This is a genomic window from Streptomyces sp. NPDC003023 (assembly GCF_042888225.1).
Taxonomy (GTDB): Bacteria; Actinomycetota; Actinomycetes; order Streptomycetales; family Streptomycetaceae; genus Streptomyces.
In genome coordinates this window covers 392,753-493,845 of the sequence record NZ_JBIAPL010000005.1, presented here as the reverse complement: position 1 = coordinate 493,845, position 101,093 = coordinate 392,753, and the positions used below count along the sequence as shown (strand labels likewise).

The 101,093-nt window shown below is 70.6% G+C and carries 104 protein-coding genes (1 of these 104 cut by a window edge); 50 read left to right on the top strand and 54 right to left on the bottom strand.

Annotation, left to right across the window (positions count from 1 at the left end; genetic code table 11):
* Window positions 1-118 precede the first annotated feature (118 nt).
* The 4 genes from ACFYV1_RS20370 to ACFYV1_RS20355 form a co-directional block, all read right to left on the bottom strand.
* Window positions 119-793, bottom strand: coding sequence for a response regulator (locus ACFYV1_RS20370; RefSeq protein ID WP_389396893.1), 675 nt, complete (start codon window positions 791-793; stop codon window positions 119-121).
* Window positions 790-2,154 (bottom strand): sensor histidine kinase, encoded by a 1,365-nt coding sequence (locus ACFYV1_RS20365; protein ID WP_389396892.1) that lies wholly within the window; start codon window positions 2,152-2,154, stop codon window positions 790-792. Before ACFYV1_RS20365 ends, ACFYV1_RS20370 begins: the two co-directional genes overlap by 4 nt.
* Window positions 2,155-2,266: 112 nt before the next feature.
* Window positions 2,267-3,037 (bottom strand): ABC transporter permease, encoded by a 771-nt coding sequence (locus tag ACFYV1_RS20360; RefSeq protein ID WP_389396891.1) that lies wholly within the window; start codon window positions 3,035-3,037, stop codon window positions 2,267-2,269.
* The gene (locus ACFYV1_RS20355; protein ID WP_389396890.1) at window positions 3,034-3,975 is read right to left on the bottom strand and encodes an ATP-binding cassette domain-containing protein; all 942 of its coding nucleotides are present in this window, start codon (window positions 3,973-3,975) and stop codon (window positions 3,034-3,036) included. Before ACFYV1_RS20355 ends, ACFYV1_RS20360 begins: the two co-directional genes overlap by 4 nt.
* A 133-nt stretch (window positions 3,976-4,108) precedes the next feature.
* Between ACFYV1_RS20355 and ACFYV1_RS20350 the strand changes: the two genes are divergently transcribed.
* Window positions 4,109-4,648 carry a GNAT family N-acetyltransferase gene (locus ACFYV1_RS20350; protein ID WP_389396889.1) on the top strand — a complete coding sequence of 180 codons (540 nt, stop codon included), beginning with the start codon at window positions 4,109-4,111 and terminating at the stop codon, window positions 4,646-4,648.
* Window positions 4,649-4,713: 65 nt separating this feature from the next.
* On the opposite strand, the gene ACFYV1_RS20345 is transcribed toward ACFYV1_RS20350, so the two are convergent.
* The 7 genes from ACFYV1_RS20345 to ACFYV1_RS20315 form a co-directional block, all read right to left on the bottom strand.
* Window positions 4,714-6,327, bottom strand: a complete 1,614-nt coding sequence (locus ACFYV1_RS20345) for a type VI secretion protein (RefSeq protein ID WP_389396888.1) — start codon at window positions 6,325-6,327, stop codon at window positions 4,714-4,716.
* Window position 6,328: 1 nt separating this feature from the next.
* Complete coding sequence (locus ACFYV1_RS20340) at window positions 6,329-7,738, bottom strand: ATP-binding protein (protein ID WP_389396887.1); 1,410 nt, start codon at window positions 7,736-7,738, stop codon at window positions 6,329-6,331.
* 11 nt (window positions 7,739-7,749) lie between these two features.
* Window positions 7,750-9,306: an SCO6880 family protein gene (locus ACFYV1_RS20335; protein WP_389396886.1), complete on the bottom strand. Its 1,557-nt coding sequence runs from the start codon at window positions 9,304-9,306 to the stop codon at window positions 7,750-7,752.
* On the bottom strand, window positions 9,303-10,601 hold the full coding sequence (locus ACFYV1_RS20330) for a hypothetical protein (protein WP_389396885.1): 1,299 nt from the start codon (window positions 10,599-10,601) through the stop codon (window positions 9,303-9,305). The genes ACFYV1_RS20335 and ACFYV1_RS20330 overlap by 4 nt, the downstream gene beginning before the upstream one ends.
* Complete coding sequence (locus tag ACFYV1_RS20325; protein WP_389396884.1) at window positions 10,591-11,451, bottom strand: hypothetical protein; 861 nt, start codon at window positions 11,449-11,451, stop codon at window positions 10,591-10,593. The genes ACFYV1_RS20330 and ACFYV1_RS20325 overlap by 11 nt, the downstream gene beginning before the upstream one ends.
* Before the next feature lie 131 nt (window positions 11,452-11,582).
* Window positions 11,583-11,891, bottom strand: a complete 309-nt coding sequence (locus ACFYV1_RS20320; protein WP_024493027.1) for a hypothetical protein — start codon at window positions 11,889-11,891, stop codon at window positions 11,583-11,585.
* Window positions 11,892-12,278: 387 nt separating this feature from the next.
* Entirely contained in the window at window positions 12,279-12,431 is a 153-nt protein-coding gene (locus ACFYV1_RS20315) for a hypothetical protein (protein WP_389396883.1), read from the bottom strand.
* Window positions 12,432-12,638: 207 nt separating this feature from the next.
* Between ACFYV1_RS20315 and ACFYV1_RS20310 the strand changes: the two genes are divergently transcribed.
* Window positions 12,639-13,445 carry an SAM-dependent methyltransferase gene (locus ACFYV1_RS20310; RefSeq protein ID WP_389396882.1) on the top strand — a complete coding sequence of 269 codons (807 nt, stop codon included), beginning with the start codon at window positions 12,639-12,641 and terminating at the stop codon, window positions 13,443-13,445.
* 26 nt (window positions 13,446-13,471) lie between these two features.
* Window positions 13,472-13,888 (top strand): hypothetical protein, encoded by a 417-nt coding sequence (locus ACFYV1_RS20305; protein ID WP_389396881.1) that lies wholly within the window; start codon window positions 13,472-13,474, stop codon window positions 13,886-13,888.
* Here the strand turns inward: ACFYV1_RS20305 and ACFYV1_RS20300 are convergent.
* Together ACFYV1_RS20300 and ACFYV1_RS20295 are read right to left on the bottom strand one after the other, a co-directional pair.
* On the bottom strand, window positions 13,878-14,192 hold the full coding sequence (locus ACFYV1_RS20300) for a DUF397 domain-containing protein (RefSeq protein WP_389396880.1): 315 nt from the start codon (window positions 14,190-14,192) through the stop codon (window positions 13,878-13,880). The genes ACFYV1_RS20305 and ACFYV1_RS20300 overlap by 11 nt on opposite strands.
* An 11-nt stretch (window positions 14,193-14,203) precedes the next feature.
* Complete coding sequence (locus tag ACFYV1_RS20295; RefSeq protein ID WP_389396879.1) at window positions 14,204-15,055, bottom strand: helix-turn-helix domain-containing protein; 852 nt, start codon at window positions 15,053-15,055, stop codon at window positions 14,204-14,206.
* Between the two features lie 195 nt (window positions 15,056-15,250).
* On the opposite strand from ACFYV1_RS20295, the gene ACFYV1_RS20290 reads away from it, so the two are divergent.
* Both ACFYV1_RS20290 and ACFYV1_RS20285 read left to right on the top strand, forming a co-directional pair.
* Complete coding sequence (locus tag ACFYV1_RS20290) at window positions 15,251-15,667, top strand: ATP-binding protein (protein ID WP_389396878.1); 417 nt, start codon at window positions 15,251-15,253, stop codon at window positions 15,665-15,667.
* A gap of 68 nt (window positions 15,668-15,735) precedes the next feature.
* Window positions 15,736-16,218, top strand: a complete 483-nt coding sequence (locus ACFYV1_RS20285) for a Uma2 family endonuclease (protein WP_389396877.1) — start codon at window positions 15,736-15,738, stop codon at window positions 16,216-16,218.
* 128 nt (window positions 16,219-16,346) lie between these two features.
* Here ACFYV1_RS20285 and ACFYV1_RS20280 read toward each other — a convergent pair whose 3' ends face one another.
* Window positions 16,347-16,877, bottom strand: a complete 531-nt coding sequence (locus tag ACFYV1_RS20280; RefSeq protein ID WP_389396876.1) for a DUF3995 domain-containing protein — start codon at window positions 16,875-16,877, stop codon at window positions 16,347-16,349.
* 268 nt (window positions 16,878-17,145) lie between these two features.
* Between ACFYV1_RS20280 and ACFYV1_RS20275 the strand changes: the two genes are divergently transcribed.
* Together ACFYV1_RS20275 and ACFYV1_RS20270 are read left to right on the top strand one after the other, a co-directional pair.
* Window positions 17,146-18,177 (top strand): NlpC/P60 family protein, encoded by a 1,032-nt coding sequence (locus ACFYV1_RS20275; RefSeq protein WP_389396875.1) that lies wholly within the window; start codon window positions 17,146-17,148, stop codon window positions 18,175-18,177.
* Between the two features lie 249 nt (window positions 18,178-18,426).
* Window positions 18,427-19,140, top strand: coding sequence for a phosphatase PAP2 family protein (locus ACFYV1_RS20270; protein ID WP_389396874.1), 714 nt, complete (start codon window positions 18,427-18,429; stop codon window positions 19,138-19,140).
* An 81-nt stretch (window positions 19,141-19,221) separates the two neighbouring features.
* Here the strand turns inward: ACFYV1_RS20270 and ACFYV1_RS20265 are convergent, their stop codons facing one another.
* The 6 genes from ACFYV1_RS20265 to ACFYV1_RS20240 all read right to left on the bottom strand — a co-directional run bounded on the left by ACFYV1_RS20265 (window position 19,222) and on the right by ACFYV1_RS20240 (window position 27,368).
* A complete protein-coding gene (locus tag ACFYV1_RS20265) occupies window positions 19,222-19,617 on the bottom strand; it encodes an Imm7 family immunity protein (protein ID WP_389396873.1) in 396 nt (131 codons plus the stop codon).
* A 5-nt stretch (window positions 19,618-19,622) separates the two neighbouring features.
* Complete coding sequence (locus tag ACFYV1_RS20260; protein ID WP_389396872.1) at window positions 19,623-24,299, bottom strand: putative T7SS-secreted protein; 4,677 nt, start codon at window positions 24,297-24,299, stop codon at window positions 19,623-19,625.
* Window positions 24,300-24,324: 25 nt separating this feature from the next.
* Entirely contained in the window at window positions 24,325-24,972 is a 648-nt protein-coding gene (locus tag ACFYV1_RS20255; RefSeq protein WP_389396914.1) for a hypothetical protein, read from the bottom strand.
* Entirely contained in the window at window positions 24,969-25,400 is a 432-nt protein-coding gene (locus ACFYV1_RS20250; protein ID WP_389396871.1) for a hypothetical protein, read from the bottom strand. The genes ACFYV1_RS20255 and ACFYV1_RS20250 overlap by 4 nt, the downstream gene beginning before the upstream one ends.
* 165 nt (window positions 25,401-25,565) lie before the next feature.
* Complete coding sequence (locus ACFYV1_RS20245) at window positions 25,566-27,134, bottom strand: FAD-binding oxidoreductase (protein ID WP_389396870.1); 1,569 nt, start codon at window positions 27,132-27,134, stop codon at window positions 25,566-25,568.
* A gap of 60 nt (window positions 27,135-27,194) precedes the next feature.
* Window positions 27,195-27,368, bottom strand: coding sequence for a hypothetical protein (locus ACFYV1_RS20240; RefSeq protein WP_389396869.1), 174 nt, complete (start codon window positions 27,366-27,368; stop codon window positions 27,195-27,197).
* 163 nt (window positions 27,369-27,531) lie between these two features.
* On the opposite strand from ACFYV1_RS20240, the gene ACFYV1_RS20235 reads away from it, so the two are divergent.
* Both ACFYV1_RS20235 and ACFYV1_RS20230 read left to right on the top strand, forming a co-directional pair.
* Window positions 27,532-28,368, top strand: coding sequence for a hypothetical protein (locus ACFYV1_RS20235; protein WP_389396868.1), 837 nt, complete (start codon window positions 27,532-27,534; stop codon window positions 28,366-28,368).
* Window positions 28,369-28,530: 162 nt separating this feature from the next.
* Window positions 28,531-28,710, top strand: coding sequence for a hypothetical protein (locus ACFYV1_RS20230; protein ID WP_389396913.1), 180 nt, complete (start codon window positions 28,531-28,533; stop codon window positions 28,708-28,710).
* A 105-nt stretch (window positions 28,711-28,815) separates the two neighbouring features.
* Here the strand turns inward: ACFYV1_RS20230 and ACFYV1_RS20225 are convergent, their stop codons facing one another.
* Window positions 28,816-29,172 (bottom strand): metal-sensitive transcriptional regulator, encoded by a 357-nt coding sequence (locus ACFYV1_RS20225; protein ID WP_389396867.1) that lies wholly within the window; start codon window positions 29,170-29,172, stop codon window positions 28,816-28,818.
* Between the two features lie 194 nt (window positions 29,173-29,366).
* On the opposite strand from ACFYV1_RS20225, the gene ACFYV1_RS20220 reads away from it, so the two are divergent.
* Window positions 29,367-29,987 carry a DUF47 family protein gene (locus tag ACFYV1_RS20220; protein WP_344357841.1) on the top strand — a complete coding sequence of 207 codons (621 nt, stop codon included), beginning with the start codon at window positions 29,367-29,369 and terminating at the stop codon, window positions 29,985-29,987.
* A 5-nt stretch (window positions 29,988-29,992) separates the two neighbouring features.
* Complete coding sequence (locus ACFYV1_RS20215; RefSeq protein ID WP_389396866.1) at window positions 29,993-30,991, top strand: anion permease; 999 nt, start codon at window positions 29,993-29,995, stop codon at window positions 30,989-30,991.
* Between the two features lie 490 nt (window positions 30,992-31,481).
* Here the strand turns inward: ACFYV1_RS20215 and pstB are convergent, their stop codons facing one another.
* The 12 genes from pstB to ACFYV1_RS20155 form a co-directional block, all read right to left on the bottom strand.
* Window positions 31,482-32,258: a phosphate ABC transporter ATP-binding protein PstB gene (gene pstB / locus ACFYV1_RS20210; protein ID WP_389396865.1), complete on the bottom strand. Its 777-nt coding sequence runs from the start codon at window positions 32,256-32,258 to the stop codon at window positions 31,482-31,484.
* A 7-nt stretch (window positions 32,259-32,265) separates the two neighbouring features.
* Window positions 32,266-33,339 carry a phosphate ABC transporter permease PstA gene (gene pstA / locus ACFYV1_RS20205; RefSeq protein ID WP_389396864.1) on the bottom strand — a complete coding sequence of 358 codons (1,074 nt, stop codon included), beginning with the start codon at window positions 33,337-33,339 and terminating at the stop codon, window positions 32,266-32,268.
* Window positions 33,336-34,271: a phosphate ABC transporter permease subunit PstC gene (gene pstC / locus ACFYV1_RS20200; protein ID WP_389396863.1), complete on the bottom strand. Its 936-nt coding sequence runs from the start codon at window positions 34,269-34,271 to the stop codon at window positions 33,336-33,338. The genes pstA and pstC overlap by 4 nt, the downstream gene beginning before the upstream one ends.
* Window positions 34,272-34,425: 154 nt before the next feature.
* Window positions 34,426-35,562, bottom strand: a complete 1,137-nt coding sequence (gene pstS, locus ACFYV1_RS20195; RefSeq protein WP_389396862.1) for a phosphate ABC transporter substrate-binding protein PstS — start codon at window positions 35,560-35,562, stop codon at window positions 34,426-34,428.
* 220 nt (window positions 35,563-35,782) lie between these two features.
* Window positions 35,783-36,199 carry an NUDIX hydrolase gene (locus tag ACFYV1_RS20190; protein ID WP_389396861.1) on the bottom strand — a complete coding sequence of 139 codons (417 nt, stop codon included), beginning with the start codon at window positions 36,197-36,199 and terminating at the stop codon, window positions 35,783-35,785.
* The gene (locus tag ACFYV1_RS20185) at window positions 36,196-37,416 is read right to left on the bottom strand and encodes a CHAD domain-containing protein (RefSeq protein ID WP_389396860.1); all 1,221 of its coding nucleotides are present in this window, start codon (window positions 37,414-37,416) and stop codon (window positions 36,196-36,198) included. Before ACFYV1_RS20185 ends, ACFYV1_RS20190 begins: the two co-directional genes overlap by 4 nt.
* Complete coding sequence (locus ACFYV1_RS20180; protein ID WP_389396859.1) at window positions 37,403-39,634, bottom strand: RNA degradosome polyphosphate kinase; 2,232 nt, start codon at window positions 39,632-39,634, stop codon at window positions 37,403-37,405. Before ACFYV1_RS20180 ends, ACFYV1_RS20185 begins: the two co-directional genes overlap by 14 nt.
* 234 nt (window positions 39,635-39,868) lie before the next feature.
* Window positions 39,869-40,813 carry an ABC transporter permease gene (locus ACFYV1_RS20175; protein ID WP_389396858.1) on the bottom strand — a complete coding sequence of 315 codons (945 nt, stop codon included), beginning with the start codon at window positions 40,811-40,813 and terminating at the stop codon, window positions 39,869-39,871.
* A complete protein-coding gene (locus ACFYV1_RS20170; protein WP_389396857.1) occupies window positions 40,810-41,697 on the bottom strand; it encodes an ABC transporter ATP-binding protein in 888 nt (295 codons plus the stop codon). The genes ACFYV1_RS20175 and ACFYV1_RS20170 overlap by 4 nt, the downstream gene beginning before the upstream one ends.
* Window positions 41,694-42,098 (bottom strand): GntR family transcriptional regulator, encoded by a 405-nt coding sequence (locus tag ACFYV1_RS20165; RefSeq protein ID WP_389396856.1) that lies wholly within the window; start codon window positions 42,096-42,098, stop codon window positions 41,694-41,696. The genes ACFYV1_RS20170 and ACFYV1_RS20165 overlap by 4 nt, the downstream gene beginning before the upstream one ends.
* A 123-nt stretch (window positions 42,099-42,221) precedes the next feature.
* The gene (gene mshD, locus ACFYV1_RS20160; RefSeq protein WP_389396855.1) at window positions 42,222-43,145 is read right to left on the bottom strand and encodes a mycothiol synthase; all 924 of its coding nucleotides are present in this window, start codon (window positions 43,143-43,145) and stop codon (window positions 42,222-42,224) included.
* 31 nt (window positions 43,146-43,176) lie between these two features.
* Window positions 43,177-44,253 (bottom strand): YhcG family protein, encoded by a 1,077-nt coding sequence (locus ACFYV1_RS20155; protein WP_389396854.1) that lies wholly within the window; start codon window positions 44,251-44,253, stop codon window positions 43,177-43,179.
* Window positions 44,254-44,454: 201 nt separating this feature from the next.
* Between ACFYV1_RS20155 and ACFYV1_RS20150 the strand changes: the two genes are divergently transcribed.
* Together ACFYV1_RS20150 and ACFYV1_RS20145 are read left to right on the top strand one after the other, a co-directional pair.
* The gene (locus ACFYV1_RS20150; protein WP_389396853.1) at window positions 44,455-46,275 is read left to right on the top strand and encodes a bifunctional metallophosphatase/5'-nucleotidase; all 1,821 of its coding nucleotides are present in this window, start codon (window positions 44,455-44,457) and stop codon (window positions 46,273-46,275) included.
* 178 nt (window positions 46,276-46,453) lie between these two features.
* The gene (locus ACFYV1_RS20145; RefSeq protein ID WP_389396852.1) at window positions 46,454-47,326 is read left to right on the top strand and encodes a phosphatidylinositol-specific phospholipase C; all 873 of its coding nucleotides are present in this window, start codon (window positions 46,454-46,456) and stop codon (window positions 47,324-47,326) included.
* A gap of 46 nt (window positions 47,327-47,372) precedes the next feature.
* On the opposite strand, the gene ACFYV1_RS20140 is transcribed toward ACFYV1_RS20145, so the two are convergent.
* The 5 genes from ACFYV1_RS20140 to ACFYV1_RS20120 all read right to left on the bottom strand — a co-directional run bounded on the left by ACFYV1_RS20140 (window position 47,373) and on the right by ACFYV1_RS20120 (window position 52,689).
* A complete protein-coding gene (locus ACFYV1_RS20140; protein WP_389396851.1) occupies window positions 47,373-48,812 on the bottom strand; it encodes an ATP-binding protein in 1,440 nt (479 codons plus the stop codon).
* Window positions 48,809-49,531, bottom strand: a complete 723-nt coding sequence (locus ACFYV1_RS20135; RefSeq protein WP_389396850.1) for a response regulator transcription factor — start codon at window positions 49,529-49,531, stop codon at window positions 48,809-48,811. Before ACFYV1_RS20135 ends, ACFYV1_RS20140 begins: the two co-directional genes overlap by 4 nt.
* 20 nt (window positions 49,532-49,551) lie before the next feature.
* A complete protein-coding gene (locus tag ACFYV1_RS20130; RefSeq protein WP_389396849.1) occupies window positions 49,552-50,559 on the bottom strand; it encodes a S1C family serine protease in 1,008 nt (335 codons plus the stop codon).
* Window positions 50,560-50,854: 295 nt separating this feature from the next.
* Complete coding sequence (locus tag ACFYV1_RS20125) at window positions 50,855-51,886, bottom strand: LacI family DNA-binding transcriptional regulator (RefSeq protein ID WP_389396848.1); 1,032 nt, start codon at window positions 51,884-51,886, stop codon at window positions 50,855-50,857.
* A 23-nt stretch (window positions 51,887-51,909) separates the two neighbouring features.
* Window positions 51,910-52,689 carry a response regulator transcription factor gene (locus ACFYV1_RS20120; protein WP_389396847.1) on the bottom strand — a complete coding sequence of 260 codons (780 nt, stop codon included), beginning with the start codon at window positions 52,687-52,689 and terminating at the stop codon, window positions 51,910-51,912.
* 501 nt (window positions 52,690-53,190) lie between these two features.
* On the opposite strand from ACFYV1_RS20120, the gene ACFYV1_RS20115 reads away from it, so the two are divergent.
* From ACFYV1_RS20115 to ACFYV1_RS20085, 7 genes are all read left to right on the top strand, one after another.
* A complete protein-coding gene (locus tag ACFYV1_RS20115) occupies window positions 53,191-53,445 on the top strand; it encodes a MoaD/ThiS family protein (protein ID WP_389396846.1) in 255 nt (84 codons plus the stop codon).
* 10 nt (window positions 53,446-53,455) lie between these two features.
* Complete coding sequence (locus ACFYV1_RS20110) at window positions 53,456-54,895, top strand: hypothetical protein (RefSeq protein ID WP_389396845.1); 1,440 nt, start codon at window positions 53,456-53,458, stop codon at window positions 54,893-54,895.
* A gap of 178 nt (window positions 54,896-55,073) precedes the next feature.
* Window positions 55,074-55,766, top strand: coding sequence for a DUF2993 domain-containing protein (locus tag ACFYV1_RS20105; protein WP_389396844.1), 693 nt, complete (start codon window positions 55,074-55,076; stop codon window positions 55,764-55,766).
* Window positions 55,767-55,952: 186 nt separating this feature from the next.
* Window positions 55,953-56,036, top strand: coding sequence for a putative leader peptide (locus ACFYV1_RS20100; protein ID WP_355648638.1), 84 nt, complete (start codon window positions 55,953-55,955; stop codon window positions 56,034-56,036).
* 146 nt (window positions 56,037-56,182) lie between these two features.
* Window positions 56,183-57,022: a sulfurtransferase gene (locus tag ACFYV1_RS20095; RefSeq protein ID WP_389396843.1), complete on the top strand. Its 840-nt coding sequence runs from the start codon at window positions 56,183-56,185 to the stop codon at window positions 57,020-57,022.
* Between the two features lie 29 nt (window positions 57,023-57,051).
* The gene (locus ACFYV1_RS20090; protein ID WP_264244916.1) at window positions 57,052-57,339 is read left to right on the top strand and encodes a DUF1416 domain-containing protein; all 288 of its coding nucleotides are present in this window, start codon (window positions 57,052-57,054) and stop codon (window positions 57,337-57,339) included.
* 37 nt (window positions 57,340-57,376) lie between these two features.
* Window positions 57,377-57,772 carry a DUF3099 domain-containing protein gene (locus tag ACFYV1_RS20085; protein ID WP_389396842.1) on the top strand — a complete coding sequence of 132 codons (396 nt, stop codon included), beginning with the start codon at window positions 57,377-57,379 and terminating at the stop codon, window positions 57,770-57,772.
* Between the two features lie 27 nt (window positions 57,773-57,799).
* Here the strand turns inward: ACFYV1_RS20085 and ACFYV1_RS20080 are convergent, their stop codons facing one another.
* Window positions 57,800-58,162: a DsrE family protein gene (locus tag ACFYV1_RS20080; protein WP_389396841.1), complete on the bottom strand. Its 363-nt coding sequence runs from the start codon at window positions 58,160-58,162 to the stop codon at window positions 57,800-57,802.
* 104 nt (window positions 58,163-58,266) lie between these two features.
* Here ACFYV1_RS20080 and ACFYV1_RS20075 point away from each other — a divergent pair, with 104 nt between their 5' ends.
* The 6 genes from ACFYV1_RS20075 (at window position 58,267) to ACFYV1_RS20050 (ending at window position 63,191) form a co-directional block, all read left to right on the top strand.
* A complete protein-coding gene (locus ACFYV1_RS20075) occupies window positions 58,267-59,133 on the top strand; it encodes a hypothetical protein (protein WP_389396840.1) in 867 nt (288 codons plus the stop codon).
* Window positions 59,130-59,972, top strand: coding sequence for a hypothetical protein (locus ACFYV1_RS20070; protein ID WP_389396839.1), 843 nt, complete (start codon window positions 59,130-59,132; stop codon window positions 59,970-59,972). The genes ACFYV1_RS20075 and ACFYV1_RS20070 overlap by 4 nt, the downstream gene beginning before the upstream one ends.
* Window positions 59,969-60,871 (top strand): hypothetical protein, encoded by a 903-nt coding sequence (locus tag ACFYV1_RS20065; RefSeq protein WP_389396838.1) that lies wholly within the window; start codon window positions 59,969-59,971, stop codon window positions 60,869-60,871. Before ACFYV1_RS20070 ends, ACFYV1_RS20065 begins: the two co-directional genes overlap by 4 nt.
* Window positions 60,872-61,108: 237 nt before the next feature.
* Window positions 61,109-61,681 carry an FABP family protein gene (locus tag ACFYV1_RS20060; protein WP_389396837.1) on the top strand — a complete coding sequence of 191 codons (573 nt, stop codon included), beginning with the start codon at window positions 61,109-61,111 and terminating at the stop codon, window positions 61,679-61,681.
* A gap of 91 nt (window positions 61,682-61,772) precedes the next feature.
* Window positions 61,773-62,210, top strand: a complete 438-nt coding sequence (locus tag ACFYV1_RS20055; protein WP_389396836.1) for a Fur family transcriptional regulator — start codon at window positions 61,773-61,775, stop codon at window positions 62,208-62,210.
* A 9-nt stretch (window positions 62,211-62,219) separates the two neighbouring features.
* Complete coding sequence (locus ACFYV1_RS20050; RefSeq protein ID WP_389396835.1) at window positions 62,220-63,191, top strand: YgfZ/GcvT domain-containing protein; 972 nt, start codon at window positions 62,220-62,222, stop codon at window positions 63,189-63,191.
* 27 nt (window positions 63,192-63,218) lie between these two features.
* Here the strand turns inward: ACFYV1_RS20050 and dtd are convergent, their stop codons facing one another.
* Window positions 63,219-63,656, bottom strand: a complete 438-nt coding sequence (dtd, locus tag ACFYV1_RS20045) for a D-aminoacyl-tRNA deacylase (RefSeq protein WP_389396834.1) — start codon at window positions 63,654-63,656, stop codon at window positions 63,219-63,221.
* Window positions 63,657-63,823: 167 nt separating this feature from the next.
* On the opposite strand from dtd, the gene ACFYV1_RS20040 reads away from it, so the two are divergent.
* The 3 genes from ACFYV1_RS20040 to ACFYV1_RS20030 all read left to right on the top strand — a co-directional run bounded on the left by ACFYV1_RS20040 (window position 63,824) and on the right by ACFYV1_RS20030 (window position 66,794).
* Window positions 63,824-64,435, top strand: a complete 612-nt coding sequence (locus ACFYV1_RS20040) for an AmfC protein (RefSeq protein ID WP_389396833.1) — start codon at window positions 63,824-63,826, stop codon at window positions 64,433-64,435.
* A 69-nt stretch (window positions 64,436-64,504) separates the two neighbouring features.
* Window positions 64,505-65,485 (top strand): asparaginase, encoded by a 981-nt coding sequence (locus ACFYV1_RS20035; RefSeq protein ID WP_389396832.1) that lies wholly within the window; start codon window positions 64,505-64,507, stop codon window positions 65,483-65,485.
* 64 nt (window positions 65,486-65,549) lie between these two features.
* The gene (locus tag ACFYV1_RS20030) at window positions 65,550-66,794 is read left to right on the top strand and encodes a GNAT family N-acetyltransferase (protein ID WP_389396831.1); all 1,245 of its coding nucleotides are present in this window, start codon (window positions 65,550-65,552) and stop codon (window positions 66,792-66,794) included.
* 230 nt (window positions 66,795-67,024) lie between these two features.
* Here the strand turns inward: ACFYV1_RS20030 and ACFYV1_RS20025 are convergent, their stop codons facing one another.
* Entirely contained in the window at window positions 67,025-67,798 is a 774-nt protein-coding gene (locus ACFYV1_RS20025) for an ABC transporter permease (protein ID WP_389396830.1), read from the bottom strand.
* Window positions 67,791-68,768: an ATP-binding cassette domain-containing protein gene (locus ACFYV1_RS20020; protein ID WP_389396829.1), complete on the bottom strand. Its 978-nt coding sequence runs from the start codon at window positions 68,766-68,768 to the stop codon at window positions 67,791-67,793. The genes ACFYV1_RS20025 and ACFYV1_RS20020 overlap by 8 nt, the downstream gene beginning before the upstream one ends.
* Before the next feature lie 123 nt (window positions 68,769-68,891).
* On the opposite strand from ACFYV1_RS20020, the gene ACFYV1_RS20015 reads away from it, so the two are divergent.
* The 4 genes from ACFYV1_RS20015 to ACFYV1_RS20000 all read left to right on the top strand — a co-directional run bounded on the left by ACFYV1_RS20015 (window position 68,892) and on the right by ACFYV1_RS20000 (window position 73,556).
* The gene (locus ACFYV1_RS20015) at window positions 68,892-69,710 is read left to right on the top strand and encodes a TetR/AcrR family transcriptional regulator (protein ID WP_389396828.1); all 819 of its coding nucleotides are present in this window, start codon (window positions 68,892-68,894) and stop codon (window positions 69,708-69,710) included.
* A gap of 23 nt (window positions 69,711-69,733) precedes the next feature.
* A complete protein-coding gene (locus ACFYV1_RS20010; RefSeq protein WP_389396912.1) occupies window positions 69,734-70,390 on the top strand; it encodes a TetR family transcriptional regulator in 657 nt (218 codons plus the stop codon).
* 43 nt (window positions 70,391-70,433) lie between these two features.
* The gene (locus tag ACFYV1_RS20005; RefSeq protein ID WP_389396827.1) at window positions 70,434-72,470 is read left to right on the top strand and encodes a HelD family protein; all 2,037 of its coding nucleotides are present in this window, start codon (window positions 70,434-70,436) and stop codon (window positions 72,468-72,470) included.
* A gap of 174 nt (window positions 72,471-72,644) precedes the next feature.
* A complete protein-coding gene (locus ACFYV1_RS20000; RefSeq protein WP_389396826.1) occupies window positions 72,645-73,556 on the top strand; it encodes an aldo/keto reductase in 912 nt (303 codons plus the stop codon).
* On the opposite strand, the gene ACFYV1_RS19995 is transcribed toward ACFYV1_RS20000, so the two are convergent.
* Window positions 73,547-74,521: a phosphotransferase family protein gene (locus ACFYV1_RS19995; RefSeq protein WP_389396825.1), complete on the bottom strand. Its 975-nt coding sequence runs from the start codon at window positions 74,519-74,521 to the stop codon at window positions 73,547-73,549. The two genes, ACFYV1_RS20000 and ACFYV1_RS19995, sit on opposite strands and share 10 nt — an antisense overlap.
* 41 nt (window positions 74,522-74,562) lie before the next feature.
* The gene (locus tag ACFYV1_RS19990; RefSeq protein ID WP_389396824.1) at window positions 74,563-75,450 is read right to left on the bottom strand and encodes an NAD(P)-dependent oxidoreductase; all 888 of its coding nucleotides are present in this window, start codon (window positions 75,448-75,450) and stop codon (window positions 74,563-74,565) included.
* Between the two features lie 47 nt (window positions 75,451-75,497).
* Here ACFYV1_RS19990 and ACFYV1_RS19985 point away from each other — a divergent pair, with 47 nt between their 5' ends.
* Window positions 75,498-75,848, top strand: coding sequence for a winged helix-turn-helix transcriptional regulator (locus ACFYV1_RS19985; protein WP_389396823.1), 351 nt, complete (start codon window positions 75,498-75,500; stop codon window positions 75,846-75,848).
* 283 nt (window positions 75,849-76,131) lie between these two features.
* On the opposite strand, the gene ACFYV1_RS19980 is transcribed toward ACFYV1_RS19985, so the two are convergent.
* Both ACFYV1_RS19980 and ACFYV1_RS19975 read right to left on the bottom strand, forming a co-directional pair.
* Window positions 76,132-76,548, bottom strand: coding sequence for a VOC family protein (locus tag ACFYV1_RS19980; RefSeq protein ID WP_389396822.1), 417 nt, complete (start codon window positions 76,546-76,548; stop codon window positions 76,132-76,134).
* 10 nt (window positions 76,549-76,558) lie between these two features.
* Window positions 76,559-76,978 carry a helix-turn-helix domain-containing protein gene (locus ACFYV1_RS19975; RefSeq protein ID WP_389396821.1) on the bottom strand — a complete coding sequence of 140 codons (420 nt, stop codon included), beginning with the start codon at window positions 76,976-76,978 and terminating at the stop codon, window positions 76,559-76,561.
* 150 nt (window positions 76,979-77,128) lie between these two features.
* Between ACFYV1_RS19975 and ACFYV1_RS19970 the strand changes: the two genes are divergently transcribed.
* The 3 genes from ACFYV1_RS19970 (at window position 77,129) to ACFYV1_RS19960 (ending at window position 78,679) form a co-directional block, all read left to right on the top strand.
* Window positions 77,129-77,581 (top strand): helix-turn-helix domain-containing protein, encoded by a 453-nt coding sequence (locus ACFYV1_RS19970; RefSeq protein WP_389396820.1) that lies wholly within the window; start codon window positions 77,129-77,131, stop codon window positions 77,579-77,581.
* 25 nt (window positions 77,582-77,606) lie between these two features.
* Complete coding sequence (locus ACFYV1_RS19965; protein ID WP_389396819.1) at window positions 77,607-78,209, top strand: hypothetical protein; 603 nt, start codon at window positions 77,607-77,609, stop codon at window positions 78,207-78,209.
* 131 nt (window positions 78,210-78,340) lie between these two features.
* The gene (locus ACFYV1_RS19960; RefSeq protein ID WP_389396818.1) at window positions 78,341-78,679 is read left to right on the top strand and encodes a DUF2516 family protein; all 339 of its coding nucleotides are present in this window, start codon (window positions 78,341-78,343) and stop codon (window positions 78,677-78,679) included.
* Window positions 78,680-78,805: 126 nt separating this feature from the next.
* Here the strand turns inward: ACFYV1_RS19960 and ACFYV1_RS19955 are convergent, their stop codons facing one another.
* The 3 genes from ACFYV1_RS19955 to ACFYV1_RS19945 all read right to left on the bottom strand — a co-directional run bounded on the left by ACFYV1_RS19955 (window position 78,806) and on the right by ACFYV1_RS19945 (window position 82,584).
* Window positions 78,806-80,083: a PP2C family protein-serine/threonine phosphatase gene (locus ACFYV1_RS19955; protein WP_389396817.1), complete on the bottom strand. Its 1,278-nt coding sequence runs from the start codon at window positions 80,081-80,083 to the stop codon at window positions 78,806-78,808.
* 330 nt (window positions 80,084-80,413) lie between these two features.
* A complete protein-coding gene (locus ACFYV1_RS19950) occupies window positions 80,414-81,502 on the bottom strand; it encodes an NlpC/P60 family protein (RefSeq protein ID WP_389396816.1) in 1,089 nt (362 codons plus the stop codon).
* A 296-nt stretch (window positions 81,503-81,798) separates the two neighbouring features.
* On the bottom strand, window positions 81,799-82,584 hold the full coding sequence (locus ACFYV1_RS19945) for a class I SAM-dependent methyltransferase (protein WP_389396815.1): 786 nt from the start codon (window positions 82,582-82,584) through the stop codon (window positions 81,799-81,801).
* Window positions 82,585-83,026: 442 nt separating this feature from the next.
* Between ACFYV1_RS19945 and mshA the strand changes: the two genes are divergently transcribed.
* From mshA to ACFYV1_RS19930, 3 genes are all read left to right on the top strand, one after another.
* Entirely contained in the window at window positions 83,027-84,367 is a 1,341-nt protein-coding gene (gene mshA / locus ACFYV1_RS19940; RefSeq protein WP_389396814.1) for a D-inositol-3-phosphate glycosyltransferase, read from the top strand.
* A gap of 14 nt (window positions 84,368-84,381) precedes the next feature.
* Window positions 84,382-84,882: a YbjN domain-containing protein gene (locus ACFYV1_RS19935; RefSeq protein ID WP_389396813.1), complete on the top strand. Its 501-nt coding sequence runs from the start codon at window positions 84,382-84,384 to the stop codon at window positions 84,880-84,882.
* 115 nt (window positions 84,883-84,997) lie between these two features.
* Entirely contained in the window at window positions 84,998-86,683 is a 1,686-nt protein-coding gene (locus ACFYV1_RS19930) for a glycosyl hydrolase family 28-related protein (RefSeq protein ID WP_389396812.1), read from the top strand.
* A 21-nt stretch (window positions 86,684-86,704) separates the two neighbouring features.
* Here ACFYV1_RS19930 and ACFYV1_RS19925 read toward each other — a convergent pair whose 3' ends face one another.
* Window positions 86,705-88,087, bottom strand: a complete 1,383-nt coding sequence (locus ACFYV1_RS19925; RefSeq protein WP_389396811.1) for an MDR family MFS transporter — start codon at window positions 88,085-88,087, stop codon at window positions 86,705-86,707.
* Window positions 88,088-88,244: 157 nt separating this feature from the next.
* Here ACFYV1_RS19925 and ACFYV1_RS19920 point away from each other — a divergent pair, with 157 nt between their 5' ends.
* A complete protein-coding gene (locus tag ACFYV1_RS19920; RefSeq protein WP_389396810.1) occupies window positions 88,245-89,006 on the top strand; it encodes a phosphoglyceromutase in 762 nt (253 codons plus the stop codon).
* 92 nt (window positions 89,007-89,098) lie between these two features.
* Entirely contained in the window at window positions 89,099-89,656 is a 558-nt protein-coding gene (locus ACFYV1_RS19915; RefSeq protein WP_389396809.1) for a lipoprotein, read from the top strand.
* A gap of 58 nt (window positions 89,657-89,714) precedes the next feature.
* Here ACFYV1_RS19915 and ACFYV1_RS19910 read toward each other — a convergent pair whose 3' ends face one another.
* Together ACFYV1_RS19910 and phoU are read right to left on the bottom strand one after the other, a co-directional pair.
* A complete protein-coding gene (locus tag ACFYV1_RS19910; protein ID WP_389396808.1) occupies window positions 89,715-89,864 on the bottom strand; it encodes a hypothetical protein in 150 nt (49 codons plus the stop codon).
* 124 nt (window positions 89,865-89,988) lie between these two features.
* On the bottom strand, window positions 89,989-90,666 hold the full coding sequence (gene phoU, locus ACFYV1_RS19905) for a phosphate signaling complex protein PhoU (protein WP_389396807.1): 678 nt from the start codon (window positions 90,664-90,666) through the stop codon (window positions 89,989-89,991).
* Window positions 90,667-90,864: 198 nt separating this feature from the next.
* Here phoU and ACFYV1_RS19900 point away from each other — a divergent pair, with 198 nt between their 5' ends.
* Both ACFYV1_RS19900 and ACFYV1_RS19895 read left to right on the top strand, forming a co-directional pair.
* Window positions 90,865-92,121, top strand: a complete 1,257-nt coding sequence (locus tag ACFYV1_RS19900; RefSeq protein WP_389396806.1) for a sensor histidine kinase — start codon at window positions 90,865-90,867, stop codon at window positions 92,119-92,121.
* Window positions 92,118-92,798, top strand: a complete 681-nt coding sequence (locus ACFYV1_RS19895) for a response regulator transcription factor (RefSeq protein WP_017945954.1) — start codon at window positions 92,118-92,120, stop codon at window positions 92,796-92,798. The genes ACFYV1_RS19900 and ACFYV1_RS19895 overlap by 4 nt, the downstream gene beginning before the upstream one ends.
* Window positions 92,799-92,914: 116 nt before the next feature.
* Here the strand turns inward: ACFYV1_RS19895 and ACFYV1_RS19890 are convergent, their stop codons facing one another.
* Window positions 92,915-93,601 carry a DUF461 domain-containing protein gene (locus ACFYV1_RS19890; protein ID WP_389396805.1) on the bottom strand — a complete coding sequence of 229 codons (687 nt, stop codon included), beginning with the start codon at window positions 93,599-93,601 and terminating at the stop codon, window positions 92,915-92,917.
* A gap of 567 nt (window positions 93,602-94,168) precedes the next feature.
* Between ACFYV1_RS19890 and ACFYV1_RS19885 the strand changes: the two genes are divergently transcribed.
* From ACFYV1_RS19885 to ACFYV1_RS19860, 6 genes are all read left to right on the top strand, one after another.
* On the top strand, window positions 94,169-94,651 hold the full coding sequence (locus tag ACFYV1_RS19885) for a CarD family transcriptional regulator (protein ID WP_003953493.1): 483 nt from the start codon (window positions 94,169-94,171) through the stop codon (window positions 94,649-94,651).
* Between the two features lie 509 nt (window positions 94,652-95,160).
* The gene (gene ispD, locus ACFYV1_RS19880) at window positions 95,161-95,898 is read left to right on the top strand and encodes a 2-C-methyl-D-erythritol 4-phosphate cytidylyltransferase (RefSeq protein ID WP_389396804.1); all 738 of its coding nucleotides are present in this window, start codon (window positions 95,161-95,163) and stop codon (window positions 95,896-95,898) included.
* Window positions 95,888-96,391 carry a 2-C-methyl-D-erythritol 2,4-cyclodiphosphate synthase gene (gene ispF / locus ACFYV1_RS19875; protein WP_389396803.1) on the top strand — a complete coding sequence of 168 codons (504 nt, stop codon included), beginning with the start codon at window positions 95,888-95,890 and terminating at the stop codon, window positions 96,389-96,391. Before ispD ends, ispF begins: the two co-directional genes overlap by 11 nt.
* A gap of 143 nt (window positions 96,392-96,534) precedes the next feature.
* Window positions 96,535-97,932: a cysteine--tRNA ligase gene (gene cysS / locus ACFYV1_RS19870; RefSeq protein ID WP_389396802.1), complete on the top strand. Its 1,398-nt coding sequence runs from the start codon at window positions 96,535-96,537 to the stop codon at window positions 97,930-97,932.
* Between the two features lie 92 nt (window positions 97,933-98,024).
* Window positions 98,025-98,975: a 23S rRNA (guanosine(2251)-2'-O)-methyltransferase RlmB gene (gene rlmB, locus ACFYV1_RS19865; RefSeq protein ID WP_389396801.1), complete on the top strand. Its 951-nt coding sequence runs from the start codon at window positions 98,025-98,027 to the stop codon at window positions 98,973-98,975.
* 130 nt (window positions 98,976-99,105) lie between these two features.
* Window positions 99,106-100,725, top strand: a complete 1,620-nt coding sequence (locus ACFYV1_RS19860) for a DoxX family protein (protein ID WP_389396800.1) — start codon at window positions 99,106-99,108, stop codon at window positions 100,723-100,725.
* 112 nt (window positions 100,726-100,837) lie between these two features.
* On the opposite strand, the gene ACFYV1_RS19855 is transcribed toward ACFYV1_RS19860, so the two are convergent.
* Window positions 100,838-101,093 carry the final stretch of an NDP-sugar synthase gene (locus tag ACFYV1_RS19855; protein WP_389396799.1) on the bottom strand. The gene runs 467 nt beyond the window's last position, so the window shows 256 of its 723 coding nt (coding positions 468-723); the start codon falls outside the window, past its right edge; the stop codon is at window positions 100,838-100,840.

Below are 101,093 nucleotides of genomic sequence, written 5' to 3'. Positions count from 1 at the left end.
GAAGCTAAGCCTTTCAGCGCCGATGGTACTGCAGGGGGGACCCTGTGGGAGAGTAGGACGCCGCCGAACAATCATTGTGGGAAAGCCCCGCACCTTCTGGTGCGGGGCTTTCCTGCGTTCAGGACGGGTTCACCAGTTTTGTGTCGTACGCCAGGATGACGGCTTGGACCCGGTCCCTGGCGCCCGTCTTCGCCAGAATGCGGCTCACATGCGTTTTCACGGTCGACTCCGCGAGGTGCAGCCGTGTCGCGATCTCGGTGTTCGTCCAGCCCTGGCCGATGACCGTCAGGATCTCCGTCTCCCGCTCGGTCAACCGGGCCAGGCGCTCGTCCGCCGCAGTCGGCCCCGATGTGCCGTCCCCTGTCTCCGGCAGGTGCTGTACATAGGTGTCGAGGAGCCTGCGCGTCAGGCTCGGCGCCACGACCGCGTCGCCGGCGGCCACAGACCGGATGCCGGAGAGGAGTTCCTCCGGCATCGCGTCCTTGATGAGGAATCCGCTCGCGCCGGCCCGAAGCCCGTTGTAGGCGTACTCGTCCAGGTCGAAGGTCGTCACGATGAGGACGCGGGTGCGGTCGCCCGAGGCAGCGATGCGCCGTGTCGCCTCGACTCCGTCCAGACCGGGCATCCGGATGTCCATCAGGACGACATCCGGATGGAGCTCGGCCGCGGCACGTACGGCGTCCGCGCCGTTCCCTGCCTCGCCCACCACTGTCATGTCGTCCTGGCTCTCCAACAGCATCCGGAAGCCGAAGCGCTGCATGGGTTGGTCGTCGACGATGAGCACGGTCGTCACTGATCGGTTTCCTTCGGGAGATGAAGACGGACTCGCCAGCCGCCACCGGGTCGGGGCAGCGGGCCGGCCTCAAGTGTGCCGCCGTACAGGGCGGTTCGTTCGCGCATTCCCGTAAGGCCACGGCCCGTGCCGGCCGAGGCGTCGGGTTCCCGGCCGCGGTCGTCACCGTCAGTGCCTCGGCCCCGGCCCCGGCCTCGGCCCCGGACCCGGGCACCGTCGTCGGTGTCGGTGTCGGTGTCGGTGTCGGTGTCGGTGACCGTGACGACGACCCCGTCGCCCGCGTACCGCACATCCACCGTGGCCGTCGCCTTCGGCCCGCCGTGCTTCAGGGAATTGGTCAGCGCCTCCTGCACCACCCGGTACACGGCCAGTTGCTTCCCCGCGGACAACGAGCCGGGGCTGCCGTCGACCGTGAGGTCGACCGGCAGCCCGGCTCCCCGCACACCCGCCACCAGACCGTCCAGGTCGGTCAGCGTCGGTTGCGGGGCCAGCTCCGCGACGGGCGGGGCCTTTGGATCCTCCCGCAGTACGTCCAGCAACCGGCGCAGTTCGGTCAGCGCCTGGCGACTGGTGGCGCCGATGGCCTCGAGTGCCTGCGCCGCCCGCTGCGGCGAGCCCACGGCCGCGTACGCTCCACCGTCGGCGAGACCTGTGATCACCGACAGGTTGTGACCGATGATGTCGTGCATCTCCCGGGCGATGCGGGTGCGTTCGGCGGCTGCCGCGAGCTGCGCCTGCTGGTCGCGTTCCACCTCCAGCTGCTTGGCCCGCTCCACGAGGGAGGCCGTGTACTCCTGCCGGGCCCGGACCACGAGGCCCAGCATCGCGACCAGGGCGAAGCTGTAGAACATGGGCACGAACTGCTGGTCCCAACTGCCCACCGGATACGCAGTGGCCCCCACGGCGAGCGGAATGAGCACCGTGCCGAACGACCACACCAGCGTGCGCAGCGGAAGTCGGAGCGCGATGTTGTAGACGACGATCATCTGGAGGAACGAAGCCTGCAGGTGGGCACCGCTCGCGGCGTTGGCCAGAGAGAACGGCAGCATCACCAGCAGCACGGCGAGCGGGTGGGCCCGTCGCCACAGCAGGGGTACGGAGAAGCCGAGGCTCATGAGGAGGACCAGGGGGTACGGCACCTCGTCGTTGAAGGCGACGTTCCGCCAGCCGCCCAGCGCGTCCACCATCGCGGCGAAGACCCACGTGCCTGTGATGTGCAGGTCCCAGAGCAGGGGACGGCGGCGGTCGAAGGACCGCATCCGCTCGGTGAGTCGGTGCAGCCGGTGTGTGAGCGGCTGCGCGCCCGTCGACCAGCCCTGCGGTGCAGGGCCGGTCTCTGGCTGGTCGTTCTGCTGTGGCATACGCACGCTCACATCCTCGTGCAGGTCGGAGCCGTCAGGCATCGGAGCGGCGAAGTATCTGAGCGATGGCGCATCGGACTGTCCGGAAATCGTAGGCGGGAAGCGTCAGAGCTCAGACGTCCCGGCGCTTGAGCAGCAGAGCGGCTACCGCCAGCGTTCCCGCCGCCCAGAGCGTCAGCGCCATCAGTGCTCCGCCGGGTGAGGCGGCCCCCGGCACGGTCTGCGCGGACATGAGACTCTCCAGAGCCTTCGCGGGGAAGTAGCGCAGGGCGTCGTCCACGGCGTCGTACGGGAGCATCGCGATCACCTCGGGCAGGATCATGACCCCGCCGATGAACGCTCCGATCGCGCCGGGGACAGACCGTACGAGCGCGCCCAGTCCGAGGGCGATCAGTCCCAGCAGCGTGAGGCCTGCCGAAGTGCCCATGAGGGCACGCACTACACCCGGATCGCCGAGCGATGCCTCCTGGTCGGTGCCGGCGAAGAGGAGCTGCGCGGCCGGGAAGGTGACGAAAGCCGTGGCGAGTGTGACGGCGAGCGTGACGGTGCCGAACACCGCGGCTTTGGACCACAGGACCGGGAGCCTGCGCGGCACCGTGGTCATCGAGGCGCGGATCATGCCGGTCGAGTACTCGCCCGCGGTGACGAGGATGCCCAGCACGGCGAACGCGATCTGCGAGAACTGGACACCGATGAGGGTCAGTACGACGACGTCCACGTCGCTGTCCCCGCCCCCGGTCTCGTAGGTGCCGCCCATCAGCAGCCCGATGCCGAGGGTCAGTGCCGACGCGGTGGTGAGCGTGATCCAGGTCGACCGCAGCGTCCACAGCTTGTGCCATTCGGAGCGCAGCACACGCTTGGGGGTCAGGGTGTTCGTGCTCATGCTGCCGCTCCTTCGAGGTGGGTGGTGGCCTGGTACTCGACCGCGTCGCGCGTGAGGTCCATGAAGGCCTGTTCCAGCGAGGCGGTGACGGGCGTGAGTTCGTACAGCGGAACGCCGTGGGCGGCGGCGGTGCGGCCGACGGTCCCGCTGTCCGTGCCGCGTACGAGCAGTTCGCCGGGGCCCACCCGTTCGACGTCCACGCCCGGCCCGCCGATCAGCGTGGCCAGTGTGCCCGCCTCGGGGGAGACGACCTTCACGGCGGCCGCGCCGGAGTCGCGTACGAACTCCTCGACGGTCGTGTCGGCGAGCAGCCGGCCGCGGCCGATGATGACCAGGTGGTCGGCGGTGAGGGCCATCTCGCTCATGAGGTGGGAGGAGACGAGCACCGTACGGCCCTCTGCGGCCAGGGATTTGAGGAGCGTTCTGATCCACAGCACACCCTCCGGGTCGAGGCCGTTGACGGGCTCGTCGAGGATGAGCGCGGCCGGGTCGCCGAGAAGCGCGGCGGCGATCCCGAGGCGCTGGCCCATGCCGAGGCTGAAGCCCTTGACCCGTCGTCCGGCGACGTCGGTCAGGCCGGTCAGGCCGATGACCTCGTCGACGCGGGAGGCCGGGATGCCGTGGGTGTGTGCGAGGGCGAGAAGGTGGTTCCGTGCGCTGCGTCCGGGATGGATGGAGCGGGCCTCCAGCAGCGCGCCGACCGCGGTGAGAGGCGCCGCGTGGCCTGCGTAGGCCCGGCCGCCGATGGTGGAGCGTCCGCGGGTGGGGGCGTCGAGGCCCAGGAGCATACGCATGGTGGTGGATTTCCCGGCACCGTTGGGGCCGAGGAAACCGGTCACGGTTCCCGGAGCGACGCTGAAGGTGAGGTCCTGGACGACGGTCCTGTCGCCGTAGCGCTTGGTGAGTTCGACGGCTTCGATGCCGTGGGCCCTGGTCATGCACTCGACGCTACGGAGCAGGGCGTCGCCGGACGTCCGACCGGGGGCGGCAGTCGGGGGGCCGGGCGTAGTACCGGGGTACGACGGTGAAACGGCGTTGCCCGGGGGTGCAGGTCAGGGCCAGTATCTGGGGATGGAACACATCATCCGGCGCGTGCGTGCCGAAGAGTGGGCCCGTGCCCGCGACCTGCGGCTCGAGGCCCTCCAGGACCCTCTCGCCCCCATAGCCTTCTACGAGTCGTACGAGCAGGCCCTCGGGCAGCCCGACTCCTTCTGGCAGGAGCGCACCTCGTCGGCTGCCGCCGGTGCGGACGTCGTCCAGTTCGTGGCCGAGGCGTCGGACGGCGGGTGGGACGGCACGGTGACCGTGCTGGTGGAGCCCAAGGGCAGCGCGCGCATCGGCAAGCCGGCGCCGGTCGACCAGACCCATGTGGTGGGGGTGTTCGTGCGGACCCAGGCGCGCGGCAGCGGGCTCGCGGTGGAGTTGTTCCGTGCTGCCCTGGACTGGTCGTGGGCGCTGGACGAGCCGCGGGTGGACCGGGTTCGGCTGCTGTTCCACGAGGACAACGATCGGGCCGCGGGCCTGTACCGCAAGGTCGGGTTCCTGCCGAGCGACGACACCGCGCCGGTGCCCGAGGACCCGCCGGCCAGGGAGTACGAGATCCGGCGATAGCCGAGGGGCCGCCGGTCAGAGCGACGGGGGAGGGTCCGTCGGTCAGAGCGACGAGGGTCCGCCGGTCAGAGCGTCGGGAGCGGGTCCGTCCAGCGGGCGCGGGCCTGTTCGGCGGAGCGGAGCAGGACGACGGCGGGCAGCCCCTGGGCCTGGCCGGTCGCCAGCAGTTCGGGGAGCCGGGGGAACGGGGCGACGGCGGCGAGGTCGTCGAGAACGAGCGTCATTGGTGGGTCGAGCCGACCGTCGGATGACCGTGCGGCCATGCGGCGGCCGTGCTCGACCACGTCTGCGGCGAGGGCCGTCAGCAACGGCATCGCGCCGGGGTGGGTGCGCGGATCCTCGATCGGTTCACCCACCACATAAAGCGTGCCCGCTTCGTTCGCGAATGATTCCAGTGCGAGCGAATCCGTTCGATTCGGTGTGCACGCCTCCCGGATGTGGACCGTGGAGAGCGCCGAGAGCGCCCGGATGGTCAACTGCTGCGCGACCTCGCGCCGTTCGGGATGCGCCGTGAGCGCCGACTCGAGCAGACCGGCGAGGCCGGCGGTGGCCTTGGGGTGGGTGCGGAGGATGCGTACGGGCTCGTGGGCGCTGCCGCCCTGCGCCCAGCGGTGGACCTGGCGGAACGGGCGCCCGTCGACGGCCGCGGCGTGCAGCCAGCAGCGCAGGAGCGTCTCCGCGGTGTCCGCCATGGCGGCGTCGATGAGAGCTTGGGGTCGTACGGGCGCGAGCATGGCGACCGCGCGGGCGGCGGCGGTCCGGTCGTCCTCGCAGCGGGCCGTGGGCGACCAGTGCAGCCGGGCAGGGGTGTCGCACAGGTGCCCGGGGTCGTAGACGAGCACGGGGCCGAGCTTGGCGCGGGTGTCCTTCGTCTCCGCCCACACGGTGGGGTCGGACGTGACGACGAGGGCGGGCCCTTCGGCGTCGAGGACGGCCTGCACGGTGTCGGGGCGCCGGGCGGCGGGATCGCCGTACAGCACGCGGGGCAGCCGGGTGCGAGGGGTCGGGACGGTGACGGTCGTGACCGGGGCGGCACTCGCGATCGCGCCGGCCGGCTCCTCGGACACGGCCGTGGCGGGGGTGGGCACAGGTGCCTCGGGGGCCGTTCCCACAGCCTGGCCGGTCCGTTGGACGGCGGGCTGTGCACGCGTGGGCCTTTCGCGTACGGGCTGTTCCCTCACGGGTTGCTCGACCGGCTCGGACTCGGGCTCCGGATCCGGGTCCTGCTCGTCCTCCCGCACCGGTGCGGGCTTGTGCCACTGCTCGGTCCGTCCTCGCGGCCGGCCGCCCTCGCGCGCGGCGGCCCGGACCGCGCGCCAGCGGGCCACCGTGCCGAGCGTGAAGACCGTCAGCACGATCAGCACCATCAACTGGCCGATGAGCAGGCCCCAGAACAACCCGTACCCGGAGAGTTCGGCGGGCGGGGTGGCGGGCCAGGCACCGGACAGGTCCTGCGGGGCGGACGCCAGTGCGCGCATCGCCGTGGGCGTGTTGGAGAAGGTGACACCGGTCGGCCAGGCGCCGTGCGAGAACAGGCCGGCGAGACCCGCCGAGGACCACACGAGCAGTGTCAGGCAGAGGAGGAGGCCGAGCAGCCCCACCAGCAGACCGTCGGGGACTCCCCCTTGGCGCCCGCCCTGTCGCTCGCCTCGGCCCTGGTCCTGACGGCCCTCGTACATGTCACGCCACCGTCGACTCTGACGACTCGCCCATTTGCTGCTCGATGAGCCGCGCGCGTTGCTCCGCCTCCCATTCCGCGGCCTGTACGTGCTCCGGCACCGCGGGCGCCGACGCCTCCGTCATGGCCCGGTCGGTGAAGACGAGTGGCCTCTCCGCCTCGGTCACCAGGTGCTTGACCACCTGGACGTTGCCGTTGACGTCCCACACGGCGATACCGGGAGTGAGCGTGGGGATGATCTCCACGGCCCAGCGCGGCAGCCCCAGCACCCGGCCGGTGGCCCGTGCTTCGTCGGCCTTCTGCGCGTAGATCGTCCGGGTCGACGCCATCTTGAGGATCGCCGCCGCCTCCTTGGCCGCCGCCCCGTCCACCACGTCGCTGAGGTGGTGGACCACCGCGACGAACGACAGACCCAGCCGCCGGCCGAACTTGAGCAGCCGCTGGAAGAGCTGTGCGACGAAGGGGCTGTTGATGATGTGCCACGCCTCCTCCACCAGGAAGATGCGCTTCTTGCGGTCCGGGCGGATCCAGGTGTGCTCCAGCCAGACGCCGACAATGGCCATCAGGATGGGCATGGCGATGGAGTTCCGGTCGATGTGCGACAGGTCGAAGACGATCAGCGGCGCGTCGAGGTCGATGCCGACGGTCGTCGGCCCGTCGAACATGCCGCGCAGGTCGCCGTCCACGAGCCGGTCCAGGACCAGCGCCACGTCGAGTCCCCAGGCCCGTACGTCGTCTATGTCGACGTTCATCGCTTCCGCGGACGCGGCCTCCGGGTGCCGCAGCTGTTCGACGATGTCGGTGAGGACCGGCTGCCGGTCGGTGATGCTCGTGTTGACGTAGGCGTGTGCCACCTTGAGCGCGAAGCCGGCCCGCTCGTCGAGGCCGTGTCCCATCGCGACCTCGATGATCGTGCGGAGCAGCGCCAGCTGCCCGGTCGTGGTGATCGACGGGTCGAGCGGGTTGAGGCGGATGCCGCCGTCGAGCGCGGTCATCGGGTCGAGCCGGATGGGCGTGATGCCCAGTTCCTGTGCGACGAGGTTCCACTCGCCGACGCCGTCCTCTCCCTGCGCGTCGAGCACCACCACCTGGCGGTCGCGGAACCGCAACTGCCGCAGTACGTAGGTCTTCTCGAGGGCCGACTTGCCGTTGCCGGACTCGCCGAGGACCAGCCAGTGCGGGGCGGGGAGCTGCTGCCCGTACAGCTGGAACGGGTCGTAGATGTAGCCCTTGCCGCTGTAGACCTCGCGGCCGATGATCACGCCCGAGTCGCCGAGGCCGGGTGCGGCGGTCGGCAGGTAGACCGCCTGTGCCTGGCCGGTGGACGTACGGACGGGCAGACGGGTGGTCTCCACCTTCCCGAAGAGGAAGGAGGTGAAGGCATCCGTGAGGACGGACAGCGGATCTCGCATCACACGGGCCCCTATCGGCGGATGCCGGTCGCGAACGGCAGGGTGTTCACAAAGGCCCTGTGGTGCTCGCGGTCGCACCACTCCAGCTTCAGGTACGACTTGCCGGCGGAGGCCCTGATCGTGCGCTTGTCCCTGGCCAGGGCTTCGGGGGAACGCGACGACACAGTGATGTACCCGACGAGGTTGACTCCCGCCGCACCGCTCGCGAGATCTTCACCCCGCTGGTCGAGCCGACCGTGCGCGGCGATGTCGCGCGGGTCGATCGTCCGGTTCATCTTGGCGGCACGGCTGGCGTCCGCCTCGTCGTTCGTCTTCTCGGTGAGCATTCGCTCGATGGCGACCTCGGTGGGCTCGAGGTCCATGGTGACCGCGACCGTACGGATCACGTCCGGTGTGTGGACCAGCAGCGGTGCGAGGAAGTTGACGCCCACGGGAGTCATCGGCCACTCCTTCACCCAGGCGGTGGAGTGGCACCAGGGCGCGCGGGTGGAGGACTCCCGGGTCTTCGCCTGGAGGTAGGTGGGCTCGACGGCGTCCAGTTCGGCCGGCCAGGCGTTCCGCTTCGTCATCGCCTGGATGTGGTCGATGGGGTGGTCGGGGTCGTACATGGAGTGCACGAGCGACGCGAGCCGGGACTGGCCGAGAGGCTGTCGCACCCGGATGTCGGCCTCCGCGAGGCGGGCGCAGATGTCGGTGAGTTCACGCGCCATGACGACGGCGAGACCGGCGTCCTTGTCGAGCCGCTTCGCGCCGGAGGCGTGACGGGCGGCGCGGGCCATGGTGTGCGCCTCGGCGGCCAGGTCGCGGGAGTAGTGCATGCAGGCGACGAGGTAGGCGCGGTGCTGCTCGCTGGACGTCGACACCATCGACTGCAGCTGCTCGTACGACTGCTGAAGCCATCCGGGCGCGGCCGCGTTGCCGCGCTGGGCGACGTCCTTGGCGTGCGCGTCCGGGTCGGCGGGGAGCGTACGGGCGAGGATCTGAAGCCTGGTCACGAAGCCGTCGCCGTTGGCCACATGCTTGAGCAGCGTGCCGAACCGGTCGACGAGCGCCTCCTGGTCCTCGCTGTCCCGCAGCCCGACGCCCGGCCCCTCGATCTCGATCGCGGCGGTGACGGTACGGCGGTCTGCATGCAGCAGGACGGCGATCTCGTCCGGGCCGAACGGCGCGGCGAGCCAGCTGATCCGGCCGATGCCGGGTGGCGGCCCGACCTCGACCTCCCGGCCGTCGAGCCGGGTGCCCGCCTCGACGGCGCCCGAACGGTACAGGGTGCCGCCACTGCGCAGGGACCGCTTGTAGCTGCGGTTGATCTCGAACCACTTGTAGAAGGTGCGCTGTTTGTAGGGCACGTACACGGCGGCGAGCGCCAGCATCGGGAAGCCCGTCAGCAGCACGATCCGCAGCGTCAGGACGGGAACCAGCAGCCCGCTCATCATGCCGAGGAACGCGCCGGCGATGATCAGCGCGATCTCGCCGGTCTCGCGGTTCTTGCCGATGACCGCGTTCGGGCGTGCCCGGCCGATGAGGTACGTGCGGCGGGGCGTGATCGGATGGGACTGGGTCGTCAACGCCGGCCACCTCCTGAGCTGTTGCGATTGCCGTGCGGGGTACCGCTGGTCGGACTGTTACGGGGCGCGGGGGCGGCGCCCGCCGGGGACTGGGGCGAACGGCTGCCGTGGGCGGCCATGCCGCCGGAGGCGGGGTTGGCGGGGCGGGGGGTGTTGCCGCCGCCGTCGCCGGTGTTCTGGTTGCCGCGGGTGCTGTGGGTCTTGATGCCCTGGGACACGAGCGCCGCGGGAGAGCTGATCACGGCGGCCGCCTTGCTCTCGGCACCGTTCTGGATGCGGTTGTTGCGGGACGCCGCGATCTCGTCGCCGAAACCGGGGACGAAGCGGTAGATCATCGCGGAGGCGAAGATGGCCAGCAGGATGATCGCGAGACCGGAGACGACGGCGGAGAACGAGTCGGGCCCGTCGTCGGCGGAGAGCGCGCCCGCGAGGCCCAGCACGATCACGATCACCGGCTTGACGAGGATGATCGCGATCATGATCCCGGCCCAGCGGCGGACGTGCCCCCACATGTTCTTGTCGACGAGCCCGGCATACACGACGACGCCGAGCAGCGCGCCGACGTAGAGCAGTACGGCCCGGATGAACAGCTCCAGGTAGAGCACGCCGGCGGCGAGGATCGTGACCAGCGAGACGACGATCAGCATGATCGGCCCGCCGCCGATCTCGTCGCCCTTCGCCAGCGCCTTGGAGAAGTTCCCGAAGAACATGTCCGTCTGTTTGGCGGTGCCGCCGGCGATGACTTCGGTGACGCTGTCCGTGACGGAGACGAGTGTGAAGAGGATCAGGGGCGTGAAGGCCGAGGCGAGCACGCTCAGCCAGAGGAACCCGATCGCCTCGGAGACCGCGGTCATGAACGGCACGCCACGCATGGCCCGCTTGGCGACGGCCAGGAGCCACAGGATGATCGTGAGGATCGAGGCGGCGGCGAAGACGATGGCGTACTGGGCGAGGAAGGTGAGGTTCGTGAAGTCCACGGTGGCCGTCGACTCGACGGCACTGGACAATTTCCCGATCGTCCAGACGGCGGCGTCGGCGCAGCCCTTGGCGAGCGCGGAGAGAGGGTCGAGCGCGGTGGTGGGGTCGTCGATGGAGGACCGACCGGGGTTGGCGGGGGCTTCGCCGTTCTCGCAGTACTCCTTAGCCGGGCCGATCAACAAGTCACACGGGTCGTTGCTCCCGCTCGGAGTTGGGGAAGGCTCGGCTGTGGCCCGTGCAGCGAACAAGAAGGCGACCGTCTGCAGCGAGACGAGCGCCGTCATGACGGTACGGGCATGGCGAGGACTACCTGGCATAGGTGAAGCCTCCGAACTCCTCGACTGCCTTGCTGATCTCGTCTGCGTTCGAAACCGCGACATCTCCCGGAACGGGGGCTGGACCGTCCTTCTGCGTGTCGGCGGTGATCTTCCAGTCGTTGTCCGCCCAGCGCAGGTCGAACGTCCACGTCTTCCACGCCGTGCTGACGGGATCTGTGGAATCCGGCCCTGACATCCCGATCAGGCCCGTGTACCAGACAGATACGCGAGCGGTTGAACCGTCGAAGCTGTCGATCACGGTTCCCACCGGGATGGTGCGAGACACGAAGGTGCTCCCGACAGGAGGATTGCCCTCTGCGTCCAAGCCAAGTCGCTTGAGGAACTTGGGCGAGTACGCCGCATCCTGCGGCGCCTTCAACCGAGCCGCTGCTTCAGCCGTGTACACGGTGTCCACGATCTGATGCCGACTGTCCAGTTTGAACATGCCGTCAGAACCCAGCGCCACCGCGTAATTCGCTGCCGCGCTCTGCGCCCCCTGCTCGTCCCGTGCGTACCCCGTGGGAATGCCGCCCGCGTTGCCCTTCACCGGGCGGACGCCCGTCGGGGCCGTCGGCTGGGCCGCCGGCCCCTTCGCGGCGCCGGGCTCTTCCTTGTCCGCCCCGCCGCCGCCCTGGTTGGCGAAGGCGATCGCCGCGATCAGCAGCACAACGACCCCCACCACCGAGATGAGCGACCGGGATCCGCTGCGCGCAGGGCGGCGCGCGCCCCCGTAGATGTCCGCGTCGGTGGCGCCGGGCAGGCGGGTACGGGTCTGGCCCGAGCCGCCGAAGCCGTCGCTCGTACGGCCGCCCGGCTCGTCGCCGTAGCCGTGATCGTCGCCGAGGCTCATCTGGCCCAGGCCCCCTCAACCAGTGGTGGACGTACTGCTTGCCGCGCGGACACGGTGTGGTGACTCGACATCAGGGAGACGCAACCTCGAACGGTGGCCCGGGCGGCTGCCCGGAGAGGACTGACGGGTGCTTAGACAGCCATCCCGTAGACGATGGTGAACAAGGTCCCCAGTGATCCGATGATGAAGACACCGGTCAGACCGGCGACGATCAGGCCCTTGCCCTGTTCGGCGCTGAACGTGTCGCGCAGTGCCGTCGCGCCGATCCGTTGTTTGGCCGCTCCCCAGATAGCGATACCGAGGCAGAGGAGGATGGCAATGGCCATCACGACCTCGATCATCACTCGAGCCTCGTTGCCCAGGGTCCCGAACGGCCCCCAGTTCGGGGCGATTCCGCCGATGATGGTGGTGATGTCGCCCTTCTCGGCTGCCAGGATCATGTAACTCACCGCCCCATTTGGGTTGTTGGCCGCCCACGCCCCTCGGCACAGGCTTTGGTTCTATCTTCGCTGATGAAACCGCCCGCGTATGCCGACTTGGAGGGTCTCTTTACCCGATCTCCGCACGTATGACCGAGCCGGCCGCCCTGACCTGCGGCGGCGCGGCCATGTGCGGTGCGAGTGTGCGCATGGTAACTCTGTGTATCACGGAGAGTGACTTCGGGCAACGACTGTCGTTGTTCCACCTTTGGGGTCCTTTGCGTGATTTCGGCATCACGCCGACACGGGCCCCGGCGCCGGGGAGCGGAAAGGGCGGGCCGTGCGCCGCGCGCACGACCCGCCCTGTCGCCGGATCGACCGTTGGTCCGAGTGGCCCGGACCTTCAGGTCAGCCGCTGACCACCATGTAGCCCAGGAGGCCCAGGGCGACGGCGAGCAGTATGACGAAGGTCGCCGTGGCCAGCATTCCGCCGGAGTCGCCGTTGCGGCGCCCTCTCTTTCCCCCGTTGCGCGCGTCATCCGTGGCGGGTGCGTCAGACACGCTCGCAGCGTTCTTCACGTGTTGCTCCTGTGGTGCTGTGTTACCGGCCCCTGCCGTGGTCGCCGGAGGGGAATTGATCGCAGCCTTCTGGGCTGTGTGACACAGAGTAGCGGCCGCTGGTCCAGACCACTTGCACGGGGGTTCGATCCGGACCCGACTGCTCCCGAACCCTGTTGCTCCCAGGCTGAGTTGCCTACGCTTCGGCCCGTGACCGACAACGCGCCCAGACCCGCCCACATAGACACCACGCGTCCGCATACGGCGCGAATATGGAACTACTGGACGGGCGGTAAGGACAACTACCCCGTCGACCGGGAGGTGGGTGACGAGATCCGTACGCTTCATCCCGGTATCGGTGACTACGCACTCGCCGACCGGAAGTTTCTCGGACGAGCCGTGCGGTACCTCGCCGGGGAGGCCGGAATCCGGCAGTTCCTGGACATCGGTACGGGCCTCCCGAGCGCCGACAACACCCACCAGGTCGCACAGAGCGTCACGCCCGACGCGCGGATCGTCTATGTCGACAACGACCCGCTCGTCCTCGTCCACGCCCGTGCTCTGCTGACCGGGACGGAGGAGGGCCGCACCGACTATCTCGACGCCGACCTGCGGGATGTCGACACGATCCTGGAGCAGGCGGCCAAGACGCTCGACTTCACCGAGCCGGTGGCCCTCATGCTGCTGGGAGTCGTCATCTTCGTCGAGGACGACGAGGAGTCGTACGGCGTGGTGCGGCGGATCATGGACGCGCTGCCGTCCGGGAGCCACCTCGCCCTGTCCCACACGATCACCAGCCCCGCGATGCCTGACGTGGACGAGGCGGTCGCCTTCTGGAACGAGCACGGAACGCCGCGACTCAAGCAGCGCACGCCGGAACAGGTGGAGGGCTACTTCGACGGTCTGGAGCTCCTGCAGCCCGGCGTCGTTTCGTGCAACCTCTGGCGTCCGGACGGCGCCGGTCCACAGGGCCCTGCCGAGGTCGCGATGTACGGCGGAGTGGGCCGCAAGCCGTAGTTCCTGGTCCTGGATACGGTGGCGGCATGGCGACGATCCTTCGGCACCCCCGGCCTGGGTTCATGTGGGACTGGTGGGCGGTCGATGCCCAGGGCTTCCTCGTGCAGTTCAGCGGCGGGCCCGCCCCGGAATACCTGCTGACGCAGGTGGATCGCGTGGACGCCGCAGCGGCGTGGGCGGAGGAAAACCTCCCCGCATGGTTCAACGGCGGTCCGCCGCTGCTCCACGCGTTCAGCTGCAACGGCGAGTTGCCCACCTACACCCGTGACGGTGTCCCGGACTCCCCGTTGCGGCTGTCCGAGGTGCCCACGGTCATCGCGGACGTCGCGGCCCTGGTCGAACTGCGCCGGGCAGTGGGAGACACCTGGACGGTCCACCTCGACGAGGGCTGGGTCCGGGCAGCTCGACCGGAGCCACCTCGCCGACCAGGCCTCAGCGGTTGAAGCGGTCGAACTCGCCGGCGCGCACGCCGAGCACGAACGCGTCCCACTTCTCGTGTGTCGTCGTGACGACTCCGCCGATGCGGACGAGGCCGTCGGGTGTGTGAGTGACGTCTATCAGCGGGCTCGCGCCGCCGGCCTTGAGCGAGTGCGTCAGAGACGCGAAGGCGGCGGGGGTGGTGTGGAGTATCGCCCCGTCCGGATCGCTGCTTTCGGTGAGTTTGACCGCGTTGCTTTCGGCGGTGACGTGTACGCAGGATTCGCCTTCGCCGCAGTACGACGACTTCTGCCAGGTGTCTACAGGCATATCAGTTCCTCTCACAGGTTCTTGGCGAGGGTGTGGATGAAGTCCATGGACGCGGATTCGTCCAACGCAAGGCTCTCCAGCCGGGTGAAGACCTGCCGGTACTTGTCGAGCTGCGCCTCCGCGTCCAGTAGGACGACCCCGTGGGCTTGGTCCAGTTGGACGGTGTCGAGCTGCGGCACCACGCCGTGGACGTAGTAGAGCGGCTGGCCGGACCCTGGGAAGGCGCCCGCCTCGAACGGGAGAACCCGGATCGTGATGTGGGCGTGCTCCGCCATGTTCAAGAGGTGCTGCAACTGGGCGCGGGCCACGGATCGGCCGCCGAAGCGCATCCGCAGGGCAGCCTCATGGATGACCGCCTGGTACGGGACCACTGCTTTCTGGAAGAGCACGGCCTGTCGCTTCATGCGGAAGGACAGCCGGTGCTCGACGTCCGGCGGTGGGAGCGCGGGCACCACCTGGCGCATTACCTCAAGTGCGTGCTCCCGCGTCTGGAGGAGGCCGGGGATGCCTGAGGTGTGCGCCGTGCGCAAGCGGCGTCCGTGGTGCTCGAGTTCGGCAAGGTCGAGCAGGCCGTTGGAGAGGATCTCGCGGTACTCCTCCCACCATCCGCGTCTGCGCTCACCGGTCATGGCCGCGAGGGCTTCTACGAGGTCTGCGTTCGAGCACTCGTAATGACAGGTCAGTGCGCGGACCCGGTCAGCGCTGACGCCGTAGCGCCCGGCCTCGATGTTGCTGATCCGTGCCTGGTTGCCGCCCAGGAGCGCAGCGGCCTGTGTCGCGGTGAGGCCTGCTCGTTCCCGAAGCTTGCGCAGCTCCGCACCAAGACGCTGGCGACGGGCAGTTGGCGTGGAGCTCGGGGTCATCAACTCTCCCGGACCGTGTCACCCACACGAGGGTAACTGGAATCGATTAGCTGGAATTCATGGAATGTATTCCATGAATCACCTTACGGTGTGTCACAGGCCACCCGCCCGGAAGTACCCCGCTCGACGGAGCGGCCTCGTCACCGGGCAACCACCATCGCCGTACCCAACGCCGCCTCCGCCGAGGAGACTTCCATGACCACCGTAGCCGCGCCCTGGACCTACGCCCTCCAACTCCCGCAGGATCCACGCGCTCCCGGCATCGCCCGCCACATCCTGCGGGCGGTCCTCAACGCCCACCACCTCGCCACCCTGACCGAGGCCGCCGAACTGCTCGCCTCCGAGCTCGTCACGAACGCCTACCGGCACACCGACGGCCCGTACGGGCTCCGGCTGCGTGCGCCCGAGCGGGGGCGGCTGCGGCTCGGCGTCTGGGACACGCACCCCGACATCCCGCCGCCCTTCGAAGGGCTCCCGCGCCGCCCCGCGCCGGAGGCGACCGGTGGGCGCGGCCTGTGCCTGGTCGCTCAGTGCGCGGACGCGTGGGGCGCAACCGCGCTGCCGCAGGGCGGGAAGCTGCTCTGGGTCGAACTGGGCGGCGGTGCGCGTTGAGCGGGCGTGGTCTGCTCGCCCGCGTCCTGCCGCGGAGTCCCCGAGAGGTGGCGCGCATGCTCTCGCGGGTGACGGACTTACGCGTGGAGATCCTGGCCGGCAGCCTGGTGCTCTCGCGAACCGACTGCGCCACCCGTGCGGCGGTGGTCCGGTGCCTCGCCGCCGGGATCGGGCAGCACGCCACGGTCGTCGCGGCGCCGTCCGTCCGGATGCCGATGGACGCCGACGACTTCGTCGTTCCGGACCTCGTGGCCGTCGCCGTTCCCGTGGACGCCGCCATGGTGCGCACGCAGGACATCGAACTCGCCGTCGAGGTCGTTCCCCGGCAGGAGAAGGGCCGGGAGTTCGGCCGCAAGGCCGACTGGTACGCGGCAGCGCACGTACGGGCCCTGCTGGTCGTCGACCCGAGGCACGGCACCTGGGCTCTGCACACGGAGCCGGACGGCACCGTTTACGCGTATGTCCTGCGCGGCGGATACGGCGAGGGCATCCCGTGGCCGGAGCCGTCGGCGCTCGCGCCGGCCACGGGGGAACTGCCGGTGTACGGGTAGGCCGTCAGCGCTGCTCGGCCGGGGTCGAGGCTGCCGTCCACTCGCTACTGGGCTCGAAGCCGTCGGGGACCTGGCCCCGACTCGCCGCTGCGGCCGCCCGCGCTGCCCCCGGGCGTCTCGCCTCCGGCTCAGGCCCTGCTGCCGCAGCTTTCGCAGACGCGCCCGCGCCGGTTCGACAGGCGCTGCCAGGAGGCGACGGCCAGAGTGATGCCCCAGACGAGGAAGAGGGCGTACCAGAAGAGTCCCCAGGCGCTCTGCGGATGGGCGTCCTTCGCGGCGAACTCGGGCGAGGAGACGACTCGCTCCGCGGCGAGCAGGTACTGCATGGCGAAGTAGGTGAAGCCCCACAGCGTCATCCCGACGGCGGCGATCCCCGTCGGGATGGCGATCAGGCGGGCCGGGAGGCGGCGTCCCCACGGGTGGACCAGGGCCAGGGACAGCACTCCGCCGAAAACGGCCACCGCGCCCATCACCCAGTAGCCGATCGCCGCCTCCAGGCTGCCCTGCGGGGCGGTGGAGAAGTCGCCGGGGAACGTCGCCCCGATGCCCAGGCCCCACCAGAAGTGCGGTGCCGCGTACGCCAGTGCCGCGGCGGCGGCCGTGTAGCCGGCCCACCGGGACCGCTCGGCGGGCAGTGAAGTTGCGGTCAGGGCGGTCATCGTTCCTCCAGGACGCCGGTCTCTTCGTGGCGGTTGCGAATGGCCCTCCGCCCTGGAACAAGGCTCTCCGGTCGAAGGCCGTCGCGAATCTGCCGACAGCGTGATTCCGTCTCACCCGCCCGGGGGAGACAGCTCCGCCTGAGGTACCGGTCGGGCGGTCCGGTGTCCGATACCGGCCTGGCGCACCGGCTGATTCGGCTCCTGCGCGGACCGGGTCTGCGCCTAAACTGGGTGGACTGGACTACCGGGCGCTGAAGGGCGGTTGACGGTGCGTAAGGCGTGGGTGGTCGCGGGCGCCTCGGTGGGGGCCTGTCTGTGCTTCGTCGCGCTCCTCGTGGTCGGGACGTACGCCGCTTCCGCCGGGCTGCTGGGCGAGAGCGCCAAGAACGGGGCCGTGGGGCTGGCGAAGGGCGCGGTCCCCGCGAAGTACCAGCCGCTGGTGCAGAAGTGGGGAAACCTCTGCCCGGCCATCAACCCCGCACTGCTGGCCGCCCAGCTCTACCAGGAGAGCGGCTGGAACCCGAGGGCGCAGAGCCACGCCGCGGCACAGGGGATCGCGCAGTTCATTCCGGGCACCTGGGCGACGCACGGCATCGACGGTGACAACGACGGCGACCGTGATGTGTGGGACCCCGCCGACGCGATTCCGTCGGCTGCCTCGTACGACTGTGAACTGGCTGGATATGTTCGCAAGGCGCCGGGTGATTCGACCGACAACATGCTCGCCGCGTACAACGCGGGAGCGTACGCGGTCATCAAGTACGGCGGCGTTCCCCCGTACCGCGAGACGCAGAACTACGTGAAGGTCATCCGGACGCTCGAGAAGAGCTTCGCCCAGCCGGTCGGGCGGGTCGAGCCGTCGAAGCAGGCGGCAGGGGCCATCTACTTCGCGCAGCAGAAGCTGGGCACCAAGTATCTGTGGGGCGGCAACGGAACGCCCGAGCAGGGTGGACGTTTCGACTGTTCCGGCCTGACACAGGCGGCATACCGCACGGTGGGGATCGAGCTGCCGCGTGTGGCGAACGACCAGTACAACGCGGGGCCGCATCCCTCGCGTGACGAGTTGCTGCCGGGAGACCTGGTCTTCTTCTCCGACGATCTGAACAACTCCCGCGCCATCAGGCACGTGGGGCTGTACGTAGGCGGCGGGTACATGATCAACGCTCCGTACACCGGCGCGGTGATCCGCTTCGACAAGATCGACACCCCGGACTACTTCGGCGCGACGCGGGTCACCGAGGACGGTGCGCGCGCCCTGCCGACGGACCTGCCCGGGACGGCCGGGGGCTCGAAGGCGTGAGCGGAAGAGGTTCGAGTGGCCGGAAACCGACGGTTGCGGCAGGCCCCTGAACTGCGGTGACGCGTCACTCTTCGATAACGTGGACGTGATCATTCGGTGGAGAGCGGAACGCAGCCGTCGATCTCGTCGTTCCCTGGGGCAGGGAAGTCGCACTGACCATGCAGCAGACACCGCACTGACCACGGGGGTTGATACAGCGCGGCGCACAGGCAGGTGCGCCGGCAGGCACAAGGCAAGGGGCCGCAGCAGATGGCTGGACTCGCAGCAGACGGTGTGAACCCGGATGTCGGCCTGCTCTACGACATCAACGGTCTCGCCAAGGACGCGCCCACCTGGCTCGACCGCACGATGGAGTTCGTCGGCGAGTACGGGATCATGCTCGCACTGGTGCTGGTGGTTCTCTGGTGCTGGTGGAGCGTCCGCCGGCGCGGCACCACGGAGGAATCGGCCGCGGCGGCCGCCGGACTGGTCTGGGCGCCGCTCGCCGCCGGGATCGCGTTGTTGATCAACATCCCGATCCGCGGTTTCGTGGAACGGCCGAGGCCGTTCCTCTCGCACGAGGGCCTCGAGGTCCTGATCGCGGGCAAGACCGACTACTCGTTCGTCAGCGACCACGCGACGATGGCGATGGCGATCGCCGCCGGGCTGTTCGTGGCGGACCGCAAGTTCGGGGCCGCCGCCCTCGTCCTCGCCGTGGCAGAGGGCTTCTGCCGGGTCTACATGGGCGTGCACTATCCGACCGATGTGATCGGCGGATTCGCGCTGGGTACGGCCGTCGCCCTTCTGCTGGCGCCGCTCGCCCTCGCGCTGCTCACACCGCTGATGTCGGCGATCGCCGGCTCGCGTCAATTCGGACGGCTCGTGCGTTCGAAGCGCGCCCGGGCCGGTTCGCTCCGGGCGGAGGCGCTGGACATCGCGGAACCGAGGGCCGAGAGCCACGGGGACAACGGCCTCGCCGCCTGACCGGAGAGCGGCCCCCGGCCGGGCGCCCTCCCCGAACAGCCTTGTCCGGGAACCTGCGGCGTATGCCCGGCGTCCGGCCGGTCAGTCCTCGATGACCGGCCGGACGGGCGAGAGGAACGGGTCCAGGCGGACCCGGATCTCTCCCCTGGCCATGACGCGGACCCGGAAGGCGCCCTGCCCCGGCGGCTCCTCCATGTCGGGGGACCGCTCGTAGAGCAGGCCCCAGGAACCGGGGAACCGGTCGGCGATGTGCCGCAGCAGGCCGTCGAGTTCCACGGCCTCGTCGCGGCGCCGGTTCATCAGCCCGTTGGCCAGCACGAAGTACTCGCCGTTGTGGACGTTCAGCACCACTTCGCCGGTCGCCCAGTCGATCTCCGCGATGCGCCGCCGGAGTTCGGCGATGCCGGGCTCGAGACTTCCGGCGTCGGCCTCCTCGGGTGATTCGGCGATCCCGAACCAGCCGTGAAACTCGTACATCGTCCTCATTCCAGCGGGGTCGTGTCGATGACCGGTTCGATCCCGTACCGGCGGCCGTATTCCTTCAACTTGTCGATCACGCCCGGTCCGGGCTCGCCGTCGAAGTGGAAGTACGGGGTGCGGCCGGATTGTAGCGCGTACTCGAATGTGGCCTTTGCCTGGTTTCGCAGGGCACTTCCCATCTGCATGCCCTCCGGTTTCGACTGGGCGACGTACTCGTCGCTGATGGCGTCGATCTCCCGGCCCTTGGGGTCGTTCTCGAACTTGACCCGGGACTCGCCGCCGAGCCGTTCCGCCAGCGCGTCGGCCGCGGGGTCCGGTTTGTTCACCTTCACCAACTCGCCGAGCCCGCCGTTGTTCTCGTACGGCGCGAGGCCGAGGGGGTCGCTCCAGGTGTGCGGGTTGTGCACGTACGCGACCGGGTTGGGCGCCGGAGCCAGCCCCAGGGGGTCAGGGGTGGTGTAGCGGGCGGTCTGCGGGTCGTAGTAGCGGTGGTGGTTGTAGTGGAGGCCCGTCTCCGGGTCGTAGTACTGGCCGGGGAACCGCAGCGGGGTGTACGCGGTGGCGTCCGCGTTCCAGGTCGTGGTGCCCCACAGGGTGGTGCGGCTGCGCCAGGCGATGGATCCCCGCTCGTCGACGAGTTCGGTCGGGGTGCCGATGAGGTCGGTGACGATGGCGAAGAACCGGGCGTCGATCTCCTGCCCGGTGGCGGAGTCGGCGAGGCGTTCCGTCTGGGCGACCGGGGTGAGCCCCTGGTGGTCCCAGGTCAGCGTGACCACCGGGGCGTCGGCCGGCCTGGTGGTCTGCTCGGCCAGCACCGTGCCGTCCCAGGTGAAGTCGACACGCTCCAGGACGCGGCCGTCGGAGGCGGTGCCCTCCTTGCTGGTGCGCCGGCCCAGCGGGTCGTACCGGTAGCGCCACACGGTGCCGTCGGGCGTGACCACCTCGACGAGCCGGTCCTCCACGTCGTACGTGTAGCGCCAGGTGTCTGGCTTCCTGGACAAACGGCTCCTGGAGCGCCTGACCAGCCGCCCGGCGGCGTCGTGCTCGTAGCGGTCGGCTCCGGCGCGTGTCAACCGCGTGCCCGTGTACGTCCGGTCGCCGCGCGCCTGTGAGCCCGGGTGCCGGTCCGGCCAGGACGCGGCGGTCTGGTTGCCGATCCCGTCGTACGCGTACGACTCGCTCCAGCCGTCCGCGGTGACCGTGTTGACCCGGCCCACGGCGTCGAGTTCGAAGCGGCGACGGCCGCTCAGCGCGTCGTCGATCCCGGTGAGGTGGCCGTCCTCACGGTAGGTGTAGCTGCGCCGGTTGAGGCTGCGGCCACCGGACGAGATCTCCTGCGCCGTGACCCGCCCGGCGCCGTCGCGGCGGGACGTCAGGGTGAGCGTGCCGCCGACGCGGCGGACGAGCTCGCGACCCGACTCGTCGCGTTCGAAGTCCATCTCGTGCCCACTTGCCACCAGTCGGGCGGCACGGCCCGACGCGTCGTACGCGTACGAGGTGACCTGGCCGCCCGGGGTCATGCGGCGGACCCGGCGGCCGGCCGCGTCGTAGGCGTGGACGACGGCCCGGCCGTCGACGAGTTCGGTCTTGACCCGGCCCTCGCGGTCGTACTGGTAGACCAGTTCGCTGTCCGGGGCGGCGGCATGGACGAGCCGGCCCGCCGCGTCGTAGCCGTATGTGGTGACCCGCCCGGCGGCGTCCTTGCCGGTCACCCGCCCGAGGACGTCGCGTTCGTAGCGGATGGTCTCGCCCAGCGGGGTGAGCCTGGCAACCACCCGGCCGAGGGGATCGACCTCGTAGCCGATCGTGCGGCCGTCGAAGTCGGTCTCCGCGACCAGCCGGCCGGCGCGGTCGTACGCGTAGGACCACGTGAGGCCCTGGGGGCCGGTCACCCGCTCGAGCCGCAGCTCGGTGTCGTGCTCGAACTCGTAGCGGGCGCCGTCCGGGTCGGTGCGTGCCGCGAGCAGATCGAAATGGGTGTACGAGAACTGCGTGACGCCGCCCAGCTGGTCGGTGTGGCGGACGCAGTTGCCCTCGCCGTCGTACGTCCAGGACTCGCTCGCGCCGTCCGGTCCTGTGCGGCGGGCCAGTCTGCCCTCCGGCGTCCACTCGAAGCGGGACACGGCGCCGTCCGGCCTGACGAGCTCGGTGATGCGCCCGAAGGCGTCCCTGACGTAGCGGGTGATCGCGCCGGTGGGCTGCCGCTGCTCGAGCAGCAGGCCGGCGGTGTCGTGCCGCAGCCGTGTGACCTGGCCCAGAGCATCGGTGATCGTGGTGACATGGCCCAGGGCGTCGTGTGTGTACCGCGTGGTCCGCCCGGCCGGGTCGGTGACGGAGAGCCGGTTGCCGCGCTCGTCGTACTCCTGCTGCCAGCGCGCGCCGCCCTCTCTTGTCAGTTCGACGGGCAGTCCGAGGTCGTTGTACGCGGCGTGCATCCGGCTGCCGTCGGGCCGGGTGATCCCGGTGAGGCGGCCGGCGTCGTCGTAGTCGAACACCGTCGTCGCGCCCAGCGGATCGGTTCGGGTGAGCAGCCGGTTCCAGCGGCCGTACGTGGTGCGGACGGTCGCACCGGTCGGATCGGTCTCGGCGATCACCTGGAGGCGGGAGTTGGCGGTGTAGCGCCAGACGTGCCCCAGGGAGTCGGTGACGGTGGTGATGCGCAGGCCCGCGGGGTCCGGCTCCGAGTAGTGGAAGTCCGTCCGCAGGTGCCCCTCCGCGCCGCTCTGGCTGACACAGCGGTCGTGGTCGTCGTAGACGAACGTGAAGCGTGAGTCGTTGGTGTCGGTCCACGCCGTGATGCGGCTCTCCGAGTCGTACTCGAAACGCAGCGGAAGCCCGGTGGAGCGGGTGACCTCGGTGAGGTTGCCGTCCTCGTACCCGTAGCGGACCAGCTCCGTGCCGCCCGGCCCGGGGGCTCCCGGCGGCGTGCCGCCGTCCAGGCGCAGCGAGGTGATCCGGCCGTCCTCCGTGGTGAACGACAGGCGGTAGCCGCCGGAGTGGGAGAGCGCCAGGGGTGCGCCCTCCTCGTCGTACTCGGCGGTGATGATGTGGCCGCGGCGGTCCTCGAACTCGGCCAGCGGGGCGGTGCCGTCACCCCCGGGATCGGCCCCGGGCGGGGACAGGAAGCGGCGGACATGGCCGGTGTCGGGGTCGGTGAGGGTGTAGCCGCCGTCCGTGTGCCGCTCCAGCGGCCAGCGGGGCCCGGCCTCCGCGAGTACCGGCAGGCCCGGCGCCGGGTGCGGAAAGGCCAGCAGCAGATTGTCCTCACCGTGGAAGACCACACCGAGGGCGTCGACCGTCAGGCGCTGGTCGATCGTGGACGACCAGCTGGGGCCGAACCAGCGGCCCGCCCGGTACGACGACTCGTAGTCCCGCCGGAACTCCAGCGGCAGCGCACCGGGCAGGGACACGTCGGCGTCCGCCAGGAGCATCCGTCCTGTGGCGAAGTCCACCGGTTCACGGCCGCAGCACTTGTCGCCGGCCTTGCGGCTGGCGTCGGCGACGTTGTCCGCCCTGCGGGCCGCGTCGGACAGGTCGTCTGCGACGCGGACGCCCTTGACCGCGGCACCCGCGCCGCCGGTGGCGACGGCCAGCAGCGCGTCGGGAACCAGCCGGCCGAACCCCTCCGCCGGGTCCTTCATGAAGTCGTCGAGCATCTGCTTGCCCGCGCCCCAGGGGTCGTTGGCCACCTGGACCAGACCGGCCGCCATGTTGTTCAGCGACAGGGCGTACTCGGCGGGGTGGGTGATGTTGTACAGGTCCAGGGGGTTGACGCTGCGTACGAAGGTGACCAGCCCGGCCGCGCCCTTGATGATGCCCCCACCGAAGTGGTTCTTCATGATCTCGAGTTCGCTCAGGCCGTCCATGGCCTGCTCGGCGTACGAGGGCTTGGGCGGTGCCGCGTCCCGTGCCGCCCGCACGGCCTTGCGTGCGGTCTCGGCGGCGGTGTTGCGCTGCTTGCGGGCCTCGGCCAGGATCTCCTGCGCCTCCTCCATCCGGGCCTTGCCCGGGTCGGTGAACGCCCCGGGTTTCGGCGGCAGGGAGGCAGGGTTGCGCTGGTCGGCAGGCTGGGCGTTGTAGTGGTCGGCGGCCTTGTTGTAGGCGTCGACCTTCTTGTTGTGAGCGTCCATCGCGTCCTCGGACGCCTTGGTGCCCGCCTTCCACTTGTCGATGGCGGCCTGCGCCCGGCCCTGCGCCCACTCGACCGTCCCTGCGAACGAGTTCAGGGCGCCCGCGGCCTTCTCCGCCGCGTCGGCGGCCTTGAACCACTTAGGCGGTTCGATCGCCACCGTCCGACGGAAGGCGTCCGCCGCCTGGCCCTTCAGCGAGTCCGAGTCCAGGCCTTCGAGGCCCAGCCCGACATTGTTGAACGCGCTCTGGAAGTCCTTGAGGTGGGAGGCGGTGGAGCGCAGCTTCGACGGGCTTCCGTAGATGAGTTTGGTCTTGTCCTCGGTCTGCCCGAGGTTCATCTCGTCGACCTCGGCGCCCATGCGGTTGGCCAGTGAGCGGGACTGCTCGCGCACCCAGTCGGCGCCCGACTCCCAGCCCACGTCCTCGAGGCGGTCCGCGGTCCAGTTCCCGGCGTCCTCGACACGGTCACCGGTCCATTCCGTGACGTCCTCGACCGCGTCCTCGACGACATCCGGTGTGATGTCACTGACGAAATCGCCGATACCCATTGCTCAGCTCCCCCGCTGCCGCAGATCAGTTTCCGGATTCGCCCTGCTGCTGACGGGCCCGTTCCTCCGGCGACGGTCCGAAGGTCTCGTCCACCGCCCGGTCGAAGTCCTCCTGGTCGATGCCGATGAGATCGTTGAGCGCGCTCGTCCGCCGGCCGCCGGAACCCTCGGTGAGCAGTGCGCGGCCGGTGTCCTTCCAGGTCTGAGCGGCCTCGTCCCCGGCCCGCTGGAACGATTCCGGGCTGTAGTCCGGGTCCAGGTAGTCGGGGGTGAAGACGTCGCCCCAGTTCTGGTTGACGATCTCGTCCTCCGAGGCGTGCGGATTGCCGACGGCGGCGTTCACCACGATCTTGAAGGTGCCCTGGACGTACTGGTCCTCCTCCCAGATCAGTCCGGCCGCCAGTCCGAGCTTCGCCGCGATGGAGTTCGCGTCCTGGATGAGGGCCCGTACTCCCCACTCCCAGCGTTCGGCATAGTCCTCGAAGTCGACGGACAGGCCGTGATGTCCCGCCTCCATCCCGGTCATCGACAGTTCGGAGAAACCCTTGCCCAGTACCGAGCCCGTGCCGGTGCCGACATCCCGAAGTTCGGACACCGCCGCGCGCAGCCCATGGGTGATCCGCCGGACGCTGTTCGCGTCGACGCCGAGGTCCGCCGCACCGTCGCCCATCAGTCCCGCCCCCCGTCCTTCTCGTGGACGTCCGCGTCGACGGCGACGGCTTCGGGCACGATGCCCACGACCGGCGGGAAGAACATCGCTCCGCCGGGATCGGCGATGTTGATCGCCACCCCCGCCGGAACCCGCATCGCCGGGACGATCTCGTCGAGCAGCCGTGCCCCGAGCAGGGCGGCGAACTCCCATGACCGGCCGGTGTCCCGTCCGTCCCCGGCGTCCCGTGCCTGCGCGAACCGGGCCAGGGCCTCCTCGTCGGTGAAGCCGACGATCCAGCGGACGCCACCGGACTCGGCGGTCCACAGGCCGCCGGCATCGAGTGGCACCAGGACGACGGCCCGCCGCAGTTCGCCGACCATCGCCCTGGGATCGCCCGTGCCGACCCGCTGTTCGGCGATCCGCTCCGCGAGTGGTGTGTCCGTTCCCATCCACGCCCCCCTTGACAAGGCCACTTCAGTCCTTCGACCGTAGGACACGACGCGCCCCCGGGCACAGTGGTTCCGCGGCCCCGAGGTGTCCGCACGTTGTCCATGAGGAACGGGACAGTGCCGCAAAGGTCACGCGAGCGGCTCGGGCCCGGCGCGGGTGAATGCCTACAGCGCCTGCGGAAAGTCGAAGAGGCGGTCGGGGTCGTACTGCCTCTTCAGCCGGGTGAGCCGGTCGAGGGCCGGGCCGTAGTAGGCGCGGCGCCAGCCGGTGAGGTTCGGGTCGGCGTAGTTCTGGTAGGCCGCTCCCGACGCGAACCGGCGCATCGAGTCGTGGGTGTTCTTCAGCCAGGCCTGCTGCACGGCGCCGGCGGTGCCGGGCCGCCAGGCGGCGATGTACTGGGCGAGGATTCGCGAACGCCGGTGCACGAACGAGGTAGCCAGTGGATCCACCCGGTTCACCGCACCCCCGAGCGCGGTGAGCGCGATCGAACCGGCTCCGCCGTCCGCGCCCACCGGTATACGGGTGAACGCCTCCGCCGCCGCGATCAGTGCGCGCCGCCCGTCGGCGGCGATGTCGCGGTCGAAGAAGTCGGAGGCCGAGGAGTACGTCTCGCGCTGCAGCGCGCCCTGCCGGTCCCGGCCCGGCGTGGTGCCGGGCAGGCGGCACTGGTTGTCGTCGAGGGAGAGGCAGTTCGCGTAGCCGAGCATCGCGTCCAGATAGCCGCGGGGCCGCAGGGCGACCGAGGAGGCGGACGAGCCGACCGCGTCCGCGAGGCGGTCGACGGCGTTCTGCAGATCACCCTCGGTGCCGAGGGTGAAGGCGGAGACGCTGAGGGTGGGCCGTGAGCCGCCGGGGCCGGCGGCGAGATGGAGCGACGACCAGATCTCGTCCGGCTGGTCCGGGCCCCAGCGCTGCCAGGCGGCGAGTACGGACTCGGCTTTCGACCAGGGCCAGTTGAGGAAGGCCGTGACGGTGTCGGGCGTGGGATGCGTACGGAAGCGGAGCCGCGTCACGACCCCGAAGTTGCCGTTGCCCGCGCCGCGCAGTGCCCAGAAGAGATCCCTGTCGCGGTCGGGTCCCGTGGTCAGCCGCCTGCCGTCGGCCGTGACGATCGTCGCCTCCGTCAGGCTGTCGCAGGTCAGGCCGTAGGCACGGGAGGTGACGCCGTGGCCGCCGCCGAGGGCGAGGCCGGAGACGCCGACCGTCGGGCAGGAGCCCGCGGGGACGGTACGGCCGTGGCGGGCCAGTGTCCGGTAGACGTCGATGAGCTTGGCGCCGGCGCCGATCGTGCCGTCGGCCCCGACGCTGTTGATGGCGGACACGTCGATGACCAGGCGGCCGTTGCCGGAGGACCAGCCTCCGTAGGAGTGGCCGCCGTTGCGGATGGACACGGGGGTGCCGTGAGTCCTCGCGTAGGTGAGACATTCCCTGACGTCGTCCTCACCGGCGACGTAGGCGACGGCGGCCGGTCTCAGTGAGTCGAAGCGGGTGTTGTACAGCTGTCGCGCGCTCGCGTAGTCGGCGTCCTCGGGGCGGATCAGCCGTCCGTCGAGGCCGGCCGCCAGGGCGGTCCAGTCGGCCGCGGCACTCCGGGCGGCGGACGGTGCGGGGCGTGAGGACGTGGGGTCGCCGGTCCTGCGCGGGGTGCCGCGTTCGTTGTCGGTGCAACCCGCGGCGGCGGTCACGGTGAGGGCGACAGCGGTGGTCAGCAGCGAACGCCGGTCCAGCTCCATGGAACCTCCTGGGGAACGAGACGGCTCCCGGGAGCGGCGGGTTCCCGCACCGGGCGCCGATCAGGCCGCGGGGGCGGGTATGTGGGACCGGGCGTCGGTACGGGCCCGGTCGCGGGACCGTCTCGCGGGACCCGACCAGCCGCAACTGCAACGGGCTATGGCGAACGAGCCGCGCTCGACGGTCGTGGTCTGGTGCGTCGCCGGTTCACCGGCCGCGGGGTCCTGCTGGGGCACAGGTCAACGGTACTGCGACGGCGGCCGTCTCATACCCCGGATGCCCGGCGTGACGACGTGCGGGGGCGGTCGTTATGCGAATGGGTGTCCCCGCGCCCCCTCGGGACCGAGTGGAGGGCGGGGTTCGTACAAGCGGCGGTCCGGCGTTGGGGGTTGGCAGGCGATGGCGGTGCAACACAGGCGCAGGGGCGGGGCGGTCGCCGTCGCGGCAGCCATGGCCGTGGCGACGGCGGCCGGATGCTCGGGCGAAGGCGCGGCCGCTGAAGAGGGCAAGGCCGGTGCCGGCAGGGCGGGCGACGCGGCCGGGGAGGTGCGCAGAGCGGCGGACACGCTGACCGGCGCACGCAGTTCCAGGGCCCGGACGTCGATGGAGATGGCGACCGGCGGGACGCGGGTCACCATCCGGGGCGAGGGCGGGTACGACTTCGTACGCGGCATGGGCAGGCTGAAGGTCGTACTTCCGCCGGACGCGGCCGGCGAGGAGGAGCACAAGCCGATCACCGAGCTGCTGACGCCGGGCGCCCTCTACATGAAGAACCGGGGCGCGGGCGTGCCCGCCGACAAGTGGGTCAGGGTCGACACGACCACTCTGGACGACGGGAACCTGGTCACGGGCGGGGCGACGGATCCGCTGGCCGCCGCGGAGCTGCTGCGTGCGGCGTACCGCGTGCGGTACGTCGGTGATGTGGAGCTGTCGGGCCAGAAGATGCGGCACTTCACGGGAACCACCGACATCGGGCGGGCGGCGCGGATGGCGGAGCCGCATGCGAGAGCTTCCCTGGCGGCTGCGGCGAAAGGGTTCGCCAGGGACGTGGTGCCGTTCGATGTCTATCTCGACCAGGCGGGACGGCTACGGAAGGTCCGCCACCGCTTCACGTTCGCCAACGAGGGCCGTTCGGTCGATGTCACATCGACCACGGTCCTTTTCGACTTCGGGGCGCGGGTCGTCGTCCAGCTCCCGGACGAAAAGGACATCTACGCCGGAAAGATCGAACCCTGAGCATGTGGCGCGGGGCCGGGGGAGCCGGGGAGGGCCGAGGGGTCTGAGCCAAGAGAGTCAGAACCCAAATGGTCCGGACGTGCCATGCGCGGTGCGTGCACCGCTCCCTACCCTAGGAAATCGAGACATCAGGAGAACTTCGAGACCGGCCGGAAGAGGTGACTGCACGTGGCACCGCCCAGTACGACGACATCCGTCCAGGACGACCACGTGGCCCTCGCCGAGATCGAGTTGTGCGGTGAGCTGATGATCGCGGCGTCGGCCGCGGTCGAGGAGCGTCTCAGTCCGGACCGTATCGACGAGGTGCTGATGGTCGGCTCGAAATGTGGCGCCTGCCGCTGAGGCGCACCGGCTGTTTCCTTGCCGGACCACCCCGCGTCAACCCGTCGAGCGCTGCCGGACGGCAACACCGACCGGCAGCGACAAGAACAAGCCATCCTGTATCGCTCAGGTGCGCAGCAGTCGGGCGATCGCCTTCGTCGCTTCCTCCACCTTTGCGTCGACCTCGTGGCCGCCCTTGACCGCCGCGTCAGCGACGCAGTGCCGCAGGTGCTCCTCGAGCAGTTGAAGCGCGAAGGACTGCAGGGCCTTGGTCGACGCGGAGACCTGGGTGAGTATGTCGATGCAGTACACGTCCTCGTCGACCATCCGCTGCAGGCCGCGGATCTGGCCCTCGATCCGCCTCAGCCGCTTGAGGTGCTCGTCTTTCTGCTTGTGGTACCCGTGCACACCGCGGTCGTGGTCGGCCTCGTGAGCCGTCTCGCCGTCCGTGACCGGAAGGCCGGCCGCCTCGGTGGTCGTCATCGCGTCCTCCCGTTGTCCAAAAAGGGGATGAATACCCCTCGTGGGTATATGTTAGCGAATCGTGCGGAAATCGCGGGGGGCCAGTGCAGATCGCCTGAATTTCATGGGCGACACTGGGATACTGCCGGTTAGCCGTGGCCGGATGATGCGCCTAGCATCAGCCTGACCGAATCCAAGCACCCCGAGGACCCCACGTGCGATTTCGTCTGACCCCCAGGGAGACGAGCTTCTACGACATGTTCTCCGCATCCGCGGACAACATCGTCACCGGCTCCAAGCTCCTGATGGAACTGCTCGGGGCGGAATCCTCCGCCAGGGCCGAGATCGCGGAACGGATGCGGGCGGCGGAGCACGCGGGAGACGACGCGACCCACGCGATCTTCCATCAGCTGAACTCCTCGTTCATCACGCCGTTCGACCGCGAGGACATCTACAACCTCGCGTCGTCGCTCGACGACATCATGGACTTCATGGAGGAGGCCGTCGACCTGGTCGTCCTCTACAACGTTGAGGAACTGCCCAAGGGCGTCGAGCAGCAGATCGAGGTCCTGGCACGGGCCGCCGAGCTGACCGCGGAGGCCATGCCGCACCTGCGGACCATGGAGAACCTCACCGAGTACTGGATCGAGGTGAACCGTCTGGAGAACCAGGCGGACCAGATCCACCGGAAGCTGCTCGCCCACCTCTTCAACGGCAAGTACGACGCCATCGAGGTCCTCAAGCTCAAGCAGATCGTGGATGTGCTCGAAGAGGCCGCGGACGCGTTCGAGCACGTCGCGAACACGGTGGAGACCATCGCGGTCAAGGAGTCCTGAACCACGTGGACACCTTTGCCCTGGTCGTGACCATCGGAGTCGCGCTCTTCTTCACGTACACCAACGGCTTCCACGACTCCGCGAACGCGATCGCGACGTCCGTCTCCACGCGGGCGCTGACGCCGCGCGTCGCCCTGGCGATGGCCGCGGTGATGAACCTCGCAGGCGCGTTCCTCGGACAGGGCGTGGCCAAGACCGTCAGCGAAGGACTCATCGAGACACCGGTCGGCTCGCGCGGGATGGGAATCCTGTTCGCCGCGCTGGTCGGAGCCATCGTCTGGAACCTGATCACCTGGTACTTCGGTCTGCCGTCGTCCTCCTCGCACGCCCTTTTCGGCGGCATGGTCGGCGCGGCGCTGGCCGGCGGTACGGAGGTCATCTGGACCGGCGTGCTCGAGAAGGTCGTCATCCCGATGTTCGTCTCGCCCATCGTCGGCATGGCGGTCGGCTATCTGGTGATGGTCGGGATCATGTGGATGTTCCGCAACGCCAACCCGCACAAGGCCAAGCGCGGTTTCCGTATCGCGCAGACGGTCTCGGCGGCGGGCATGGCGCTCGGCCACGGTCTCCAGGACGCCCAGAAGACGATGGGCATCGTGGTGATGGCCCTGGTCATCGCCGACGTGGAGAACCAGGGCGACCCGATCCCGGCCTGGGTCAAGATCGCGTGTGCCGTGATGCTGTCGCTCGGTACGTACGCGGGTGGCTGGCGCATCATGCGGACGCTCGGCCGCAAGATCATCGAGCTGGACCCGCCGCAGGGCTTCGCCGCGGAGACGACCGGCGCGTCGATCATGTTCGGCTCTGCGTTCCTGTTCCACGCGCCGATCTCGACCACGCATGTGATCACCTCGGCGATCATGGGTGTCGGTGCGACGAAGCGGGTCAACGCGGTGCGGTGGGGTGTCGCGAAGAACATCATCCTGGGGTGGTTCATCACGATGCCGGCGGCGGCGGGTGTCGCTGCGCTCAGCTACGGGGTCGTGTACCTGATCTTCGGCTGACGGCCGGGTCCTCACGGGGTGGGTGCCGGCGGCCCCGTCGCGCGTTGCCCGTTGCCCGTTGCCCGTTGCCCGTTGCCCGTTGCCCGTTGGGGCGCGGGCCGTGTCGCGTCGTGTCTGTGGCGTCACCTACCCGCCCTCCCTCCCCCTATGGCCTGGCGGCCATGGGACCCCCATCCCCAACCGGGCTCCGCCCGGCCCATTACCGCGCTGCGCGCGGTGTTTCGGGGGCTCCGCCCCCGTACCCCCGCGCCTCAAACGCCGGCGGGGCCGGACGCGTCCCCGTGTCCCGGACGCCGCTCGGGACTGGATGTAATGCGCTGCGCCCGCCAGCGGGCCGGCCGACCCCGTTCAGGGTGCGATGGACGGCCTGCGTGCCGGGAGCCCTTGTCGTGCTGCCGCTACGGGGCAGTGAAGTGGGCCCGCCCCCCTGGGAGAGGGGGCGGGCCCGTCGTCTTGCGGATGGCACCGCCATGCAGCACCCGCAGACGCTTTATCCGAAGCGGCCCGAGATGTAGTCCTCGGTCGCCTGGACGGACGGGTTCGCGAAGATCCGCTCGGTTTCGTCGATCTCGACGAGCTTGCCGGGCTGGCCGACCGCCGCGAGGTTGAAGAAGGCCGTGCGGTCGGAGACGCGCGCCGCCTGCTGCATGTTGTGCGTCACGATGACGATCGTGAAGCGCTCCTTCAGCTCGCCGATCAGGTCCTCGATCGCGAGCGTCGAGATCGGGTCGAGCGCCGAGCAGGGCTCGTCCATCAGCAGTACGTCGGGCTCGACCGCGATCGCGCGGGCGATGCACAGACGCTGCTGCTGACCGCCGGAGAGGCCGGAGCCCGGCTTGTTCAGGCGGTCCTTGACCTCGTTCCAGAGGTTGGCACCCTTGAGCGAGCGCTCGACGATCTCCGCGAGCTGGTTCTTCTTGTAGGAGCCGTTCAGCCGCAGGCCCGCCGCGACGTTGTCGAAGATCGACATCGTCGGGAAGGGGTTCGGACGCTGGAAGACCATGCCGACCGTGCGGCGCACGGCGACCGGGTCGACGTTCGAGCCGTACAGGTCCTCGTCGTCCAGCAGCACCTTGCCCTCGACGCGGCCACCGGGGGTGACCTCGTGCATGCGGTTCAGGGTGCGAAGGAAGGTGGACTTGCCGCAGCCGGACGGCCCGATGAAGGCAGTCACGGAGCGGGGCTCGACGGTCATGGAGATGTCGTCGATCGCCCTGTGGGAGCCGTAGTAGGCGGTCAGGCCGGACACATCGATTCGCTTGGCCATGGTTGTTCTACTTTCCGGTCTTCGGGGCCTTCCAGCGGGCGATGCCGCGGGCCACCAGGTTGAGGATCATGACGAAGGCGATCAGAACCAGCGCGGCGCCCCAGGCGCGCGCGATCGAGGCGTCGGTGCCGACCGCGTACTGCTCGTACACGTAGAGCGGCAGCGAGGACTGGGCGCCTTCGAAGGGGTTCGGGTTGATCAGCTTCGTGCCGAACACGAGGAGCAGTACCGGGGCGGTCTCACCGGTGACTCGCGCCACGGCGAGCATCACGCCGGTGGTGATGCCGCCGATCGCGGTGGGCAGGACCACCTTCAGGATGGTCCGCCACTTGGGTACGCCCAGGGCGAGGGAGGCCTCGCGCAGCTCGTTCGGGACCAGCTTCAGCATTTCCTCGGTGGAGCGGACGACCACCGGCACCATCAGGATGGCGAGGGCGAGTCCGCCGGCGAAGCCGGAGGGGCCGAAGCCCAGCATCAGGTTCCACGTCGCGAGGACGAACAGGCCCGCGACGATCGACGGGATGCCGGTCATGACGTCGACGAAGAAGGTGACGGCCTTGGCCAGCTTTCCGCGGCCGTACTCGACGAGGTAGATCGCGGTGAGCAGGCCGAGCGGGGCGGCGATCACCGCGGCGATGAGAACCTGCTCGATCGTGCCGAGGAGGGCGTGGTAGATGCCGCCGCCGGGCTGGGCGTCGAGGACGCCGTTCATGGAGTGGCCGAGGAAGTAGCCGTCGACGACCGCCATGCCCTCCTTGATCGTGGCCCAGCCGAGGGAGAACAGCGGCACGACGGCCAGGACGAAGCACACCCAGACGAGGCTGGTCGCGACACGGTCCTTGGCCTGGCGGGAGTTCTCGATCTTCGTGGTGATCACATAGGTGGCGAGCACGAAGAGCAGGGCGGCGATCATTCCCCACTGGACGCGGCTGTGCCAGCCGGCGGCCAGGCCGATGCCGCAGCCTGCGGCGATCGAGCCGATCGCGATGCCGGCCGGGGCCCAGCGCGGCATCCGTGCGTGGGACAGGGGGTCGGTGCGCGGGGTGGTCACCTGACGCTTGTCCTGAAGTGTCTGGCTCATGCGTTGGCCCCCGAGTACTCCTTGCGGCGGGCGATGATCGCGCGGGCCGCTCCGTTGACCAGCAGAGTGATCACGAACAGGACGAGACCGGAGGCGATCAGCGCGTCACGGCCGTACCCGTCCGCCTCGTTGAACTTGGCGGCGATGTTCTGGGCGAAGGTGCCGCCGCCCGGGTCCAGCAGGCGACCGGAGATGATGAAGCTGGGCGACAGGACGACGGCGACGGCCATCGTCTCGCCGAGGGCGCGGCCCAGGCCCAGCATGGAGGCGCTGATGATGCCGGAGCGGCCGAAGGGCAGCACCGACATACGGATGACCTCCCAGCGGGTGGCGCCGAGCGCCAGGGCGGCCTCTTCGTGCATCTTGGGCACCTGGAGGAAGACCTCACGGGTGACGTTGGTGATGATCGGAAGAATCATGATCGCCAGCAGGACGCCCACGGTGAACAGGTTGCGGGCGACGCCTTCGCCGGTCTTGTCGAAGATGTACGTCCAGCCGAGGTAGTCGTCGAGCCAGCTGTTCAGGCCGCCGAGGTAGGGCACCAGGAAGAGCGCGCCCCACAGGCCGTAGATGATGCTGGGCACGGCGGCGAGCAGGTCGACGACGTAGGCGAGAGGCGCGGCGATCTTCCGCGGCGCGTAGTGCGAGATGAACAGCGCGATGCCGATGGCGACAGGCACGGCGATGACCATCGCGATGATCGAGCTGACGACGGTGCCGAAGGCGAGTACGGCGATGCCGAAGACCGGCGGGTCGCCCGCCGGGTTCCACTCGGACTCGGTGAGGAAGTTGGCGTCGTCCTTCGAGATGGCGATGCCGGCGCGGTACGCGAGGAATCCCGCGATCGCGGCCATGATCACCAGGAGGGAGATACCGGCTCCCCGGGACAGGCCCAGGAAGATGCGGTCACCGGGCCGGGGCTTGCCTCGCATGGTGCGCTGTGACTCAGGCGCACGGGGCGGTGGGACTGATGCGGTGGTTGTTGTATCCATCGTGGTCTCCGGTCTGCGGAGCCGTTGGGCTCCTGGCGGCGGTGCACCGGATGCCGGGGCCGGTCCGTGGTGACGGACCGGCCCCGGCCGGACATCAGGACAGGGTGGGGACGATCTCGCGGACCTTGGCCGCGATCTCGGCCGGCAGCGGCGCGTAGTCGGCGTCGGCGAGGACCTTCTGGCCCTCCTCGCTGACGGCGTAGTTGAGGAACGCCTTCAGGGTCGGCAGGGTCTCCGCCTTGTTGCCCTTGTCGCAGGCGATCTCGTACGTCACGAGGATGATCGGGTAGGCGCCCTCGGCCTTGGTCTTGTAGTCCAGGGACAGGGCCATGTCCTTGCCCGTGCCCTTGACCGTGGCGGCGGCGATGGCCTTGGAGGCGTTCTCGGTCGTCGCCTCGACCGGGGCGGCTGCACCGGTGTCGAGCTTGACGGCGGAGATCGACTGCGAGGTCGCGTACGACAGCTCGAAGTAGCCGATCGACCCCTGGGTCTGCTTCACCTGGGCGGCGACACCGGAGGAACCGTTGGCGGCCTGGCCACCGGGGGCCAGCCACGACTTCGACTTGGGGTCGTGCTTCCAGTCGGCCGGGGCGGCCTCGCTGAGGTACTTGTGCAGGTTCTGCGTGGTGCCCGACTCGTCGGAGCGGTGGAACGCCTGGATGGAGGAGCTCGGCAGTTTGACGCCGGGGTTGAGCTTGGCGATGGCCGGGTCGTTCCACTTGGTGATCTTCGAGTCGAAGATCTTCGCGAGGGTGGAGGCGTCGAGGACGAGGTTGTCCACACCCTCCAGGTTGTAACCGATCGCGACGGGGCCGCCGACCATCGGCAGGTTGATGCCCTGACCGGTCTTGCAGATCTTCTTCGACTCCTCGACCTCCTCCGGCTTCAGCGCGGAGTCGGAGCCGGCGAAGGAGACCTGGCCCTGGTTGAACTTCGTGATGCCGCCGCCGGAGCCGATGGCCTGGTAGTTGACCTCGACGCCGGAGCAGGCGGCCTGGAAGTTCTTGACCCACAGGTCCATGGCGTTCTTCTGGGCGGTCGAGCCGGCCGCGAGGATCTGGCCCTTGGCGTCGTCGCACTTGATGTTCGACGCAGCCGCGGTCTTGTCGCCGTCGGTGCCACCGGTGCCCGCGTTGTTGTCCGAACCACACGCCGTGAGGACCAGGGCGCCGGAGATCGCGAGGGCGCCGAGCGCGGTGGCGCGAAGCCCGTTCTTGCGCTGAAGCTTCACTTTCTGGTGTTCCTTCCAGTTGCCGCCGTCGGGGCGGCGTGTGTCGGGGGTGGGTGACCGGCTTCGTGCCGGTGACCGTCTGAGGCCGAAATTAGGCAGATGAGATGAAGCGGCCGACGGGGGAGAGTGAACGCAAGGTGAACCGTGCCCGGCGACCCGGTGCTCGCTCGAACAGTCACTCGTTCGGCCGTGTCGAGGAGGTGTGCGCCCACCTGGGCGGTCACACAGTGTGCAGAACCTGTAGCAGTGCGTCGACCAGTTCACGGTCGCGAGGCTGGGTGAGCCTGACCCGTGCCGCGGTCGGCGGCAGCCACACGATGTGGTCGACCTCACGGCTCGACGTGAACGAGCCACTCGTCGCCTCCGCGGCCCAGTAGGCGACCTGCTTGGGCCGGCCGTTCGCGAGGTAACGGGCGGTGGGGAGGCGGGCGCCGGGGACGCAGCGGTGGCCGGTCTCCTCCAGCACCTCGCGCAGCGCGGCGGCGAGGGCGTCCTCGCCGCGCTTGAGCTTGCCCTTCGGGTGCGACCAGTCGTCGTACTTGGGTCGGTGGACGAGGCAGATCTCGATGCCGTCCGGCCCGTGCCGGGAGCCGCGCCACAGCACGCACCCCGCGGCGAGCACGGCCTCGCCGTTCATGGCGCAGTGACCGCCGTGACCGCCGTGACACCGTTTGCGCCGGCGTGGACAGGGGCGTGGGTGTCCGCGTGGCGCCATTCCTGCTGGAAGGCGAACCTGGCCGCCTCGACCTCGTGCCGCTGGTCGGCGTGGAGCACTCCGAGGGCGTACGCCGTCGCCGGGGCGATACGCGGCGTGCGCGCGGCGGTGGCCGCCGCGGCCGCGGCCTCAGCGGCGTCACGGTGCCGGTCCAGCAGGAGGCCCGCGTGGCACAGAACCGGGTCGGCGGTGGGGTGCAGCACCTCCTGCGCATAACGGTGCAGCTGCAGCAGCCTGCGGACCTCGTGCCAGGGAGCGTCCTGCTCCTCACCGGCGGAGGCGGCGGCGAGGCCGCTGAACAGCGCCTCCGCGTTGTACGGGTGGGCCGCCCTGCCCAGCGGCAGTTCGGCGACGGCCTCCAGCAGCCGCCGCTCCGCCGCCGCCGCGGGCAGCGCGAGCGTCTCGGCGGCGGGCCCGGCTGCCGCTGGGCCGAGCGGGAGCTCGGAGGCCAGTAAGGCGACCGCGTCGGCGACGGCGTGGAAACGCGAGGACCCGAGCGCCTGGAGCGCGGCGGAGTGGGCGCGGGTCCGGGCGAGGGTGATCTGCCGCTCCAGCAGGGCCCCGGCCCGGGCGGCGCCCACGGCGAGAGCACCGCTCGCGGCGGTGGCGCCCGCCCTGCCGCCGGTGCGGGATCCGCCTCGCCCGGCGGCCTCCCGGGTGGCGTCGGCAGTCCCGTTCACCGTGGTGGCGTCGGCAGTCCCGTTCACCGTGGTGGCACCGTCGGTGTCACCTTCGCCGCCGGCCGTGCCGGACCCCGGCAGCGGACAGGACTCGCCGCGGGCGGGCGGCAGCGGGGTCGTGCCGGAGAGGCGGGACAGCGCGTCCAGGATGCGGGACAGGCGGGAGGTGCAGTCGTGCTCCTGCGCCAGGGTCGTCGACAGCCACGCCAGTTCGGCGCGCAGACCGTCCGCCCAGGCCGGGTCCAGCAGTGGGCGGAACGTGTGGAGCGTCCCGCCGATGCGCCGGGCCGCGGCCCGCAGCGCGCGGGCCGATTCCGCGCCGTTCTCGTCGTGCCTGCGCAGACTGCGCAGGAAGTCTGCGGCCTGGGCGTTGAGGTAGTGGGCCACCGCCTCGCCCGCCGTACCCGTGAGGGTGTTCGCGGGGGCGGTGTCCGGCCGGGAAAGTTCAGGGCTGTGCACGCCGGCGCCTCCGGGCGTCTATGAGCATCTCCTGTACGTGCCGCAGCGGCTGGCCTTCGGAGTCCGTCGCATGCCGTGTCCACGCGCCGTCCGGGCCCAGGTGCCAGGACGACGTGTTGTCGGACATGCCGGTCTCCAGCAGCCTGGTGAGGGCCGCGCGGTGGGCCGGGTCGGTGACCCGTACCAGCGCCTCGATCCGGCGATCGAGGTTTCTGTGCATCATGTCGGCGCTGCCGAACCACACTTCGGGCTCGCCGCCGTTGCCGAAGGCGAAGAGCCGGGAGTGCTCCAGGAAGCGGCCGAGGATCGAGCGGACCCGGATGTTCTCCGAGAGGCCGGCCACGCCCGGGCGTATCGCGCTGATGCCGCGGACCCAGATGTCGATCGGGACACCGGCCATCGCCGCCCGGTAGCAGGCGTCGATGATCGCCTCGTCCACCATGGAGTTGACCTTGATGCGGACGTAGGCGGGGCGTCCTGCCCGGTGGTGGACGATCTCCTTGTTTATCCGGGAGATCAGCCCGTCGCGCAGGGACTTGGGCGCCACCAGCAGCCGCCGGTAGGTCTCGCGGCGCGAGTAGCCGGACAGCCGGTTGAACAGGTCCGACAGGTCCGCGCCGACCTGCGGGTCGGCGGTGAGCAGCCCCAGGTCCTCGTAGAGCCGGGCGGTCTTCGGGTGGTAGTTGCCGGTGCCGACGTGGGAGTAGCGCCGCAGCGTGTCGCCCTCCTGGCGGACCACGAGCGAGAGCTTGCAGTGCGTCTTCAGCCCGACGAGCCCGTACACGACGTGGCAGCCGGACTCCTCCAGCTTCCGCGCCCACTTGATGTTGGCCTGCTCGTCGAAGCGGGCCTTGATCTCGACGAGGACGAGGACCTGCTTGCCGGACTCCGCGGCGTCGATCAGCGCGTCGACTATCGGGGAGTCGCCGGAGGTCCGGTACAGCGTCTGCTTGATGGCGAGGACGTCCGGGTCCCCGGCGGCCTGCTCCAGGAAGGCCTGGACGGACGTCGAGAAGGAGTCGTACGGGTGGTGCAGCAGCACGTCCCGTTCGCGCAGGGCCGCGAAGATGTCGGGCGCGGAGGCGGACTCGACCTCGGCGAGCTCACGGTGGGTGCCCGCGATGAACTTGGGGAACTTCAGCTCCGGTCGGTCCAGCGCGGAGATGCCGAACAGCCCGGTCAGGTCCAGCGGACCCGGCAGCGGGTACACCTCGGCGTCGGACACCTTCAGCTCGCGCACCAGCAGGTCGAGCACGTAAGGGTCGATCGACTCCTCGACCTCGAGGCGCACCGGCGGGCCGAAGCGACGCCGCATGAGCTCCTTCTCCAGGGCCTTGAGGAGGTTCTCCGCGTCGTCCTCCTCGACCTCCAGGTCCTCGTTCCGGGTCACCCGGAACATGTGGTGCGCCAGCACCTCCATGCCGGGGAAGAGCTCCTCGAGATGCGCCGCGATGACGTCCTCCAGCGGCACGTACCGCTGGGGAGAGGCCTCGAGGAAGCGGGAGAGCAGCGGAGGGACCTTGACCCGGGCGAAGTGCCGGTGACCGCTGACGGGATTGCGCACGACGACCGCGAGGTTGAGCGAGAGACCCGAGATGTACGGGAAGGGGTGCGCGGGGTCGACCGCCAGCGGCGTCAGGACGGGGAAGATCTGCTGCCGGAAGAGTGTGAAGAGGCGGGCCTGCTCCTTCTCGGTGAGCTCGGGCCAGCGGATGAGGTGGATGCCCTCGTCGGCGAGAGCGGGGGAGACGTCCTGCTGGAAGCAGGCGGCGTGCCGGGCCATGAGCTCGCGCGAGCGGGTCCAGATCAGGTCGAGGACCTCGCGGGGCTGCAGACCGGAGGCCGAACGGGTGGCCACTCCCGTCGCGATCCGGCGCTTGAGACCGGCGACCCGGACCATGAAGAACTCGTCCAGGTTGGACGCGAAGATCGCGAGGAAGTTGGCGCGCTCGAGCAGCGGCGTCGTCGGGTCCTCCGCGAGTTCGAGGACCCGCTCGTTGAACGCGAGCCAGCTGCGCTCGCGGTCCAGGAACCGCCCCTGGGGCAGCTCGGAGCCGACCGCGTACGCCGAGTCCTCCTCGTAGGAGTCGAGGTCGGCGTCGATGTCGGGTTCGAGATCGGAGACCGTGGCCGCCACTGTGTGCGGCCGGTGCGCGGCTATGGACGCGACGGAGGGCTGAGGGTGCTGGACCGGGACCTCGGCGGGCTGCTGGCTCATGAACCCATTGTTCCGCGCGGAGAGAGCCACCGGCGCGTCGGAAAGGGCCGGGGCGAGAGGTTTTCTCCCGTTCGGGGAGGCGGGCACAGCGGGCTGCATTGAGTGAGGGTCGCAAGCGCGTCTGAATACCCGGTAACAAGGACATGACGTGAGGGAAAGCGCGGCGCGGCCCCACGGGGGCGTTCCCGGGGGCCGCGCGGTGCTCGTGAACGGGTCAGACGTGACGGCGGCGGGTCAGACGTGACGGCGGCGGAAGATCCGGAAGGCCGCGTGGACCGCGGCGGCGGCGAGGGCGAGCACGATACCGGTCTCGACGAGCTGCAGGGGCCACAGGTGCGAGTAGGGATGGTGGTCCATGAACCGGCCGACCACGTCCTCCCGGGCGAAGCAGGCCTCGTATCCGGTTCCGTCGCACGCGTTGAGGTCCGGCAGACGCTCGCCGGTGGATGTCAGCAGGCCGTGCTCGGTGACGAACGTGTTGTACCACTCGCCGTCCAGTGTCGCGCCCTGCCGCTCGGCGGTGACGGTCGGCCACAGTCGGCCCCACAGCAAGGCCATGATCACCATGACGGCCCCCGTCGCCAGACCTGCGACGGACATCGCGGCCAGGGTGCGGCGTACCAGCAGACCGGTGAGCGCTCCGATCGCCACCGCGAGGAGGGCGTAGGCGATCGTTGTCGGGCCGAGGGCGAGGAACACCTGCCGGTCGTACCAGCTCAGCCGGTAGTCGCCGGCGACCGGGCCCCGCAGGATCCGGAAGAGGAGGATGACGCACGCGCAGGCGACCGTGACCGCCACTGCGGACACCGCGGTCTTCGCGACGAGCCATCGCACGGGCGGCACCGACTGCGACCAGACCAGTTTGCAGGTCCCGCTCTCCAGTTCCCGGGCGATAACGGGGCCGGCGACGACAGCGGCGACGAGCAGCGGAAGCAGCAGGGCCGCGTTCGCGAGGAAGTCGGCGGAGGCGGTGAGCCCGCCGTGGTACGCGCTCCGTGAGAAGAGGCCATGGGCCTCTTCGTCGTACGGGGTCGAGTCGTGCGCGATCCTCAGCCCGAACGCCACCGCTGCGTCGACGACCAGCAGCAGACCCGGAACGAGCAGGAGCCGGCGGTGCTGGCGGACGACGACCCAGGTGACGCCCCGCAGCAGTGGGCGGGCGGTGGTGGACGTGCTCATGCCGCGACCACCTCCGCGCTCGGGGTGAGCAGTGGTGGTGCGTCGGGGCTGCGCAGGTGCGCCATGAGCAGTTCCTCCAGGGTCGGCTGCTCGGCCCGCCAGCCGTCACCGACCGCGCAGGACCCCCGTACCAGCGCGGTCAGCTGACGGCCCGTTGTGCGTGACTCGACGACGGTGTGGTCGGGTAGGTCGGAGACCGGCCCGGTGAGCCGGGTGTGCGCGGAGATCAGGTCCTCCGTCTCGCCGGCGAGCCGCACACGGCCGTCGTCGACGAGGATCAGGTAGTCGCAGGTGTTCTCCAGCTCGGAGAGGATGTGCGAGGAGATCACGATGGTGGTGCCGTGGTCGGCGGCCTCGGTCATCAGCGCGGCCGTCAGACGGTGCCGGGCCAAGGGGTCGAGGTCGGCCATCGGCTCGTCCAGCAGCATCAGTTCGGGGCGCTTGCCGAGCGCGAGCGCGAGGGCGACGCGGGTGCGCTGGCCGCCGGAGAGCGTGCGGATCCGGGCGTTGAAGTCGATGCCGCCGCCCGCCGTGACGATCCGCTCGGCGAGGGTCGCGTCCCAGCGGTCCGGATTGAGCTCCCGGCCCAGCCGCAGCGTCTCGTCGACCGTCAACTGCGGGTAGAGCGGCTTCTCCTGAGCGACGTGGGCGATGCGTTCGCGTACGTCGGCGGGCGCGCCGCCGAGTACGCGCAGCGTGCCCTCGGTGGGCCGGAGCAGACCCGCGGCGAGGGCGAGCAGTGTCGACTTGCCGGCGCCGTTGAGACCCGCGAGGGCGCAGACGCGCCCGGCCGGGACCCGGAACGAGCAGTCGCGCAGGGCCGGGCGGCCCCGCCTTCCGTAACTCCGGCCGAGGCCGTTGGCCTCGATCGCGGTCGCTGTCATGCGCCGTCCCCCTTGCGGTCCTTGTTGTCATGAGGGCGCTCCTCCAGTACGGAGGCGAGGAGCGCGGTGATGTCGTCGTGCTCCAGGCCGTCCCCGCGTGCCCGGGCGACCCAGTCGGCGAGCTCGGCCCGCAGCGGCGTGTCGGCGGCCGGGCCGCCGAGGGTGCGGGTCACGAAGGTGCCCAGGCCCCGGCGTGCTTCGACAAGCCCTTCGCGCTCCAGCTCGCGGTACGCCTTGAGCACGGTGTTCGGGTTGATCGCGGTGGCCTCGACGACCTCGCGGGCCGTCGGCAGCCGGTCGCCCGGTTCCAGCAGGCCGAGCCGTAGTGCCTGTTTGGTCTGCTGCACGATCTGGAGATACGTGGCGACGCCGCTGCGCCGGTCGATCCGGAACTCGACCATGCCGCCGCACCACCCTTTCACTAGTTGAGTAGTGGAATGGTGTTCCAGAAGAGGGGGCGGTGTCAACATCACCGCCCCCTGCGTCTGTTGCGGCCGACCGGGCCCGGGCCGAGTGCGGTCGGGTCAGGTCTCCGTGCGGTACATCAGGTCCACCTCGTGCGTCACGAACCCCATCTGCTCGTACACGCGCAGCGCCGCTGGGTTGTCGGCGTCCACGTAGAGCATCGCGGTCGGCAGTCCCTGCGCGGCGAGATGGCGCAGGCCGGTCGCGGTCAGGGCCTTGCCGAGGCCGCCGCCCTGCGCGTCGGGGCGGATGCCGACGACGTACACCTCGCCGAGCTGCTCCTCGGCGTGCACCTTCGTCCAGTGGAAGCCGATGATCTCCCCGTCCCGCTCGGCCAGGAAGAAGCCCTTGGGGTCGAACCACGGCTCTGCCTTGCGGTCGTCGAGGTCCCGCTGGGTCAGCGCCCCCTGCTCGGGGTGGTGGGCGAAGGCTGCGGCGTTCACCGCGAGCCAGGCGGCGTCGTCCTGGCCGGCTACGAAGGTGCGCACGGTCACGCCGGACGGGTAGACCGGCTCCGCGATGCCCTGCGTGCTCAAGGGGCGGCGCAGTTGGCGCAGTTCGCGGAAGAGCGTCAGCCCGAGGACCTGGGCCATGTGCCGGGCGGCCGACTTGCCACCGTGCGCCCACATCCGCAGCCGCTTGCCCGATGCGTCGAGGACCGTCGCCCCCAGCGCCCGGCCGTGCCCGCGCCCGCGGTGGGCGGGGTGTACGACGAGCTCGGCGGCGGGGGCCTCGACCGGGTCGGTGTCCTCGAGCTGGGCGTACCCGACGAGCTGGTCGCCGACCGTGAGGAGGAAGTGCTGCACGCCTTCGCGCCGTCCACCGCGCAGCTGAAGCCGCCCCTGCTCGGACACGGCCTGCATCCCGTCGGACCGCGCGGCCTCGGCGAGTACCTCCAGCACTGCCTCGGCCTGCTCGGCCGTGAGTTCGTCGAGGGACTGGATCTGCCGGCCGGGCTCCGGAATCACTGCGTCGATCGTCATGCTTCGAGGGTACGGCGGGAGCCGCCACGGCTCACCGGTCCTCGGGCGCGCTGCCGAGAACGTCGTCGGCGATGCGGGTCAGGTCCTCGGCGCTGGGCATCAGGGCCCGGACCTGGTCGGGCAGTCCGGCGTAGGTGCTGACGGCCATGGGCGTGTTGTATCCCCGCAGCGCGAACTCGACGACGGACCGGTCCCGGCTCTCCGCGATGAGGATCCCGAGCGTGGGGCCGTCGACCTCCTTGTCCCGTACGAGGTCGTCCACGACGGACACGTAGAAGCCCAGCTGCCCGAAGTGCTCGGGGCGGGCCCTGCGGGTCTTGAGCTCCAATACGACGTAGCAGTGCAGCTTGCAGTGGTAGAAGAGCAGGTCGATACGGAACTCGGTGTCGCCGACCACGACCGGGTACTGGCGCCCCACGAACGCGAAACCGGTGCCGAGTTCGGTCAGGAACCGGACCAGGTTCGCCACCAGGGCATCCTTGAGGTCCCGCTCGAGCGGCCGTCCGGACAACTCGGTGAAGTCGAGGCGGTAGGGATCCTTGAGGATCTCCTGTGTCGCTTCCGACCGGCCGGGAAGGCTGACGCCGAAGTTGTTGGCGGCGGCGCCATCGGCGAGGTGCAGCTTGTTGTGGATCATCGAACCGAGGTGGTCGCGGGACCAGCCGTGGTGGACGGCGTGCTGGGCGTAGAAGTCCAGCTCGAAGCGGGTGCCGCACTTGTCCGTCAGAAGCTGGATGTGGCCCCACGGCAATTGTGCGGCAGTCTGCTGCACAAATGGCTCGGGCCACAGCCGGGCCATCTTCTGCATGTAGTGGAGGCTGCGGGTCGAAAAGCCGCGCTGGTTCGGGAAGGCAGTGCGCAGTTCGACGCCGACCCTGTCGATGACCTTGGCGCCCCACCCGTCCCGCTGCCGGCGCTGCAGCAGTGCCGTGCCGATCTCCCAGTACATGGCGAGCATCTCGGTGTTCACCTTGAGCTGGGTCCGTACATGCGCGCCCCGCACGATCGTCTTGAGCTCGTCGACGAGCTCGAAGAAGCCGGTCGGGAGTTCCGCGGCCGAGCCCTGGGCGGGTACGCGGGCGGCGGTGGCCGCCTTCTCGTCGTTCATGACGTACACGCTTGCGGCGATCGCTTGTGCGGTGACGTTTCTGCGTATATATGTCCGTCGTATGGGTGATAGGCGGTGAATCACCCGTTGACGGCAGACGGCAACCAGGTCGTAACCCGTATCCCCCTGTCGCGCTACGCGCGTTGACTCTAGGCTGCCGTCGACCCTCACATCACCATGCTGGAACTGACAAGGGGACAGATGTCAGCGACACCTCCCAATCACCGCGTGGCCAGGCGGAACCGCCGAGTGCTCGCGGCCGCCGCCGGTCTCGCGACCGTCGGCGCTCTCGTCGCCGCCATGCCTGCCGGGGCCGCCGCCGGCGACCGCGACGAGACCGGTTATCACCACGGCCGCACCGTCGACGTGCAGCTGCTCTCCTTCAACGACCTGCACGGCAACCTGGAGCCGCCGGCCGGTTCCGCCGGAGAGGTCTCCGAGATCCAGCACGACGGCAAGGTCAAGCCGATTCCTGCCGGTGGCGTCGAGTATCTGGCCACCTCGCTGCGCGGGGCGCGCAAGGGCAACCCGTACTCCGTCACCGCCGCGGCCGGTGACCTGGTGGGCGCGAGCCCGCTGCTGTCCGGCCTCTTCCACGACGAGCCGACGATCGAGGCGCTGAACAAGCTCCACCTCGACGTGGCGGGTGTGGGCAACCACGAGTTCGACGAGGGCGCGGTCGAGCTGGCCCGCCTGCAGAACGGCGGCTGCCACCCGACCGACGGCTGCTACGAGGAGGGCAAGGAGTTCGAGGGCTCGGACTTCCCCTACCTCGCGGCCAACGTCACCAAGGAGTCGACGGGCGACCCGATCCTGAAGCCGTACACCGTCTGGGAGAAGGACGATGTCAAGATCGGCTTCATCGGTGTGACGCTCGAGGGCACGCCGAACATCGTCAGTGCGAACGGAATCAAGGGCCTCGCGTTCCACGACGAGGTCGAGACGATCAACAAGTACGCCCGTGAGCTCGACCGCCAGGGCGTGAAGTCGATCGTCGCGCTCATCCACGAGGGCGGCTCGCCGGCCTCGACCTCGTACAACTACGACTGCGACTCGCCGGGCCTCGGCGACGGCATCTCCGGTCCGATCGCGGACATCGCCAAGAACATCACGCCCCAGGTGGACGCGCTGGTCACCGGCCACACCCACCAGGCGTACGTGTGCACCATCCCGGACCCGTCCGGGGAGCCTCGCATGGTCACCTCGGCGTCCTCGTACGGCAAGCTCTACACCGACACCACGCTGACCTACGACCGTGGCACCGGGGACATCGTGCGTACGTCGGTCAAGTCGGCGAACCACGTCGTCAGCCGTGACCAGCGCAAGGCGCGGGACATGACCGCCCTGATCGCGCGCTGGAACAAGCTCGCCGCGCCGATCGCGAACCGCCCGCAGGGCTTCATCTCCGCCGACATCGACGGCCGTGGCGCGACCACGCCGGAGAAGCCGCTCGGTGACCTGATCGCGGACGCGCAGCTCGCGGGCCTCGCCCCGGCCGACAAGGGCGGTGCGCAGCTGGCGCTGATGAACCCGGGCGGCATCCGCTCCGACCTGGTCTTCAAGGCGTCCGGCAGCGAGGGCGACGGCGTGGTGACGTACGGCGAGGCCTTCACGGTCCAGCCGTTCACCAACATGATGAACGTCGTGGACCTGACCGGAGCACAGCTCATCACCACGCTCCAGCAGCAGGTCAGCGGCGTGAACGAGGCGTCCCCGAAGATCCTCCAGGTGTCGGAGGGCTTCACCTACACCCTCGACCTGACGAAGACCGGGGCCGCCCGGATCGTCGTGGACTCGGTGAAGCTGAACGGCGAGGCGATCGACCCGTCGAAGACCTACCGGGTCGCGATGAACGAGTTCCTCGCGGGCGGCGGTGACGGCTTCTCGGTCCTGAAGGAGCACACCAACAAGCTGGTGGGCGCGTCCGATCTGGACGTCTTCAACGCCTACCTGGCGGCGAACTCCTCGGCCGGAGCGCCGATCGCGCCGCCGAAGGCCGACCGGATCACGGTCGTGCAGTAGGAGGGGAGTCTGTGGGGCGGTGGGCCGGCGGGCCCACCGCCCCACCGGCATTTCCAGGGTGCTCGACGAGGCTTCCCGGACCCCGGCAGGGGCGGTTTTCGGCCGGTCCGGACCCGCGTCCGCTGTTCGCTGTCCCGGCTCTGGCGCCTTTTGTCGTGGCCGCGTCATACTCCGCGCCATGGACCGACGGAGATTCCTCGTGGGCGCTGCGGCCATGTCCGCCACCGCCCTGATCGGCGCCCCCCACGCCGCCGCGGCACCGCGTCGCACCCTGTCCGCCCAGGACTGGATGGCCGGCGCCGCCGACTCGACCCCCCTGCAACGACTGACGATTCCAGGGACCCACGACTCGGGCGCCCGCTTCGGCGGGCCGTGGAGCGAGTGCCAGAACACCACCATCGCCCAGCAGCTCGACAGCGGTATCCGCTTCCTCGACATCCGGTGCCGGGTCACCGGCGGTTCGTTCGCCATCCACCACGGCCCGTCGTACCAGAACATGATGTTCGGGGACGTCCTCGTCGCCTGCCGCGACTTCCTCGCCGCGCACCCCTCGGAGACCGTGCTGATGCGGGTGAAGCAGGAGTACTCCCAGGACAGCGACGCGACCTTCCGAGGGATCTTCGACGACTACCTGGACAACCGCGGCTGGCGTCCGCTGTTCCGGATCGGCGACGGCATCCCGGCACTGGGTGAGTCGCGCGGCCGGGTCGTGCTCCTCGGGGACAACGGCGGACTGCCCGGCGTCCGCTACGCCGACGGCGCGCTGTTCGACATCCAGGACGACTGGAACGCCCTGCCGAACCCCAAGTACTCGAAGATCGAGGCCCATTTCCGCAAGGCCGTGCAGCAGCCGGGGAAGCTGTTCGTCAACTACGTGAGCACGTCCGCGTACCTGCCGCCGCGCTGGAACTCCGACGACCTCAACCCCCGGGTCCACTCCTTCATCGACGGCTCGGAGGCGAGCGGCTGGCGCGGACTGGGCATCGTCCCGATGGACTTCCCCAACACCAGGGCGGGGCTCGTCGACTCACTCGTCCGCCACAACGGCTGACAGAAGGGGGCGGAGGCCGGCGCGGACCGCGGCGCTCGCGCCGTCCTCAGGACGAGGGCGTGGGCGTCGCCGAGGGCGGCGAGCTGGCGGGTGCGGGCGGCGGCGGGGTCGAGGCGCCCGGCACCCGGATCGTCACACGCGTGCCGCCCTCGGCAGCCGCCGTCAGCGCGATCTCGCCGCCCGCCTGCCGGACCGTACGCGCGACGATCGACAGCCCCAGGCCGGAGCCCGGCAGCGACCGTGCCGAGGGCGAACGCCAGAAACGTTCGAACACAAGCGGAAGCTCCTCCGGGCGCACGCCCGGCCCGTGGTCGCGCACCGTGAGTTCACCCCCGCGCAGCCCCACCTCGACCTCGCCACCGGGCGGGGAGAACTTCACCGCGTTGTCCAGGACGTTGACCAGCGCCCGCTCCAGGGCGGCATGGTCGGCACGCACGTACCAGGGCTCCAGAGCGGTCGAGAAGGTCAGTTCGGGACCCCGCAGCCGCACCCGGTCCAGGGCGGCCTGCGCGATCTCGTGCAACGCCACGACCTGCACCTTCGCACCCGCGCCCGCATCGGGCCTGGACAGCTCCTGCAGATCGCCGATGAGCGCGGCCAGTTCGGTCATCTGCGCCTTGACGGAGGCGAGCAGTGCCCGGCGGTCGTCCGGCGGGATCGCCCGGCCGGTCTCCTCGCTCCGGGCGAGCAGCTCGATGTTCGTGCGCAGCGAGGTCAGCGGCGTACGCAGCTCGTGACCGGCGTCGGCGATCAGCTGCTGCTGAAGATCGCGCGACGAGGCCAGCGCGGCGGTCATCGCGTTGAACGACCTCGAAAGCCTGGCGATCTCGTCGTCCCCGTCGACGGGGATGCGCACGCTGAGGTCCTCGGTGCGGGCAACGTGCTCGACGGCGCCGGTCAGTTCGTCCACCGGCCGCAGCCCGGCCCGCGCGATCCACGCCCCGGCCGCCCCCGAACCGAGCACCCCGGCGCCGGCCACCAGCGCCAGCACCACTGTCAGATCGCCGAGCGTGTCGTCGACCTCGCTCAGGGGGCGGGCGACGATGACCGCGCCCGCGTAGCCGTCGATGGGGTAGGTGAACACCCGGTACTCGGAGCCGTCGGAGGCGGTCGCGTCGTGGAAGGACGAATCGGACCGGCCGTCCGCGACGTCGATGTCGGCCTCGGTGACCTCGACCGACTGCTCGCCGAGTACGACACAGCTGTTCCCCTCACGGTCCAGCAACTGGATCGTCGATCTGAAGGGGTTGGTGTCCGGTCCGCTCGGCGTCGCCCTGCGGCACTGGCCCGACGGGTCGACGAAGACGAGCACCTGGCGGGGCGGCAGCCGGTTCGCGCTCAGCGCGTTGTCCAGCGAGTCCACGAGCGCGCTGCGCACCACGAGCCAGCAGATGCTCGCCGCCGCCGCCACGGCGACCGCCACCGCCGTCGCCACCAGCAGTGCCAGGCGCGACCGCAGGGGCAGCGCGCGGAACCTGTTCGTCACTCCGCGCCGCCCGTGCGCAGCGCGTACCCCACGCCACGCACCGTGTGGACCAGGCGCGGCTCGCCGGCCGCCTCCGTCTTGCGCCGCAGGTACATGACGTACACGTCCAGCGAGTTGGAGCTCGGCTCGAAGTCGAAGCCCCAGACGGCCTTGAGGATCTGCTCGCGGGTGAGCACCTGGCGCGGGTGGGCGAGGAACAGCTCCAGCAGCGTGAACTCCGTACGGGTCAGTTCCACCCGGCGGGTGCCGCGGGTGACCTCGCGGGTCGCCGGATCCATCCGCAGATCGGCGAAGGACAGCACGTCCTCCTCCGCGTTCGCCGCGCCGGCGCCCGTCGCGTACGAGCTGCGCCGCAGCAGCGCGCGGATACGGGCGAACAGTTCGTCCAGCTCGAACGGTTTCACCAGATAGTCGTCCGCGCCGGCGTCGAGTCCGGTGACGCGGTCGCCCACCGTGTCGCGGGCCGTGAGCATCAGGATCGGCACGGTCGATCCGGTCGAACGCAGCCGGCGGGCCGCGGTCAGACCGTCCATACGGGGCATCTGGATGTCCAGCACGATCAGATCGGGGGCGTACGCCTGCGCGCGGGCGAGGGCGTCGACGCCGTCGACGGCGACCTCCGTGTCGTAGCCCTCGAACGCGAGGGACCGCTGGAGCGCCTCGCGCACGGCGGGCTCGTCGTCGACGATCAGGATGCGCTCGCGCTCGCCTTCAGTCATGGACCAAGCCTCGCACGCGATCAGTTGCCGCCGCCGGAGCGCAGGCTGTCCAGGTCGGCCTTGACCGTGTCGACCGGGATCGCGAAGCCGAGGCCGACGCTGCCCGCGGTGGAGCCGGTGGCGGAGCTCGGGGAGTACATGGCCGAGTTGATCCCGATGATCTCGCCGTCCATGTTGATCAGGGCGCCGCCGGAGTTGCCGGGGTTGAGGGAGGCGTCGGTCTGGATCGCCTTGTAGGTGGTCGTCGAGTCACCGGTGTCGCCGTTGAACTGCTGTCCGCCGAACTCGAAGGGCCAGCCCTGACGCGGGTCCTGCTGCGGCTGCCGCTCCTCGTCCTTGGCCACGGTCACGTCCCGGTCGAGCGCGGAGACGATGCCGCTGGTCACGGTGCCCGTCAGGCCCTCGGGGGAGCCGATCGCCACGACCTCGTCGCCGACCTTCACCTTGCTCGAGTCGCCCAGCGAGGCGGCCTTCAGACCGGACGCGCCCTTGAGCTTGATCAGGGCGAGATCCTTGTCGGGGTCGGTGCCGAGGACGTCGGCCTCGTACGTCTTGCCGTCGCTGAGCCGCACCTTGACGGTCGAGGCGCCGGAGACGACGTGGTTGTTGGTGATGATCTCGCCGTCCGAGGTGATGATCACGCCCGAGCCGGTGGACCGGCCGCTGTTCGAGGCGGCGCTGATCTCGACGATGCTCGGGGAGACTGCCTGGGCGACACCGGCGACAGTTCCCTTGCTGCTGGTGGAGACGTTGGTGCCGGTGGCGACGGAACCGCCGCCCGTGCTGCCGCCGGCGTCGCCCGCGAGCTCACCGATGAGCGCGGAGGTGCCGCCCCCGACGGCCGCGGCGACGATCGCGACGGCGGCGATCAGGGCGACCGGGCGCTTGGCCCGTGCGCGAGGCGCCGCGGCGGGGGTGGGTGCCGGGGTGGCAGCGGGAGCGGCGCCGGGGAGGGGCGCGTAGTGCGGGGGCGGCGGGTAGTGAGGGGCGTCGTCGCCGTCGGCGTCGTGGCGGAAGTAGTGGCTCATGGAAACGACTGTCGGCGACGTTGATGAGAACAGTCTGAGGTGCCGCTGAGAAGCCCGACAGAACCGTGTATGCCCCATATAAGGCTGCGAAGCAGCCCGGCTGGTGACCTCGAACTCCCCCTACGGTCTGGCGGCCGTGGGAGGTGCCCCCACCAAGGGCCGCCAGCCGTAGGGGCCACCGCGCGAAGCGCGGTACGCCGCCCCACAGGGCGGCACCGGGGCCGGGGGCCGCACCGGTTGGAGAGGGGGCGGGCAGGGGGACGCGGCACCGCGCGGCGGTCACGCCCCCGTCGCGCTACTCCGCGGGATCGCACCCGCAGGACCGGCGGATGACCAGCCCGGACGGGAACAGCTTGACCCGCTCGCGCCGTGATCCCGCCACCCGCAGACCGTCGTCGAGCACCAGGTCCACCGCCGCGCGGGCCATCGCCGGCCGGTCGGACGAGATCGTCGTCAGCGGCGGGTCCGTCAGCGCCGCTTCCTTGACGTCGTCGAAGCCCGCCACCGCCAGCTCGCCCGGTACGTCGATCCGCAGTTCCCGTGCCGCCCGCAGCACACCGAACGCCTGGTCGTCCGTCGAACAGAAGATGGCCGGCGGCCGGTCCGGTCCCGCCAGCAGCTTCAGCGCCACCTGGTAGGCGTCGTACCGGTTGTACGGGGCCTGGAAGAGGCGGCCGTCCACCGACCGGCCCGACTCGAGCATCGCCCGGCGCCAGCCCTCCACGTGGTCGGCGACCGGGTCGCCGACCGCGGGGGTCGACTCGACGCCGCCGAGACAGGCGACGTACTCGTGGCCGTGCTCGAGAAGGTGCCGGGTCGCGAGCTGCGCACCGCCGATGTCGTCCGTGACGACGGCGACGTCGTCGATCGCCTCGGGACGCTCGTGCAGCAGCACCACCCGCGCGTCCCACGCCTCGATCTCCGCCGCGGCCCGCTCGCTGGGGCCCTGGCTGACGAGGATCAGGCCGGATACGCGCATTCCGAGGAAGGCCCGCAAATAATGGACCTCACGCTCGTCGCGGTAGTCGGAATTGCCGACGAGGACCATTTTCCCGCGCTCGGCCGCGGCCTGTTCGACCGCGTGGGCCATTTCCGCGAAGAACGGCTGCCGGGCGTCGGGAACGATCATGCCTATGAGGTCGGTGCGCCGGGACGCCATCGCCTGGGCGACCCGGTCGGGCCGGTAGCCCAGCTCTTTGATCGCTGCGAGTACCCGCTCGCGCGTGGCCGGGGCGACCGGCCGGGGTCCGTTGTTGATGACGTAACTGACGACCGCGGTCGAAGTCCCCGCCAGTCGCGCCACATCGTCCCGCGTCACCTTGGCCACGCGCGAAGTCTACGCGTGGTGACCTACCTCTGGGCAGGCCGTACGGCTGCTTCCTTCACCGCGGGGGTGTCATCCGTACGGGCTACGGCTTCCGCGGCCTTCGCCTTGGCCCCTTCCGCTCCGCGTTCGACCTTCTCCGGCACGACGAACCGGTAGCCGACATTCCGGACGGTTCCGATGAGGGACTCGTGCTCGGGGCCGAGTTTGGCGCGCAGCCGCCGCACGTGGACGTCGACCGTGCGCGTGCCGCCGAAGTAGTCGTAGCCCCAGACCTCCTGCAGCAGCTGCGCCCGGGTGAAGACCCGGCCGGGGTGCTGTGCGAGGTACTTGAGCAGCTCGAACTCCTTGAAGGTCAGGTCCAGGACCCGGCCCTTCAGCTTGGCGCTGTACGTCGCCTCGTCCACCGACAGGTCACCGTTGCGGATCTCCATCGGGGAGTCGTCGGAGGTGATCTGCTGACGGCCGGTCGCGAGCCGGAGTCGTGCCTCGACCTCTGCCGGTCCGGCGGTGTCGAGGAGTACGTCGTCGATGCCCCAGTCGGCGGTGATGGCCGCGAGGCCGCCCTCTGTGACGACCAGGATCAGGGGGCAGCCCGGTCCGGTGGACCGCAGGAGCTGGCACAGCGACCGCACCTGCGGCAGATCGCGGCGGCCGTCCACGAGGATCACGTCGGCACCGGGGGTGTCGACCAGGGCCGGCCCCTCGGCGGGGGCGACCCGTACGTTGTGCAGGAGCAGTCCGAGGGCGGGGAGCACCTCCGTCGACGGCTGGAGGGCATTGGTCAGGAGCAGCAGAGAACTCATCGCGTCACACCTGCTCTGATCGTCCGGTGTACGGCGTGCCGGTTTCGCTCGTCGGGTCGCTCGTCCATGACGTCGGTTCCTCCTCGGTCCCTGCGAGGACGTGCACTGCTTCGTACGGCGGCTCTCTCACGCCCGAGAGAGCTTTGTGAGCCTTTGTTCACCAGCCTGTAACAACGGCCGGAAAACACAAAAGGACCCGGGGGCTGCGTTGCCCGGATCCTCTGCCCAGCAGAATAGCCCACTCGAGTTCCGCCGGAGAGGTTCGATTTCACACTGCGGATGTATCAAGGATCACTCCAGGGCCCCGGCAGGCAACTTTCACGGCACGCGGGAGATGCCGCGTTGCGACACACCGCGCCGTACGGCTCACGGATGCATGAGGGGCGCACGGAGGCGCGTACGGACTCGGCCGAGGCGTTGCCGCGCCGCCTGGGGGACCGGCTCACCGGGCGATGGACCATCATGGTGAGCGGCGCGCACATGAACGAGAGGAGTGCCGCTATGGCAGCGGGAACCATCCGCTACTGGGCCGCGGCCAAGGCGGCGGCCGGTATCGCGGAGGAGCCGTACGCGGCGGGGACGCTCGCGGAGGCGCTCGACGCCGTGCGCGAGCGGCACCCCGGGGAGCTGACGCGCGTACTGCGACGGTGTTCGTTCCTCGTCGACGGCGACCCCGTGGGGACGCGCAGTCATGAGACCGTACGGCTGGCCGAGGGCGGCACGGTCGAGGTGCTCCCGCCGTTCGCAGGAGGGTGAACCGCACAGCATGAGCAGCAGCGATCAGCAGTACCCGTACGGGCAGTCGCCGTACCGGCCGCCTCACGAGGACCCGTACGGGCAGCAGCCGCTGCGGGACGCCGACGAGACGCAGACCTGGCAGGGCGAGACCTGGGACACCCAGTACCAGCCGGTCGTCCCGCCTGCGGCGCAGTCCGCACCGGGCGCACCGGCAGCGGCGTACGGGCAGCCCGCGCCGTCCACCGGCGGGTACGGGCAGCCGGTGTCGCCTGCCGGCCAGGCGTACGGGCACGACGCACCGCATTCCGGCCGGTCGTACGGACAGGACGCGTCGTCCGCTCCCGGCATGACGCACTGTGCGGCGTCGCACGAGTCCTCCGGCCACGGCGTGGACGAGACGGCGTATCTCGCGCCTGTCGCGCCCGCCCCGCCCACCCCGTCCTTGTCGCAGCCGCTGCCGCCGGAGGCTCCCTTCCGGGGCCCCGCCACCGGCCACGGCACCGCGGTGACCGCGGGAGGGGGACCGGCCGCCGGGCAGTCGTACCCGCCGCAGAACACGGCGGGCGCGGGTGCTGCCCCCGCGTACGGGACCGGTGCGAGCGCCGTCGGCGCGCCGACGGGCGCACCGGCTCACGCGGCCCCGGCCGACGTGTCCGCACCCTCCCTGAGCACCACCGGGTACAGCCCGCCCACCGTCGGCGGCAACACCCGGATCACGGACGCGCAGCGTGCCCGCGCCGAGGGCCGATCGCCGATCATCGCTCCCGGGATGCAGCCCGCCGGGCTGACCGCCGTACTCGCTCTGCTGCTCGCCGGCGGCGCGGCCGTCGGCCCGTACGCACTGCTGGTACCGCTGGTGCTGCTCCAGGCGGTCACGGCGGCCGGCTGGTTCCGGCTCAACGGCATGTGGCCCGCGCGGCAGGGCATCGCCCTCGCCTTCCTCGGCGGCCTCGCCGCCGACGCGGCGCTCCTCGCGTCCGGTGACGGGAACGGGCCGGCCGCGATCATCGGCACGCTCGGCGTGTGGGTGCTGCTCACCGTCGTGCTCCAGCTCCGCAGCCACGCGGGCGCCGACGAGCGCATGTACGGGTTGATGGCGACGGTGGTCTCCGCGGCCCTCGCCATTCTCGCGACCGGTCATCTCGTCGCCGCCGGCGACGCGGTGGTCGTCGGTGCGGCGGCCGTCGCCGTGGCCGTGCTCGCCCGTGCGCTGCCGCTCGGCGGTGCCGTCTCCGTCGTGCTGTCCCTGGCCGCGGCGGCCGGCGCAGGTGTCGCGGCGGGCGGGCTCACCGGCATCGGCTCCGACGGCGCGCTGCTGGGCCTCGCGGCGGGCGGATGCGCGTTGATCGGTCTGCGGGTCGCGAGCTACGACTACCCCTCCCGCTTCGTACACATGACGGCGGGTGTGGCGCTTCCGCTGACCGCGGCGGCTCCCGTCGTCCACCTGCTCGGCCGCGCGCTCTCCTGAGGCGTGGGCGTGGGCGTGGGCGGGGGTGGCCGGGGCGGGTCGGCGTGGCCGGGCAGGTGGCCGGGCAGATTCGGAACCATCGGCGTCCGCCGGACGTCGATCATTGCGCAGGCGTCGTCCGGACTGATTCGGGCTCAACGGGCGTCCGTGGCCAGACAGGGTGGGGGACACCGAACACATGCGTGCACTGCGAATACTGATCGTCATCGCCGTCGTCCTGGGTGGCCTCTTCGTGGCCGCGGACCGGCTCGCGGTGGGCATCGCCGAGTCGGAGGCGGCTGAGCGGATCAAGGTCCAGGAGGGGACGGCCGACTCGACGGCGGTCTCCATCAAGGGCTTCCCGTTCCTGACGCAGGCGATGGCCAAGGAGTTCGACGAGGTCGAGATCAAGCTCGCCGGCATCGAGACCAGCGCGGCGGGCCGGCCGGTGCGGATCGCCGAGATGACCGCGGACCTCTTCGACGTCCGCGTCGGCGAGGAGTACTCGAGCGCCACGGCCGCCCGCGCGGAGGGCACCGCACGCATCACCTACGCGGACCTCACCAGCGCCGCGGACGACGGTGTGACCGTCGCCTACGGCCAGAACGGCAAGGTGAAGGTGACCGGTTCGGCCGTGCTGCCGATCGTCGGGAAGGTCACGCGCAGCGTCGTGTCGACCGTGAGCATCGTCGGCGGCGACACCATCCGGGTCCGCGCCGACAAGGTCCCTGGTGAGGGCATCCCCGGCCTCGAGGGCGAGGTCCGGAAAAAGACCGACTTCGACCGGAAGCTGGGCGGACTGCCGACCGGTCTGAAGATCGAGAAGGTCGAGGCCCATCCGGACGGGATAGTGATCACGGTCACCGGCAAGGACGTCGCGCTGGCAGGCTGAGTGCGGGGGCGCGGCCGAATGGTGAGACAGGTGTGTCCGCTGAGCAGGAAGAGCAGTGGCGCAGGTCACCTCCGGGGCCCCGGCGGGGGTGCCGCACCCTCTTCGCGTATCACATAATGGATGATCGTGTCTCAACATACGACACGCCGGTGACATGACGCCCGACTCGTCCCTACGATCGGTCCCATGAAGCAGCGACAGGCGGATCTCACGAAGCGGCGGGCAGTAGACCTGTGCCGCGTCGCCGCCATGCTCTGTCGCACTGTCTGAGCGGGTGCACTGCCCCCGTATCCCTGGCCCTTCGACCTCTGTCGGGGCCGCCCCGTGCTGATCGGCGCGCCTTCCGCGTACCCGCACATCTTTCGCGCATCACCCCCGCGCACCACCGCCGCACACTGCCCCGGAGGAGAAGAATCATGAGCCGCAGCGACGTCCTGGTAGACGCCGACTGGGTCGAGGCCCACATCGACGACCCGAAGGTCGTCATCGTCGAGGTCGACGAGGACACCTCGGCGTACGACAAGAACCACATCACGAACGCGATCCGGATCGACTGGACCAAGGACCTCCAGGACCCGGTCCGCCGTGACTTCGTCGACCAGGAGGGCTTCGAGAAGCTTCTGTCGGCCAAGGGCGTCGCCAACGACTCCACCGTCGTCCTCTACGGCGGCAACAACAACTGGTTCGCGTCCTACGCCTTCTGGTACTTCAAGCTCTACGGTCACGGCGACGTCCGTCTGCTCGACGGCGGCCGCAAGAAGTGGGAGCTCGACTCCCGCGACCTGGTCGCCGAGGTGCCGGTCCGTGAGGCGACCGAGTACAAGGCCAAGCCGCAGGACCAGTCCATCCGCGCCTACCGTGACGACGTCGTCGCCGCGATCGGCAACCTGAACATCGTGGACGTCCGGTCGCCCGACGAGTTCAGCGGCAAGCTGCTCGCCCCCGCGCACCTCCCCCAGGAGCAGTCGCAGCGCCCCGGCCACGTGCCGAGCTCCCGCAACATCCCGTGGTCGAAGAACGCCAACGACGACGGCACCTTCAAGTCCGACGACGAGCTCAAGGCCCTCTACGAGGACGAGCAGGTCGACCTCTCGAAGGACACCATCGCCCTGTGCCGCATCGGTGAGCGCTCCGCGCTGACCTGGTTCGTCCTGCACGAGCTGCTCGGCGTCGAGAACGTCAAGAACTACGACGGCTCGTGGACCGAGTACGGCTCCCTCGTCGGCGTGCCGATCGAGCTCGGCGCCAACAAGTAATCCGCCCGACCTTTTCCTAGGAGTGCAGCATGTGTGGAGCGCAGGCCGGCGGCCCCGACGCCTCGACGATCAAGCCCGGTGAGACCACGATCCAGGGACAGGTGACCCGCGACGGCGAGCCGGTGACGGGCTACGTCCGTCTGCTGGACTCGACCGGCGAGTTCACCGCCGAGGTCCCGACCTCGGCGACCGGACAGTTCCGCTTCTACGCGGCGGAGGGCACCTGGACCGTGCGCGCGCTCGTCCCGGGTGGCACGGCGGACCGCACGGTCGTCGCGCAGACGGGCGGCCTCGCCGAGGTCGCGATCGCCGTCTGACTTTCCTGACCGGCCCGAGGGCCGCACCTCCTGGGGGTTGGACGCTTACCGGGAACGAGGTGCGGCCCTCGGGTCGTGTCCGGGCTCGCGCCCGCGCACGGCCGTTCGCGGGGCGGCGCGCCCGTCGTACGCTGGAGGTATGTACGCCCGGCGTCGTCACGCCTACTTCCTGCTGATGGGCGGCTGTCTCGTCCTCTTCGTCTCCGCCTGGGCAGTGGTGCGGCTGTGGTCCGTCCCCGTGGCGGTCGGCATGTGCGTCGTCGCCATGGTGCTCCCGCCGGTCGCCGCGATCGTCGCGAACCGGCGGGGTCCCGACGACCGCTGGTGGGACGAACCTCCCGCTGAGCCTCGTCAGAGAGACGCCCCCACCGGCGATCCGCAGTCCGACGAGTGGTGGGACGAGCTCGACGGCAGGCGCCGGCCGCACCAGTGAGGCGGCCCGGAGACCGGCGACGCCCGCTCAGTAGACGAGTGCCTGCACGCCGTCCGGCATGATCTCGCTGACGAACACCTGCGCGCCGGCGATCCGTACGCCCTCGAGGGTGTCCTTCTCCGTGATGTCGCGGCGCGCCGCGCACTGGCTGCACAGGGTGACGAGCCCGTTCGCCTGGATCGACTCGATGAGCTCGGGAAGCGGCGCGGCGTGCGGCAGTTCGAACTCCGCGGCCCGTCCGGGCAGCGCGAACCACGCGGACTCCCCGGTCAGCCAGAGCGAGACCTCCACACCGCTGGCCGCCGCAACGGCCGCGACCGTGAACGCCTGTGAGCAGCGCTCGGGCGCGTCGGCGCCGGCGGTCACCTTGATCACGAGCTTGTTCGCCATATGCAGAACTGTAATGCGCGCTGTTACAACCCCGATCGGTCCCCGCGGGTCAGTTGTGTGCGCGGATACGGAATCCACGCCTCAGGGCTTGTGGGGGGACCCTCTTGGATACGCAGGACAACAAGGTGCCGCAGGACGCGGCACCTGACACACCACCGGCGTCGGAGCCGGTGGCGGTGGCGGTGGTCACCGAGCCGGTGGTCGCCGACGAGCGGGCAGCCACCGCGGAGCCGGCCGGTCCGGTGACGCGCGTACCCCGCCGCCGCGGCCGTACCGCGCTGCTGATCGCTGTCGCCGCGGTGCTCGGCGTGGTGGCGGGGACGGCCACGGGTTACGCCGTGCAGTACCACCGCGACCCCACGCCGCTGCCGGCTCTCTCGCAGCCGGAGATCAGGACCCCGAAGCCCGTCCCGGCGAGCGCCGACACCACCGCCAGGGCGGTCTCGGTGAACCGCTGGGTCAAGACCGACGGCGATCTACGCCAACTGCTGCTCCCACGCCCCAAGGGCGCGAAGAAGGAGCAGGACGTCGAGCTCGAGGACCTCTACTCCTTCGCGACCTGGTTCGAGGAGGAGAGCCACATGTTCGAGGACCTGGCGGTGAACGACTTCCGCCGGGCGGCGACCGTCAGCTGGTCGAAGGGCGGAAAGGTCCACGTCGACATCAGCCTGGTGCAGTTCCGCGAGACCACGGAGATCAACGCGGAACGCTTCGGCGAAGGCCAGCAGGCGTATCTGGACGAGGACGACTGGGCGGGCAACGAGGGCGAGCCCATGCCTGGCAGCGCCAACGGCCGCACCTACGTCTTCGACGAACCCCATCGGGAAGCGGGGTACGAGCCCCTCTACCAGGGCCGGGCCGTGGCCTGGCGTGGCGACATCGTGATGATCATCGAGTACGCGAACAACTCGGGACCGGTCGACGAGAAGGACCTGAAGTCGCTCGCCAAGCGTCAGTTGGAGCGACTGTGACCGAGCCGACCGAACCGACCACGCAGGCCGAACCGACCGTGCAGGCCGAACCGACCGTGCAGGCCGGAGCTACCGAGCCGACCGAGCCCACCGCGCAGCCGGCGGCGACCCCCGGCGCACGCCGGCGACGCGTGCCGGTCGCCCTCGTGGCCACGACCGTGAGCCTGGCTCTGCTCGGCGGGGCGGGTGCCTGGGGCTGGTCGGCCGTGAAGCGCGCCGACCGCAGCGCGCCCACCGTCATCTGGGCGGAGCCCGCCGAGCACCCGAAGCCGGATCTCCCGTCGGCGGAGCGTTCCGGACTGGGCGCCCAACTCCTTCCTCTGGACGTCCCCTACGTGGCGGGCCCAGACGTCGACGAGTACGGCAACGACAGCTCGATCGGCGCCGCGCGCGCCGTCGCACTGCTCAAGCAGGGGTCGCGCGGTCTGCCGACCGCGCAGCGCAAGCGGCACGACAAGGCCGTCGAGAAGCTCCGAATCAAGGGCATCGCCGCTCGCAGCTACCGCGACATCGACGGAAAGTTCGTCGTGGAGACCCGGCTGGCGCAGATGGAGAACGCCAAGGCGGTGGGCGACATGGCCGAATTCCAGAAGGCCGTGACCGACGCGCTCGGCGTGTTCCGGAAGGGCCCGAAGATCAAGGGCCATCCCGAGGCCGCGTGCCATGTGCTGCCCGGCGACGACGGCCTGGAGCTGGACGCCATGATCTGCACGGGCCACGTGGGCGAGATCCTGGTGACCACGTACACGTACGGCACGAAGTCGCTGCCCACCGGGACCGTCGCGTCCATGTTCCGCGAGCAGCTCGACCGCATCGCTTCGCCCGGGGAGTCCGTGTGACCGACCAGAACATCCTTGCCACGACACCCGAGCCCGCGGCCGGTTCCGGGACCACCACGGTCGCGGAACCGTCCGAGTCGCAGGCGCTCTCCACTTCTCCCGAGCCGGAGGCGCCCCAGGCGCCCGCGGCGCCGCGGGACCGGCGGAAGCTGAGGGCCGCGCTGCGGTGGACGGCCGCCGTGCTGGTCTTCGCCGCCGCCGGCACCGGTACCGCGTACGGCATCGTCTCCCAGGAGCGCACCGACGTGCCCGGTCTGTCCACGGTGAGCGACGGACGATGGGACTATCCCGGGCTCGCCAAGCCGACGCTGCCGCCCGGCGCGCCGCTCCCCTTCGTGGAGCGGAACCCCGGCGAGGTCCACTACGCGGACTTGGAGCAGCTGCTGCTTCCGATGCCGGCGGGCGGCAGGCCGGACCCGTCCCTGCGCGGCGAGCGCAGTCGGGTGCCGGTCGACCGGTACCTGCGGGAGTACGCGGAGGACAGCCGGGTGGACCTGCGTGACCACCTCACCGAGGGCGGCCTGCGCCACATCGCGGCACGCGGCTGGTCGATGCCGGACGGCACCTCGGCGCGGATCTTCCTGCTTCGCTTCCACACGTCGGCACTGGCCGGCCACTACTTCCGCGCTCAGCTCGGCGGTGCGCCGGACACGATGGTCCGACTGGCGGACGTCGAGGAGATGTCCTCGTACGACGAGGGGTACGGCAGCGACGCCAAGGTGGCCTCCACCGAGCGCTACGTGTACGACGAGGCCGCGCCCCGTGGGCCCGTCCATGTCAGGCACGCGTACGTGACAGCCGGCGACACCGTCGCCCTGGTCGTGGTCTCCGGGAAGGGCACGGCCCCGCTCGTGCCGTTCCACCAGACCGTGATTCTGCAGAACCAGCTGCTCGGCTGACGCGGACCTCACGGAACGGGCGGCACCCCGGCCCACTAAGCTGGGGTGCGGCCCGCTTTCGCCTTCACGCTCATTCGAGGAGCACCCCGTGATCGTTTTCTTCGAAGCTCTGCTGATTCTGGTCTGCGTCGGCGTCCTCGCCTTCGCCGGTCTGACCGTGAAGAAGCTGTACCAGGGCCAGCGGTAGTCACACCCGCCCCGCACCACTCGACACCCTAGAGATCGACAGAGCTGCTCATGATCGAGATCCCGTCCGACCTGAACCCGGACCTCGTCCCCCTCGCGTTCCTCCTCGGGACGTGGGAAGGCGCGGGCGTCTCCGACTTCCCCGGCGCCGAGAAGTGCAACTTCGGCCAGTCCGTGACCTTCAGTCACGACGGCCGGGACTTCGTCGAGTACGTCTCGCACTCCTGGGTCCTCGACGCGGAGGGCAACAAGGTCAGGCCGCTGGAGAGCGAGAGCGGCTACTGGCGCATCGACAAGGACCGCAAGGTCGAGGTCGTCATGGTCCGTGACCAGGGCATCGTGGAGATCTGGTACGGCGAGCTCGCCGACCAGAAGCCGCAGATCGACCTGGTGACCGACGCCGTCGCGCGCACCGCGGCCTCCGGCCCCTACAGCGGCGGCAAGCGACTGTACGGCTACGTCAAGAGCGATCTGATGTGGGTGGGCGAGAAGGCGACCCCCGAGGTGCCGCTCCGCCCGTACATGTCGGCGCACCTCAAGAAGGTCGTCACGCCCGAGCAGGTCGAGTCGTGGGCCAAGGACCTCGGCGACCTCCCGGACGACGGCATCGCCTTCTTCAAGTAGGCCCGGTCCGAGGAGGACCTTCTTCGGGAGTGGGCCCGCTCTTCGCGGCAGGTGCCCGTACGGGGCGGGCCCTGCTGCCTACACTGGGGGCGTGGTGAGCACCGACTGGAAGAGCGATCTGCGGCAGCGCGGCTACCGGCTGACCCCGCAGCGCCAGCTTGTCCTCGAAGCCGTCGACACCCTCGAGCACGCCACGCCGGACGACATCCTCGGCGAGGTGCGCAAGACGGCGTCAGGGGTGAACATCTCCACCGTCTACCGGACCCTGGAGCTGCTCGAGGAGCTGGGCCTGGTCTCGCACGCCCACCTTGGGCACGGCGCCCCCACCTACCATCTCGCCGACCGGCACCATCACCTCCACCTGGTCTGCCGGGACTGCACGGACGTGATCGAGGCGGACGTGGAGATCGCCGCGGACTTCACCGCCAAGCTGCGCGACACGTTCGGCTTCGAGACGGACATGAAGCATTTCGCGATCTTCGGCCGCTGCCGGGACTGCACCGCGAAGGCCGCGAACACCGAGTCGTAGGCTGGGTCCATGTCACCGACCAGCCCCCTGTTGTCCCTGCCCGGCGCGGTCCCCGCCGAAGGACGTGACGAAGGGGTCGCCGCGCACTACGGCGACCTGTTCCGCGAGCAGCGCGCCCTCGCCGACGGCAAGGGTTTCGTCGATCTGTCGAACCGCGGCGTCGTCACCGTCAGCGGCGAGGAACGGCTGAGCTGGCTGCATCTGCTGCTCACCCAGCATGTGAGCGAGCTGCCCGCCGGTCAGGCCACCGAGGCGCTGATCCTCTCGGCGAACGGCCACATCGAGCACGCCCTGTACCTCGTGGACGATGGCGAGACGGTCTGGGCGCACGTCGAACCGGGCACGCGCGAGGCCCTCATCGGCTACCTGGAGTCGATGAAGTTCTTCTACAAGGCCGAGGTCGCCGACCGCACCGACGACTTCGCGGTCGTCCACCTGCCCGCGGGGTCCATCGCCGACATCCCCGAGGGCGTCGTCGTACGGGAGACCGCGCACGGCCGCGACCTGTTCCTGCCGCGCGGCGACCTCGAGTCGTTCGCCGCCCGGTCCGGCCCGGCCGCGGGGCTCCTCGCGTACGAGGCGCTGCGGGTGGAGAACCACCGGCCGCGGCTCGGTCTGGAGACCGACCACCGTACGATCCCGCACGAGTTGGGCTGGATCGGCAGCGCGGTGCACCTCCAGAAGGGCTGCTACCGCGGTCAGGAGACCGTCGCGCGCGTCCACAACCTGGGGAAGCCGCCGCGCCGTCTGGTCTTCCTGCACCTCGACGGCAGCGAGGTGCTCCTGCCGGCGTCCGGCACCCCGGTGCGCCTCGCCTCCGAGGGCGAGGAGGGCCGTCAGCTGGGCTTCGTCACGACGTCCGCCCGTCACTACGAGCTCGGGCCGATCGCGCTCGCGCTGGTGAAGCGCAATGTGCCGGTGGACGCAGAGCTGCTGGTGGGCAACACCGCGGCCGCCCAGGAGACGGTCGTCGAGCCGTAACCCCCGGCGCCCGCGGGGGCCGCGGCCTCAGACCTCGATCAGCACCGTGAACGGGCCGTCGTTCGTGAGCGAGACCCGCATCTTCGCTCCGAACCGGCCCGTCTCCACATGCGCGCCGAGCGCCCGCAGCTGTGCCACCACCTCGTCGACGAGAGGCTCGGCCACCGGGCCGGGCGCCGCCGCGTTCCAGGTGGGGCGGCGGCCCTTGCGGGCGTCCCCGTAGAGGGTGAACTGTGAGATCACCAGCAGCGGCGCGGCCACGTCCGAGCAGGACTTCTCATCCTCGAGCATACGAACCGACCATAGTTTCCTGGCCAGTTGGGCGGCCTTCTCCTCGGTGTCCTCGTGGGTGACCCCCACCAGCACACACAGCCCCTCGCCGACGATCTCACCGACGGTCTCCGGTCCGGACTCACCGGGCACCACGACGCTCGCGCCGTCCACCCTCTGTACCACTGCTCGCATACTGAGCAACCTATACGGGCCGTGAGGGCCGCCATTCAGGGCCGAACGGGTGCAGAGCGCCTGCGACGGTACGTATCGGAGTGGCACCATGCACCAAGGCGGTGCACTCCCTCGGCCCTCCGGGCCGGGAAGGACCATGCACCGGTCGAGGGGACGGACACACGCACATGAGCACTTCTGGCGCCGGGCAGTCGCTCGGTCCCGTACCGATCCGGTTGTCGCACGCCGTTCAGCCGGCCCGTACGCCGCGGCAGCGCAGCGGCGCGGAGCTGCCCGAGCACCCGCAGCACGACCTCACCGCCCTGCGCCTGCCCGAACTGCGCACACTGCGCCGTGAGTCGCAGCGGGACGAGGCCGATCTCAGCTACGTGCGGCGGCTGGTCCAGGGCCGGGTCGACATCCTGCGGGCCGAACTGGCCCGCCGCAGCGATCCGGGAGCGGCCGGCACGCCGGTCGTGGACCGGCTGGTCGGCGACCGGCTGTTCCTCGCCGACGCGCCCTCCCTGAGAGGATCCTCCGCACGCCATGTGACGCTCTCCACGCCGCACGGCGAGGAGTACCGGCAACTCGCCTCCGAGATGCTCGACGAGGTCGGTCTCTCCGATCTCGAGGCGCGCACGGACGACGAGCTGCAGTCGGCCATGGGGCGGCTGCTCGGTTACGAGGAGCAGGTCTCGCACCGCCGCCGGCTGCTTCAGGGGACGGCGGATGATTGCAGTGCCGAGATCGCCCGCAGGTACCGTGAGGGCGAAGCACAAGTAGACGACCTGCTCACCTGAGGCGCGACCGGGGCCATCCCGGCCGAGGCGCTCCGTCCGGCGCGGGTCCCCTGTCCCGGAAGGCCGCCGATGTCCCCCTCCGTCTCCTCCGCCACCACCGCCGCACCGACGGCGCCGCCGGTTCTCGCCGAGGTGGTCCGTTCCGGCTTCGTGGAGGGGCACCACAGGGGGTCGCTCGTCGTCCTGGCGGCCGACGGCAGCGTGGAATCGGCGCTCGGCGACCCGTCGCTGCCGGTCTTCCCGCGCTCGTCCAACAAGCCGATGCAGGCCGCTGCCGTGCTGCGCGCCGGTCTCGACCTGGACGGGGAGCGCCTGGCCCTCGCGGCCGCCAGCCACTCCGGCGAGGGCTTCCACCTCGACGTCGTACGCAAGATGCTCGCCGGGCACGGCCTGACGGCGGACGAACTGCAGACCCCGCCGGACCTGCCCCTGGACCCGGTTGAGGCGGAGGCGTACCTCGCCGCCGGGCACGTGCGCGACAAGGTCACCATGAACTGCTCCGGCAAGCACGCCGCCATGCTCGCCGCCTGTGCCGCGAACGGCTGGGACCGCACCGCCTACCTGGAGGCCGCCCATCCGCTCCAGCGGCTGGTCCGCACGGTGGTCGAGGAGGCATCCGGGGAAACGGTCACCGCGGTCGGCACGGACGGCTGCGGCGCGCCGCTGATGGCGATCTCCCTGACCGGGCTCGCCCGCGCCTTCCGCCACTTCGTCCTCGCGGATCCGGGTACGCCGGAGCGCCGTGTAGCGGACGCGATGCGCGCCCACCCCGAGTACGTCGCCGGCACCCGCCGTCCGGACACCTGGCTGATGCGAGAGGTGCCCGGCGCGCTCTCCAAGATGGGAGCGGAGGCGGTGCAGGTGGTGGCACTGGCCGACGGGCGGGCGCTGGCCTTCAAGATCGACGACGGTGCCACGCGGGCACTCGGCCCGGTCATGGCGCGGGTGCTGAGGCTGATGGGTGTCGACTCGCCCGTCGTCGACCGGATCGGACACATGCCGCTGCTCGGCGGGGGCGCCGAAGTGGGCTCTGTCCGGGCGGCCTTCTGAGCGTCTGTGGGCCGGAGGAAAATCCGGATGCGGTGCCCTCGGCCGTGTGTCTAGCGTGTCGGCCATGACCGTCGAAACGCGCCTGATCACCGAGTCCGAGTTCCCCGCCTGGCTCAAGGCGCTCGCCACCGGGTTCCTGCGGCCGCCGGTGGTCACCGACGACGAGGTCGCGGAGCGCCTCACGGGCGTGGACCTCGGCCGTACCAGAGGCGCCTTCGACGAGGGCCGGTGCGTGGCGACGTACCGCTCCTTCGCCCAGCAGCTGACCATGGTCGGCGGTGCCCGGGTGGCGGCGAGCGCCGTCTCGAACGTCACCGTCTCCCCGACGCACCGCCGTCGCGGGCTGCTGAGCCGGATGATGGACGCCGAACTGGCCGAGGCCAAGGAGCGTGGCGAGAGCGTCTCGACGCTGATCGCCGCCGAGTACCCGATCTACGGCCGGTACGGCTACGGCCCGGCCACCACCTTCACCGAGTGGTCCGTGGACGTACCCCGCGCCGGCCTGGACCCGCGCCGGTCGGGACCGGACGACGGGGGACGCGTCGACCTCGTCGACGGCGCGGACGTACGCGAACTGGGCCCGGGGCTGCACCAGCGCCTGGCGGCCACCCGGCACGGCGTGGTGGACCGCGACGAGCGCTGGTGGCGGCTGAACACGGGCGCGGTGCAAGTCCCCTCGATCCCGTGGACGGAGCCGTTCCACGCGGTGTACCGCTCCGCGTCCGGCACCGTCGAGGGGCTGGTGACGTACGTGTCGGACGGCAAGTGGGGCGACGGCAAGCAGCCGTTGTGCACGGCCACGGTGCGGGATCTGATCGCCGTCACCCCGGCCGCCGAGCGCGCGCTGTGGCGTTTCGTATGCTCGGTCGACTGGGTCACCACGGTCCGCTCCGGCTGCCGTGCCCCGGACGACCTGCTGCCCGACCTCCTGCCGGACCCGCGCGCGGCGCGGGTCGTCGCACAGGCGGACCTCCTGTGGCTGCGGATCCTGGACGTCCCCGCGGTACTCGAGTCCCGGACGTACGACGTGCCGACGACTCTCGTCCTCGACGTCCGCGACGCCTCTTCCCTCGCGTCCGGCCGCTTCCGCCTGGAGGCCGGCCCCTCCGGCGCGACATGCACGCCGTCCACCCGGTCGCCGGACCTGACGCTCGACGTGCGCGAACTCGCCACACTCTGCCTGGGCGACGAGTCCGCGACACGCCTCGCGGCGCTCGACCGCCTGGACGAACACCGTCCGGGCGCGGCCGCCCTGGCGGACGGACTGTTCCGCACGGGGCGCCGGCCGTGGTGCCCGGACATCTTCTGAAGGCGTGACCGCCTTTCGCCGAAGGCCGGATACGGCCTGCCTCCGCCCGACGCCGCAGGGCGGACGGTGCTGTTCCGGGCGCGTTGCGGAAGACGGGTGTCAGCGGGGCCCGTCGGTACCGGCCCGATCGCTGCCGAAGGGCACTGGGGCCGGTGCGGCGTCGCGAGTGCGGTGACAGCGTCCGAGTCGCCTGATTCCGGCGGGCGCGGCCGGCCCGAACCGCGGTCCGGTCACGCCGTGCGCCCCCGGAACAGCGCTCCCGACACCCCCACCGCCACTGCCAGGATCCCCGCGCACCAGGCCAGCGCCAGCCAGGGCGCCGAGCCCACCGGCTGGTCGTGGAGGAGACCGCGGAGGGTCTCGATCAGTGGGGTGACGGGCTGGTGGTCGGCGAAGCCGTGGAGCCAGGTCGGCATCGTTTCGATGGGGACGAACGCGCTGCTCGGATACGGCAGGAACATCATGACGAAGGTGAATCCCGCCGCCGCCTCCGGTGTCTTCGCCAGAAGGCCGACCGCGGCCGAGAGCCAGGAGAGCGAGACCAGGAACACGAGGAGGATCCCCGCGGCGGCGAGCCAGGCGGCAGGCGAGGCCGTGGGGCGGAAGCCGATGAGGACACCGGCGCCGAGGACGAGCGTGGTGGAGAGGCAGTTGCGTACGGTGCCGGCCACCACGTGGCCGGCCAGGATCGACGTGCCGCCGACGTCGAGGGAGCGGAAGCGGTCGATGATGCCGCCCTTCATGTCCTCGCTCACGCGGACCGCGGTGCCGGACGAGCCGAAGGCGGCGCACAGGACGAGGATGCCGGGCACGACGTAGTCGATGTACTGCGTACCGGTGTCGATCGCCCCGCCGAAGAAGTAGACGAAGACCAGCATCAGCATGAGCGGCAGCATCATCGAGGTGATGAGGGCGTCGACGTCGCGGCGGTTGAGGCGGAGGCAGCGGCCGGTCATGGTCAGGGCAGGCGTCAGGAAACCGGCGACGCCGGGGGACTCAGACATGGATGGGCTCCTCCTGGGGGCGCGTTCCGGTGCGCGTGATGGACAGGAACACGTCGTCGAGCGTCGTCGTGTGCAGGGAGAAACGGGCCACGTCCCGCCGCTCGGGGTCGATCTCGTCGAGCAGGGCGCGGACGTGGGCGGCCGTGCCGTCCGTCGGTACGCCGAGCGTGAGGGTCTTCGGGTCGCGGTGCACGGCCCGGTCCTCGTGCCGCAGGTAGGCGGCCCGGTCGGTGAGGACGAGATCCAGGCGGTGGCCGCCGACCGTGGCCTTGAGCTGCGCCGCCGTTCCTTCCGCCACCATGCGGCCGCCGTCCATGACGCCGATGCGGTCCGCCAGGCGGTCGGCCTCCTCCAGGTACTGGGTCGTGAGGAACACGGTGGTGCCCCGGTCGGCGAGGTCGCGCACCGCCTGCCACAGCTCCTGACGGCTGCGTGGGTCGAGGCCGGTCGTCGGCTCGTCGAGGAACACGACCTCCGGTTCGCCGACGAGTCCGGCGGCGAGGTCGAGCCTGCGGCGCATGCCTCCGGAGTAGGTCGACGCGAGACGGTGCCCGGCCGCCGCGAGGTCGAAGCGTTCCAGCAGTTCCACGGCGCGGCGGCGAGCCGCCGGACGTGAATGACCGCTGAGGCGGGCCATCATGCGGAGGTTCTCCTCGCCGGTCTGCTTCTCGTCGACCGCGGCGAACTGGCCGGTGAGGCTGATGGCGCGGCGTACCCGGCCGCGGTCGGCGATCACATCGTGTCCGGCGACCCGGGCGTGGCCGGCGTCGGGGGCGGTGAGGGTGGTCAGGATCCGCACGATCGTCGTCTTGCCCGCGCCGTTCGGCCCGAGCAGTGAGAAGACGGTGCCTCGTTCCACCCGTAGGTCGACACCGTCGAGCACGGTCGTTTTTCCGTGGTTCTTGCACAGGCCGTGCGCCTCGACGGCGACGGCGGGCGTCGCGGTGGGCGGTGGCTGGTGAGTGTTCATCTGGTCCTACCCCGTTCTGCGTATGTCATACGCGTTACTGTGTAAGGGTTACGCATTACTAGGATGGGCGTCAAGCCCCGTAGAGCGACGGGCGGAAGACGGCGGCCGGAGGCGGCGGAGGCGATGGCGGGCAACGGACGCAGGCGCGAGCAGGGCGACGCGCGGACCGGTACCGGGTTGCCGGCCGCCATTGAAGCCGCGTGGGGCCTGCGCGAGCGCCCCGGGAAAGGGCCCAAGCCGGGGATCGGCATCGAGCGGATCGTCGCGGCCGCCGTCTCTGTGGCATCCGCGGAGGGCATCGCGGCGGTCTCCATGGGCCGGGTCGCCAAGGAACTCGGCGTCTCCACGATGTCCCTCTACCGGTACGTCGCGGCCAAGGACGAGCTCTACATCCTGATGCAGGAGGCGGCCATCGGTCTGCCTCCGGCGCCCCCGCCCCCCGGAACCGCATGGCGCGAGGCGCTGGCGGCCTGGGCCTGGGCGCAGCGCGAGGTGGTCCACCGGAACCTGTGGGTGCTGCGCATCCCGGTCTCCAGCCCGCCCGCCACCCCCAACTCGGTCGCCTGGTGGGACCGCGGTCTCGCCGCCCTCGAGGACACGGGTCTCGGCGAGGGCGAGAAGATCTCCGTGGTCATGCTCCTCGGCGGTTTCGTGCGCAACGAGGCGCTCCTCATGGCGGATCTGGGCGCGGCGATCGCCGCGAGCGGTCAGACGCCGGAGGTGGTCATGCGCCAGTACGCCGCCACCCTCGAACGCTTCGTCGACCCCGAGCGCTACCCCGCCCTCGCCAGACTTCTGGGGTCGAAGGTGCTGTACGAACCGGACGAGGCGGACTACGAGTTCGTCTTCGGTCTGGAGCGCCTGCTCGACGGCGTGGAAGTGCTGGTCGAAAGGCGCCGCCAGGGCGGTGGCGGTCTGTCCGAGGGAGGCGGGAGGGCGTGAGCGACGTCCGTGGCGCGAGTGGTGTGAGTGGCGCCAGTGGTGGAAGCGGTGTGAGTGGCCGGGGTGGCGGGACAGGGCTGCGTGAGCGCAAGAAGCGCCTGACGTACCGGGCGATCTCCGACGCCGCGATCGCGCTGTTCCTCGAGCGGGGCTTCGACGCCGTCTCCGTCGCCGAGGTGGCGGCCGCGGCGGACGTCTCCAAGCCGACGCTGTTCCGCTACTTCCCCGCCAAGGAGGATCTGGCGCTGCACCGGTTCGCCGACCACGAGGACGAGGCCGCGCGCGTGGTCACGGCCCGGCCGGGCGGGCTCCCGCCGCTCGGGGCGCTGCACCGCCATTTCGTCGACGGTCTGTCGCGGCGCGACCCGGTGACGGGGCTGAACGACGAGGAGGGTGTGCTCGCCTTCCATCGGCTGCTGTACGGAACGCCCAGCCTGGTCGCGCGTCTGTACGCCTATCAGGGCAGGTCGGAGTACGCGCTCGCGGAAGCGCTGCGTGAAGCGGGGGTCGAGTCGCTCCGCGCGCGGCTGGCCGCGGGGCAGATCGTGGCCGTGCAGCGCGTCCTCGCGGAGGAGAACTGGCGCAGGGTCGCGGCGGGTGAGCGGGCGGGAGAGGTCGAACCGGACGCGGTGGCCGCGGCCGACACCGCGTTCGCGCAACTGCGCGACGGCCTGAAGTGATTCCAGGTTAAAAATGTAACTCGGTTACGTTATTCTCGCGGGAATGACGTCACTCGACCATGCCGCCGACCGTGATCTTCCCTCCGGCACCCCTGCGTCCGGCCTCGACCAGAACCTGGCCGGGGAACGCGCCTTCCACGACGCCTGCCGTGCCGCACTGACGGACATGCTCGACGCCGCGGACCATCGCGTCGCCACCGGAGCAGACGTCTCCGCGTCCGGAGCCGACGCGGAGACCCTCGGGTACCAGTTCCGCAGCCACGCCAGAAAGTTGCGCGAACAGCCGCCCGGCCCGCTGTTCTTCGGCCGCCTCGACCACGAGGACGGCCAGAGCCACCACATCGGCCGTCGCCGCGTCAGCCGGCACCCCGCCGACCCGCCGCTCGTGATCGACTGGCGAGCCCCCGTGTCCCGCGCCTTCTACCAGGCCGCGGCCGACGACCCACAGGGTGTGGCCGTCAGGCGACGGTTCGGCTGGGCCCCCTTCAGCAAAGGAGATTCGGCCGACCTGACCGGCCTGGAGGACGAGCGGCTGGGCGAGGGAGAGGCCGCCGCCGCGAGCGCGATCGTCACCGGCGAGATCGAAAGGCCGCGCGTCGGCCCCATGCGTGACATCGCCGCCACCATCCAGCCGGAGCAGGACGACCTCGTACGGGCCGAACCGGCCGCGACCGTCTGTGTCCAAGGGGCGCCCGGCACCGGCAAGACCGCTGTGGGCCTGCACCGGGCCGCGTATCTCCTGTACACGTACCCCGAGCGGATCAAGCGCAGCGGCCTGCTGATCCTCGGCCCCAACCGCACGTTCCTGTCGTACATCTCCGAGGTGCTGCCCGCGCTCGGCGAGATCGACATCCGCCAGTCGACGGTCGAGGAGGAGATCGCCCGGCACGAGGTCCGGGCGTACGACTCCGACAGCGCGGCGGCCGTCAAACACGACATCCGCATGGCCGCCGTACTGCGCCGCGCCCTCTACGCGCGGGTGACGCCGCCCACGGATCCGCTCGTCGTCCCCGACGGCTCGTACCACTGGCGGGTTCCGCTCGACGAACTCGAGCGGATCGTCGAATCGGTGCACCACGAGGCGCCGCCCTACGACGTCGGCCGCGAGCGGCTGCGCAGCCGCACCGTACGGGCCCTGCAACTGCAGGCGGAGCGGCGGGCCGGGCCGAGGGGCGGCGCCTGGGCGCGGAAGGTCGGCAGATCACGGCCGGTCGGCGCGTTCGTGGACGCCGTCTGGCCGAAGGCGCGGCCGGAGGAGGTGCTGGCCGAGGTGCTCACCGACCCCCGGGACCCGCTCCTGACCCCTGGAGAACAGGAATCCGTCCGGTGGTCGCGGCCACCTCGTTCGTACCGGTCCGCGAAGTGGTCCGCGGCCGATCTCGTACTGCTCGACGAGATCGCGGGCCTGATCGAACGCCCCGCCGGCTACGGCCACATCGTCGTCGACGAGGCCCAGGACCTGTCCCCGATGCAGTGCCGCGCCATCGCCCGCAGGGCGTGCTTCGGCTCGCTCACGGTGCTCGGCGACCTCGCCCAGGGCACCACACCGTGGGCGGCCTGGGACTGGCCTCGGCAGCTCGCCCACCTCGGCAGGGACCAGGCGACCGTGGTGGCGCTGACCGCCGGATTCCGGGTGCCGGCCGCGATCGTCGAACTCGCCAACCGACTCGTCGGAGCACTCGGCGTCGACGTACCGCCGGCCCGGTCGATGCGCGGGGACGGTGAACTGACGGTCCGCCGTGTCGACGACATCGTCACGGCCACGGTCGACGCGGTACGCGGGGCGCTGAGACGAGAGGGCTCGGTCGCCGTCATCGCGGCCGGCCGGGACACGGACCGGTTGCGGGCCGCGCTCACGCTCGACCTGCGGGGCGAGCCCCTCGACCGCGTCACCGTGCTGCCCGCGACGCTCGCCAAGGGACTCGAGTACGACCATGTCGTCGTCGCCGAGCCGGCCGCGATCAGCGAGGCGGAGACCCGTGGGCTTCACCGCCTGTACGTGGTGCTCACGCGTGCGGTCTCCCGCCTCGACATTCTCCACAGCAGGCCGCTGCCGCCCGAGTTGCGCGGGGGAGGGTGAGGAGGAGGGCCGGTCCCGAAGGCACCTCCGTGGCCCCGCGGTTCCGTGCCGGGGGCTTCCGTGGTTCTGCGGTTCCGTGCCGGGCGGCTTCCGTGGCCTGCGGTTCCGTGCCGGGCGGGCCGTGGTTCTGCGGTTTCGCGGTTCCGTGCCACGGGGCGGTGGCAGACTCCCCGGATGACTACGACGATCGACGCTGCCGCTGCCGCTGCGGGGAGTTGGAAGCTGGGGGACCTGACGGTCAACCGGCTCGGGTTCGGTGCGATGCGCCTGACGCACAACGCGGACGGCAGCCCGAGCGACCGTGACCGGGCCGTCGCGGTGCTGAGGCGGGCGGTCGAGCTCGGGGTGAACCACATCGACACCGCGGCGTTCTACTTCTCGTCCACACGATCCGCGAACGAACTGATCAACAGGGCCCTCGCGCCGTATCCGGACGACCTCGTCATCACCACCAAGGTCTGGCCGGGACGTGACAACTCGGGACAGTGGTGGTGGGCCACGCCGGAGCAACTGCGGGGTCAGGTCGAGGAGAACCTGCGACAGCTCGGCCGGGACCACCTGGACGTGGTGAACCTGCGCATGCAGCCGAGCGCGCAGTCCGGTTCGATCGCCGACCACTTCGGTGCCCTCGCCGAGCTGAGGGACGCCGGCCTGATCCGGCACCTGGGCATCTCGAACGTCCGGCCGCGACACCTGGCGGAGGCACAGGCGATCGCCCCGGTGGTCTGTGTGCAGAACTCGTTCGGGGTCGGGGCCACGCCCGAGCACAACGCGTTCCTCGACTACTGCGGTGAACAGGGCGTGGCGTTCGTGCCGTTCTTCGCGATCGCGGGCGAGGGGCGGGAGGCTGGTGCGGGCGCCACGGACACCGAAGCGGTCGAGGCCGTGGCCCGCGCGCACGGCGTGAGCCCCGCCCGGGTCCGGATCGCCTGGACACTGCGGCGCGGCCCGCACGTACTGGCGATCCCCGGCACCGGCAACCCGGACCACCTGGTCGACAACGTGGCGGCCGGTGCTCTGCGGCTCTCGGACGACGACATGGCACGGCTGGGGCCGGTCGACGCGGCGGTGGCGACTCAGCCGTAGCGGCGGAGCAGGGCCTCGAGGTAGTCCTCCAGACGACGGCTGAGCAACGCGGCCGTCAGATCCCTGCGGCCCCACTCCCGCCAGGGGACGGCGACCTTCTCCGCGTCCGGGGCGAACGCGAGCGCGTCGAGCATGCGCCAGTAGAGATGGGCGGCCGGGTCCGTGGAGAGCCGGCCGCCCTCGGCCGCGTACCGGTCCGCGAAGCGCATGCCCTCGTCCGGGCCGTGCAGCAGCGCGAGGGCGGTCGAGCAGTGGGCCACGTCCAGGTCGGCCGGGCCCCATGAGGTCTCCACCCAGTCGACGACCCCGCTGATCCCAAGTGTGTCCGCGTCCCCGGTGAAGAGCACGTTCCCCGGATGGAAGTCCCTGTGCAGGAACCGGGCTCGGTGAGCGGGCGGGTCGCGGCGTATGACGTCCACCGCTCGCCGCCACACGTCGGGCCGGCCGGCCGCCCCGGGCAGACCGACCCGCTCCGGGGCGGTCCACGCCTGGTAGCTCCGCGGCCGGTCCGACTCCGGTGTCCGCACCTGGTGGATGCGTACCAACTGGCGGGCGAGCAGCGCCGCCCGGCGGCCGGCTCCCGCGTCTTCCAGCCGTATGCCGCCGGGCAGCAGGGTCATCAGCAGCGAGGGGTGGTCGCAGTGCTCGGCGGTCGCGTCGAGGGCTCGGAACTCCGCCGCCGGTACGTCAGTCGGGGCCAGCAGACGCAGCACGGCCGCCTCGCGGGTGAGAAGCCCTTCCGCGTGCCGGAGGTAGAACGGCTTGACGAACGAGCGCAGCACCAGCGTGCGTCGTCCGCCGGCCGGCCCCGCGACGTCGAGGCGTCTCATGGTCGACGTCCACCCGCCGAGCAGCCGCTCGGCGCTCTCGATCCGCTCGCCCGCGCCGAGTTGCCCCTCCACCCAAGCGCGCGTCGCGGCCCAGCCGGGCTGCTCGTCCTGTGCGCCGTTCCTTTCCTCGTCCACGCGTACACGCTACCGAGGGCAAGGGCAGTACGGCGCGGAACTCAGTGGCGGCCGATGAGCTCCGCGATCCGTACGAACCCGTCCGCGCCGTGGCCCAGGGCGATCGCACGCCGGGCCTGGCCCTCCGCGGCGCGCATCACTGAGGTGTCGATGCCGTGGGCCTCGGCGGTGTGCACGATGTGGGCCATGGACGACGCCGCGGAGGTGAGCGGGTTGCCCTCGCCCGAGAAGCTTCCGTTGTCCACGTCTTCCGCGGTCTCCTCGAAGATCGGCGGGAGAATGGCGCCGATCCCCATGGCGAACGGCGCCAGTTGGCGTGCGGTGATGCCTTCCGCCCGCGCGACCGCCAGGGCGTGGGCGTAACCCGCCATCGCGGTCCAGAAGATGTCGAGCAGCGCGACGTCGTACGCGGCGGCCCGGCCGACGGCCTCCCCGAGGTGGGTGTGGGTACCGCCCAACGCCTCCAGTACGGGGAGGTGTTCGCGGTACAGATCCTCCGGGCCGCTGTGGATGAAGACCGCGGCCGGTGTGCCGATGGTCGTGGTCGGCGTCATGATCGCGCCGTCCAGGTAGCGGACGCCGTGTTCGGCCGCCCATGCCGCCGTGTCGCGGGCCCGGTCCGGGGTGTCGGCGGTCAGGTTGACGACCGTGCGGCCCTTGAGGGCGTCGGCGACCGCCTCGCGCCGCAGAACGGCGTCGGCGGCGTCGTAGTTGACCACACAGACCACGGTCAGCGGGCTCGCGGCGACCGCCTCCTCGGCCGTCCGGGCGCCGACCGCGCCCTGCGCGACCAGGTCCCGGTCCCGGCCCGGGGTCCTATTCCAGACCGTGGTGCGCAGGCCGGCGGCCAGGAACGCGCCGGCCAGGGACCGGCCCATCGGCCCCAGTCCGAGTACGGTGACGGCAGACCGTCCGGTGTGCGTAGACATGACTCAACTCCCGTGAACGCAATGCTTACATGACGAATGGGGCGAAGATGACCCGCAGCCGTGCCCAGGACCCGAACGTCTGTGGGGTGACTGCCGCGATCGCCGTGATCGACGGAAAATGGAAGACGGCTCTGCTCTGGCTGCTCGAATCCGGACCCAGGCGGCCGGGCGAGCTGCGCCGTCAGCTGCCGGGGCTCAGCGAGAAGGTGCTGACTCAGGCACTCCGTGAGATGGAGACCGACGGTCTCGTGCACCGGGAGGTGCACGAGGGGCTGCCGCTGAAGACGGTGTACTCCCTGACCGGATTCGGCCGGGACCTCTCAGAGGCTCTGGCGCCCCTGTCCGACTGGGGCCATCGGCGCCTGGAGATGCTCACCGAGGCCCGGTCGGCTTCCTGACCCATCGCTTCGCCACCCCCGTTCGATCCGCTCCGCCAGGACCGGACGGCCGCGCGGCCGCCCCTCACAAGGGTGGCCCGGCGGCCGTTCGTCGCCAAGTACCCACTAAAAAGTGGCTACTGCGGGGGTCCTGTCACGCGCCCGCCCGTCGTGGCCGCCGCCGGGCCCCGGCAGCGCTCGCTCGCGCCGGCCGACGACGGGCCCCGGCATGCGTTCCCTCGTGGTGGCCGCCGCCGGAGGGCGAGGGTGGCGACTGTCGCCGGGACCCGCCTCGCACCCGGCGCTATGCGCGGAGCCGCTGCGCGAACCGCAGCATGTTCCCGGCCGGGTCGCGGAACGCGCAGTCGCGCACGCCGTACGGCTGGTCCATCGGTTCCTGCAGTACCTCCCCGCCCGCGGTGCGGATCCGCTCGAAGGTGGCGTCGCAGTCACCGGTCCGGAAGATGACGCCGCGCAGCAGGCCCTTGGCCATCAGCTCGGCCACCGCTTGCCGGTCGGCGTCCGTGGCGTTCGGGTCGGCGAGCGGCGGCTCGAGGACGATCTCCACGTCCGGCTGGGACGGCGAGCCGACGGTCACCCAGCGCATCCCCTCGAAGGCGACGTCGTTGCGCACCTCGAGGCCGAGAGCGTCGCGGTAGAAGGCGAGGGCCTTGTCGTGGTCGTCGACGGCGATGAAGCACTGTGAAAGTTCGAGATCCATGCCCATCACGCTACGAACCGCCGGCGCCCCGCGCTTCTCCGTTCCTGACCGGCCGGGTGTGGATCTTGGCCAGGCAGGCCGGGATGCCGGCGTCCTGGCCGTGGTCGCGGGCCCGGTACGCGCTCGGGCTCTCACCGACCAGCTCGGTGAACCTGGAGCTGAACGAGCCCAGTGACGTACAGCCGACCGCCATGCAGACTTCCGTCACGGTCATGTCGCCGCGCTGCAGCAGCGCCTTGGCCCGCTCGATCCGGCGGGTCATGAGATAGCTGTACGGCGTCTCGCCGAACGCGGCGCGGAAGCTGCGCGAGAAGTGCCCCGGCGACATCAGCGCGAACCGCGCCAGAGCCGGGACGTCCAGCGGCTCCGCGTAGTCGCGGTCCATCAGGTCACGGGCCCGGCGCAGCCGTACGAGGTCGGAGAGGGACACGCCGCCCACGTTACCGACTGCCCGCGACGGGGCACGAGCCCTGACGCGGTATTCGTGCCCGGCCTCGCGGCCGGGGCCCCAGGTATGGCATGGAACACTTTTGCAAGCGTCTGCTTGCAAAAGTTAGCACTCTCGGGGCACCATCGGGGCATGGCATCGCTCAACGTCGGCAATCTCGGTGAGTACCTCCGCGAACAGCGGCGCAACGCGCAGCTGTCACTGCGGCAGCTCGCCGAAGCCGCCGGGGTGTCCAACCCGTACCTGAGTCAGATCGAGCGCGGGCTGCGCAAGCCGAGCGCGGACGTCCTCCAGCAGGTCGCCAAGGCCCTGAGGATCTCCGCGGAGACGCTGTACGTGCGGGCCGGGATCCTCGACGAGCAGGAGCGGGACGAGCTGGAGACGCGCGCCGTCATCCTCGCCGACCCGTCCATAAACGAGCGGCAGAAGCAGGTGCTTCTGCAGATCTACGAGTCCTTCCGCAAGGAGAACGGGCTCGAGACCGCCGCCACCACGGACGCCGCCGAGGGCACAGCGCCGAAGGACACCACCGCTGACGGCCCCCGCACGGCCGGCACAGGCGATGCCGAACCGAAGACGAACTGATCTGCGTTCCGGGAGGACCACAGTCATGGCCATCACCGATGACCTGCGCAAGACCCTCACCGACCCCACCCCCCTCTACTTCGCCGCCGGCACCGCCGACCTCGCCGTCCAGCAGGCCCGCAAGGTGCCCGCGCTGATCGAGCAGCTCGCCGCCGAGGCACCGGCCCGTATCGACGCCGTGCGCAACACCGACCCCAAGGCCGTGCAGGAGAAGGTGACCACGCAGGCCAAGGAGGCGCAGGCCACCGTGCAGGCGAAGGTCGCCGCGGTGATCGGGAACTTCGACACCGACCTGAAGAAGCTCGGCGAGAGCGCGCAGGACCTGGCGCTGCGCGGTGTCGGCGTGGCCGCCGAGTACGCGGTCAAGGCGCGAGAGACGTACGAGAAGGTCGCCGAGCACGGTGAGCAGACCGTGCGGGTGTGGCGCGGGGAGGCCGCGGAGGAGATCACCGAGATCGCCGTCGCCGTCGAGCCGGAGCCTGCTGCTGCGGCTCCTGCTCCGGCTGAGGAAACCGCGGCGAGCGCCGCCGCCGAGCCGAAGGCCGAAGAGGGCCGGAAGCCTGCCGCGCGCAAGACCTCCACGCGCAAGCCTGCTGCCCGCAAGAGCACCCCGCCGGCCGCGAAGTGAGCCGTGTACGGGCGCCGCGGTGACGCGGCGTCCGGCACGTCCATCGCGCCGGGGTCACCCCCAGAGGTACCTTGGGGCGTGTCCGAGCCGCGAGGCAGGCGACATCAACCACTCACTAGGCGGTGCTGAGGATGCTGGCTGACAAGTTCGACTTCGGGCTCTGGATGATCGTGAATCTGGTCTTCCTCGTCATGTCCGTGGCCGCCCTCGTCATGGCCGCCATGGCGCGTGAGGACGCCTACCGGGCCGCCGACAAGAAGACCAAGCCCTTCTGGCTGGTGATCCTTGGTGTCGCGGTCGCCGTGAACCTGTTCATCCCCATGCTGTTCCTGCAGATCGCCGGGCTGATCGCCTCGATCGTCTTCTTCGTCGACGTGCGTCCCGCCCTGCAGCAGATCTCGGGCGGCGGCAGGCGTCGTGGCGGTTCCAGCAGCGACGGACCGTACGGTCCCTACAACGGCGGCCGGTGACGGCGACGCCGGCAACCGGCACGGAGACGCGGACCGTTGACCGCAGCGGCCGACGGGAACGGCGTCGGCCGTTGAGTGCGGCAATCGGCGGGGCGGTCGACCGGGCCGCCTGCGGCGCCGCGGTGCTCAGCGGCGCGTTCCGTCCCGGCTGAGCAGCAGCACCGCCACGTCGTCCGTGAGGTCACCACCGTTGAGGTCGCGCACCTCGCCGACCGCCGCCTCCAGCAGTTCCTCGCCCTCGAGGCCCGCCGAGAGCTGTCGGTTGATCATCGCGACCATGCCGTCCTGACCCAGTCGCTGCTTGGTCTCCGGGCCCCTGCGGCCCTCGATGAGCCCGTCCGTGTACATCATCAGGCTCCAGGAGCCGCCCAGCTCGACCTGGCGTCGCGGCCAGCGGGCGCGCGGCAGCAGGCCGAGCGCCGGGCCGCCGTCGTCGTAGGGAAGCAGCTGCGCCGCCCGGCCGTGCCGGGCGATCAGCGGTGTGGGGTGGCCCGCCAGACAGAGACCGGCCCGCCGGCCGTCCGGGGCTATGTCCACGGTGCAGAGCGTCGCGAAGATCTCCTCGCTCTCCCGCTCGTGCTCCAGTACCTGCTGGAGCGTGGACAGCAGGTCGTCCCCGCACAGGCCGGCGAACGTCAGGGCCCGCCAGGCGATGCGCAGTTCCACGCCGAGTGCCGCCTCGTCCGGGCCGTGCCCGCAGACATCGCCGATCATGGCGTGGACGGTGCCGTCAGGGGTGCGGACGGTGTCGTAGAAGTCGCCGCCGAGCAGTGCGCGGGAGCGCCCCGGACGGTATCGCGCCGCGAAGCGCAGCTCCGAGCCCTCCAGCAGGGGAGTGGGCAGCAGGCCGCGCTCGAGCCGGGCGTTCTCCTGGGCGCGCAGCCGGGACTCGGCGAGTTTCACCTGAGCGGTGTCGGCCCGTTTGCGCTCCACCGCGTACCGCACGGCTCGCGTCAGCAGACGTCCGTCGAGTTCCTCGCGCACGAGGTGGTCCTGGGCTCCTACGCGTACCGCCTCCGCCGCCGTCTCGGCGTCACCGGAGCCCGTCAGTGCCAGCACGGCGTGCCGGGGCGCGAGGCGCAGGACGTGCTTGAGCACGCCCAGTGCGTCGTCCTGCGCCCGTCCGGGCAGCGCGAGGTCGACGAGGACACAGTGGACGTCGTCCGTGAGCAGCCGCTCCGCCTCTGTGAGATTGCGGGCGGTGCGGATGCGGACGCGGGTGCCGGACGCGTCGAGCAGTTCGGGAACGCTGAAGGTACCCGCAGGGTCGTCCTCGATGACGAGAAGGGTGAGGTCGCCGCCGAGGGCTCCGCCGGTCACGCCGCCGGGCACGCTGCCGACGGCTACGCCGGGGGCGGTCTCCGCGACGGGGACATTCCTCTGTCGCGGTACGGGTACGGGCATCGGTGTTGTTCCTTCCCTCCCCCCGAGGGCGGCAGGGCGACTGTCGACGTCCCTCCCCAGGGTTTCGCCCGGGAGGCGCCCCCATGACGGGGACCATAGCGGTACGCGGTGTCGGAACGGAATGGCGATCAGCGAAGAGCCGTTGGCATATGCCGCGCATGGGGGCGTAGTTGCCCACCGGCCCATGACGAACGTCACCCCGGCCGTCCGTTTCGTCCCGTTCCGGCGTGGCGCGCATCACGCGACGCACGCCACGCGCGTCACGCACGCCCCGCAAGCCGCGGATGGGCCTCATCCATCGCTGCCGGTGGAGTCCTCGGGGCGTGCGCGTCACTTGTCGGGGCGTACCACCCCGAGGATGGACATCGAGCCGGCGCCCGCGACGGTCACGTGCCTGCCCGGTCGGGGCGCGTGAATTATCGCGCCGTTGCCGATGTACATGCCCACGTGGCTCGCGTCCGAGTGGTAGATGATCAGGTCGCCGGGCCGCATGTCCTTGACGCCGATCCGGGGCAGCAGCCGCCACTGCTCCTGGGAGGTACGGGGTATGCCCCGCCCGGCAGCGGCCCACGCCTGCGAGGTGAGACCCGAGCAGTCGTAGGAGCCCGGCCCCTCCGCGCCCCATACGTACGGCTTGCCGAGCTGCTGCGTCGCGAACCGGATCGCCTTCTCGCCCTGTTCGCTCGCCGTGCCGCTGACACCGTTCAGGATGCCCGAGTCCAGCCAGGTGGCCTGCGCCTTGTACTGGGCCTGCTGCTCCAGCTGCAGCAGTTCGGCCAACTCCTCCTTCTGGAGCCGGTCCTCGAGCTTCTTGGCCGCGGCGATCCTTTCCGTGATCTCCTTCTTGGCCTTCTCCTTCTTGGCCCGGATGGCCTCGAGCCGCTCCCACTGGGTGCTCGCGTCCTGTGTGTAGGTCGCCAAGTCCGCCTGCGTGCGGGTCAGTTCGGAGATGAGGTCCTTGGTCGCCTTCTGGCCCTGCTGGATGCGGCCGACACCGTCGAGGAAGAGCTGCGGGTCGTCGACGAGCGCCAGTTGCGCCTCGGGCGGCAGGCCGCCCCCGCGGTACTGCGCGCGGGCGGCCGCGCCCGCGCGGTTCTTCAGCTCTTCGATCCTGGCCTGCCCCTTGGCCATCTCCTGTGCCAGCTTCACGATTTCGGCCGACTGCTTCTGGGTCTGCTCCTCCGCGAGGTTGTACGCGTCGGTCGCGGACGCGGCCTGGCGGTAGAGGGCGTCTATCTCCAGGCGGACCTGCTCGAGCGACGTGTCCGGCGCGGGCGGAAGCGGCGCAACCGGCCGGGTGACGGACGCCGGTGCCGTCGGAGCCGGCTCGGGGGCCGCGAAGGCCTGCCCGGGGGACGTCAGCAGCGTCAGAGCGCAGACCAGCGTGATCGCGGCAGTGGCACAGTGGCGTCGGTTCACGACTCCCCCTCCGGACATCGGGCGAACGTCTGGCATTCCGGTGCGGACGGGCGACCGAAATGTGGTTAACCGTCAGTAACTTGTGTGTGACGACGTGATGGTGTCACGGCGTACGCGAAAACGACAGGGTCGATCGGCAGTTCGGCATGCGGATCGCCTTCTTCGGGCGCCCCTTGTGGACCCCCCACCCCGAGCGCCCCCGACCGTCCCCAATGCACTGACGAGCGAGACGTCCGGTGCGTTCCCGTGTTCGGGGCATTCACTCGATCGTGGCGCCGGGTGTCGAAGTGGACGGTTCATCCGGAATTCGGTGCCAATGCCGCCCATTCGACGGTGACCTCGCCCTGCCGCCATCGTCTCCGGTCGTCCGTCAGCGGCCATGTGTCCGCAAGATCCGTCACGCTTCTGATCCAGCGCTGGCGGGCGCCCAGCGAGGCGTACGGCGCCGCCGCCGCCCAGGCGCGGTCGAAGTCCCGTAGGAACGCGTGCACCGGCTCGCCCGGCACATTCCGGTGGATGAGCGCCTTCGGCAGCCGCTCGGCGAGGTCGGAGGGGCGTTCGAGCGAGCCGAGCCGGGTCGCGAACGTCACCGTCCGGGGGCCCTCCGGACCGAGCGCGACCCACACGTGCCGGCGTCCGATCTCGTCGCAGGTCCCCTCCACCAGCAGCCCGTCGGGCGCGAGCCGCCCGCACAGCCGGGTCCACACGGCGGCGACCTCGGCCTCGCCGTACTGGCGCAGCACGTTGGCCGCCCGGATGAGTGCGGGCCGCCGCGTCGTGGGGACCTCGAAGCCGCCGTGGCGGAAGGTGAGCCCTTCCTGCTCGTAGGGCTTCGCGGCGGTGACCCGCGCCGGGTCGATCTCGATGCCGACGACCTCGCACCGCGGTTCGGCGGCGCGCAGCCGACGCAGCAGTTCCACCGCGGTCCACGGAGCGGCCCCGTACCCGAGGTCGACGGCGACGGGGGCCGCGCCGGCGCGCCGCAGGGCGGGGCCGTGCGTCGCGGCGATCCAGCGGTCCATGCGGCGCAGCCGGTTGGGATTGGTCGTCCCGCGGGTCGCGGTGCCGACGGGGCGGTTCATGGGAACGAGCGTATGCGCTCGCCCCACGGCCCCCGTCCGCAGCTCGTGCGACGGCCCCTTCGGCCCCTTCGGCCCCTTCGGCCCTGCGTACTCGCCCCGACAGGCCTGCGCGGGAGCGGCGGGGCGGGGCTCTCGCAGGCCGGACCCCGCTCGGCCTTCCACGCCGGCCCCGCTCGGCCTTCCGCGCCGGCCCCGCTCGGCCCTCCGCGCCAGGGCACCAGCCCTCCGCGCCGAGCATCGGCACCTCGGGTTCATGCGCCGTACCCGCCCCTGTCTCCGCAGACCCGCGCCTGTCCAGGTCGAGGCGCGCGGCCGTACCCAATGGTAATGATTTCGTAAAGTAGGCCCGGCGGGAAATGGAAGCGAGTGCTCCGCTGTTGTGAGGCTGTGCGGGACCGCTTGCCCCGCACTCTGCCGTGCCCGCAGCGAGAGGACCGCCGCCGTGAGCCAGTACGTGTCCCGCCTCGGCAGCAGCCGAATGGCACCGCGTATCCGCTTCCCCGGCGGCCACCGCAAGCCGCGCAGGGTCGCCATGCTCAGCGTCCACACCTCCCCGCTGCATCAGCCGGGCACGGGCGACGCGGGCGGCATGAACGTCTACATCGTCGAACTCGCCAAGCGGCTGGCCGCCATCAACGTCGAGGTCGAGATATTCACCCGGGCCACCACCGGCGGACTGCCGCCCAGCGTGGAACTCGCCCCCGGCGTCCTCGTGCGGCACATCGACGCCGGACCCTACGAGGGCCTGGCCAAGGAGGACCTGCCGCCCCAGCTGTGCGCCTTCACGCACGGCGTGATGCAGGCGTGGGCGGCGCGTCGTCCCGGTCACTACGACCTCGTCCACTCCCACTACTGGCTCTCCGGCCATGTCGGCTGGCTCGCGGCGGAACGGTGGGGCGTCCCGCTCGTGCACGCCATGCACACCATGGCCAAGGTGAAGAACGCCGCGCTGGCCGAGGGCGACACCCCGGAGCCGGCCACCCGCGTGATCGGCGAGACCCAGATCGTGAACGCCGCGGACCGGCTGATCGCCAACACCGCGGAGGAGGCGGACGAACTCGTCCGCTTCTACGACGCGGACCCCGCCAAGGTCGCAGTCGTGCATCCGGGCGTGAACCTGGACCTGTTCCGCCCGGCGGACGGCCGGGCCGCCGCACGGGCCCGCCTCGGGCTGCCGGGCGACGCGTTCATCCCCCTCTTCGCGGGCCGCATACAGCCCCTGAAGGCACCCGACATCCTGCTGCGCGCCGTCGCGATCCTGCTGGAGCGGGACCCGTCGCTGCGCAGCCGTATCTTCGTTCCCGTCGTCGGCGGCCCCAGCGGCAGCGGGCTCGCCAAGCCGGAAGGTCTGCAGAAGCTGGCCGCCAGGCTCGGTATCGCGGACGTCGTGCACTTCCGTCCGCCGGTCGGCCAGGAGCAGCTCGCGGACTGGTTCCGTGCCGCTTCCGTGCTGGTCATGCCGTCGTACAGCGAGTCGTTCGGGCTCGTCGCCATCGAGGCGCAGGCCGCGGGTACGCCGGTGGTCGCGGCGGCGGTCGGCGGGCTCCCGGTCGCCGTCCGCGACGAGAGCACCGGCTTTCTGGTGCCCGGCCACGACCCCGCGCACTACGCGGACGTGCTGCGCAGCTTCGTGAGGGACCCGGCCACCGCGGACCGGATGGGAGCGGCCGCGGCGCGGCACGCGCAGTCGTTCGGCTGGGACAGGGCGGCGTCGGCGACGGCGGACGTCTACCAGGCGGCCATGTACGAGCACCGCCGGCGCACGCGCGCCACACACCACTGACGTACGCTCCCCCCATGGCTGACGTGCAGCAGGTGACGCGAGTCATCGAGCAGACCCTCAAGGACGCGGACCTCGAATGGGAGAGTCCGGAAGCGGGCTCCTACGTCGTCAAACTCCCGGGCACGCGCAAGCTGTCGACGACGTGCTCCTTCCTCGTCGGCAGGCACTCCCTCTCGGTCAACGCCTTCGTCATCCGCCACCCCGATGAGAACGACGCTGCGGTCCACCGCTGGCTGCTCGAGCGCAACCTCAAGCTGTTCGGGGTCAGTTACGCGATCGACTCTCTCGGCGACATCTATCTCGTCGGCAAGCTCCCGCTGTCCGTCATCACGCCGGAGGAGCTCGACCGGCTGCTCGGCACGATCCTCGAGGCGGCGGACGGTTCGTTCAACACCCTGCTGGAGCTCGGCTTCTCGAGCGCCATCCGCCGCGAGTACGACTGGCGGGTGTCACGCGGTGAATCCACCCGCAATCTGGACGCGTTCAGGCATCTGACCCAGCGGCCCGCCAAGTAGCTTCCGCTCTCGCCTCGTTGACCCGCGCACGACCCTTTCCGTGCGCAGGGCCGTCGTGGCATGCTCACCGCCGACGTACACATGAACGTCGTTCACATCCGTGAAAGGTGGGCTCATGGGAACCGATCACCGCGCCATCAGCAGACGCACCCTGCTCGGCAGCGCCACGGCCGTCGCGGCGTCCGTCGCGACCGGTGGCGGGGGCCTCGCGGCCGGCCCTGCCGCGGCAGCGGAGGCGCGCACCGGCTCGGCGCTGTGGCGCGAGTACCGCCGCACCCCCCGCACCCACCCCCAGATTCCGTACGTCGGCAGCGCCGGGCAGCGCGCCGGGGCACGGCACCTCCCGCGCCGCCCCGTCAGGGCCGACGTCCTCGCCTACGGCGCCAAGAGGGACGGCTCCGCCGACGCGGCCCCCGCGATCAACCGTGCCGTCGCCGCTGTGGGCGAACGCGGCGGCGGCACGGTCCTCATCCCCTCCGGCACGTACCGGATCGACGACGTGATCCGCATCGGCCACAGCAACGTCGTCCTGCGCGGCGCCGGAAGCGGCCGCACCACCCTCCTCGCCACCCGGCACCTCACCGAACTCATCGGCCCCTACGGCTCGCGCTACGGCGGCGACAAGTCCTCCTGGTCGTGGGCGGGCGGCCTCATCTGGCTCTGTCCTGAGGACCGTTACGCCTCCCTCACCGACGCCATCAGGGCCGGGGCGTGGCCGTTCGAGGGCTGGACCGGCAACCGCCGCGACGAGTGGACCACCCTCACCACCGTCGCCCCCGCCCGCCGTGGCGACCGGTCCGTCACCGTCTCCGACACCTCCGGACTGCGCCGCGGACAGGTCGTCCTGCTCCGCCTCGCCGACGACGCCGACCACACGCTGCTCGAGCACATGGCGGGCGACGGCGAGGGCGCGAAGGCGTACGTGTGGGGCGACAAGACCAAGCTGACGTCGTACGTCCCCTACGAGTGGCCCGTGCGCATCACCTCGGTCAAGCGGGACAGAGTCACCTTCGAGCGGCCCCTCCCGCTCGACGTACGCCCCGAATGGGACCCCCGGCTCACCACCCTCGCCACCCCGCTCACCGGTTCCGGCGTGGAGGGACTCACCCTCGCGGCGATCGAGACGCCGCAGTCCCCGCACCTGCTCGACAAGGGCTACAACGGCGTCACCTTCCAGTGCGCGTACGACTGCTGGGCCGACGACGTCACCGTGCGCCATGTCGACAACGGCTTCGGGCTCGTCGCCGCGTCGGCCTGCACCCTGCGCCGCACCCGCGTCGAGGGCCGCGGTTCCCACCATCCGTACTTCTGCCGCGAGGGATCGCACGACAACCTCGTCGAGGACTTCACCATCGCGCAGCGCACCGTGCCCGCGCCCGCCGGAACCCAGCTCCACGGCATCAACGTCGAGGGTCTGTCCAGCTACAACGTGTGGTCGCGGGGCGTGATGGAGATGGGGACCTTCGACACTCACCGCGGCATGCCGTTCGCGTGCGTCCGTACGGAGATCACGGTGAACAACAACGGCCGCCACGGCGGCGACGCGAGCGCCGGCCCGCTGTACGGGGCGCGCTTCACCCACTGGAACATCACCGTCACCAACGAACGCGCCGGTCTCATCCGCATCGACGGGGTCGCCCCGTACAGCGCGACCGTCGGGATCAGTACGGTTCGCGAGTTCGACCAGACCGACGTGCCGGACTTCACCGGCGCGCTCCACTCGCGCATCGAGGCGTACGGGTCGCCCGGCGCGATCCACCCCGCCAACCTGTACGAGGCGCAGCGCAGGGCAGGTCACTGACCCGCGGACGGCACGCCCCCGTCAGCCGCTGACGGGGGCGGTGCTCTGCTTGCTCTCCCCGGCGATCTCCCCGGCGGTCGTCACCGCGGTCGTCCCGGCGTTCTTCACCGTGTCCTCGGCGGTGTTCTCGACGGCCTTCCCGGCGGTCCTCACCACCTCGGCCACCTCCACCACGTCCGTCCGTTCGGGGCTCTCCGCCAGTGCCCGCCGGAGCAGGAGCGAGTAGCCCACTGCCGCCACGGCGCCGATCACGGCGCAGCCCGTCCACAGGACGCCCGAGCCGGGGCCGCCCATCACCCAGCCCGCCAGGATCGGTGCGACGAAGCCCGCCAGTGCCCAGGACATGCCCATCACACCCTGATAGCGGCCACGGGCGTGCTCCGGGGAGAGGCGGGCCGTCGCGGCGGCGTTGGTCGGCACGTGCACCATCTCGCCGATCGTCCACACCACCACGGTGGCGGCGAAGACCAGCGGCGTACCGGCCAGGGCCGTGGCCCCGGTCCCCGCGGCGAAGAGCAGGGAGGAGACGGCGAGCAGGGCCGCCGGCGAGCGCTTGTCGGTGATCTTGTTGACCAGCAGCTGGAACGCCACGATGACCACGCCGTTCACCGCGATGACCATGCCGTACGAGTCGGCCGACAGACCCTCGGCGGCCATGGTCAGCGGAAGGCCCACCCACGGCGCGGTGAAGATCAGGCAGACCAGCAGATTGAGCAGGACCAGCGTCCGGAACGGCGCGTCCTTCAGCACGTCCAGGACGGTGACCCGCTGGTCGGAAGCACCGTCGGCGCTCTTGCCCGTCGGTGCCTTCGGCCGCGTCTCGGAGAGCCGCAGGAAGACGATCAGAGCACACAGCGCCGTCGCCAGGGCGTCGACGACGAAGAGCGTCCGGTAACCGAGGAAGATCGCGGCACCGCCGCCGAGAGCGGCGACGGCGAAGCCGAGGTTGAGGGCCCAGTAGTTCAGCGCGTACGCCCGGCGCAGATCCGATTCCGGCACCATGTCCGCGATCATCGCGCTGATCGCCGGCCGCACCGCCTGCATCGCCACACCCATCAGCAGGACGACGACCGCGATGCCCCACGCACTGTTCACGACGGCGAGCGCGGCGGCGCACGTCCCGCCCGCCAGATGCATCGCGACCATCGTCGGACGCCGCCCCCACCGGTCGGTGAGCATCCCGCCCAGCGGCGAACCGGCCACCCCGCCGAGCCCGTGCAGCGCGATGACGAGACCGGCGTACCCGGGGGAGTAGCCCATCTCCTGCGTCAGATAGAGCGACATGAAGGTGAGCACGAAGGCACCCGTGCGGTTCACCAGCGTCGAGGTCCACAGCCACCAGAAGCCTCGGGGCAGGCCCGAAACGGTCGTACGCGCTGCGCGTCGGAGCGAAGCGATGGACATATACGGGAGCCCCCCACGGCTGTAATGACCCTAATCGGCATACGCAAGTTACATAGCGCGTTGCTCCGGCCGCCACCGAATTGACGGCGACCGTCAATCGAGTCCGCTCCTCGGGCAGCCGCGCGGGGTCCCGAGGGAGTCGATTAGGCTCGGGCGCATGGCCGACGCACCGTACAAGCTGATCCTCCTCCGCCACGGCGAGAGCGAATGGAACGCGAAGAACCTGTTCACCGGCTGGGTGGACGTCAACCTGACGGAGAAGGGCGAGAAGGAGGCAGTCCGCGGCGGTGAGCTGCTCAAGGACGCCGGCCTGCTCCCCGACGTTCTCCACACCTCGCTGCAGAAGCGCGCCATCCGCACCGCGCAGCTCTCCCTGGAGTCCGCCGACCGTCACTGGATCCCGGTCCACCGGTCCTGGCGGCTGAACGAGCGCCACTACGGTGCCCTGCAGGGCAAGGACAAGGCCCAGACGCTGGCCGAGTTCGGCGAGGAGCAGTTCATGCTCTGGCGCCGCTCGTACGACACCCCGCCGCCGGCCCTCGAGGACGGCACGGAGTTCTCCCAGTCCGACGACGCCCGCTACCAGACCATCCCCAGCGAGCTGCGTCCCCGCACCGAGTGCCTCAAGGACGTCGTCGAGCGCATGCTGCCGTACTGGTACGACGGCATCGTCCCCGACCTGCTCGCCGGCCGCACGGTCCTCGTCGCCGCCCACGGCAACAGCCTGCGCGCCCTGGTGAAGCACCTGGACGGCATCTCCGACGCGGACATCGCCGGCCTGAACATCCCCACCGGCATCCCGCTCGTCTACGAGCTCGACGCCGACTTCAACCCGATCACCCCGGGCGGCACCTATCTCGACGCGGACGCGGCCGCCGCGGCGATCGAGGCGGTCAAGAACCAGGGCAAGAAGAAGTAGCCCGACGCGAACAAGCCCCCTGCCGACGGTTCCCCGCAGGCAGGGGCTTCCTGCGTGACGGCCGGCCAAGGGGGAACCGGAAGCGAAGACGGGTGCGAGAGGTACTGGGGGCCGCGCTGCTGGCGGGCACGGTGCTCGGTTGCGCGGCAGGGGACAGCTCGGCCGTCTCCTCGATCGGAGGTGCCGGTTCGGCGTGTGCACTGCCGGTGACGTTCGACGTGGCGGAGCCGTGGCAGGCGAAGCGGGGCGACGGTCACCCGGAGTCGGCGTGGTTCTTCTTCTCGCACGAGTGCGAGATCGAGACGGGGAATGGGCGGACGAAGGCGACCCTCTCCGTGTACGTCCACATTGGTTCCGACGGCAGAACCCCTCAGCAGGTGATGGACGCCTTCGAGGGCACCAGCCTGGCCAATGCCGGTGAGTACCAGACCGACCCTCACCGCCACGAGTCGGACGTCGCCTCGAGCCCGGCCCTGGAGTGGGACTACCGGATGAGTCCGCCCGACAGCAACATCGAGCCCTATCGGGTGCGACGTCTCGCGGTGCTGACGCCCGCGGACACGGTCGTCGTGTCCGCGGAGGGCAGTGACGCGTGGACACGGGAGGCCATGAATCTCGTGCGGTCGTCCATCAGAACCACCGCCCCCTGACGTTCCGCGAGGCCCCCGCCACAGGTGGACGGGGGCCTCGCGCCGGTGTGTGCGGGCGTCAGCCGCAGCAGCCGCCGCACTGGCAGGGTCCGCCCGACTGGCAGCCGCAGCCGCAGCCCGCGCCGCAGCCGCAGGCGCCGAGTACGGGCAGGAAGACCGCTTCGCGCGGGGTTTCCTGCTGAGGGTCGGTTGCGGGGGATTCGGCCATGGGTCCCTCCTCAGGGGCGAACGGGGATACCGCCTCGCCCATTGCAAGGCCACGGTGCCCGGCGCATCAACGGCGCATCAACGGCGCATGTGCGCAGACGCCCCCGTACGCGCCCCTCGTGCCGTTACGCGCCCTCGACGGTGGCCTGCTGCTGGATCTCGTCCGCGTGCTCACCCGTCACCAGGTACACCACGCGCTTGGCCACCGACACCGCGTGGTCGGCGAACCGCTCGTAGTAGCGGCCGAGCAGGGTGACGTCGACCGCGGTCTCGATGCCGTGCTTCCAGCGGTCGTCCATCAGGTGCTGGAAGAGCGTGCGGTGCAGGAGGTCCATCTCGTCGTCGTCCTGCTCGAGCTGGAGCGCCAGGTCGACGTCCTTGGTGATGATGACCTCCGCCGCCTTCGCCATCAGGCGCTGCGCCAGCTGTCCCATCTGGAGGATCGTGGCGTGCAGGTCGTTGGGCACCGCACGGTCCGGGAAGCGCAGCCGGGCCAGCTTGGCGACGTGCTGGGCCAGGTCGCCGGAGCGCTCCAGGTCCGCGCTCATCCGCAGCGACGTCACGACGATCCGCAGATCCGTGGCGACCGGCTGCTGCCGGGCCAGCAGGGCGATGGCCCGCGCCTCCAGGCCGTGCTGGAGATCGTCGACCTTCTGGTCGGCCGCGATCACGCTCTCTGCGAGCTTCAGGTCGGCGTCGAGCATGGCCGTGGTGGCGCGCCCGATCGCCGACCCGACCAGCCGGGCCATCTCGACCAGGCCCTCGCCGATCGAGTCCAGTTCCTCGTGGTACGCGTCCCGCATGGGTGTCCCTCTCTTGATACGACCGGGGTCCGGGTGGGGCTCGGAACCCCCACGCTCCCACGTTCCGGTCCTCAGGAGTCCGTCGGCTCCACCCCAAATGAACCAGCACTATCCCCTTGGTGAACTCTGAGCGACGACTGTTCGAGGTGCCACCCGTTTGGCTGGGAGAGTGCACCGGACCCCGCATAACCTGAATGCATGGACGTGAACGCGGCGGTCGCCGCAGCAGCAGCGATAGCCGGTCTCTGCACCGGTGTCATCGCCGTGCTGGCGTTCCGCTGGAGCGAGCGTGAACAGAAGCGGCCCACGCGGACCTCGCTCCACACCGACGCCGTCCTCCCGCCGGGCGTCGACACCGTCCTGTCCGTGCTCCGCAGCTCCGCGGTGGTCCTCGACGAGTCCGACTCGGTCGTCAAGGCCAGCTCCGCGGCGTACGCCCTGGGCCTTGTCCGCGGCGGCAAACTCGCCGTCGAACCGATGCTGCACATGGCCCGTGACACCCGCCGCGACGGCGAGATACGCCAGGTCGAACTGGACCTGCCCCGCCGCGGCACCGGGCGGGGTGAGGCCCTGGCCGTCTCCGCCCGTGTCGCCCCCCTCGGCTCGCGCCTCGTCCTCCTCCTCGTCGAGGACCTGACGGAGGCCCGTCGCATAGAGGCGGTACGGCGAGACTTCGTCGCCAACGTCAGTCATGAGCTCAAGACCCCCGTCGGGGCGCTCTCCCTGCTCTCCGAGGCGGTCATGGACGCCTCGGACGACCCCGAGGCGGTCACCCGCTTCGCCGGCCGGATGCAGATCGAGGCGACACGGCTGACCAACCTCGTACAGGAGCTCATCGACCTCTCCCGGGTGCAGAACGACGACCCGCTCGAGGACTCCGAACCGGTCAGGGTGGAGGAACTGGTGGCGGAGGCCATCGACCGCTCCCGGCAGACCGCGTCCGCGAAGCAGATCACCATGGCCGCGGGAACCGCCTCCGAATTGCGAATCTGGGGCAACCGCGGCAAGCTCGCCGCCGCTCTCGGCAATCTCGTCGAGAACGCCGTCAACTACTCCCCTGCCCGGACCCGCGTCGGCATCTCCGCCCGCCGGGTCGCGGCCCCCGGTGGCGACCTGATCGAGATCGCCGTCACCGACCAGGGCATCGGCATCTCCGAGAAGGACCGGGAGCGGATCTTCGAGCGGTTCTACCGCGTCGATCCCGCCCGTTCCCGTGCCACCGGCGGTACCGGCCTGGGGCTGGCCATCGTCAAGCACGTGGCGGCCTCCCACGGCGGGGAGGTCACCGTCTGGAGCTCAGAGGGTCAGGGCTCCACCTTCACCCTGCGGCTGCCCGAAGCGGGCGCAGCGAAAGAACGCGCAACCACCGGCCGAGGCCGCGTCGACGAGGACGACGACCGGCCTTACGACACCGATCCGAACACCGAAATCCCTGCCCCGGAGGTCCTTCCGTGACCCGAGTGCTCGTCGTCGAGGATGAGGAATCCTTCAGCGACGCTCTGTCCTACATGCTCCGCAAGGAGGGCTTCGAGGTCGCGGTGGCGACAACGGGCCCCGAGGGACTCGACGAGTTCGAGCGCAACGGCGCCGACCTCGTGCTCCTCGACCTGATGCTGCCCGGTCTGCCGGGCACCGAGGTGTGCCGCCAGCTGCGGGGCCGTTCGAACGTGCCCGTCATCATGGTGACCGCCAAGGACAGCGAGATCGACAAGGTCGTCGGGCTGGAAATAGGAGCCGACGACTACGTCACCAAGCCCTTCTCCTCGCGGGAGCTGGTCGCCCGCATCCGCGCGGTGCTGCGCCGCCGCGGTGAGCCGGAGGAGGTCGCGCCCGCCGCGCTGGAGGCCGGTCCGGTGCGGATGGACGTGGACCGTCACGTCGTGACCGTCTCGGGCGGCAAGGTGGACCTCCCGCTCAAGGAGTTCGATCTCCTGGAGATGCTGCTGCGCAACGCCGGCCGGGTGCTGACCCGGATGCAGCTGATCGACCGGGTGTGGGGCGCGGACTACGTGGGCGACACCAAGACGCTCGACGTCCATGTGAAGCGTCTGCGCGCCAAGATCGAGCCGGACCCGGGCGCGCCGCGCTACCTGGTGACCGTGCGCGGCCTGGGCTACAAGTTCGAGCCGTAGGCCGTCCCTCCGGGGACCGGGGTCCTTTCGGCCCCGGCCCCGGAGCACCGCTGAAGACGAAGGGGCGCCCGCCGGATCCCGGCGGGCGCCCCTTCGGTGTTCGTTCGCGGGGCCGGTCAGTGGCCTGCCTCGTGCGACTCGGAGGCGGCGTCGGGCGTCTCGTCCGCCTCGCTGCCGGCCGCCTCCGTGTCCGCCGCCTGCGACTCGGAGCCGGTCGGGGTGCCGGACGGCGAGCCGGAGGGGCTGCCCGAGGCGGACTCCTCCGGCTCGGAGGGCGACGGCTTCGGCATCTCGCTCGGGCCGAAGTCCTTGAAGTAGTTCGTCGCCGGCACGACCAGTGCCCTCAGCTTGACGTCTCCGGTCTCGCTGAAGCGGAAGACGACCTCGCGCACGACGCCCTGGTCGATCTCCTGGCTGCCGTTCTCGATGACGGCGGACGCGTTGCCCTCGCCGCCGATGACCACACGGCCCTGAGCGGGGACGGTGATGGGGCCGGAACCCTTGGCGGGCTTCAGCTCCACCTTGGCGGACGCGCCGGGCAGCGTGATCGACTCGAGGGTCTGCGGCTTGTCGCCCTCGTTGAAGATCGTCAGCGTGACGGCCGCCGGACCTTCCGCGTCGGGCTTCGGCTGCGTGACGACGTTCACGTTCTGCAGCTTCAGGCTGTCGACCGCGGTGGCCGCGTTGTCCGGCCTGACTCCGAGGGTCTGTGCGTCGTTGCCCGCACCGCATGCGGAGAGCGAGGCGATCGAGAAGACGATGGCAGCGCCGGCGAGGGCACCGCGTCGAAGGCTGCTACTCACGGCGGCTGCTTCTCCTTCAGCGTACGGACGAGGGTGGGTCTCGTTCGCCGGCGTGATTGCGAGCCGGCGCGGGCTCAGGTTACCGAGCCGTCGATCACGCCCCGCACCCGACCCGCCCTTTGTCCGCGCCGGTGGAGGGCGACACGTCCCGGCGGACTGCCGTGTCGGCCTGTTCACATAACCGAGGTGATCAATTTCCGGTGCGTCCACACATTCCTTACGAATACCCGTCGCGGATACCCGCCGGTGATCAATTCGGGGATTCTCCGGTGCGTCCGTCCGTACGGGTGAGCGGCGGCCGAACGGCGTACGGAAAGTTCACCGTCCGGAATCCGGCAAATCGGGACGTTCGGCACCATCCAAGGGGGGCGCGCGGCGTGCGGCGGGCGTGTTTCCGTCCGCCCGCACAGCCGCTCCGACCTGCGAATACCCCCCTCCGGAAGGCGTCCGCAGCACGTTCGTGTCTCTGTTGTCAAGCCCTGAGATATGCCCTGACCTGCGAAAACGCCATTCAGAAGAAGCTGTATCCGTGTTACCCTGGATAGCCACGGAAGGGGTACCTGTCACATGACGTTCAAGGTTGGCGACACCGTGGTCTATCCCCATCACGGGGCCGCGCTGATCGAGGCAATCGAAACTCGCCAGATCAAAGGCGTGGACAAGACCTACTTGGTGCTCAAGGTCGCCCAGGGTGACCTGACGGTTCGCGTGCCAGCGGACAATGCGGAGTTCGTCGGCGTTCGCGATGTGGTCGGCCAGGACGGACTGGACCGGGTCTTCGAGGTGCTTCGCGCACCTTACGCGGAAGAGCCCACGAACTGGTCCCGTCGCTACAAGGCAAATCTCGAGAAGCTCGCCTCCGGCGATGTCATCAAGGTCGCCGAAGTGGTGCGTGACCTGTGGCGTCGCGAGCGTGAGCGCGGGCTTTCCGCAGGTGAGAAGCGGATGCTCGCAAAGGCGCGCCAGATCCTGGTGAGCGAGCTCGCCCTCGCGGAGAACACCAATGAGGACAAGGCCGAGGCCCTGCTCGACGAGGTCCTCGCGTCCTGACGCATGACAATGCCGCAGTGCCCGTCGGCACGCTGTGAAATCACCTCGTGAAATCCAGCCTGCCGCCGGGCGCTGCGGCATGTTTTTCAATGTCACAGCGTCAATGTCACAGCGTCAAAGTCACAGCGCCAATGGCGCGGCTTGTACGCCGGCAGCCCGCGTGTCGCCGCACGCATGCTGCCGCATGCATCCCGCCGCGCAAATGCCACAGCTTGAACCGGTCCCAGCGTGAACCGAGCGTGAACCGATCACAGCGTGAACTGATCGCAGCATCGGCGACCGTCGCGTCGAAGCCGATGCGGCGCGAAGGCCGCGGCTTCCCTGCGTCAGCTGTGCACGTTGCAGCTTTCTGGCGGTCGCGACCGCCGTCGTCCGACGCTCTGGCGTGCCGGGCCCGGGCGGCTGGCGCAGACCAGTGGTCACGGAAGGGTCCGGTCAAGGCGTCGCGCCCGGCACGCTGTGGCCATACCCATGTCGGCTGAGGAAACAAACCTGCCGGAGAGCAACCGATGTCAGACGAATCGCGCCACCCTCGCACCGCCGCCGTGATCCCGGCGGCCGGCCGGGGCGTACGGCTCGGCCCGGGCGCCCCGAAGGCGCTCCGCGCGCTGAACGGCACGCCCATGCTCGTCCACGCCGTCCGCGCGATGGCCGCCTCCCGTGCCGTCTCGCTCGTCGTGGTGGTCGCGCCCCCCGACGGTGCCCCCGAGGTGAAGCGGCTCCTCGACGCGCACGCCCTGCCGGAGCGGACGGACTACCTCGTCGTCCCGGGTGGTGAATCACGCCAGGAGTCCGTACGGCTCGGCCTCGACGCCCTCCCCGACGACATCGGCACCGTCCTCGTCCACGACGCGGCCCGCCCGCTCGTGCCCGAGGAGACCGTCGACGCGGTCGTCGAAGCCGTGCACCACGGCGCACCGGCCGTCGTACCCGCGCTGCCCCTCGCGGACACCGTCAAGCAGGTCGAGCCGGCCGGACCGGGGGAGCCGGAGCCCGTCGTCGCCACCCCCGACCGGAACACGCTGCGCGCCGTGCAGACCCCGCAGGGCTTCGAGCGCGACACCCTGGTCCGCGCCCACGAGACGGTCACCGACAATGTCACCGACGACGCGAGCATGGTCGAGCAGCTCGGTCTGCCGGTCGTCGTCGTCCCCGGCCACGAGGAAGCCTTCAAGGTGACCAGGCCGCTGGATCTCGTACTGGCCGAGGCGGTACTCGCCCGGAGGAGGGCCAACGATGGCTTCTGAGCAGCTCCGTCTGCCGCTGGTCGGCATCGGCACCGATGTCCACGCCTTCGAGGAAGGGCGTGAGCTGTGGTGCGCCGGGCTGCTGTGGGAAGGCTCCGACAGCGGCGGCTACGGGCTCGCGGGCCACTCCGACGGTGACGTCGCCGCCCACGCCGCCTGCGACGCGCTCTTCTCGGCCGCCGGCGTCGGCGACCTCGGCGCCCACTTCGGCACCTCCCGGCCCGAGTGGTCCGGCGCCTCCGGGGTCGCCCTGCTCACCGAGGCGGCGCGGATCGTGCGCGACGCCGGATTCGAGATCGGCAACGTCTCCGTCCAGGTGATCGGCGTCCGCCCGATGATCGGCAAGCGCCGCGAGGAGGCGCAGAAGGCGCTGTCCGCCGCGGTCGGCGCGCCGGTCGCCGTCTCGGGCACGACCACCGACGGCCTCGGCCTGACCGGACGGGCGGAAGGGCTGGCCGCGATCGCGACGGCCCTCGTCGTCAGAAGCGGCTGAACGGGCGAACGGGCGAACGGGCGAACGGGACCACGGCCGGGGCATGCGGCCGGGGCATAGGGCTGTGGCATGGGTCACCTCCAGGTCACGTCCTGACCGGAAAGGGGCGCGAGGCACTGCCACGCGCCCACTACCCTTGTTGCGTGACCATTCGCCTGTACGACACCAGCGCCCGGCAGACCCGTGACTTCGCCCCCCTCGTGCCGGGCTGCGTCTCGATCTACCTGTGCGGTGCCACTGTGCAGGCCGCTCCCCACATCGGGCACATCCGGTCGGGCCTGAACTTCGACATCATGCGCCGCTGGTTCGAGTACCGCGGCTACGACGTCACGTTCATCCGCAACGTCACCGACATCGACGACAAGATCATCGCCAAGTCGGCCGACCAGAACCGCCCCTGGTGGTCCATCGGCTACCAGAACGAGCGGGCCTTCAACGACGGCTACGAGGCCCTCGGCTGCCTCCCGCCCACCTACGAACCGCGCGCCACCGGCCACATCACCGAGATGGTCGAGATGATGCGCGGCCTCATCGAGCGCGGGCACGCCTACGAGGCCGACGGCAGCGTCTACTTCGACGTGCGGTCCTTCCCCGAGTACCTCGCCCTGTCCAACCAGGATATCGACGACCTGCGCCAGCCCACGGAAGAGGGCATCACCGGCAAGCGCGACTCCCGCGACTTCGCCATGTGGAAGGCGACCAAGCCGGGCGAACCCGACTGGGAGACCCCCTGGGGTCGCGGCCGGCCCGGCTGGCACCTCGAGTGCTCCGCCATGGCGCACAAGTACCTGGGCTCCGCCTTCGACATCCACGGCGGCGGCCTCGACCTGATCTTCCCCCACCACGAGAACGAGATCGCCCAGGCCAAGGCCTTCGGCGACGACTTCGCCTCGTACTGGGTGCACAACGCCTGGGTCACCATGAGCGGCGAGAAGATGTCCAAGTCGCTCGGCAACTCGGTGCTCGTGTCCGAGATGGTCAAGCACTGGCGCCCGATCGTCCTGCGCTACTACCTGGGCACCCCGCACTACCGCTCCATGATCGAGTACAGCGAGGACGCCCTGCGCGAGGCCGAATCGGCGTTCGCCCGCATCGAGGGCTTCATCCAGCGGGTCGTCGAGAAGGCAGGCCCGGTCGCACCGGCCGCCGAGGTGCCGCTCGCGTTCGCCGAGGCCATGGACGACGACCTCGGGGTGCCGCAGGCCCTCGCGATCGTCCACACCACCGTCCGCCAGGGCAACAGCGCACTGGCCGCGGACGACAAGGAAGCCGCCGTAGCACGTCTCGCCGAGGTCCGTGCCATGCTGGGTGTCCTGGGCCTGGACCCTCTCCACCCGCACTGGGCCGGTGAGGCCGACCGCGGCGAGGACCTCCACGGCGTCGTCGACACACTCGTACGGCTCGTGCTCCAGCAGCGCGAAGCCGCCAGGTCCCGCAAGGACTGGACGACGGCGGACGCCATCCGCGACCAACTGAACCAGTCCGGACTCGTCATCGAAGACGGTGCCGACGGGCCACGCTGGACGCTCGGACCGCGCTAGGTCGTTTCCGCAGCACCAGGCGCAGATGTGCCGCCCGGGACACCGGGCGGCACACTTTCACTCAACGACGCGATCCAGAGGAACAGATAGCCATGGCCGGGAACAGCCAGCGCAGGAACCGCCGCACGTCCAACAAGAAGGGCGCGCAGGTCGGCAGCGGTGGCAAGCGACGTCGCGGGCTCGAGGGCAAGGGCCCCACGCCGCCCGCCTCCGCCCGCAAGGGACACGTCAAGAACCGGGTCGCCAACGCCAAGGCGAAGCAGAGCGCCCGCCGGCCGGTGGCCCGCCGCGGTGGCAAGGGCACGTCCGAGATGGTCGTCGGCCGCAACCCCGTCTTCGAGGCGCTGCGCGATGGTGTGCCCGCCTCCACGCTCTACGTGCAGCAGTTCATCGACAACGACGAGCGGGTGCGCGAGGCGCTCCAGCTCGCCACCGGACGCGGCAACGTCCACATCATGGAGGCGCCGCGCCCCGAGCTCGACCGGATGACGAACGGGCTCAACCACCAGGGCCTCGTGCTCCAGGTCCCCGCCTACGAGTACGCCCACCCCGAGGACCTCGCGGCCGCCGCCTTCGACGAGGGAGAGGACCCGCTCATCGTCGCCCTCGACGGCGTCACCGACCCCCGCAACCTCGGCGCGGTCGTCCGCTCCGTCTCCGCGTTCGGCGGCCACGGCGTCGTCGTCCCCGAGCGGCGCGCCGCCGGCATGACCGCGGGCGCCTGGAAGACCTCCGCGGGCACCGCCGCCCGTACGCCCGTCGCCCGTGCCACCAACCTGACGCGCGCCCTCGAGTCGTACCAGAAGGCCGGCCTGACCGTCGTGGGCCTCGCCGCCGACGGCGACACGGAGGTCGGCGACCTCGAAGCACTCGGCGGCCCGCTGGTCATCGTGGTCGGCAGCGAGGGCAAGGGCCTGTCCCGCCTCGTCGGCGAGACCTGCGACCACCTCGTCCGCATCCCCATGCCGGGCGGCGCGGAGTCCCTGAACGCGGGCGTCGCCGCCGGTGTCGTCCTGTACGAGGCGGCCAAGCGACGCGCCTGACATCGCGGGACGGATCCTGGCCTTTTTCGGACGGCCAGGGGGTGTAAACCGGCCGATAAGGAACGCTTGACGGGTCTCGGACAGATCGGGCCCGTCACGGCCGTGCCCTAAACACACATCACTCGGTTAGATGAGTGTGGACACCAGAACGCCCCGGTCCGGGTTCGATGATCAGCCTGCGCTGAGCATGGTCAAGGTGGACTGCGATCCCGCGCAGGTCATCGTCAGCCACGCCAGCTTCCGGGTGCAGCTCTCCCAGAGCCCGCGCCCCGTACGTGCCCTGGCGAACACCGCACGACTCGGCTCCCCCACCGGAGCCGGCGCCCCGGCACGGCGCAGGGCACCCGTCGTGTGGAGCGGCAGGTCCGAGCCCGGTGACTCCGGTGCGACCGGACTCCTCCAGGCCGTACGCAACTCCACTCTCGAAACCCTCGAACGCGACACCTACAGCGCGGGCGCCACCCAGGTCATGCCGCGCATCGACCTCGACGAGACCGTGCAGGCGCCCACGGTCCCCGCCCCCGGCGGACCCGGCCGCGACAAACCGCTGCTGCCGCCCATGCGGCAGGCCGTCGGCGCCTACGACCCGTACGACACCAACCCGCCGTACGACCGGTCGACCGACGGCCGGCAGCCCCACGACACAGTGACCCACGACGCCGGAACGTACGACGTCGACCCGTACGAGGCGTTCGACAGGGCCCAGGCCGAGCGGCGCGCCCCGCAACGCCACGGAGCCGACTCAGTACGGCACGCGTACTACCCCGGCCGCCGCATGAACCTCGGCGTGGTCCTTCTGCCGCTGCGCGTGCTCATCGGCTTCATCTCCATCTACGCCGGAATGGGCAAGCTCTGCGACCCCGTCTACTTCGACGGCGGCGACCGCGGCTCCCTGGTCAAGTGGCTCGGCGCCCTCAACCCCTGGGCACTGGGAGAGCCGCTGCGCGACTTCGCGCTCGCCCACCCCGTCGGCGCCGGCCTCACCGTCGCCTTCCTCCAGGTCATCGTCGGCGTCCTGACCGTCCTCGGCCTGTGGCAGCGCGTCGCCGCCGCCATCGGCGCGCTGCTGTCCGCCGTGCTGGTCATGACCGTCAGCTGGAGCACGGTCCCCGTCTACGAGACGCCGGACCTCATCTACCTCGCCGCCTGGTCCCCGCTGATCATCGCGGGCGCGCCCGTCTACTCGATCGACGGCCGACTCGCCGGCGAGGCCTGGCGCACCCTCGGACCCCGCTCCGAACTGTGGGACCTGCGCAGGCGCGTACTGCGCCGCGGCGGCCTCGTCACCGCCGTCGTCGTCGGACTCACCATGCTCGTGGGCTCGATGCTCGGCGGCGCCGTCCGCTCAAACGACCTGGTCACCGTGCCCGGGCCGAACCAGAACCCGACCAACCACCTGCCCGGCGCCCCGCTGCCCCAGGAGACCGGCGAACGCTCCTCCGGAGCCCGCGAGGACAAGCCCTCCCCGTCAGCCAGCCGTACCTCTGAGGAGCCCACGGAGGAGGCGTCCACACCCGCGCAGGAGACCGTGCGGGAGACCGGCCAGGTCGACGGCACGCCCAGCGAGACCCAGGGCACCGGACAGCCGCCCAGCGGCTCGCAGCCCGCGCCCCCGCCGGCCTCCGGCACCACGGGCCCCACCTCCACCGGCGGCAGCAGCTCCGGCGGTACGAGCGGCGGTGACTCCGGCGGCAGCGACGGGTCCGGCGGCTCCGAAGGGGGCGGCGTGATCGGCGGCCTGCTGGGCTGAGCGGCGCGCCCCGACGGGACGTCGAAGGGGGCGGCCACCGGATTCCGTATCCGGTGGCCGCCCCCTTCGACGTCCGCGCATGTACGGGCGAACCGCTTGCCGCACACGCGCGTCAGCGCAGCGGGGTGGAAAGCTCCTTGGCCGCCTCCGTGAGGTCCTTCGCGGTGTCGATCGCCCGCCAGTAGGCACCGTTCGGCAGCGGGAAACCCGCCAGCCGGCGCTCACGGGCCAGCCGCGGGAAGGTCGTGCGCTCGTGGTCGCCCACGTCGGGCAGCAGACCGGTGAACTCGGCGGAGAAGACGTACACGCCCGCGTTGATGAGGTACGGCGACGGCGGCGACTCGATGAAGTCGGTGATGTGCCCGAAG

Coding starts and splice junctions, on each gene's coding strand:
- ACFYV1_RS20365 (WP_389396892.1), bottom strand. CDS start 2,154: ATGCCACAGCAGAACGACCAGCCAGAGACCGGCCCTGCACCGCAGGGC.
- ACFYV1_RS20360 (WP_389396891.1), bottom strand. CDS start 3,037: ATGAGCACGAACACCCTGACCCCCAAGCGTGTGCTGCGCTCCGAATGG.
- ACFYV1_RS20355 (WP_389396890.1), bottom strand. CDS start 3,975: ATGACCAGGGCCCACGGCATCGAAGCCGTCGAACTCACCAAGCGCTAC.
- ACFYV1_RS20350 (WP_389396889.1), top strand. CDS start 4,109: ATGGAACACATCATCCGGCGCGTGCGTGCCGAAGAGTGGGCCCGTGCC.
- ACFYV1_RS20345 (WP_389396888.1), bottom strand. CDS start 6,327: ATGTACGAGGGCCGTCAGGACCAGGGCCGAGGCGAGCGACAGGGCGGG.
- ACFYV1_RS20340 (WP_389396887.1), bottom strand. CDS start 7,738: ATGCGAGATCCGCTGTCCGTCCTCACGGATGCCTTCACCTCCTTCCTC.
- ACFYV1_RS20330 (WP_389396885.1), bottom strand. CDS start 10,601: ATGCCAGGTAGTCCTCGCCATGCCCGTACCGTCATGACGGCGCTCGTC.
- ACFYV1_RS20325 (WP_389396884.1), bottom strand. CDS start 11,451: ATGAGCCTCGGCGACGATCACGGCTACGGCGACGAGCCGGGCGGCCGT.
- ACFYV1_RS20320 (WP_024493027.1), bottom strand. CDS start 11,891: ATGATCCTGGCAGCCGAGAAGGGCGACATCACCACCATCATCGGCGGA.
- ACFYV1_RS20305 (WP_389396881.1), top strand. CDS start 13,472: ATGGCGACGATCCTTCGGCACCCCCGGCCTGGGTTCATGTGGGACTGG.
- ACFYV1_RS20300 (WP_389396880.1), bottom strand. CDS start 14,192: ATGCCTGTAGACACCTGGCAGAAGTCGTCGTACTGCGGCGAAGGCGAA.
- ACFYV1_RS20295 (WP_389396879.1), bottom strand. CDS start 15,055: ATGACCCCGAGCTCCACGCCAACTGCCCGTCGCCAGCGTCTTGGTGCG.
- ACFYV1_RS20290 (WP_389396878.1), top strand. CDS start 15,251: ATGACCACCGTAGCCGCGCCCTGGACCTACGCCCTCCAACTCCCGCAG.
- ACFYV1_RS20280 (WP_389396876.1), bottom strand. CDS start 16,877: ATGACCGCCCTGACCGCAACTTCACTGCCCGCCGAGCGGTCCCGGTGG.
- ACFYV1_RS20270 (WP_389396874.1), top strand. CDS start 18,427: ATGGCTGGACTCGCAGCAGACGGTGTGAACCCGGATGTCGGCCTGCTC.
- ACFYV1_RS20265 (WP_389396873.1), bottom strand. CDS start 19,617: ATGTACGAGTTTCACGGCTGGTTCGGGATCGCCGAATCACCCGAGGAG.
- ACFYV1_RS20260 (WP_389396872.1), bottom strand. CDS start 24,299: ATGGGTATCGGCGATTTCGTCAGTGACATCACACCGGATGTCGTCGAG.
- ACFYV1_RS20250 (WP_389396871.1), bottom strand. CDS start 25,400: ATGGGAACGGACACACCACTCGCGGAGCGGATCGCCGAACAGCGGGTC.
- ACFYV1_RS20245 (WP_389396870.1), bottom strand. CDS start 27,134: ATGGAGCTGGACCGGCGTTCGCTGCTGACCACCGCTGTCGCCCTCACC.
- ACFYV1_RS20235 (WP_389396868.1), top strand. CDS start 27,532: ATGGCGGTGCAACACAGGCGCAGGGGCGGGGCGGTCGCCGTCGCGGCA.
- ACFYV1_RS20225 (WP_389396867.1), bottom strand. CDS start 29,172: ATGACGACCACCGAGGCGGCCGGCCTTCCGGTCACGGACGGCGAGACG.
- pstB (WP_389396865.1), bottom strand. CDS start 32,258: ATGGCCAAGCGAATCGATGTGTCCGGCCTGACCGCCTACTACGGCTCC.
- pstA (WP_389396864.1), bottom strand. CDS start 33,339: ATGAGCCAGACACTTCAGGACAAGCGTCAGGTGACCACCCCGCGCACC.
- pstC (WP_389396863.1), bottom strand. CDS start 34,271: ATGCGAGGCAAGCCCCGGCCCGGTGACCGCATCTTCCTGGGCCTGTCC.
- ACFYV1_RS20190 (WP_389396861.1), bottom strand. CDS start 36,199: ATGAACGGCGAGGCCGTGCTCGCCGCGGGGTGCGTGCTGTGGCGCGGC.
- ACFYV1_RS20180 (WP_389396859.1), bottom strand. CDS start 39,634: ATGAGCCAGCAGCCCGCCGAGGTCCCGGTCCAGCACCCTCAGCCCTCC.
- ACFYV1_RS20175 (WP_389396858.1), bottom strand. CDS start 40,813: ATGAGCACGTCCACCACCGCCCGCCCACTGCTGCGGGGCGTCACCTGG.
- ACFYV1_RS20170 (WP_389396857.1), bottom strand. CDS start 41,697: ATGACAGCGACCGCGATCGAGGCCAACGGCCTCGGCCGGAGTTACGGA.
- ACFYV1_RS20165 (WP_389396856.1), bottom strand. CDS start 42,098: ATGGTCGAGTTCCGGATCGACCGGCGCAGCGGCGTCGCCACGTATCTC.
- mshD (WP_389396855.1), bottom strand. CDS start 43,145: ATGACGATCGACGCAGTGATTCCGGAGCCCGGCCGGCAGATCCAGTCC.
- ACFYV1_RS20155 (WP_389396854.1), bottom strand. CDS start 44,253: ATGAACGACGAGAAGGCGGCCACCGCCGCCCGCGTACCCGCCCAGGGC.
- ACFYV1_RS20150 (WP_389396853.1), top strand. CDS start 44,455: ATGTCAGCGACACCTCCCAATCACCGCGTGGCCAGGCGGAACCGCCGA.
- ACFYV1_RS20145 (WP_389396852.1), top strand. CDS start 46,454: ATGGACCGACGGAGATTCCTCGTGGGCGCTGCGGCCATGTCCGCCACC.
- ACFYV1_RS20135 (WP_389396850.1), bottom strand. CDS start 49,531: ATGACTGAAGGCGAGCGCGAGCGCATCCTGATCGTCGACGACGAGCCC.
- ACFYV1_RS20130 (WP_389396849.1), bottom strand. CDS start 50,559: ATGAGCCACTACTTCCGCCACGACGCCGACGGCGACGACGCCCCTCAC.
- ACFYV1_RS20120 (WP_389396847.1), bottom strand. CDS start 52,689: ATGAGTTCTCTGCTGCTCCTGACCAATGCCCTCCAGCCGTCGACGGAG.
- ACFYV1_RS20115 (WP_389396846.1), top strand. CDS start 53,191: ATGGCAGCGGGAACCATCCGCTACTGGGCCGCGGCCAAGGCGGCGGCC.
- ACFYV1_RS20110 (WP_389396845.1), top strand. CDS start 53,456: ATGAGCAGCAGCGATCAGCAGTACCCGTACGGGCAGTCGCCGTACCGG.
- ACFYV1_RS20105 (WP_389396844.1), top strand. CDS start 55,074: ATGCGTGCACTGCGAATACTGATCGTCATCGCCGTCGTCCTGGGTGGC.
- ACFYV1_RS20100 (WP_355648638.1), top strand. CDS start 55,953: ATGAAGCAGCGACAGGCGGATCTCACGAAGCGGCGGGCAGTAGACCTG.
- ACFYV1_RS20095 (WP_389396843.1), top strand. CDS start 56,183: ATGAGCCGCAGCGACGTCCTGGTAGACGCCGACTGGGTCGAGGCCCAC.
- ACFYV1_RS20090 (WP_264244916.1), top strand. CDS start 57,052: ATGTGTGGAGCGCAGGCCGGCGGCCCCGACGCCTCGACGATCAAGCCC.
- ACFYV1_RS20080 (WP_389396841.1), bottom strand. CDS start 58,162: ATGGCGAACAAGCTCGTGATCAAGGTGACCGCCGGCGCCGACGCGCCC.
- ACFYV1_RS20060 (WP_389396837.1), top strand. CDS start 61,109: ATGATCGAGATCCCGTCCGACCTGAACCCGGACCTCGTCCCCCTCGCG.
- ACFYV1_RS20050 (WP_389396835.1), top strand. CDS start 62,220: ATGTCACCGACCAGCCCCCTGTTGTCCCTGCCCGGCGCGGTCCCCGCC.
- dtd (WP_389396834.1), bottom strand. CDS start 63,656: ATGCGAGCAGTGGTACAGAGGGTGGACGGCGCGAGCGTCGTGGTGCCC.
- ACFYV1_RS20040 (WP_389396833.1), top strand. CDS start 63,824: ATGAGCACTTCTGGCGCCGGGCAGTCGCTCGGTCCCGTACCGATCCGG.
- ACFYV1_RS20035 (WP_389396832.1), top strand. CDS start 64,505: ATGTCCCCCTCCGTCTCCTCCGCCACCACCGCCGCACCGACGGCGCCG.
- ACFYV1_RS20030 (WP_389396831.1), top strand. CDS start 65,550: ATGACCGTCGAAACGCGCCTGATCACCGAGTCCGAGTTCCCCGCCTGG.
- ACFYV1_RS20025 (WP_389396830.1), bottom strand. CDS start 67,798: ATGTCTGAGTCCCCCGGCGTCGCCGGTTTCCTGACGCCTGCCCTGACC.
- ACFYV1_RS20020 (WP_389396829.1), bottom strand. CDS start 68,768: ATGAACACTCACCAGCCACCGCCCACCGCGACGCCCGCCGTCGCCGTC.
- ACFYV1_RS20015 (WP_389396828.1), top strand. CDS start 68,892: ATGGCGGGCAACGGACGCAGGCGCGAGCAGGGCGACGCGCGGACCGGT.
- ACFYV1_RS20005 (WP_389396827.1), top strand. CDS start 70,434: ATGACGTCACTCGACCATGCCGCCGACCGTGATCTTCCCTCCGGCACC.
- ACFYV1_RS20000 (WP_389396826.1), top strand. CDS start 72,645: ATGACTACGACGATCGACGCTGCCGCTGCCGCTGCGGGGAGTTGGAAG.
- ACFYV1_RS19990 (WP_389396824.1), bottom strand. CDS start 75,450: ATGTCTACGCACACCGGACGGTCTGCCGTCACCGTACTCGGACTGGGG.
- ACFYV1_RS19985 (WP_389396823.1), top strand. CDS start 75,498: ATGACCCGCAGCCGTGCCCAGGACCCGAACGTCTGTGGGGTGACTGCC.
- ACFYV1_RS19980 (WP_389396822.1), bottom strand. CDS start 76,548: ATGGATCTCGAACTTTCACAGTGCTTCATCGCCGTCGACGACCACGAC.
- ACFYV1_RS19970 (WP_389396820.1), top strand. CDS start 77,129: ATGGCATCGCTCAACGTCGGCAATCTCGGTGAGTACCTCCGCGAACAG.
- ACFYV1_RS19965 (WP_389396819.1), top strand. CDS start 77,607: ATGGCCATCACCGATGACCTGCGCAAGACCCTCACCGACCCCACCCCC.
- ACFYV1_RS19960 (WP_389396818.1), top strand. CDS start 78,341: ATGCTGGCTGACAAGTTCGACTTCGGGCTCTGGATGATCGTGAATCTG.
- ACFYV1_RS19955 (WP_389396817.1), bottom strand. CDS start 80,083: ATGCCCGTACCCGTACCGCGACAGAGGAATGTCCCCGTCGCGGAGACC.
- ACFYV1_RS19945 (WP_389396815.1), bottom strand. CDS start 82,584: ATGAACCGCCCCGTCGGCACCGCGACCCGCGGGACGACCAATCCCAAC.
- ACFYV1_RS19935 (WP_389396813.1), top strand. CDS start 84,382: ATGGCTGACGTGCAGCAGGTGACGCGAGTCATCGAGCAGACCCTCAAG.
- ACFYV1_RS19930 (WP_389396812.1), top strand. CDS start 84,998: ATGGGAACCGATCACCGCGCCATCAGCAGACGCACCCTGCTCGGCAGC.
- ACFYV1_RS19925 (WP_389396811.1), bottom strand. CDS start 88,087: ATGTCCATCGCTTCGCTCCGACGCGCAGCGCGTACGACCGTTTCGGGC.
- ACFYV1_RS19920 (WP_389396810.1), top strand. CDS start 88,245: ATGGCCGACGCACCGTACAAGCTGATCCTCCTCCGCCACGGCGAGAGC.
- ACFYV1_RS19910 (WP_389396808.1), bottom strand. CDS start 89,864: ATGGCCGAATCCCCCGCAACCGACCCTCAGCAGGAAACCCCGCGCGAA.
- phoU (WP_389396807.1), bottom strand. CDS start 90,666: ATGCGGGACGCGTACCACGAGGAACTGGACTCGATCGGCGAGGGCCTG.
- ACFYV1_RS19900 (WP_389396806.1), top strand. CDS start 90,865: ATGGACGTGAACGCGGCGGTCGCCGCAGCAGCAGCGATAGCCGGTCTC.
- ACFYV1_RS19885 (WP_003953493.1), top strand. CDS start 94,169: ATGACGTTCAAGGTTGGCGACACCGTGGTCTATCCCCATCACGGGGCC.
- ispD (WP_389396804.1), top strand. CDS start 95,161: ATGTCAGACGAATCGCGCCACCCTCGCACCGCCGCCGTGATCCCGGCG.
- ispF (WP_389396803.1), top strand. CDS start 95,888: ATGGCTTCTGAGCAGCTCCGTCTGCCGCTGGTCGGCATCGGCACCGAT.
- rlmB (WP_389396801.1), top strand. CDS start 98,025: ATGGCCGGGAACAGCCAGCGCAGGAACCGCCGCACGTCCAACAAGAAG.
- ACFYV1_RS19860 (WP_389396800.1), top strand. CDS start 99,106: ATGAGTGTGGACACCAGAACGCCCCGGTCCGGGTTCGATGATCAGCCT.